Source organism: Phyllobacterium sp. MT110 (assembly GCF_058792715.1).
Genome location: NZ_JBXAFE010000001.1, coordinates 1,717,072 through 1,830,613 on the forward strand (window position 1 = coordinate 1,717,072; position 113,542 = coordinate 1,830,613).

103 protein-coding genes, 1 tRNA gene, 1 other RNA gene and 2 riboswitches (2 of these 107 running past the window's edge) are annotated in these 113,542 nt (G+C 61.0%); of the genes, 41 read left to right on the forward strand and 64 right to left on the reverse strand.

What is annotated here, in order from left to right:
• The 3 genes from cobW to AC1Q5O_RS08865 all read right to left on the reverse strand — a co-directional run.
• Positions 1 to 653, reverse strand: the 5' portion of a protein-coding gene (cobW, locus tag AC1Q5O_RS08855) for a cobalamin biosynthesis protein CobW (RefSeq protein WP_472460816.1). Its footprint begins 403 nt before the window's first position; 653 of the gene's 1,056 nt are visible here — the first part of the coding sequence; the start codon lies at positions 651 to 653; the stop codon falls past the left edge of the window.
• Between the two features lie 4 nt (positions 654 to 657).
• Positions 658 to 1,182, reverse strand: coding sequence for a bifunctional adenosylcobinamide kinase/adenosylcobinamide-phosphate guanylyltransferase (gene cobU / locus AC1Q5O_RS08860; protein WP_492562448.1), 525 nt, complete (start codon positions 1,180 to 1,182; stop codon positions 658 to 660).
• 162 nt (positions 1,183 to 1,344) lie between these two features.
• Positions 1,345 to 1,578: riboswitch (cobalamin riboswitch) on the reverse strand.
• Between the two features lie 150 nt (positions 1,579 to 1,728).
• Positions 1,729 to 3,207, reverse strand: coding sequence for a cobyric acid synthase (locus AC1Q5O_RS08865; protein WP_492562450.1), 1,479 nt, complete (start codon positions 3,205 to 3,207; stop codon positions 1,729 to 1,731).
• 119 nt (positions 3,208 to 3,326) lie between these two features.
• Between AC1Q5O_RS08865 and AC1Q5O_RS08870 the strand changes: the two genes are divergently transcribed.
• Together AC1Q5O_RS08870 and mmsB are read left to right on the forward strand one after the other, a co-directional pair.
• Positions 3,327 to 4,493 carry an isobutyryl-CoA dehydrogenase gene (locus AC1Q5O_RS08870; protein WP_346307453.1) on the forward strand — a complete coding sequence of 389 codons (1,167 nt, stop codon included), beginning with the start codon at positions 3,327 to 3,329 and terminating at the stop codon, positions 4,491 to 4,493.
• A 48-nt stretch (positions 4,494 to 4,541) separates the two neighbouring features.
• Positions 4,542 to 5,432, forward strand: a complete 891-nt coding sequence (mmsB, locus tag AC1Q5O_RS08875) for a 3-hydroxyisobutyrate dehydrogenase (protein ID WP_492562452.1) — start codon at positions 4,542 to 4,544, stop codon at positions 5,430 to 5,432.
• 322 nt (positions 5,433 to 5,754) lie between these two features.
• On the opposite strand, the gene AC1Q5O_RS08880 is transcribed toward mmsB, so the two are convergent.
• From AC1Q5O_RS08880 to AC1Q5O_RS08890, 3 genes are all read right to left on the reverse strand, one after another.
• Entirely contained in the window at positions 5,755 to 5,892 is a 138-nt protein-coding gene (locus tag AC1Q5O_RS08880; RefSeq protein ID WP_203117525.1) for a hypothetical protein, read from the reverse strand.
• A gap of 230 nt (positions 5,893 to 6,122) precedes the next feature.
• Entirely contained in the window at positions 6,123 to 6,470 is a 348-nt protein-coding gene (locus AC1Q5O_RS08885) for a hypothetical protein (protein ID WP_492562455.1), read from the reverse strand.
• A complete protein-coding gene (locus AC1Q5O_RS08890) occupies positions 6,467 to 6,886 on the reverse strand; it encodes a carboxymuconolactone decarboxylase family protein (protein ID WP_492562457.1) in 420 nt (139 codons plus the stop codon). The genes AC1Q5O_RS08885 and AC1Q5O_RS08890 overlap by 4 nt, the downstream gene beginning before the upstream one ends.
• Before the next feature lie 448 nt (positions 6,887 to 7,334).
• Between AC1Q5O_RS08890 and AC1Q5O_RS08895 the strand changes: the two genes are divergently transcribed.
• The 5 genes from AC1Q5O_RS08895 (at position 7,335) to AC1Q5O_RS08915 (ending at position 15,408) form a co-directional block, all read left to right on the forward strand.
• Positions 7,335 to 8,336: an ABC transporter substrate-binding protein gene (locus tag AC1Q5O_RS08895; protein WP_464661158.1), complete on the forward strand. Its 1,002-nt coding sequence runs from the start codon at positions 7,335 to 7,337 to the stop codon at positions 8,334 to 8,336.
• Positions 8,337 to 8,452: 116 nt separating this feature from the next.
• Positions 8,453 to 9,340, forward strand: a complete 888-nt coding sequence (locus AC1Q5O_RS08900) for an ABC transporter permease (protein ID WP_223612836.1) — start codon at positions 8,453 to 8,455, stop codon at positions 9,338 to 9,340.
• A complete protein-coding gene (locus AC1Q5O_RS08905; RefSeq protein WP_346307457.1) occupies positions 9,333 to 10,403 on the forward strand; it encodes a quaternary amine ABC transporter ATP-binding protein in 1,071 nt (356 codons plus the stop codon). The genes AC1Q5O_RS08900 and AC1Q5O_RS08905 overlap by 8 nt, the downstream gene beginning before the upstream one ends.
• 783 nt (positions 10,404 to 11,186) lie before the next feature.
• Positions 11,187 to 12,767: a trimethylamine methyltransferase family protein gene (locus AC1Q5O_RS08910; RefSeq protein WP_464661161.1), complete on the forward strand. Its 1,581-nt coding sequence runs from the start codon at positions 11,187 to 11,189 to the stop codon at positions 12,765 to 12,767.
• 64 nt (positions 12,768 to 12,831) lie between these two features.
• On the forward strand, positions 12,832 to 15,408 hold the full coding sequence (locus AC1Q5O_RS08915) for a GcvT family protein (protein ID WP_492562459.1): 2,577 nt from the start codon (positions 12,832 to 12,834) through the stop codon (positions 15,406 to 15,408).
• A 129-nt stretch (positions 15,409 to 15,537) separates the two neighbouring features.
• Here AC1Q5O_RS08915 and AC1Q5O_RS08920 read toward each other — a convergent pair whose 3' ends face one another.
• Together AC1Q5O_RS08920 and AC1Q5O_RS08925 are read right to left on the reverse strand one after the other, a co-directional pair.
• A complete protein-coding gene (locus AC1Q5O_RS08920) occupies positions 15,538 to 16,296 on the reverse strand; it encodes a phosphate/phosphite/phosphonate ABC transporter substrate-binding protein (protein WP_492562461.1) in 759 nt (252 codons plus the stop codon).
• A gap of 9 nt (positions 16,297 to 16,305) precedes the next feature.
• Entirely contained in the window at positions 16,306 to 17,340 is a 1,035-nt protein-coding gene (locus AC1Q5O_RS08925) for a fatty acid desaturase (RefSeq protein WP_492562462.1), read from the reverse strand.
• 115 nt (positions 17,341 to 17,455) lie between these two features.
• Between AC1Q5O_RS08925 and AC1Q5O_RS08930 the strand changes: the two genes are divergently transcribed.
• The gene (locus AC1Q5O_RS08930) at positions 17,456 to 18,292 is read left to right on the forward strand and encodes a helix-turn-helix domain-containing protein (RefSeq protein WP_492562463.1); all 837 of its coding nucleotides are present in this window, start codon (positions 17,456 to 17,458) and stop codon (positions 18,290 to 18,292) included.
• Between the two features lie 86 nt (positions 18,293 to 18,378).
• Positions 18,379 to 19,392: a betaine--homocysteine S-methyltransferase gene (gene bmt / locus AC1Q5O_RS08935; RefSeq protein WP_492562464.1), complete on the forward strand. Its 1,014-nt coding sequence runs from the start codon at positions 18,379 to 18,381 to the stop codon at positions 19,390 to 19,392.
• Positions 19,393 to 19,580: 188 nt separating this feature from the next.
• On the opposite strand, the gene AC1Q5O_RS08940 is transcribed toward bmt, so the two are convergent.
• The 4 genes from AC1Q5O_RS08940 to AC1Q5O_RS08955 form a co-directional block, all read right to left on the reverse strand.
• Complete coding sequence (locus AC1Q5O_RS08940; RefSeq protein WP_492562466.1) at positions 19,581 to 21,584, reverse strand: vWA domain-containing protein; 2,004 nt, start codon at positions 21,582 to 21,584, stop codon at positions 19,581 to 19,583.
• Between the two features lies 1 nt (position 21,585).
• Positions 21,586 to 22,134: an RNA polymerase sigma factor gene (locus AC1Q5O_RS08945; RefSeq protein ID WP_492562468.1), complete on the reverse strand. Its 549-nt coding sequence runs from the start codon at positions 22,132 to 22,134 to the stop codon at positions 21,586 to 21,588.
• A gap of 111 nt (positions 22,135 to 22,245) precedes the next feature.
• On the reverse strand, positions 22,246 to 22,932 hold the full coding sequence (locus AC1Q5O_RS08950) for a hypothetical protein (protein ID WP_492562469.1): 687 nt from the start codon (positions 22,930 to 22,932) through the stop codon (positions 22,246 to 22,248).
• Between the two features lie 86 nt (positions 22,933 to 23,018).
• A complete protein-coding gene (locus AC1Q5O_RS08955; protein ID WP_346306714.1) occupies positions 23,019 to 24,605 on the reverse strand; it encodes a trimethylamine methyltransferase family protein in 1,587 nt (528 codons plus the stop codon).
• 253 nt (positions 24,606 to 24,858) lie between these two features.
• On the opposite strand from AC1Q5O_RS08955, the gene AC1Q5O_RS08960 reads away from it, so the two are divergent.
• Positions 24,859 to 25,557, forward strand: a complete 699-nt coding sequence (locus tag AC1Q5O_RS08960) for a corrinoid protein (protein WP_091877729.1) — start codon at positions 24,859 to 24,861, stop codon at positions 25,555 to 25,557.
• An 86-nt stretch (positions 25,558 to 25,643) separates the two neighbouring features.
• Here the strand turns inward: AC1Q5O_RS08960 and AC1Q5O_RS08965 are convergent, their stop codons facing one another.
• Complete coding sequence (locus tag AC1Q5O_RS08965) at positions 25,644 to 25,799, reverse strand: entericidin domain-containing protein (protein ID WP_223612824.1); 156 nt, start codon at positions 25,797 to 25,799, stop codon at positions 25,644 to 25,646.
• A 69-nt stretch (positions 25,800 to 25,868) separates the two neighbouring features.
• Here AC1Q5O_RS08965 and AC1Q5O_RS08970 point away from each other — a divergent pair, with 69 nt between their 5' ends.
• The 8 genes from AC1Q5O_RS08970 (at position 25,869) to AC1Q5O_RS09005 (ending at position 33,384) form a co-directional block, all read left to right on the forward strand.
• On the forward strand, positions 25,869 to 26,501 hold the full coding sequence (locus AC1Q5O_RS08970; RefSeq protein WP_492562472.1) for a DUF1638 domain-containing protein: 633 nt from the start codon (positions 25,869 to 25,871) through the stop codon (positions 26,499 to 26,501).
• A 66-nt stretch (positions 26,502 to 26,567) separates the two neighbouring features.
• Complete coding sequence (locus tag AC1Q5O_RS08975; RefSeq protein WP_288192463.1) at positions 26,568 to 27,152, forward strand: DUF4893 domain-containing protein; 585 nt, start codon at positions 26,568 to 26,570, stop codon at positions 27,150 to 27,152.
• Positions 27,153 to 27,342: 190 nt separating this feature from the next.
• Positions 27,343 to 27,645, forward strand: a complete 303-nt coding sequence (locus tag AC1Q5O_RS08980; RefSeq protein WP_091877734.1) for a virulence factor — start codon at positions 27,343 to 27,345, stop codon at positions 27,643 to 27,645.
• A 16-nt stretch (positions 27,646 to 27,661) separates the two neighbouring features.
• Entirely contained in the window at positions 27,662 to 28,528 is an 867-nt protein-coding gene (locus tag AC1Q5O_RS08985) for a methylenetetrahydrofolate reductase (RefSeq protein WP_492562474.1), read from the forward strand.
• An 11-nt stretch (positions 28,529 to 28,539) separates the two neighbouring features.
• Positions 28,540 to 29,502, forward strand: a complete 963-nt coding sequence (locus tag AC1Q5O_RS08990; RefSeq protein WP_463012151.1) for a methyltetrahydrofolate cobalamin methyltransferase — start codon at positions 28,540 to 28,542, stop codon at positions 29,500 to 29,502.
• A gap of 139 nt (positions 29,503 to 29,641) precedes the next feature.
• On the forward strand, positions 29,642 to 31,669 hold the full coding sequence (locus AC1Q5O_RS08995) for an ASKHA domain-containing protein (RefSeq protein ID WP_472462463.1): 2,028 nt from the start codon (positions 29,642 to 29,644) through the stop codon (positions 31,667 to 31,669).
• A 78-nt stretch (positions 31,670 to 31,747) separates the two neighbouring features.
• Positions 31,748 to 32,662, forward strand: coding sequence for an ROK family protein (locus AC1Q5O_RS09000; protein ID WP_492562475.1), 915 nt, complete (start codon positions 31,748 to 31,750; stop codon positions 32,660 to 32,662).
• The gene (locus AC1Q5O_RS09005) at positions 32,659 to 33,384 is read left to right on the forward strand and encodes a copper homeostasis protein CutC (RefSeq protein ID WP_223612818.1); all 726 of its coding nucleotides are present in this window, start codon (positions 32,659 to 32,661) and stop codon (positions 33,382 to 33,384) included. Before AC1Q5O_RS09000 ends, AC1Q5O_RS09005 begins: the two co-directional genes overlap by 4 nt.
• Positions 33,385 to 33,576: 192 nt before the next feature.
• Here the strand turns inward: AC1Q5O_RS09005 and AC1Q5O_RS09010 are convergent, their stop codons facing one another.
• On the reverse strand, positions 33,577 to 34,479 hold the full coding sequence (locus AC1Q5O_RS09010) for a LysR family transcriptional regulator (protein WP_223612817.1): 903 nt from the start codon (positions 34,477 to 34,479) through the stop codon (positions 33,577 to 33,579).
• A 141-nt stretch (positions 34,480 to 34,620) separates the two neighbouring features.
• Between AC1Q5O_RS09010 and AC1Q5O_RS09015 the strand changes: the two genes are divergently transcribed.
• A complete protein-coding gene (locus tag AC1Q5O_RS09015; protein ID WP_074291638.1) occupies positions 34,621 to 34,881 on the forward strand; it encodes a Coa1/Tim21 domain-containing protein in 261 nt (86 codons plus the stop codon).
• A 219-nt stretch (positions 34,882 to 35,100) separates the two neighbouring features.
• Entirely contained in the window at positions 35,101 to 36,099 is a 999-nt protein-coding gene (locus tag AC1Q5O_RS09020; RefSeq protein WP_105732279.1) for a GlxA family transcriptional regulator, read from the forward strand.
• 215 nt (positions 36,100 to 36,314) lie between these two features.
• On the opposite strand, the gene AC1Q5O_RS09025 is transcribed toward AC1Q5O_RS09020, so the two are convergent.
• From AC1Q5O_RS09025 to AC1Q5O_RS09035, 3 genes are all read right to left on the reverse strand, one after another.
• Positions 36,315 to 38,831, reverse strand: a complete 2,517-nt coding sequence (locus AC1Q5O_RS09025; protein WP_492562482.1) for a GcvT family protein — start codon at positions 38,829 to 38,831, stop codon at positions 36,315 to 36,317.
• A gap of 272 nt (positions 38,832 to 39,103) precedes the next feature.
• Complete coding sequence (locus AC1Q5O_RS09030) at positions 39,104 to 39,367, reverse strand: hypothetical protein (protein WP_223612814.1); 264 nt, start codon at positions 39,365 to 39,367, stop codon at positions 39,104 to 39,106.
• 142 nt (positions 39,368 to 39,509) lie between these two features.
• Positions 39,510 to 42,062, reverse strand: a complete 2,553-nt coding sequence (locus AC1Q5O_RS09035) for a mechanosensitive ion channel family protein (RefSeq protein ID WP_492562485.1) — start codon at positions 42,060 to 42,062, stop codon at positions 39,510 to 39,512.
• A gap of 354 nt (positions 42,063 to 42,416) precedes the next feature.
• Between AC1Q5O_RS09035 and AC1Q5O_RS09040 the strand changes: the two genes are divergently transcribed.
• The 3 genes from AC1Q5O_RS09040 to AC1Q5O_RS09050 are packed head-to-tail and all read left to right on the forward strand — an operon-like array spanning position 42,417 to position 46,271.
• Positions 42,417 to 42,704: a sarcosine oxidase subunit delta gene (locus tag AC1Q5O_RS09040; protein ID WP_463012147.1), complete on the forward strand. Its 288-nt coding sequence runs from the start codon at positions 42,417 to 42,419 to the stop codon at positions 42,702 to 42,704.
• Complete coding sequence (locus AC1Q5O_RS09045) at positions 42,701 to 45,691, forward strand: sarcosine oxidase subunit alpha family protein (RefSeq protein WP_492562488.1); 2,991 nt, start codon at positions 42,701 to 42,703, stop codon at positions 45,689 to 45,691. Before AC1Q5O_RS09040 ends, AC1Q5O_RS09045 begins: the two co-directional genes overlap by 4 nt.
• On the forward strand, positions 45,684 to 46,271 hold the full coding sequence (locus AC1Q5O_RS09050) for a sarcosine oxidase subunit gamma family protein (protein ID WP_492562489.1): 588 nt from the start codon (positions 45,684 to 45,686) through the stop codon (positions 46,269 to 46,271). Before AC1Q5O_RS09045 ends, AC1Q5O_RS09050 begins: the two co-directional genes overlap by 8 nt.
• Positions 46,272 to 46,293: 22 nt before the next feature.
• Here AC1Q5O_RS09050 and guaD read toward each other — a convergent pair whose 3' ends face one another.
• From guaD to AC1Q5O_RS09065, 3 genes are all read right to left on the reverse strand, one after another.
• On the reverse strand, positions 46,294 to 47,610 hold the full coding sequence (gene guaD, locus AC1Q5O_RS09055; RefSeq protein ID WP_492562490.1) for a guanine deaminase: 1,317 nt from the start codon (positions 47,608 to 47,610) through the stop codon (positions 46,294 to 46,296).
• The gene (locus tag AC1Q5O_RS09060; protein ID WP_223612808.1) at positions 47,607 to 48,836 is read right to left on the reverse strand and encodes a urate hydroxylase PuuD; all 1,230 of its coding nucleotides are present in this window, start codon (positions 48,834 to 48,836) and stop codon (positions 47,607 to 47,609) included. Before AC1Q5O_RS09060 ends, guaD begins: the two co-directional genes overlap by 4 nt.
• Positions 48,837 to 49,052: 216 nt before the next feature.
• Entirely contained in the window at positions 49,053 to 49,706 is a 654-nt protein-coding gene (locus tag AC1Q5O_RS09065) for a 2OG-Fe(II) oxygenase (RefSeq protein WP_492563132.1), read from the reverse strand.
• A gap of 280 nt (positions 49,707 to 49,986) precedes the next feature.
• Here AC1Q5O_RS09065 and AC1Q5O_RS09070 point away from each other — a divergent pair, with 280 nt between their 5' ends.
• From AC1Q5O_RS09070 to AC1Q5O_RS09090, 5 genes are all read left to right on the forward strand, one after another.
• Positions 49,987 to 50,403 (forward strand): hypothetical protein, encoded by a 417-nt coding sequence (locus AC1Q5O_RS09070; protein ID WP_464661183.1) that lies wholly within the window; start codon positions 49,987 to 49,989, stop codon positions 50,401 to 50,403.
• Positions 50,404 to 50,512: 109 nt separating this feature from the next.
• Positions 50,513 to 53,047 carry a protein translocase subunit SecD gene (gene secD, locus AC1Q5O_RS09075; RefSeq protein ID WP_492562494.1) on the forward strand — a complete coding sequence of 845 codons (2,535 nt, stop codon included), beginning with the start codon at positions 50,513 to 50,515 and terminating at the stop codon, positions 53,045 to 53,047.
• A 187-nt stretch (positions 53,048 to 53,234) separates the two neighbouring features.
• The gene (gene ybaL, locus AC1Q5O_RS09080) at positions 53,235 to 54,992 is read left to right on the forward strand and encodes a YbaL family putative K(+) efflux transporter (protein ID WP_223612804.1); all 1,758 of its coding nucleotides are present in this window, start codon (positions 53,235 to 53,237) and stop codon (positions 54,990 to 54,992) included.
• Between the two features lie 60 nt (positions 54,993 to 55,052).
• Positions 55,053 to 56,003, forward strand: coding sequence for a lysylphosphatidylglycerol synthase domain-containing protein (locus tag AC1Q5O_RS09085; protein WP_346307131.1), 951 nt, complete (start codon positions 55,053 to 55,055; stop codon positions 56,001 to 56,003).
• Positions 56,004 to 56,165: 162 nt separating this feature from the next.
• Positions 56,166 to 56,729 (forward strand): alpha/beta hydrolase, encoded by a 564-nt coding sequence (locus AC1Q5O_RS09090; protein ID WP_464663310.1) that lies wholly within the window; start codon positions 56,166 to 56,168, stop codon positions 56,727 to 56,729.
• On the opposite strand, the gene cysW is transcribed toward AC1Q5O_RS09090, so the two are convergent.
• The 4 genes from cysW to AC1Q5O_RS09110 form a co-directional block, all read right to left on the reverse strand.
• Positions 56,726 to 57,553, reverse strand: coding sequence for a sulfate ABC transporter permease subunit CysW (gene cysW, locus AC1Q5O_RS09095; protein ID WP_492563134.1), 828 nt, complete (start codon positions 57,551 to 57,553; stop codon positions 56,726 to 56,728). The two genes, AC1Q5O_RS09090 and cysW, sit on opposite strands and share 4 nt — an antisense overlap.
• 19 nt (positions 57,554 to 57,572) lie before the next feature.
• Positions 57,573 to 58,415, reverse strand: a complete 843-nt coding sequence (cysT, locus tag AC1Q5O_RS09100) for a sulfate ABC transporter permease subunit CysT (RefSeq protein ID WP_223612801.1) — start codon at positions 58,413 to 58,415, stop codon at positions 57,573 to 57,575.
• A gap of 102 nt (positions 58,416 to 58,517) precedes the next feature.
• Complete coding sequence (locus AC1Q5O_RS09105; RefSeq protein WP_492562497.1) at positions 58,518 to 59,522, reverse strand: sulfate ABC transporter substrate-binding protein; 1,005 nt, start codon at positions 59,520 to 59,522, stop codon at positions 58,518 to 58,520.
• A gap of 274 nt (positions 59,523 to 59,796) precedes the next feature.
• A complete protein-coding gene (locus AC1Q5O_RS09110) occupies positions 59,797 to 59,988 on the reverse strand; it encodes a hypothetical protein (RefSeq protein WP_464661186.1) in 192 nt (63 codons plus the stop codon).
• Positions 59,989 to 60,293: 305 nt separating this feature from the next.
• On the opposite strand from AC1Q5O_RS09110, the gene AC1Q5O_RS09115 reads away from it, so the two are divergent.
• Together AC1Q5O_RS09115 and AC1Q5O_RS09120 are read left to right on the forward strand one after the other, a co-directional pair.
• Positions 60,294 to 60,743, forward strand: coding sequence for an RrF2 family transcriptional regulator (locus AC1Q5O_RS09115; protein WP_223612798.1), 450 nt, complete (start codon positions 60,294 to 60,296; stop codon positions 60,741 to 60,743).
• Positions 60,744 to 61,031: 288 nt separating this feature from the next.
• The gene (locus AC1Q5O_RS09120; protein WP_492562499.1) at positions 61,032 to 61,631 is read left to right on the forward strand and encodes a class I SAM-dependent methyltransferase; all 600 of its coding nucleotides are present in this window, start codon (positions 61,032 to 61,034) and stop codon (positions 61,629 to 61,631) included.
• Here AC1Q5O_RS09120 and AC1Q5O_RS09125 read toward each other — a convergent pair whose 3' ends face one another.
• From AC1Q5O_RS09125 to AC1Q5O_RS09155, 7 genes are all read right to left on the reverse strand, one after another.
• Entirely contained in the window at positions 61,632 to 62,405 is a 774-nt protein-coding gene (locus AC1Q5O_RS09125) for a thiazole synthase (RefSeq protein WP_492562501.1), read from the reverse strand.
• Between the two features lie 3 nt (positions 62,406 to 62,408).
• Positions 62,409 to 62,606, reverse strand: a complete 198-nt coding sequence (gene thiS, locus AC1Q5O_RS09130) for a sulfur carrier protein ThiS (protein ID WP_130270072.1) — start codon at positions 62,604 to 62,606, stop codon at positions 62,409 to 62,411.
• A gap of 2 nt (positions 62,607 to 62,608) precedes the next feature.
• Entirely contained in the window at positions 62,609 to 63,562 is a 954-nt protein-coding gene (gene thiO / locus AC1Q5O_RS09135) for a glycine oxidase ThiO (RefSeq protein ID WP_492562502.1), read from the reverse strand.
• Positions 63,562 to 65,394: a phosphomethylpyrimidine synthase ThiC gene (gene thiC, locus AC1Q5O_RS09140; protein WP_492562504.1), complete on the reverse strand. Its 1,833-nt coding sequence runs from the start codon at positions 65,392 to 65,394 to the stop codon at positions 63,562 to 63,564. The genes thiO and thiC overlap by 1 nt, the downstream gene beginning before the upstream one ends.
• 97 nt (positions 65,395 to 65,491) lie before the next feature.
• Positions 65,492 to 65,608: riboswitch (TPP riboswitch) on the reverse strand.
• Between the two features lie 89 nt (positions 65,609 to 65,697).
• Positions 65,698 to 66,267 carry an NADPH-dependent FMN reductase gene (locus AC1Q5O_RS09145; RefSeq protein WP_223612793.1) on the reverse strand — a complete coding sequence of 190 codons (570 nt, stop codon included), beginning with the start codon at positions 66,265 to 66,267 and terminating at the stop codon, positions 65,698 to 65,700.
• Between the two features lie 208 nt (positions 66,268 to 66,475).
• Positions 66,476 to 66,751 (reverse strand): 30S ribosomal protein S21, encoded by a 276-nt coding sequence (gene rpsU, locus AC1Q5O_RS09150; RefSeq protein WP_464661192.1) that lies wholly within the window; start codon positions 66,749 to 66,751, stop codon positions 66,476 to 66,478.
• A gap of 249 nt (positions 66,752 to 67,000) precedes the next feature.
• Positions 67,001 to 67,345 carry a RidA family protein gene (locus tag AC1Q5O_RS09155; RefSeq protein ID WP_105732256.1) on the reverse strand — a complete coding sequence of 115 codons (345 nt, stop codon included), beginning with the start codon at positions 67,343 to 67,345 and terminating at the stop codon, positions 67,001 to 67,003.
• Between the two features lie 441 nt (positions 67,346 to 67,786).
• On the opposite strand from AC1Q5O_RS09155, the gene AC1Q5O_RS09160 reads away from it, so the two are divergent.
• Positions 67,787 to 68,524 (forward strand): FkbM family methyltransferase, encoded by a 738-nt coding sequence (locus AC1Q5O_RS09160; protein WP_492562507.1) that lies wholly within the window; start codon positions 67,787 to 67,789, stop codon positions 68,522 to 68,524.
• A 61-nt stretch (positions 68,525 to 68,585) separates the two neighbouring features.
• Here AC1Q5O_RS09160 and AC1Q5O_RS09165 read toward each other — a convergent pair.
• The 4 genes from AC1Q5O_RS09165 to AC1Q5O_RS09180 all read right to left on the reverse strand — a co-directional run bounded on the left by AC1Q5O_RS09165 (position 68,586) and on the right by AC1Q5O_RS09180 (position 71,764).
• A tRNA-Lys gene (locus tag AC1Q5O_RS09165) sits at positions 68,586 to 68,661 on the reverse strand.
• Between the two features lie 103 nt (positions 68,662 to 68,764).
• The gene (locus AC1Q5O_RS09170; protein ID WP_492562509.1) at positions 68,765 to 69,682 is read right to left on the reverse strand and encodes a PhzF family phenazine biosynthesis protein; all 918 of its coding nucleotides are present in this window, start codon (positions 69,680 to 69,682) and stop codon (positions 68,765 to 68,767) included.
• A 252-nt stretch (positions 69,683 to 69,934) separates the two neighbouring features.
• Complete coding sequence (locus tag AC1Q5O_RS09175; protein WP_492562511.1) at positions 69,935 to 70,645, reverse strand: NUDIX hydrolase; 711 nt, start codon at positions 70,643 to 70,645, stop codon at positions 69,935 to 69,937.
• A gap of 3 nt (positions 70,646 to 70,648) precedes the next feature.
• Complete coding sequence (locus AC1Q5O_RS09180) at positions 70,649 to 71,764, reverse strand: endonuclease/exonuclease/phosphatase family protein (protein ID WP_346306239.1); 1,116 nt, start codon at positions 71,762 to 71,764, stop codon at positions 70,649 to 70,651.
• A 158-nt stretch (positions 71,765 to 71,922) separates the two neighbouring features.
• On the opposite strand from AC1Q5O_RS09180, the gene AC1Q5O_RS09185 reads away from it, so the two are divergent.
• Entirely contained in the window at positions 71,923 to 72,279 is a 357-nt protein-coding gene (locus tag AC1Q5O_RS09185; RefSeq protein ID WP_472460781.1) for a BA14K family protein, read from the forward strand.
• Positions 72,280 to 72,332: 53 nt separating this feature from the next.
• Here the strand turns inward: AC1Q5O_RS09185 and ilvC are convergent, their stop codons facing one another.
• The 5 genes from ilvC to AC1Q5O_RS09210 form a co-directional block, all read right to left on the reverse strand.
• Complete coding sequence (gene ilvC, locus AC1Q5O_RS09190) at positions 72,333 to 73,352, reverse strand: ketol-acid reductoisomerase (protein WP_188343638.1); 1,020 nt, start codon at positions 73,350 to 73,352, stop codon at positions 72,333 to 72,335.
• A gap of 34 nt (positions 73,353 to 73,386) precedes the next feature.
• Entirely contained in the window at positions 73,387 to 74,031 is a 645-nt protein-coding gene (locus tag AC1Q5O_RS09195; RefSeq protein ID WP_346306242.1) for a TetR/AcrR family transcriptional regulator, read from the reverse strand.
• A 105-nt stretch (positions 74,032 to 74,136) separates the two neighbouring features.
• Positions 74,137 to 75,360, reverse strand: coding sequence for an FAD-dependent oxidoreductase (locus tag AC1Q5O_RS09200; protein WP_492562515.1), 1,224 nt, complete (start codon positions 75,358 to 75,360; stop codon positions 74,137 to 74,139).
• Positions 75,361 to 75,437: 77 nt separating this feature from the next.
• Entirely contained in the window at positions 75,438 to 77,363 is a 1,926-nt protein-coding gene (locus AC1Q5O_RS09205; RefSeq protein ID WP_492562517.1) for a potassium transporter Kup, read from the reverse strand.
• Between the two features lie 142 nt (positions 77,364 to 77,505).
• Positions 77,506 to 78,246, reverse strand: a complete 741-nt coding sequence (locus AC1Q5O_RS09210) for a pyridoxine 5'-phosphate synthase (RefSeq protein WP_492562519.1) — start codon at positions 78,244 to 78,246, stop codon at positions 77,506 to 77,508.
• Positions 78,247 to 78,386: 140 nt separating this feature from the next.
• On the opposite strand from AC1Q5O_RS09210, the gene AC1Q5O_RS09215 reads away from it, so the two are divergent.
• Positions 78,387 to 79,079, forward strand: coding sequence for a TenA family protein (locus AC1Q5O_RS09215; protein WP_492562521.1), 693 nt, complete (start codon positions 78,387 to 78,389; stop codon positions 79,077 to 79,079).
• A gap of 29 nt (positions 79,080 to 79,108) precedes the next feature.
• Here AC1Q5O_RS09215 and AC1Q5O_RS09220 read toward each other — a convergent pair whose 3' ends face one another.
• The 8 genes from AC1Q5O_RS09220 to AC1Q5O_RS09255 form a co-directional block, all read right to left on the reverse strand.
• Positions 79,109 to 80,236 carry an ATP-dependent DNA helicase gene (locus AC1Q5O_RS09220; protein WP_403176746.1) on the reverse strand — a complete coding sequence of 376 codons (1,128 nt, stop codon included), beginning with the start codon at positions 80,234 to 80,236 and terminating at the stop codon, positions 79,109 to 79,111.
• Positions 80,237 to 80,297: 61 nt separating this feature from the next.
• Entirely contained in the window at positions 80,298 to 80,765 is a 468-nt protein-coding gene (locus AC1Q5O_RS09225; RefSeq protein ID WP_472460775.1) for a hypothetical protein, read from the reverse strand.
• Entirely contained in the window at positions 80,746 to 81,126 is a 381-nt protein-coding gene (locus AC1Q5O_RS09230; protein WP_492562524.1) for a nitrile hydratase accessory protein, read from the reverse strand. The genes AC1Q5O_RS09225 and AC1Q5O_RS09230 overlap by 20 nt, the downstream gene beginning before the upstream one ends.
• The gene (nthB, locus tag AC1Q5O_RS09235; RefSeq protein WP_492562526.1) at positions 81,095 to 81,754 is read right to left on the reverse strand and encodes a nitrile hydratase subunit beta; all 660 of its coding nucleotides are present in this window, start codon (positions 81,752 to 81,754) and stop codon (positions 81,095 to 81,097) included. The genes AC1Q5O_RS09230 and nthB overlap by 32 nt, the downstream gene beginning before the upstream one ends.
• Positions 81,751 to 82,368: a nitrile hydratase subunit alpha gene (gene nthA / locus AC1Q5O_RS09240; protein ID WP_492562528.1), complete on the reverse strand. Its 618-nt coding sequence runs from the start codon at positions 82,366 to 82,368 to the stop codon at positions 81,751 to 81,753. Before nthA ends, nthB begins: the two co-directional genes overlap by 4 nt.
• A gap of 37 nt (positions 82,369 to 82,405) precedes the next feature.
• Positions 82,406 to 82,999 (reverse strand): LysE family translocator, encoded by a 594-nt coding sequence (locus AC1Q5O_RS09245; RefSeq protein WP_346306955.1) that lies wholly within the window; start codon positions 82,997 to 82,999, stop codon positions 82,406 to 82,408.
• 112 nt (positions 83,000 to 83,111) lie between these two features.
• Positions 83,112 to 83,684: an acetolactate synthase small subunit gene (gene ilvN / locus AC1Q5O_RS09250; protein ID WP_346306954.1), complete on the reverse strand. Its 573-nt coding sequence runs from the start codon at positions 83,682 to 83,684 to the stop codon at positions 83,112 to 83,114.
• A gap of 23 nt (positions 83,685 to 83,707) precedes the next feature.
• Positions 83,708 to 85,513, reverse strand: coding sequence for an acetolactate synthase 3 large subunit (locus AC1Q5O_RS09255; protein ID WP_463012125.1), 1,806 nt, complete (start codon positions 85,511 to 85,513; stop codon positions 83,708 to 83,710).
• Between the two features lie 365 nt (positions 85,514 to 85,878).
• Here AC1Q5O_RS09255 and AC1Q5O_RS09260 point away from each other — a divergent pair, with 365 nt between their 5' ends.
• Positions 85,879 to 87,759, forward strand: coding sequence for an ATP-binding protein (locus AC1Q5O_RS09260; RefSeq protein ID WP_492562531.1), 1,881 nt, complete (start codon positions 85,879 to 85,881; stop codon positions 87,757 to 87,759).
• On the opposite strand, the gene miaA is transcribed toward AC1Q5O_RS09260, so the two are convergent.
• Positions 87,756 to 88,652, reverse strand: a complete 897-nt coding sequence (miaA, locus tag AC1Q5O_RS09265) for a tRNA (adenosine(37)-N6)-dimethylallyltransferase MiaA (RefSeq protein WP_492563136.1) — start codon at positions 88,650 to 88,652, stop codon at positions 87,756 to 87,758. The two genes, AC1Q5O_RS09260 and miaA, sit on opposite strands and share 4 nt — an antisense overlap.
• 20 nt (positions 88,653 to 88,672) lie before the next feature.
• Between miaA and serB the strand changes: the two genes are divergently transcribed.
• A complete protein-coding gene (serB, locus tag AC1Q5O_RS09270) occupies positions 88,673 to 89,560 on the forward strand; it encodes a phosphoserine phosphatase SerB (protein WP_346306950.1) in 888 nt (295 codons plus the stop codon).
• A gap of 59 nt (positions 89,561 to 89,619) precedes the next feature.
• On the opposite strand, the gene AC1Q5O_RS09275 is transcribed toward serB, so the two are convergent.
• The 7 genes from AC1Q5O_RS09275 to AC1Q5O_RS09305 all read right to left on the reverse strand — a co-directional run bounded on the left by AC1Q5O_RS09275 (position 89,620) and on the right by AC1Q5O_RS09305 (position 95,512).
• Positions 89,620 to 91,149 carry a DegQ family serine endoprotease gene (locus AC1Q5O_RS09275; RefSeq protein ID WP_464661206.1) on the reverse strand — a complete coding sequence of 510 codons (1,530 nt, stop codon included), beginning with the start codon at positions 91,147 to 91,149 and terminating at the stop codon, positions 89,620 to 89,622.
• 134 nt (positions 91,150 to 91,283) lie between these two features.
• Entirely contained in the window at positions 91,284 to 91,469 is a 186-nt protein-coding gene (locus AC1Q5O_RS09280; protein ID WP_223612770.1) for a DUF2065 domain-containing protein, read from the reverse strand.
• A 13-nt stretch (positions 91,470 to 91,482) separates the two neighbouring features.
• Positions 91,483 to 92,409 (reverse strand): protease modulator HflC, encoded by a 927-nt coding sequence (gene hflC / locus AC1Q5O_RS09285; RefSeq protein WP_492562535.1) that lies wholly within the window; start codon positions 92,407 to 92,409, stop codon positions 91,483 to 91,485.
• Positions 92,409 to 93,515 (reverse strand): FtsH protease activity modulator HflK, encoded by a 1,107-nt coding sequence (gene hflK, locus AC1Q5O_RS09290; protein WP_105732232.1) that lies wholly within the window; start codon positions 93,513 to 93,515, stop codon positions 92,409 to 92,411. Before hflK ends, hflC begins: the two co-directional genes overlap by 1 nt.
• A gap of 194 nt (positions 93,516 to 93,709) precedes the next feature.
• Positions 93,710 to 94,210 (reverse strand): dihydrofolate reductase, encoded by a 501-nt coding sequence (locus AC1Q5O_RS09295; protein ID WP_492562538.1) that lies wholly within the window; start codon positions 94,208 to 94,210, stop codon positions 93,710 to 93,712.
• Positions 94,211 to 94,289: 79 nt separating this feature from the next.
• On the reverse strand, positions 94,290 to 95,084 hold the full coding sequence (locus AC1Q5O_RS09300) for a thymidylate synthase (protein WP_223612767.1): 795 nt from the start codon (positions 95,082 to 95,084) through the stop codon (positions 94,290 to 94,292).
• Positions 95,085 to 95,200: 116 nt separating this feature from the next.
• Positions 95,201 to 95,512 carry a DUF2853 family protein gene (locus tag AC1Q5O_RS09305; protein WP_464661208.1) on the reverse strand — a complete coding sequence of 104 codons (312 nt, stop codon included), beginning with the start codon at positions 95,510 to 95,512 and terminating at the stop codon, positions 95,201 to 95,203.
• A gap of 145 nt (positions 95,513 to 95,657) precedes the next feature.
• Here AC1Q5O_RS09305 and ssrA point away from each other — a divergent pair.
• Positions 95,658 to 96,015, forward strand: a transfer-messenger RNA (tmRNA) gene (ssrA, locus tag AC1Q5O_RS09310).
• Between the two features lie 145 nt (positions 96,016 to 96,160).
• On the opposite strand, the gene AC1Q5O_RS09315 is transcribed toward ssrA, so the two are convergent.
• The gene (locus tag AC1Q5O_RS09315) at positions 96,161 to 97,369 is read right to left on the reverse strand and encodes a multidrug effflux MFS transporter (RefSeq protein ID WP_472460770.1); all 1,209 of its coding nucleotides are present in this window, start codon (positions 97,367 to 97,369) and stop codon (positions 96,161 to 96,163) included.
• A gap of 212 nt (positions 97,370 to 97,581) precedes the next feature.
• On the opposite strand from AC1Q5O_RS09315, the gene AC1Q5O_RS09320 reads away from it, so the two are divergent.
• From AC1Q5O_RS09320 to AC1Q5O_RS09335, 4 genes are all read left to right on the forward strand, one after another.
• Positions 97,582 to 98,292 carry a TetR/AcrR family transcriptional regulator gene (locus tag AC1Q5O_RS09320; protein ID WP_492562542.1) on the forward strand — a complete coding sequence of 237 codons (711 nt, stop codon included), beginning with the start codon at positions 97,582 to 97,584 and terminating at the stop codon, positions 98,290 to 98,292.
• A 115-nt stretch (positions 98,293 to 98,407) separates the two neighbouring features.
• Entirely contained in the window at positions 98,408 to 98,992 is a 585-nt protein-coding gene (locus tag AC1Q5O_RS09325; protein ID WP_223612763.1) for an SspB family protein, read from the forward strand.
• 9 nt (positions 98,993 to 99,001) lie between these two features.
• Positions 99,002 to 99,208 (forward strand): DUF4169 family protein, encoded by a 207-nt coding sequence (locus AC1Q5O_RS09330; RefSeq protein WP_464661210.1) that lies wholly within the window; start codon positions 99,002 to 99,004, stop codon positions 99,206 to 99,208.
• On the forward strand, positions 99,205 to 99,435 hold the full coding sequence (locus tag AC1Q5O_RS09335) for a ribbon-helix-helix domain-containing protein (protein WP_472460768.1): 231 nt from the start codon (positions 99,205 to 99,207) through the stop codon (positions 99,433 to 99,435). Before AC1Q5O_RS09330 ends, AC1Q5O_RS09335 begins: the two co-directional genes overlap by 4 nt.
• Positions 99,436 to 99,650: 215 nt before the next feature.
• On the opposite strand, the gene AC1Q5O_RS09340 is transcribed toward AC1Q5O_RS09335, so the two are convergent.
• The 7 genes from AC1Q5O_RS09340 to AC1Q5O_RS09370 all read right to left on the reverse strand — a co-directional run bounded on the left by AC1Q5O_RS09340 (position 99,651) and on the right by AC1Q5O_RS09370 (position 111,007).
• Complete coding sequence (locus AC1Q5O_RS09340; protein ID WP_492562546.1) at positions 99,651 to 103,496, reverse strand: AsmA family protein; 3,846 nt, start codon at positions 103,494 to 103,496, stop codon at positions 99,651 to 99,653.
• A gap of 41 nt (positions 103,497 to 103,537) precedes the next feature.
• A complete protein-coding gene (locus tag AC1Q5O_RS09345) occupies positions 103,538 to 104,947 on the reverse strand; it encodes an FAD-binding oxidoreductase (RefSeq protein ID WP_464661213.1) in 1,410 nt (469 codons plus the stop codon).
• Between the two features lie 293 nt (positions 104,948 to 105,240).
• Positions 105,241 to 105,600 (reverse strand): DUF2185 domain-containing protein, encoded by a 360-nt coding sequence (locus AC1Q5O_RS09350; protein ID WP_472460766.1) that lies wholly within the window; start codon positions 105,598 to 105,600, stop codon positions 105,241 to 105,243.
• Between the two features lie 8 nt (positions 105,601 to 105,608).
• Positions 105,609 to 106,562, reverse strand: coding sequence for a hypothetical protein (locus AC1Q5O_RS09355; protein ID WP_492562549.1), 954 nt, complete (start codon positions 106,560 to 106,562; stop codon positions 105,609 to 105,611).
• 242 nt (positions 106,563 to 106,804) lie between these two features.
• Entirely contained in the window at positions 106,805 to 107,692 is an 888-nt protein-coding gene (locus AC1Q5O_RS09360) for a dienelactone hydrolase family protein (protein WP_464661215.1), read from the reverse strand.
• A gap of 201 nt (positions 107,693 to 107,893) precedes the next feature.
• A complete protein-coding gene (locus AC1Q5O_RS09365) occupies positions 107,894 to 108,433 on the reverse strand; it encodes a glyoxalase superfamily protein (protein WP_492562552.1) in 540 nt (179 codons plus the stop codon).
• A 243-nt stretch (positions 108,434 to 108,676) separates the two neighbouring features.
• Positions 108,677 to 111,007, reverse strand: a complete 2,331-nt coding sequence (locus AC1Q5O_RS09370) for a glucose/quinate/shikimate family membrane-bound PQQ-dependent dehydrogenase (RefSeq protein ID WP_492562554.1) — start codon at positions 111,005 to 111,007, stop codon at positions 108,677 to 108,679.
• Positions 111,008 to 111,250: 243 nt separating this feature from the next.
• Between AC1Q5O_RS09370 and AC1Q5O_RS09375 the strand changes: the two genes are divergently transcribed.
• A protein-coding gene (locus tag AC1Q5O_RS09375; RefSeq protein ID WP_464661218.1) for an ATP-dependent helicase crosses the window boundary here: on the forward strand, positions 111,251 to 113,542 show its 5' portion. It continues 150 nt past the right edge of the window; the window shows 2,292 of its 2,442 coding nt (coding positions 1–2,292); the start codon lies at positions 111,251 to 111,253; its stop codon lies beyond the right edge, outside the window.

Below are 113,542 nucleotides of genomic sequence, written 5' to 3' on the forward strand. Positions count from 1 at the left end.
AGCTTGCCGAAGCTGGCCGATACCATGTTGAGCGAGCGCGACGAGCGGCTCTGCACATCGCCGCGCACGCCGTCGAGCTGCTTGTCGCTGATCAGGTCGCTCTTGTTCAGCACGATCAGGTCGGCGGCACGGATCTGGTCCTCGAACAGTTCTTCAAGCGGGCTGTCATGGTCGAGCGATTCGTCCTGGATGCGCTGGGCGTCGACCTTGTCGTGGTCATCGGCAAAGCGGCCCTCGGACACGGCGGAAGCATCGATCACGGTGACGACACCGTCAACCGTCACCTGCGTCTTGATCTCCGGCCAGTTGAAGGCAGCAACCAGCGGCTGCGGCAGCGCGAGGCCCGAGGTCTCGATGACGATATGATCCGGACGGTCGGGACGGTCGAGCAGCTTGGTCATGGTCGGGATGAAATCATCGGCCACGGTGCAGCAGATGCAGCCATTGTTCAGCTCGATTACATCCTCGTCCCGGCAGGCTTCGATGCCGCAGCCCTTCAGCAGGCCGCCATCGACACCGAGATCGCCGAACTCGTTGATGATGAGCGCGATGCGCTTGCCATTGGCATTTTCGAGCAGATTGCGGATCATCGTGGTTTTGCCCGAACCGAGAAAACCGGTGATGACCGTTGCTGGAATCTTCTGACCCTGCATATTCCTATCCCTTCATGGTGAGCGGCAGCCCGGCTGCCACGAAATAGACTGTTGCCGCGGCCTGCGCCACGGCCTGATGGAGACGTCCGGCATGGTCGCGAAAATCGCGCGCCATGCGGTTCTCCGGTACAATGCCGAGACCCACTTCGTTCGAAACCAGAACGATCGAGCCCGGAAGTTTCGGCAGCACTTGCACGAGCTGCCGTGTCTCGGCGGTGATATCGCGCTCGGCCATCATCAGATTGGTCAGCCAGAGCGTCAGGCAATCGACAAGGATCGCCTTGTCCGCGGCTGCAACCCCCTGCAGGGTGTCCACGAGATCGAGCGGCTCTTCGATGGTGTGCCAGGATGAACCGCGCTGCGCCTTGTGCAGGTCGATGCGGACTGACATTTCCTCATCCCAGGACCTGCCGGTTGCGAGATAAACGGGGTCAAGGCCGGAAGCCATGATCAGGCCTTCGGCAAAGCTGGACTTGCCCGAGCGGGCACCGCCGAGAATGAAGGTCACGCCGTGATTCAGCTGGGGCATCGCCGTCACTGCAATCGCGATGATCCGTCAGGTACGATCAAGCGGAATGCGGGCGGGGAAACGAGCGCGTATACAATGCGAGCAGCCATAACAACCTCCGTGCTGGGCCTGAAGGGACACGACCCTTCGGTTCTTGGGCAGGATTGCCCCGAGCGCTTCCTGGGAAACGCTCTATGACTGGCAGGTCTCCTGGCTCGCGGGTCACAGGATGAATGCCGCCTTCCCGGTTTCCCAGTGGCTGCCTTCTGCATATGCGTCAGGCTTTGCATTGATCCTCGCCGCTCTACAGTCGCGGGGTCGGCTGCGGTGGGGTCGCCCTTGAGGGTACAACCGTCGCATTCCCTTTTGATCCCTTGGCCTTTGGCCAATATGGGAACCAATCATGGCTGGGACGTTATTCACCCCCCACGGGAAATGTCAATGGAATCCGCGCGGTTTGCTCAGGGAGTAGTGGGTGGTTCGACAAGCTCACCATGAGGGAGGTGGAGGATTGCAGGGGATATGTTCTGCAATCTCCGCGATTAGCATTGCAGCCCACCCATCCCCTCATGGTGAGCTTGTCGAACCACGCACCGCAGCACATGCAAGCAGCGCATCCACATCCAGCACTGTTTCAAGCTCGGCGGCGATACTGTCCAGCGCGGCGTCCACCCCGGCCTTGTAGTCGAATGCTTCAGCGGCAATGCCCATCGTGCCCAGCAGCGCGGCGCGAAACCGGTCCGCCCCGAAAAGCCCGTGCAGATAGGTGCCGAAAACCTTGCCGTCCGCCGATATGGCGCCGTCGTTGACGCCATTGATGCGCACGGCCGGGCGCGAACAGTCCGGGCCGGTCGTCCGGCCCAGATGAATCTCGTAGCCATCAAGCGGCAGGTCGAACGGCAGCGACTGCGCCGCCACGTTGCGCACGGTCTTTTCCGGCTCCATCACCGTATCGATATCGAGATGCCCGAGCCCTGCCGTCTCCGTCACGCTGCCCTCGATGCCGTCGGGATCGCGTACGGTCCGGCCGAGCATCTGGAAACCGCCGCATATGCCGATGATATGGCCGCCGCGCCGCCGGTGCAGGTCGAGATCCCTGTCCCAGCCGTTCTCGCGGAAGCGCAGGAGGTCGCCGATGGTGGATTTGGACCCCGGAATGATGACCAGCCCCGCATCGGCAGGCAGCCGCTCTCCGCTGCGCACCATCACCACATCCACCTGCGGTTCGGCCATCAGCGGGTCGAGATCATCGAAATTGGCGATGCGGTCGAGCACCGGCACGGCGATCTTCAGCGCCCGGCCCTCGCCCTTCACCAGACGCTCCAGCACGACGGAATCCTCGGCCGGCAGCCGCGCCGCGTCCTTCAGCCATGGCACCACGCCGAAAGACGGCCAGCCGGTGAACTGCGTTATGGCTTTCAGGCCGTCATCGAACAGCGAGACGTCGCCGCGAAACTTGTTGATGATATAGCCGGCGATCATCTCGCGGTCTTCCCGCTGCAGGATCGCATGGGTGCCCACGAGCGAGGCGATCACCCCGCCGCGATCGATGTCGCCGACCAGAACGACAGGCACATTGGCGCGGATGGCAAAGCCCATATTGGCGATATCGCCCGCCCGCAGGTTGATTTCGGCAGGAGATCCCGCCCCCTCGACGATGACCAGATCGGCGCCCTCACGGACGATGTCCCACGACGCCATGACCGCGTCGAGCAGCTGCGCCTTGAATGTCTGGTAGTCGCGCCCCTTGGCCTGGCCCCAGACTTTGCCCTGCACGATGATCTGGCTGCCGGTCTCCGATTGCGGTTTCAAGAGCACCGGGTTCATATGTACCGAGGATGGTACGCCGCAGGCGACGGCCTGCAGCCACTGCGCCCGCCCGATCTCGCCGCCATCGTCGCTGACCGCCGCATTGTTCGACATGTTCTGCGGTTTGAACGGCCGAACCGTCAATCCGCGGTTGCGCGCAAGCCGGCAAAGTCCGGCCACCAGGACGGATTTACCAACATCTGACCCTGTTCCCTGCAACATGATTGCGTGCGTCATGGGCTTTGAGTAGCGGATATGTCTTTCTCTTCCTAGCCCCCGGCAAAACCTATCTGAATCGTTGCGCGGCCCCGCGCTTGCGATAGAGTGGAAATCAAGAGGAATACAGGGAGGTTATCATGGATGCGGTCGTTGATACGGCGTCCGGCCAGTTCGAACTCAATGAGGATCAGCTGGCGATTCAGGACATGGCGCGCGCCTTCGCGGCGGACCGCGTGGCGCCGAACGCGCTGGCCTGGGACCGGGACAAGCATTTTCCCGCCGATGTGATTCGCGAGACCGGCCCGCTCGGCATGGGCGGCATCTACACCAAGGAAGAATTCGGCGGTTCGGGATTGAAACGCCTTGATGCGGTGCTGATCTTCGAAGCCCTGTCTGCCGCCTGCCCGGCCTTCTCCGCCTTCATCTCGATCCACAACATGGCGACATGGATGATCGATCTTTACGGCAATGACGAACAGCGCCAGCGCTTCGTGCCGCAGCTGACCTCGATGGAATGGCTGGCGAGCTATTGCCTGACCGAGCCCAATTCCGGCTCGGATGCCGCAGCGCTCAAGACCCGCGCGGTGCGGGACGGCGACCACTATGTCCTCAACGGCGCCAAGCAGTTCATATCAGGTGCCGGCGATACCGACCTTTACGTCACCATGGTGCGTACCGGCGAGGATGGCCCCAAGGGCATTTCGACCCTGATCATCCCGAAGGATGCGCCCGGCCTGTCCTTCGGTGCCAATGAACACAAGATGGGCTGGAATGCCCAGTCCACCCGGCAGGTGATTTTCGACAATTGCCGCGTTCCCGTGGAAAACCGCCTCGGGGCGGAAGGCGATGGCTTCAAGATCGCCATGGGCGGGCTCGATGGCGGACGCCTCAACATTGCCGCCTGCTCGCTCGGCGGTGCCCAATCCGCCCTCGACAAGGCGGTCGGCTATGCGTCCGAGCGCAAGGCGTTCGGCAAGGCGATCAACCAGTTCCAGGCGCTGCAGTTCAAGCTGGCGGATATGGAAACGGAACTGTCTGCCGCCCGCGTCCTGCTTTACACCGCCGCGTCAAAACTCGACCGCAAGGCGCATGATGCGTCGAAATGGTCGGCCATGGCCAAGCGCTTCGTCACCGATACCGGCTTCAACGTCGCCAATGATGCGTTGCAGATTCATGGCGGCTACGGCTACCTGCACGATTACGGCGTGGAAAAGCTGGTGCGCGACCTGCGCGTCCACCAGATTCTGGAAGGCACCAATGAAATCATGCGGGTGATCATTTCCCGCTCGATGATGGGCCGCTGAACCACACCGCATCCGACACACAAGAACACTATCAGGGAGAATGCTGCGATGACGACAGTCGCTTTTATCGGTCTTGGCCATATGGGCAACCCCATGGCCGCCAATCTGGTCAAGGCAGGCCATACGGTGCTGGGTTTTGATCTCCTGCCGGACAATCTGGCAACCGCCAAAGCCAATGGTGTGAGCATCGCGGCAAGCGCGCTTGCCGCCGTTGCGGATGCCGATGTCGTCATCACCATGCTGCCCGCGGGCAAGCACGTCCTGTCCGTCTATGCGGAGATTGCCGGAAAAGCCAAACCGGGTGCATTGCTCATCGATTCCTCGACCATCGATGTGGATTCCGCCCGCAAGGCGCATGAGACCGCCAAGGCCCATGGCCTGCTCTCGGTCGACGCTCCGGTCTCCGGCGGCATCGGCGGTGCGGCGGCGGGAACCCTGACCTTCATGGTGGGCGGCGCCGGCGACGCCTTTGCTGTCGCCGAGCCAATCCTGAAACCCATGGCCGGCCGCATCGTCCATTGCGGCGAGCCCGGCGCCGGTCAGGCCGCCAAGATCTGCAACAACATGATCCTTGGCATTTCCATGATCGGCGTCAGCGAAGCCTTCACGCTGGCTGAAAAACTGGGGCTGTCGCATCAGGCGCTGTTCGACGTCGCCTCGACCTCGTCGGGCCAGTGCTGGTCGCTGACCACCTATTGCCCGGTCCCCGGCCCCGTGCCGACATCCCCGGCCAACAACAGCTACAAGCCGGGCTTTGCCGCCGCCCTGATGCTGAAGGATCTGAAGCTGTCACAGGAAGCCGCCAAAAGTGTCGGTGCCGCGACACCGCTCGGCCAGCACGCGGAAGAAATCTATGCGGCCTTCGGCGCCGCCGGGAACGAAGGTTCTGACTTCTCCGGCATCATCAATTATCTGCGCGAGGCCACGCGTGAAGGCTGACCGCGCCGGGAAAAGCCGGGAAATTTTCAAAATTTAGATTTGCTTAAGCTCTCGCTAACCTCGCGGTAACGATGTCCGGTTAAAACTTTGCATGGAGCGGACAAGACCCTGCTCCATGCTCCGGATCAGGTACTGCGTACCGGAGCTGTAATTTCTGCCAGCGTATTGTACGGCAGAAAGCCATGCGTCACTTGGCAAAAAACCGCACTGTTCCTCACGGACAGGGCGGTTTTTGACTTGGGTCTTCATCAGAGAACAGCACAAAGAAAAACCGCCGCCCCGACAGGACAGCGGTTTCCGGAATAGTCCGATGCGTGGACGATCAGCCGGCCGAACGGGTCCAGATGAAGGAAACCGCCGACGCGATGCCGCTCCTGGCATTGCCGGATGGCGCATTGCGCTTTTCCGTGGCATTCCAGGCAATGTGGACGCGATTGTTGCGATTGAAGATGTAAAGCATTTGGGCACCTGAGGGTAAAAACATTTGTTGCCGCTCAAATGCGCTTTTTGCCTAAAGTTTGATCACGTTTTTTCGCCATGGCGTGTCGCATTTACAGCAACGACCCGTGCAAATTTGCATGGCAGCCATGCTGAAACCGCATCCCTGTTGCCGCAATTGCTGGTGTTCTGACGGAAACACCAGCAAAATCAACGATGGCGCGGATAGAAAAGCCGAAAACCTGCCTTAATTCAGCCTGCGCCGCTCAAACGCTTGTAATTGGCCCGCAGTGTTTTGCGGCCGGGCCGGAGCGCCGCCTGTGTCGCTTTATCGACGGTGGCCTTGGCGATGGCGGCGGGTGACTTGCCGCTCCACACGTCCAGCCAGAAGGTCGCTGCCGAATTGATCACCGACAGCTGCGCCGCGACGACGCCGTCCGTCACCGCCGCCATTTTTTCGGACACGGCCCGGGTGGATTCCGGCCTGGAAGACGTCTCCGTCATCCCCTCCAGCATCATCATCGGCAGGCGCATGGCGATGACCATGGATGCCATCTGCATGTCATGAACGGGTGTACGGCGCTTCGTCGGAGATTTCATGCTTTGGACCCTTTTGGTTTGAACGCGGCATCGACCGGCGGTTTTAAACCGTTTGCAAGCCGATTGGTTTCATTGGCCATGCCGACAACCGCAAGAAGTTCCATCAGCTGCGGATCCGTCATGCCCTTGGCACGGGCGGAGGCCGTGTGCGACCAGCTGCAATAGTCGCAATTGTTGGTGGCGGAAACGGCGATATAGATCATCTCCTTGACCAGCGGATCGAGCGCACCGGGCGCCATGACTTCCTTCAGGCTCTCCCAGGTGCGCTTGAGCAGTTTCGGGTCATTGGCCAGCACCTTCCAGAAATTGTTGATCCAGTCCGTCCCGCGCGTCTGCATGATGTCGTCATAGACCGCCCGCACGGCGGCATCGGCCTGTTCATACTCGATCATCGGAACAATGGTTGGGTCGGTCATCGTGCTTTCCCGTGCGTTGGAGCCTGGCAAACAGCCATCCGGAAACGCCGGATGGCGGGCGGTTGAAACCCAGATTGCGGCGGAAGACCGGGAAAAGTCCATTGGAATTCCTTCACGGGAAAATCCGGCGCTTAGAGCCAGTAAAACCGGGAAAAACCGCACCGCAGTGAATGAATTAATGAAGAAAAATCGCCTAAAGCATTGATCTTTCATCATCCGGCTTGTTACACTACCCCCATGAACATTGTGACATTCGGCTTCACAATAGGTTTTCCCGCGTCGTTATATCGACAGGTGCTGTCGCGATATACCTCATTAATTCAATGAAACCATTGCATTCTGATGCGATAAGGATGCCAAATGGCACATAAGCGAACGACTGGGTAAGGCAGTACCAAGTTAAGATTCGTACCGGGTGAACTGTCAAAACGAGTGGGAGACAAAACTGATGAAGAAGCTGCTTGCTTCAACTTTACTGGCCGCAGGGCTTTTCGGCTTTGCCGGAGCTGCTTCGGCGGCGGGGTGCGGGTCCGTCACCATCGCCAACATGAACTGGCAGTCAGCGGAAGCGCTGGCTAATCTCGACAAGCTTATACTCAGTGTAGGCTATGGCTGCGATGCCGAACTGGTCGCAGGCGATACGGTTCCAACCTTCACGTCGATGATCGAAAAGGGACAGCCTGATATCGCGCCGGAAGGCTGGCTCAACGCCGTCAAGGAACCGCTGGACAAGGCGGTCAAGGAAGGCAAGCTGGTCTATGCCGCGCCTGCCATCACCGAAGGCGGTACGGAAAGCTGGTGGGTACCCAAATACTTTGCCGATGCGCATCCGGATATCAAGACGATCGCCGATGCCATGAAGCACCCCGAACTCTTCCCTTCGCCGGAAGATCCCAAGAAGGGCGCCGTGTTCAACTGCCCGTCGGGCTGGGCGTGCCAGATCACCACGGGCAATTTCTTCAAGGCCTATGAAGCCGAGAAACACGGCTTTACCCTCGTCGATACGGGATCGGCCGCGGGTCTCGATGGCTCGATTGCCAAGGCCTATGAGCGCAAGGAAGCCTGGCTCGGTTATTACTGGGGTCCGACGGCCATTCTCGGCAAGTACCCCATGGTCAAGCTCGACAATGGCGTGCCGTGGGAAGAAAAGGAATGGAAGCGCTGCAACGTCGTTGCCGATTGCCCCGATCCGAAGCCGAACGGCTGGCCGAAGGCGGACATCTACACGATCGTCACCAAGAAATTTGCTGACGCTGCGGGTCCGGCCTTCGAGTACCTGAAGAAGCGCCAGATTTCCAACGAGGAAGCCAACAAGCTCCTCGCCTGGATGGTCGACAATCAGGCGACCGGCGAAGACGGTGCCAAGTATTACCTGAAGAACAACGAAGCCACATGGTCGAAGTGGGTTTCTCCGGAAGCCGCTGAAAAGATCAAGGCCGCGGTCAAGTAACCGATGGATGCGGCGGAGATCTTCTTCGCCGCATCGCACCATCCCGAATGGGCCGAACGTTGCCGCGTCCGGTCGCGATGGTCATTTGATGACCCACAAAGAAGGGGACGCACCATATGGATTGGTTCTACTCATTCCCGAAAATGAATGACGAGACACTCCGCAATTTGAAAAAAACCATGGATGAGGGCTTCAAGGCCTTCACCCGCAGTTACGGCGATGTGATCGAGTCATTTTTCCAGCCGCTGCAATACTTCCTGATCCAGGCCGAAAAATTCATGACGACGACGCCCTGGCCGATCATGGTCCTGCTGATCGCCGGCATTGCCTGGCTCGCCAGCCGCAACTGGAAGATCGTGGCCGGAACGGTCATCACCCTGCTCCTGATCGGCTATTTCGACATGTGGAGCGATGCGATGAAGACCATCGCGATGATTTTCGTCGGCACCGTCGTCTCGGTCGTCGTCGGCATTCCCATCGGCATCATCATGGCCCGTTCCGACGGTTTCCAGCGCATCGTCAACCCGATCCTTGACGTCATGCAAACCATGCCGAGCTTCGTCTACCTCATTCCCGTGGTCATGCTGCTCGGCATCGGCAAGGTGCCCGGCCTCATCGCCGTGGTGATCTACGCCATTCCGCCGATGATCCGCCTGACCAATCTCGGCATCCGGCTCGTCGACAAGGATGTGCTCGAGGCGGCCGATGCCTTCGGCTCATCCAGCTGGCAACGCCTGAAGAACGTGCAGATCCCCCTCGCCCTGCCCACCATCATGGCCGGCATCAACCAGACGATCATGATGGCGCTCGCCATGGTGGTCATCGCCTCGATGATCGGCGTCCAGGGCCTCGGCCAGCCGGTTCTGCGTTCGGTCAACGGCCAGTTCTTCTCGCTCGGACTTTTCAACGGTCTTGCCATTGTCGGCATTGCCATCATTTTTGACCGCGTCAGCCAGGCCTATGGCATGCGCCTTCAAAAGCACCAGGAGGTGGTTCATGGCTGATCGTTCCGTTCAGGGCGCCGGTATCCAGATCAAGAATCTCTACAAGATTTTCGGCCAGAAACCGGGAGCTTACGTCGATGCCGTCAAGAAAGGCATGACCAAGACCGAGCTCAACGAAAAATACAACCACGTGCTCGGCCTGCGCGATATCAATATCGATATGCCCGCCGGCTGCATCCAGGTGGTCATGGGCCTCTCGGGTTCGGGCAAATCGACGCTGATCCGCCACATCAACCGGCTGATCGATCCGACGGTCGGCGAGGTCATCATCGGCAACGCCGATGTCTGCAAGATGAACCAGAACGACCTGCGCGAGTTTCGCCGCCACAAGACAGCGATGGTTTTCCAGAAGTTTGCGCTGCTTCCCCACCGCACGGTGCTCGACAACACGGTCTATGGCCTGGAAATCCAGGGCCTGAGCCGGGCAAAGCAGGAAGAACAGGCACGGCGCTGGATCGAGCGCGTCGGCCTGAAAGGCTTTGAGGAGAATTATCCCAACCAGCTTTCGGGCGGCATGCAGCAGCGTGTGGGTCTTGCCCGTGCGCTCACCAATGACGCGCCGATCCTGCTCATGGACGAAGCCTTTTCCGCCCTGGATCCGCTGATCCGCATGGATATGCAGTCCGTGCTGCTCGACCTGCAGAAGGAAATCAAGAAGACCGTGGTGTTCATCACCCACGATCTCGACGAAGCGCTGCGGCTCGGCGACCGGATCGCCATCCTGCGCGATGGCGAGGTGGTGCAGCAGGGCACGGGACAGGATATCGTGCTGAAACCTGCGGACGAATATATCTCGAGCTTCGTCAAGGAAGTGAACCGCGGCCGGGTGATCATGGTCGACACCATCTCGACCAAGGGCGACGGCTCGGCCAATGCGGGCGGCGTGACGGTTATGACCGGAACGATCCTCGAGGAAGCGGCCAAGACCATGACCGACGCCAACCAGCAGCACGCAACGGTTGTTGATGAGGCCGGCAAGCCGCTCGGCGTCATCAGCATGAACAACCTGATCCAGGCGATGGTCACCCCCATCAGCCATCTGACCCATCAGGCGGCGGAGTAGGCGTTCCCACCCCCCTCTGGGCTGCCGCCCATCTCCCCCACAAGGGGGGAGATCACATTGGCAGGAACGCTTTCGCGCTATTCTCAGTGTTGAAGATTGGCTGAAACAATCGTGACAGCTGATCTCCCCCCTTGTGGGGGAGATGTCTGGCAGGACAGAGGGGGTGAAAGACCCTCTTCATGAAAAACCACGCCAACTTATCCACCACTTCCCAACCCACGTTATTCTCATCCCTGTCCTTTCCGGCGGGAATGCTTCCGGAAACTTTCGAAAGTCGGGAAAGGATCGGCGCTTCGGCTTCACAGGGAGAAAACCTGTGCTGCCGGGGAGGCTTGGCCCGGTGGTGGACCATTGGGCAAAGCTTGAAAACGTCGGGGCGGGTGGTCCCAGGATCGCAAGCATTGCATACCAGAATACCCAAGACCCGCGTTCCAGGGACCGCCCGTCTTTCCCACCTTTCAACAGCCAGACGCGACAGCGGGCGTGGCAACGGAGAAGAGCGTTGCAGAACAATCCTGCGTGGTTCGACAGGCTCACCATGAGGAAAGTTGAGGATTGCAGGGAGCACTATTCTCGCAACTTTTGCGATTAGCATTGCAACCAAACCACTTCCCTCATGGTGAGCCTGTCGAACCACGCACCACGCACTGTAAACCACGCAACCCGCCCATTTCACCCGTCCGCCACCCATGTCGCTTCCCTTGCGCTCGGCGTCGCTCAGGCCGCGCACGATTGCCCCATCTCTGGTGATAGTGGCACCATCGCAAGTGAAGGGCATGAGCTATGAGTGAACCGGCAGCAGACATCGAAATCCCCGCAACGGCACGCGATCATGGCCGGCGTGGCGGACGCTCCCGCCCCCGCAGCGTTGAAAGCGGCGCTTTCGACCAGCCGCCGTTCCGGCAGCTGAAAATCCCGTTCACGCCGACCAAGATCATCTCCGACGACGAGCTGGAATCGATCCACAATGCCTCGCTGCGCGTCCTGCAGGAGATCGGCGTCGACGTGCTGCATGACGGTGCGCGCGAGATCATGAAGACGGCAGGCGCCGACGTGCGCCCCGGCTCGCAGCGCGTGCATTTCGACAAGGACATGATTCTTGAATATGTCGGCTATGCGCCGTCGGAATTCACCCTGCATGCCCGCAATCCCGCGCACAATGTGCGCTTCGGCGGCAACAACCTGATTTTCGCGCAGATGGGTTCGGCGCCCAATTGCTCCGATACGGACAATGGCCGGCGCTCCGGCAACCAGGCGGATTTCCGCAACTTCGTCAAATTGGCGCAGATGCACAACATCATCAACACCACGGGCGGTTATCCCGTCGAGCCGATCGACATCCATCCCTCGGTGCGCCACCTCGAATGCATCCGCGATCTCGCGACTCTGTCCGATAAGGCATTCCATATCTATTCGCTCGGCAAGGAGCGCAATCTGGATGGTATCGAGATCGCCCGTCTTGCCCGCGGCATCAGCCAGGAGCAGCTGCAGAACGAGGCCTCCTGCTACACCATCATCAACACCAATTCGCCGCTGAAGCTCGACGTGCCGATGATGGAGGGCATCATCCATATGTCGGGCAACGGCCAGATCGTCATCGTCACGCCGTTCACGCTGGCGGGCGCCATGGCGCCGGTGACCATCGCCGGGGCGCTGGTGCAGCAGAATGCCGAAGCGCTCGCCGGCATCTCCTTCACCCAGATGGTCAGGAAGGGTGCGCCGGTCGGCTATGGCGGCTTCACCTCCAATGTCGACATGAAATCCGGGGCACCCGCCTTCGGCACGCCGGAATACATGAAGGCGCAGATGGTCGGCGGCCAGCTTGCCCGCCGCTACAAGATCCCCTACCGCACCTCCAATGTCTGCGCCGCCAACACGGTCGATGCACAGGCGGCCTATGAATCCGTCTTCTCGCTGTGGGGCGCGATCCAGGGCGGCGGCAATTTCATGCTGCATTCCGCCGGCTGGCTGGAGGGTGGCCTCTGCTGCTCCTACGAAAAGATGATCCTCGATTTCGACCTGCTGCAGATGGTAGCGGAATTTTTGACCCCGCTCGACCTGTCGGACGACGCGCTCGGCATCGAAGCCATGCGCGATGTCGGTCCCGGCGGCCATTTCTTCGGCACCGCCCACACCCAGTCGCGCTACAAGACGGCCTTCTACGCCCCGATCATTTCCGACTGGCGCAATTACGAGACGTGGCAGGAGGCGGGTTCGCCCACGGCCATCGAACGCGCCAACCGGGTCTGGAAGGAACGGCTTGCCACCTATGAGAAGCCCGCCATCGACCCGGCCATCGAAGAAGAGATCAATGCCTTCGTCGCCCGGCGCAAGGCCGAGGGCGGCGCGCCGACCGACTTCTGACCGCCGCACCGGAATCAAACGCACAACACGTTGAATCACATTTCCATACAAGAGGCATAAGTGAATGAAATCGCACGTTAAAGCAGTAGTCATTGGCGGCGGCGTAGTCGGATGTTCGGTCCTTTACCATCTCGCCCGCGCCGGCTGGACCGATGTCCTGCTGATCGAACGCTCGGAGCTGACATCGGGATCGTCCTGGCACGCGGCAGGCGGTTTCCACACGCTGAACGGCGATCCGAACGTCGCCAAGCTGCAGGCCTATACGGTCAGCCTCTACAAGGAAATCGAGGAACTCTCCGGCCAGTCCTGCGGCCTGCATCTGACCGGCGGCGTGATGATGGCCGACAGTCCAGAGCGCATGGACTTCCTGCGCCTTGCCCATGCGCGGGGCCGCTATCTCGGCATGGATACGGAGCTGATCACCCCTTCCGAAGCCAAGGCCATGTTCCCGCTGATGGACGAAACCAATTTCGTCGGCGCCATGTGGGATCCCGTCGAAGGCCACCTCGATCCATCCGGCACCACCCACGCCTATGCCAAGGCCGCCCGCAAGCTGGGCGCCGAGATTTCCCTGCGCAACCGCGTCGTCGAACTGACGCAGGAAGTCGACGGCACCTGGAACGTCGTCACCGAACAGGGAACAGTGAAGGCCGAACATGTGGTCAATTGCGGCGGCCTGTGGGCGCGCGAAGTCGGCCGCATGGTCGGCCTCGAACTGCCGGTTCTGGCGATGGAGCACATGTATCTCCTCACCGAAGACGTTCCGGAAGTGATGGAATTCAACCAGTCGACCGGACGCGAACTGATCGGCGTCATGGATTTCAAGGGCGAGATCTACACGCGGCAGGAACGCAACGGCATCCTGCTCGGCACCTATGAGAAGGCGGCCAAGCCGTGGTCGCCGGTCAACACCCCGTGGGATTTCGGCCATGAACTGCTGGCTCCGGATATCGACCGCATCGCCCCCTCCCTCGAAGTCGGTTTCAAGCATTTCCCCGGCATCGAAAAGGCCGGCATCAAGCAGATCATCAATGGCCCCTTCACCTTTGCACCCGACGGCAACCCGCTCGTCGGTCCCGTTCCCGGCCTGACCAATTACTGGACCGCCTGCGCCGTCATGGCCGGGTTCAGCCAGGGTGGCGGCGTCGGTCTTGCCCTTTCCAACTGGATGGTGCACGGCGAACCCGGCTTCGACGTCTGGGGCATGGATGTCGCGCGCTTCGGCGAATGGGCCACGCTGCGCTATACCAACGCAAAAGTGCGCGAAAACTATTCGCGCCGCTTCTCCATCCGCTTCCCCAACGAGGAACTGCCCGCCGCACGGCCGCAGCAGACCACGCCGCTCTATGACACCATGCTGGCGCAGAACGCCGTCATGGGCGATTCCTGGGGTCTTGAAACCCCGCTCTGGTTCGCACCCAAGGGCACCGAAGCCAAAGATATCGTTTCCTATCACCGCTCCAACGATTTCGAGCATATCGGCAATGAGGTCCGCGCCACGCGTGAGCGGGTCGGCGTCACCGAAATCGCCAACTTCGCCAAATACGAAGTCACCGGCAGCGGGGCTGAAGCCTTCCTGTCGCGCCTGATGACCAACACGATGCCGAAAGCCGGCCGGCTGGTCCTCACCCCCATGCTGAACGAGAAGGGCAAGCTGATCGGCGATTTCACCATCGCCAAGGCAGCCGAAGACCGTTTCCTCATCTGGGGTTCGTCCGCCGCCCAGCGCTATCACATGCGCTGGTTCCAGCGGCACCAGCCGAAAGACGGGACGGTGCATATCCACCGCTTCGACCAGACGCTGGTCGGCCTGTCCATCGCCGGACCGAAAGCACGTGACCTTCTCGCCAAACTCGTCGACGAGGACGTGTCGAACGCTGCCTTCCGGTTCATGGATTTCCGCGAAATGGCCGTCGGCGGTGCGCCCTGCAAGGTCAACCGCATTTCCTATACCGGCGATCTCGGCTACGAAATCTGGATGGAGCCGGCCTATCAGCGGCTGGTCTATACCGCCATCAAGGCTGCGGGCGAGGAATTCGGCATTGTCGATTTCGGCATGCGTGCGCTGCTCTCCATGCGGCTTGAGAAGAATTTCCCGACCTGGTTCCGCGAACTGCGCCCGATCTACGGCGTTTATGAAGGCTCGATGGATCGTTTCATCAAGCTTGGCAAGAACGACTTCATCGGCCGCGAGGCTGCAGCGCAGGAAAAGGCCGAATTCGATGCCGGGACCAGCAAGAAGCTGCGGCGGGTCTCGCTGATCATCGACGTGCCACATGGCAATGGCGCTGCCGATGTCATGGGCGACGAGCCGATCTGGGCCAGGGTCAGCAAGGATTACGGCGTCGTCGAGGCCGGGCATGGCATCGGCGCACCGCGCTTCAACGATGCGGGCGCGGTCGTGTCCTTCGAAGGCGACAAGGGTGCGGTGCAGGGTGAATGGCGCGTGGTCGGCTGGGTCACGTCGGGCGGCTATGCCCATCATGTCGGCCATTCCATGGCACAGGGCTATGTGCCCGCCGAGCTTGCCGACAACGAGAATGCCGGGCTGTTCGAGGTCGAGATTTTGGGTCTTCGCCGCGCCGCCCGTATCAACATCGAGCCGCCCTTCGATCCATCCGGTGCCAAAATGCGCGGGTGATCGGATCGCTGCAGAATCTGTGGTGCGTGGTTCGACAAGCTCACCATGAGGGAGGTTGAGGATTGCAGCCCACCCAGTTCCCTCATGGTGAGCTTGTCGAACCACGCACGATAGATATGCAATGTGGATCTAAACAGCCACACCCTCAAACGCCGAGACAAAGGGCAGGCCCTTGCGCCTGCCCGTCCAGCCCACGACGATGAGGGCACTGGCGGCCTCATGGTGACGCTGGGCGAGCGCCCACGATTTGCAGTCGATCGCGGCGACATCGGCGCGGCCTGACGCCACCGCCCCGATGGACAGGCGGTGGCCGCCGGTCTCGACAAGCCGCGTGAACAGGTTGAACCCCTCGCCCCGCAGCGCCAGGTCGCGCTCGATGGCGAGATAGCCCGACATGGAATCAGGACTGTTGAAGGCAAGACGCTTGCCGCGCAGGCGATCCACCGGCAGGACCGGTTCGCCGCCGCGCGGTGCCGGAACCGCCAGCCCCTCGCCCCGGCGCATGACAAGCGCGCTGGAATAGAACACCTCATCGCCGCCCGCCACGCCGGAATAGTCGTCCTGCCCCGCCACATGCACATGGGCGGCAAGGCCGAGTTCCATCGGTCCCCAGCACGTCTGGGCGAGCAGGAGCGCCGGATGGCGCCACAGCGTCGGCAGATCAAGTTCGTGGGGCGGCAGCGTTGCGGGATCGGGCGCAATCACCGCGCCCGAGGCATCACGGATACCGCCGGGAACGGGCGGCAGGTCGCCATTGCGCCGCGTCAGGTAATCCGGTGCGTCAAAACCTTTGGCCCGCAGTCTGTCGCGCAGGACAAGCCACTGCGCATCCACTTCGGCGCGGCGTTCCGGCCAATCATACATCGGCAAAGCTGCAATAGGGATCATGCGGGAATGTTACTCTGTCGGAGGCTCGGCGGGAATAGGCACGCTGGTGCCGCCCTGCAGGGAAATGCCGTGGCGGCGCGGGTGGAAAGCCCGGGCCGTTGCCGGTTCGCGGCGCAGCACCGGGTGCGCAACCTCCTCCTTGCTGCGGAAGGCATAGGCGCGCAGGATCTCGAAATAGTTGCGGAAGACGTAGCCGCCATTCATGGCTTTCCACTCCTCCCGCTGCTCGCTGTAGAGCTTCGGCAGCTTGTACCACGGAACGGTCGGCCGCTTGTGATGGACGAAATGCAGGTTGTTGTTGAGGAACAACAGCGCCAGCGGCGATTTCTCGACAATGATCGTGCGGCCATCCGGACGCTCGGACCATTGATGCTCGCAATAGGTGCGGATGGCGATGATCGACAACCCCGCATAGGCCGATGTCACGGCATAGAGCCAGAGCGGAATGCCGAACGCCAGCAACAGCGCAACCAGAATGACCAGCCCGGCGGCGTGTGACAACCAGGCATTGCGGACCTTGCGGTCGCCGCCCGAAATCAGCCTGGCCTCGCTGATAAGAAAGCCGATCACCATGAGGACCGGCCCGATGACAACCCGGCCAATGAGCGTATTGTTCCAGCGCAGCAGGGTTTTCAGAGCACCCGGCAGTTTATCCCAGTCGCCCAGCGCCCGGTAATAGCTCTCCGGATCGTCATAGGGATCGGTCAGCCGTTCATCCGCATGGTGCTTCAGGTGCAGATGCTTGTAGCGGCGATAGGGATAGAACAGGCCGAGTGGCAGGGAGACGAGAAGCTCGTTCAGCCAGCCGCTGCGTGTGGGATGTCCGTGCAGGGCTTCGTGCTGCAGCGAGGAGTGAAACGCCACCGCCACCGCCATCAGCGCCAGGGCCGCGAACGGCATGGCGGGATAGACGTATGCTCCGGCTGCGAACCACAGTCCGTAGCAGACGAGCATCAAGCCAATGGTTGGCCATTCGATGCCGGGGTGTTTGCGTTCCCGGCCGGTTTTGTCAGTTGGTTCTGCTGTATGTACTTCTGATTCCATGATTTTCATGGTCTCACTGTCCAAAACTGTCAGCAATGATATTATTGTGAGAAACCGTTGATTTTGCGCACCAAATCTTGCATTTGTTGTACTCAGTAAACAAAGAGGCGGAAAAATGGACAAACGCGATCTGTCGCGCCTGTTTCAGGAGCGGATCAGGAGCCTGCTCAACCGCAGCGGCAACAACCAGTCATCCTTTGCGGCAGCGGTCGGCATCGACCGCTCCGCCCTCTCCCAGCTCCTGTCCGGCCAGTCCACCCGCCTGCCGCGCGTGGAAACGCTGCTCAACATTGCCGAACGTTATGCCGTTTCGCTGGACTGGCTGCTGGGCCTCAGCCAGGACGAGGGCATCATCGGCGAACTGCGCGCCAGCATGGAGATCGAGGAGGGTGTCGACGGCTTTGAGCGGACGCTGCTGGTGCGCTGGCATGCGGAGGCCTCGGGCAGCAAGATCCGCTATGTCCCGGCCCGCATTCCCGACCTCCTGCGCACCCAGGCGGTGATCGCCTACGAGACATCGCTGGTGCACCGCGACCCCGTCACCCAGATCGCCGAAACCGCGTTCCGGCTGGACTACAACCGCCAGCCCGGCACGGATATGGAAGTGTGCATGCCCTACCAGACCCTGCGCGATTTCGCCAAGGGCGGCGGCATCTGGGGCGACCTGTCCCGCGATATCCGGGAAGAACAGCTGCAACGGATGAGCGTGCTGATCGACGAGCTCTACCCGTCCTTCCGGCTCTATCTGTTCGACGGGCGCGAGCGCTTCTCCGTGCCCTACACGGTCTTCGGCCCCTACCGCGCCGCGATTTTCGTCGGCGAGATGTATCTTGTCCTCAACACCACGGAAGCTGTCCTGACCATGCAGCGGCATTTCGACGGGCTGATCCGCGTGGCAAAGATCAACGCGCACGAGGTCGCCGCCTATATTTCCACGCTCAAGGCCGAATGATGCGGCAGCACTTGTCGCAAATGAAGATTGACCACATATAAAGACTTCCTTATATCGTTATCTAAATAGCACCATAGGAACGCGCCATGACCACAGCCAATCCGCTTGCCGAACTTCTTGCTGAAAAAGGTGTCCTTTTGGCTGATGGCGCGACGGGCACGAACCTGTTCGCATCGGGTCTTGAGGCTGGTGAAGCCCCGGAACTGTGGAATGAAGCCCAGCCGGAAAAGATTCTTGCCCTGCATCAGGGCTTTGTCGATGCGGGGGCTGACATCATCCTCACCAATTCCTTCGGCGGCACGCGGCATCGCCTGAAACTGCATCACGCGCAGGACCGTGTGTTCGAGCTGAACAGGAAGGCCGCCGAACTCGCGCGCGCCGTCGCCGACAAGGCGGGGCGCAAGGTAATCGTCGCCGGATCGGTCGGACCGACGGGCGAGCTGCTGGTGCCGCTTGGCGCACTGACCGAAGAGGACGCCGTTGCCGCCTTCACCGAACAGCTGGAAGGCCTGAAGGCCGGCGGCGTCGATGTGGCCTGGATCGAAACCATGTCCGCACCCGGTGAAATCCGTGCCGCTGCAGAAGCGGCCGTCAAGGTCGGCCTGCCCTATGTCTATACCGGCTCGTTCGATACGGCGGGGAAGACCATGATGGGCCTGCCGCCGAAGGATATTCACGCCGTCGTCGATGGACTTGCCGCGCGCCCTGTCGCCGTCGGCGCCAATTGCGGTGTCGGCGCCTCGGATATTCTTGCGTCGCTGCTCGACATGTCGGAGGCCGATCCGCAGGCCACCATCGTCATCAAGGGCAATTGCGGCATTCCGGAATTCCGCGGCGCGGAGATTTTCTATTCCGGCACGCCGGAGCTCATGGCCAATTATGCGCATATGGCAATTGACGGCGGCGCAAAAATCATCGGCGGCTGCTGCGGCACCTCGTTCGTGCATCTGGCCGCCATGCGCAAGGCGCTCGACAGCCATGTCAGCGGCATCAGGCCGACGGTAGAGACCATCATCGAAACCATCGGGCCGATGCGCAACAAGCTGTCCGCCCATGCCGATGACCTGCCCAAGCGCGAGCGCCGCGGCCGCCGGGGCTGAAATCGCGCCCTTTGAGGCAATGTCGTGGTGCGTGGTTCGACAAGCTCACCATGAGGGAGCTTGTGGGCTGCAATCAAACCACTTCCCTCATGGTGAGCTTGTCGAACCACGCACATTGATCCTGCAATCCTTCGAGACAAAAATGGCCGGGAAATCCCGGCCATTTGCTTTTCAACAATGCAACAAACCTATTTCTCACCATCCAGCGCATCGGCCAGCCGCACCAGCGACAGGAACTCGCTGCGATAGCCGAAGGCATCGTCGCCGCGCGATCCCGCGCCGAGCCTGGCGATATCGGCATAGCTGTAGCTCGCCAGGCTATCCGTCCCGCGCAGCTTCTGACCAAAGGCGGCAACGGCCGTGGAGAACCGCACATCGTCCGATGCGGCTGCCGAAACCTCATTGGCCTTGGTCACGGGCGTCGTGATCAGCTTGCTGACGTCCCCGTTCGGCAGCTTGTAGCGGATCTTGAAGAAGGCATATTCGTCCGATCCCGCTTTCGCATCGGCAGTTGCTGCATTCGGCTTGGCGTAGCGCAGGTCGTCGGTCAGCACCGCCGGACTGTTCTTCGGCGTGATCTCGTAGATCGCCGTCACCGTATGCCCCGAGCCGATTTCACCGGCATCGATGCGGTCATTGTTGAAATCCTCGCGCTTGAGGGCACGGGTTTCGTAGCCGATCAGCCGGTATTCTGCGACGGTCGCCGGATTGAACTCGACCTGGATTTTCACATCCTTGGCAATCGGAAACAGCGTCGAGGTTGCTTCCTGCACCAGCGTCTTTTCCGCTTCGGCCAGCGTATCGATATAGGCGGCGGTGCCGTTGCCGTTCTGCGCCAGAACCTGCATCATCTCATCGTTGTAATTGCCCTCGCCGAACCCGAAGACCGACAGAAACACGCCGGATTTGCGCTCGTCCTCGATCAGTGTCTTCAGTTCATCGTCGCTGGACTGGCCGACATTGAAATCGCCGTCAGTGGCCAGCATCACGCGGTTGACGCCGTCCTTGACGAAATTGGCCCTGGCGAGGCGATAGGCCTCCTTGATACCCGCTTCGCCCGCCGTCGATCCGCCCGCTTCCAGCCGGTTCAGCGCGTCAAAGATTTTTGCCTTGTCCTTCACCTCCGTCGGCTCCAGCACGGTCCCGGCATTGCCCGCATAGGTGACGATGGACACCTTGTCCTTGGGATCAAGCTTGCCCACCAGCATGTGGAAAGCGGATTTCAGCAGCGGCAGCTTGTCCGGCTCATCCATCGATCCCGAGACATCGATCAGGAACACCAGGTTTGCGCGCGGCTTTTCCGCCGGGACGACATCATAGCCCTTGATGCCGATATGCATCAGCTTGGTGTTCTGGTTCCACGGGGTCGGCGTCACGGTGATCGTGGTGTTGAACGGCGTCTCGCGGCTCTGCGGCCCTTTCCAGTCATAGGGGAAATAATTGATCATCTCCTCGACGCGCACGCTGTCGGGATCGGGCAAGGCACCGTCCTTCAGCGCGCGGCGCACCATGGCGTAGGATGCCGTGTCCACGTCGATCGAGAATGTCGATACCGGATCATCGGCCACGCGCTTGACCGGATTGGTGTCGAACCGCTGGACCCGGTCGCCCGAGGGTTGCTGCGGGGCAATGCTGTCCTGCGCCATTTCCACGGCGGGCGCGGGCATGGGAGCCATCGCCACCGGCTTTTCGGCGGCCGAACTTGCCTGCCCGACGGTTTTCGAACTGCTGAGTGCCTCGATCTGCCTGGCAAGCGGCGCCTGCTTGACGGCCGGCTGGCTCGGTGCCGCCGGTTCAACCGCTGGCAGAGGTTGCGGCTGCACGGGTTTCGGCTCGTCGACCTGCGGCTGCTGCGCCTCTATCGTGACGGGAGCCTGCTGATCCCCCGCCAGCATGCGCGGGTCGTGCATCATATTCCAGGAGATATAACCCGCGACCGGCAGGATCAGCAGGCCGCCGAGGGCCGATGTCGTCAGCAGCAATTTCTTTTCCATCGTTTCACTCCACAATTGGGTTGCGATGGAACTGAGACGCCGGACGAATCCGCTTCCTTGGGTCTGCACTGCAGTTTTTTTTGCATCGGCGTCGTCGAACGCCCGCATGGCCGCCTGCAGTGCGGCGCGCCTGGCTGCATCGGCAGGCGGTGGCGGCGTCTTGCGGCCGAGCTGGTTCAGGTCCTGATCGTCGGTCATATCAAAAGCCCTCCGGCGCGCGCAGGATGCGCTTCAGCCGTTTCTTGGCATCGTGGATGTGCCACGAAACCGTGGCTTCGGCGCAATCGAGCACTTCGGCTGCGTGCGCATGATTCAAGCCCTCCCCATAGACCAGCAGGACGGCATCCGCGGTCTTGTCAGGCAATGTCTTGACCGCCGCCCACAGGGCGGTGACGTCATCATCCCCGGCATCGGGAGGGGGAGCGTCACTCAGCAGTTCGCGGTGATAGGCCTCGGCCTTGCGCTTTTCGCGCGCATGGCGGCGCAGGTGATCACGCGCGGCATTCAGCGTCATCCGGTAGAGCCAGGTGCGCAGCAGCCCCTCGCCGCGCCATTGCCGGATCGCACTGCCGAGCTTGATGCAGACATCCTGCGCAATATCCTCCGCATCGTTGCGGTTGCCCGACCAGCGCCAGGCGATGCGGTGGATGAAATCGTAGTTCTGCTCGATCAGGAGCCCGAATGCGCTGCGGTTCCCTGCCCGCGCCTGCGCCACAAGGGTTGAACTATCCGCCGTGTCATCCGTCAATCCGGAAGTATCCAAAATGCCTGTCACCCTGTTCATCGCAGCTTTGACGATGCGACGGCGTCAATCCTTGGGTGAAAAAATGCAATCAATCAAAATATTTTTTGGCTGACGTCAGGCCGCGGCAAATGCCGCCATGTGAAAGCGCTGCTGGTCCGCCGTATAGGCGTGTTCACGGCCGACGGGACAGGCCAGGCGGGCAAGACACCCGCCGTCCATGCAAAGCGCGCCTTCCGGCACCGCGAGATGACTGCGGCAGCGGTCCACAGCGAAGCGCGCGCCGTCGAAAGCATCGACCGGACAGGCGCGCAGGCAGGGCTTTTCGATGCAGGTATCGCAGGGATGGTTGTTCAACGGGACAGCGGGAAAACCGATTGCCCTGTCAAACAGCAGCGCCCCGCGAAACGCCTGCCAGAGCCCATATTCGGGATGGATCAGCAGCCCCAGCGGCGAAGCAGACAGGCCTTCCGCCCGCTTCGCCCATTGCTGGAAGGGCAGATAGGGCCTGTCCGACGGAAACACCGCCTGCCCGTCCAGTTCGACCGCAACTTGCGTCAGCACCGCCTTGGACCATGCATCCAGCGGATCGGGCTGATCGCGGTGCGACTGCCGCCACCGGGTAAAATGCGGCCAGATCGATGAGCCGAAATGGCCGATGAGCACCACGCTGCGGGCTGCAGCACCGCCGTGCAGGCCGGGCGCTGCCTCATCGGGTCCAAACACGAAACCGCCGCGCGGAACGAGACCATGCGGTTCCAGCGCGGCGGTGATCTGGTCAAGGAAAGGATCGGCAAAGATCATCCGGGGCCCGGACCTTTGACAGCAGAGGCCCAGACTTCCTGATGGATCAGATTGGCCACTTTAGCCCGGCCGTCCTCGGGCTTCTTTCAGGTGAATGCGTCGGGCATCGACGCCTTCTTCTTGGCGATGAATTCCTTCAGCGATTCGTCGATGGCCGGATCGAGATACGGCGCCTCGTAGCTTTCAAGCCAGCGCCGTGCCAGCTCGTTGCCGCGCTGGTCGGCACGTTTTTCGCCTTCGGCCAGCCATTGCTCGTAGGAATTGTTGTCGGCAATGTTCGAGCGGTAGAACGCCGTCTGGAAATTCGCCTGCGTGTGGTCGCAGCCGAGATAATGGCTGCCCGGGCCCACCTGGCGGATCGCGTCCATGGCCTGGCCGTTCTCCGAGAGGTCGACGCCTTCGGCAAATTTCTGCGCCATGCCGAGCTGATCGATGTCCATCATGAACTTTTCATAGGAGGACACGAGACCGCCCTCAAGCCAGCCGGCCGAATGCAGCACGAAATTCGTCCCGGCCAGCAGTGTCGAGTTCAGCGTATTGGCGCTTTCATAGGCCGCCTGCGCATCGGAAACCTTCGAGGCGCAGAGCGAACCGCCGGTACGGAACGGCAGTCCGAGACGCCGCGCCAGCTGTGCCGCGCCGTAGGAGACGAGCGAAGGTTCCGGCGTGCCGAATGTCGGCGCGCCAGACTGCATCGAGATCGACGAGGCGAAGGTGCCGAAAATCACCGGAGCGCCCGGACGGATCAGCTGGGTGAAGGACGCACCGGCCAGCACCTCCGCCAGAACCTGCGTCAGCGTGCCGGCGACGGTCACCGGGCTCATCGCACCGGCGAGAATGAACGGCGTGACGATGCAGGCCTGATTGTTGCGGGCATAGACCTTCAGCGCACCGACCATCGTCTCGTCGAAGACCATCGGCGAGTTCGCGTTGATCAGGCTGGTCAGGACCGTGTTCTGGTCGAGATAGTCCTCGCCGAACACCAGCTTGCACATGGCAATCGTGTCTTCCGCGCGCTCGGGCGCGGTGACCGAGCCCATGAACGGCTTGTCGGAATATTTGATGTGCGCATAGATCATGTCGAGATGGCGCTTGTTGACGGGCACATCCACCGGCTCGCACACGGTGCCGCCGGAATGATGGATCGACGGCGCCATATAGGCGAGCTTCACGAAATTGTTGAAGTCCTCGATGGTCGCGTAGCGGCGGTTGCCGTCGAGATCGCGCACGAAGGGCGGACCGTAGACCGGTGCGAACACCGTGGCCTTGCCGCCGATCTGTACGGACCGTTCGGGATTGCGCGCATACTGCGTGTAGACCGACGGCGCGGTTTTCAAAAGCGACCGGGGAAGCCCCTTGGGGAAATGCACCCGCTCGCCTTTGACATCGGCACCGGCTTCGCGCCAGAGCTGCAGGGCTTCCGCATCGTCGCGGAACTCGATGCCGACTTCTTCAAGCACGGTATCGGCATTGGCTTCGATCAGCGCCAGCCCTTCCTCATCCAGCACTTCATATTCGCGAATCTTGCGCGTGATAAAGGTGAGCGACTTGCCCGGGCCGCCGCCGGAACGGGCGGCACGGCGTGCAGCAGCGCCTGCACCGGCACCGCGCCCGCGGCGTCCGCCGCTTTCTGCAGTGTCCACGGGTGCGTCGGCTGGCGTTTCCTGATTCATTTTCTCTCTCCAGGCGCTTGATGCGCGGATTGGTTCTTCGGTCATGACCTCAACACCCAAATCCTACCCGCGACACATATCGGGGCGTTCCCGTGTGCGTCAAACAATGGCGCATGGAAGACAAACAGACAGTCGTTTTCGTCATTTACGAGGTCGCATTTAAGCAATGCGTTTTCAGCAACTTGCCCGATATGTTAAGGGAATGCCAGTACCGGTACAAAGCTGTGCATAACGCTTGAGAGGAAGAACACCCATGGCCGACGATGAAATCATTCTTTCGGAGCTTTCGGACGACGAACTCGTCGAACAAATGCACGACGATCTGTACGACGGATTGAAGGAAGAAATCGAGGAAGGCACCAATATCCTGCTCGAGCGCGGCTGGGTCCCCTACAGGGTTTTGACCGAAGCGCTCGTCGAAGGCATGCGCATCGTCGGCGAGGATTTCCGCGACGGCATCCTCTTCGTGCCGGAAGTCCTGTTGTCGGCCAATGCGATGAAAGCCGGCATGTTCATCCTGCGCCCTCTCCTTGCCGCCACCGGCGCGCCGAAACAGGGCAAGCTCGTCATCGGCACCGTGAAGGGCGACATTCACGACATCGGCAAGAATCTCGTCGGCATGATGATGGAAGGCGCGGGCTTCGACGTCATTGACCTTGGCATCAACAACCCGGTCGAGAACTATCTCGCCGCCATCGAAGAGCACAAGCCCGACATTCTCGGCATGTCCGCCCTGCTGACGACGACGATGCCCTACATGAAGGTCGTCATCGACACGATGAAGGAAAAGGGCATTCGCGACGATTACGTCGTGCTGGTCGGCGGTGCTCCGCTCAACGAGGAATTCGGCAAGGCCGTCGGTGCCGACGCCTATTGCCGCGATGCGGCCGTCGCGGTGGAAACCGCCAAGGACTACATGAAGCGCAAGCACAACCAGATGTCCGGCGCCTGAACCGGAACAAAACGGCCGCATCCAAATGCGGCCGTTTTTCAAACATAATATGGGTTTGCTGAAATCGGCCTTCTCAGACCTGGGGATCAGTTGGCAGCTTTTACAACCCTGTGACCAGCGGACTGGGTCGCATTCACGGTATTGGCTGTATCTGCACCCATGCCGCGGATGGTGTTGGCGCAGCCGGCAAGAGCGACGACAGCAAGAACAGCGGCAATTGGTACAACGCGTGATAGTTTCATGGACAGGGTCTCCCGTTCTGATAGAATTTAATCAACGTTCGCATAACGCGATGGAGCGAAATCAGTTCCATGAATATAAGCCGGAACTCGAATAATACGCCGGAAAAGGTCCGGGTGATCGCCTGTGGCATGATTGCCCGCGAAATACTGGCCATCCGCGAGCAATTCGGCCTCGATCATATCGAACTGAAATGCCTGCCCGCCGTTTATCACCATTACCCCCAGAAAATCGCCCCATCGGTTGACCGGGCCATTGTACGGGCCAAGGCTGAAGGCATCAAGCGTATCTTCGTCGGCTATGCCGATTGCGGCACCGGCGGCCTGCTCGATCAGGTCTGCGCGAAGCATGGCGTGGAGCGAATCGCGGGGCCGCACTGCTTCTCGTTCTATGTCGGCAACGACGCCTTTGCCTCCCGATGGGAGGACGACATGACGTCGTTCTTCATGACCGACTTCCTCGCCCGGCATTTCCAGGCCTTCATGGTCAAGCCGCTTGGCCTCGACCGGCATCCGGAACTGCGCGACATGTATTTCGGCAATTACACCAAGATGATCTACCTCGCCCAGACCGACGACCCCAAACTCGATGCCAATGCGGAACGGGCCGCGGAATTTCTCGGCCTTGCCTATGAGCGGCGCTTTACCGCCTATGGCGATCTGGTCCCCGCCCTGACACGGGCGGCGGCACCCGCCGCGCCTTGACGCTTTCCTTTCTGTCCCCAAATCGGCATGTTGCCTCCAACGGAATCGAATACAAAGGACAGTTCCATGGTGTCTCGAAGCCTTTTTGCCGTCATGATCGGCCTGAGCATGCTGACTGCCGCCCATGCGGATGGCGCAATCACCAGGATCATCACCGCGTCTGACAGCAAGCGTCTCGAACAATACGAGCAGACAAAGGCCAAGGCCCTGACGCAGGCCAGGGCGAGCGGGACTGCGGCGGATGTGCGCCTGGTCGATGACCTCTTGAAGCGGCCCGGCCTGCCGTTCAGCCAGGATTTCGACATGACCGGCAACTGGCAGTGCCGGACAATCAAGCTTGGCGGCATGGCCCCGGCACTCGTTGTCTATGGCTGGTTCAAGTGCAGGGTCACCGACGACGGCTCGGGCTGGGCGCTGGAAAAGGTGACGGGCTCGCAGCGCACAAAGGGCCGGTTCTACACCGAAAGCGACACGCGCCTGACCTATCTCGGCACCGGCTATGTCGCGGATCAGAAACCGGTGAAATACGGCGCAGGTCCGAAAACCGACGAAGCCGGTTATGCCTACCGCACCGGCAAGAACGCCTTTCGCATCGAATTCCCGGCACCCTATTACGAATCCCTGCTCAACGTCATGGAATTCAAGCGCTGAAGACGACGCGTGATTGCAATGTCACCCCGGCCATTCATGGGGGACCGGGGTTGAAGACAGATATCCCGCTAAAATCCCTGTCGCAAAAGCAACAATGGTGCACGTCGCATTTGAGGGCGCGCACGTCGTGAGATAGCAAGCTTAACCCCTGATTTTCCGGCAAAACGGTCCTCGTTGGAGGATAAAGTGCATGGCCGATCTCATTGTCGTTTATTGGCGGGACATTCCTGCTCAGGTGACCGTCAAAAAGGGACGCCAGGCCGCAAAACGTGAACTTCCTCTTCGATTTACTGAGGCCATCGACATGTGTGCGATGCGCATAGGCGCCCGGGATTCGGACGCCTATCTGGCAGAATGGCGCCGGGGAACACCGGTGCCGGTGAGTGACGATCTGGACGCAGAGGCTGATGCAGCCCTCGCCCGTATCGACAGCGAATATCATCGGGAGCGCCTTGTAGCGCTGGTAAAGGCAGGCGGACATGACAATTCATGAATTGAAAGCAAAGCCAATGACAAAGATCGCAGCATCCATCGAAGTGGCCGCGCGCCAGGCGATTGACTCACAGGACCTGCCGGGTCTGTTTCCGGAAGGGACGCGTGTTTACATCACCGACATGGGCACCGATGGCGTGGACACGCTCACCGCTGCCGCCAAGCGCATTCATGATCTCGGCTACAAGCCCGTGCCGCATTTCGCCTCCCGCCGCCTTGGAACACGGGCAGCCCTTGAAACCCGCATCCGCCGCGCCGCTGAAGAAGCAGGGGTGACCGACGTGCTGGTCATCGGCGGCGGCCTCGAACGGCAGGCCGGCGAGTTCTCCTCCACCATGGAAGTGCTGGAAACCGGCTTTTTCGACAAATACGGCATCACCGAGATGGGCGTTGCCGGCCATCCCGAAGGCAGCCCGGAGTTTTCCGAGGCCGTGGCACTGGAAGCCCTGCGCCTGAAGAAGAATTTCGGCGAGCGCACCGGCGCCCGTCTGCGCGTCGTCACGCAGTTCGGTTTCGACGCCGAGCGTTTCATCCGCTATGCCGAATCCCTGCGCGAACATGGCGTTGATCTGCCCGTGCATCTCGGCGTTGCCGGTCCCGCCAAGATCACCACGCTGATCAAATATGCCGCCATGTGCGGCGTCGGCAACTCGATCAGCTTCCTGAAGAAGAACGCCCTGTCGCTGACAGCGCTCGCCACCAGCCATTCGCCGGAAGGCGTGGTCGGCCCGATCGAGCAGCATGTCATCAACAGCCCGGCCTCCGCCATCAAGCAGATCCACATTTTCCCGTTCGGCGGCCTGAAGAAGTCCTCCGAATGGCTGGTCGATCGCGGCTCCTGGAACGTCGCAACCGGCCACTACGCATCCGCAGCAGCGAATTAAGGATTGCCTGAATGACCCGCACCATCGTTGCCTCGGCGACCAGAGAAATCATCATCGGATTTGACCAGCCTTTCTGCGTGATCGGCGAGCGCATCAATCCGACCGGCCGCAAGAAACTCGCGGCCGAGATGATCGAAGGCAATTTCGACACGGTCATCAAGGACGCGCTGGAGCAGGTTGCTGCCGGCGCAACGATGCTCGACGTCAATGCGGGCGTCACCGCCGTCGATCCCAATGCGACGGAACCGGGCCTTCTCGTCAAGACCCTGGAAATCGTGCAGAACCTCGTCGACGTTCCCCTGTCCATCGACAGTTCCGTCACCGCCGCCATCGAAGCTGCACTGAAGGTTGCCAAGGGCCGCCCGCTGGTCAATTCCGTCACCGGTGAAGAGGAAAAGCTTGAAGCCATCCTGCCGCTGATCAAGAAATACAACGTTCCCGTCGTCGCCATCTCGAACGACGAGACCGGCATTTCCATGGACCCGGACGTGCGTTTCGCCGTTGCCAAGAAGATCGTGCAGCGCGCCGCCGATTTCGGCATTCCGGCGCATGACATCGTTGTCGATCCGCTGGTCATGCCGATCGGCGCACTCGGCGATGCGGGCCGCCAGGTTTTCGCATTGCTGCGCCGCCTGCGCGAGGAACTGAAGGTCAACACCACCTGCGGCCTTTCCAACATCTCCTTCGGCCTGCCGCATCGTCACGGCATCAATGCCGGGTTCATTCCCATGGTGATCGGCGCCGGCATGACATCGGCGATCATGAATCCCTGCCGTCCGCAGGAAATGGAAGCGGTGCACGCCGCCAACGTCCTCAACGGCACCGACGCCAACTGCACCTACTGGATCAAGAAATATCGCGACCACCAGCCGGCCGCGGCCGGGGCAGCGCCTGCTGTTTCGGTGCCAGCCGACGCCAATGGCGGCGCGCGGCGGCGTGGTGGCCGTGAAGCGCGGCGCGGCGCCGCAGGCTGACTGTTTGCACCGGGCCAACCGCTCGGCATAGAAAGGCGGCGGGCGTGAATGCCCCTCGCCTTGAAGTCTTGGAGCATTGATCGTGGACGCACCCGTGAAAGACAGTGAAGCATCGGCAAAGGACGCACTTGTCCTGTTCATGCCGTCGGGCAAGCGCGGGCATTTTCCAGTCGGCACGACCGTGCTGGAAGCGGCGCGGACCCTGGGTGTCTATGTGGAAAGCGTCTGCGGCGGGCGCGGCATCTGCGGCCGCTGCCAGATCGACGTGCAGGAAGGCCGCTTCGCCAAGCACGGCATCACCTCCTCCAACGACCACATTTCCGAATTCGGCCCCAAGGAAAAGCGCTATGCCGAAAAGCGCGACCTGAAGGACGGGCGCCGCCTTTCCTGCTCGGCGACCATTCTGGGCGATCTCGTCGTCGACGTGCCGCAGGACGTGCAGGTCAATGCGCAGGTCGTGCGCAAGGATGCCGATACGCGCATCATCGAGCGCAATCCCGCCGTGCACATGTGCTATGTCGAGGTGGAAGAGCCCGACATGCACAAGCCGCTGGGCGATCTCGATCGCCTGAAGGCAGCGCTGGAAAAGGAATGGGGCATCCGCAATCTCGACGTGGACGCCTATCTGCTGCCGCAGATCCAGAAGATCCTGCGCAAGGGCGAATGGTCGGTTACCGCCGCCATCCACCACGACGAGGAAACATCGCGGCCGGTGATGATCGGCCTGTGGCCGGGCCTGAAGAACGAAGCCTATGGCATCGCCTGCGATATCGGTTCCACCACCATCGCCATGCACCTGTCGTCGCTGCTGTCGGTGCGCACCATTGCCTCGGCCGGAACGTCCAACCCGCAGATCCGCTTCGGCGAAGACCTGATGAGCCGCGTCTCCTACGTCATGATGAACCCGGACGGCCGCGAAGGCATGACCAATGCGGTGCGCGAAGCCATCAATGAACTGATCGGCAGGGTCTGCGCCGAGGGCAATGTGGCGCGCGAAGACATTCTCGATGCGGTCTTTGTCGGCAATCCGATCATGCACCACCTCTTCCTCGGCATTGACCCCACGGAACTCGGCGGCGCACCCTTTGCGCTTGCCGTGTCCGGTGCGGTGCATCTGAAAGCCAGCGAAATCGGCCTTGCCATGAATCCCGGATCGCGGGTCTACATGCTGCCGTGCATCGCCGGCCATGTCGGCGCCGACGCCGCTGCAGCGACGCTCGCGGAAGGCCCGCACCGGCAGGACGAGATGATGCTGCTCGTCGATGTCGGCACCAATGCGGAAATCGTGCTCGGCAACCGCCAGCGCACCGTTGCCGCCTCCTCCCCGACCGGCCCCGCCTTCGAAGGCGCCGAAATTTCCGGCGGCCAGCGCGCCGCGCCCGGTGCCATCGAACGCGTGCGCATCGATCCCCTGACGCTGGAGCCGCGCTTCCGCGTCATCGGCACGGAACAATGGTCCGATGAGGCAGGCTTTGCCGAAGCGGTACAGGCCAGCGGCATCACCGGCATCTGCGGCTCGGCCATCATCGAAGTCGTCGCGGAAATGTACCTTTCCGGCATCATTTCCGAAGATGGCGTGGTGGATGGCAGCCTTGCCGCCAAATCACCGCGCATCCGGCCAACGGGCCGTACCTTCTCCTATCTGCTGCATGAGGGGTCGCCGACCATCATCATCACGCAGAACGACGTGCGGGCGATCCAGCTGGCCAAGGCCGCGCTCTATGCCGGCGTCAAGCTGCTGATGGACAAGCAGGGCATCGACCATGTCGACCAGATCCGCTTTGCCGGAGCTTTTGGTTCCTTCATCGATCCGAAATACGCCATGGTGCTCGGGCTCATCCCCGATTGCGACCTCGACAAGGTGAAGGCGGTCGGCAATGCGGCAGGCACGGGCGCGCGCATGGCGCTGCTCAACCGCGACTACCGACGCGAGATCGAAGACACCGTCACCCGCATCGAAAAGATCGAGACGGCGCTGGAGCCAAAATTCCAGGAGCACTTCGTCTATGCCATGGCCATGCCCAACAAGATCGACCCCTTCCCCAAGCTGTCGCTGGCCGTCACCCTGCCGCCGCGCAAGAATGTCGGCGAGGATGGCCAGGCGGGCGATGCCACGCCGCGCCGCCGCTCACGCGAGGACAGGGCCGCCCGCCGGTCGCGCGAATAAATCCATTCACTTGAGTTTGCCGCGCGGGGAAATTCCGCTATCAACATCCACCATGATTGATTCCGGACCTGTTTCCCCATGATTGCCTGCTTTGACATCGGTGGCTCGGCCATCAAGGGTGCAATGGCCTATGCGCCCGAAGACATACGGCCGCTGCCCAAAGTGCCGACGCCCCTGCATGATTTCGACGCCTTTGCCGGTGCCATCGAAAAAATTGCGGCGGATGGCGGCGCCGGTCCGACATCGCTGATCTCGATTTCCATCGCCGGGGTGGTCGACGCCGACAGCGGCCGGATCACCTGCGCCAATATTCCCTGCATCCACAACCGCCCGCTGGTAAAGGACCTCAGCGAGAAACTGGGCCGTCCGGTGCTTGTCGCCAATGATGCCGACTGCTTTGCCCTGTCGGAAGCCGTTGTCGGCGCCGGACGCGGCCACCGCGTGGTGTTCGGCATCATTCTCGGCACCGGTGTCGGCGGCGGGCTGGTCATCAACGGCAAGATCCATGAAGGCGCCGGCGGTTTTGCCGGAGAATGGGGCCATGGGCCGATTTCCGCAACCTGGGCCGGCAATCCGCCCATCGCCATTCCGCGCTATGCCTGCGGCTGCGGCCAGGTGGGCTGTGTCGACGCGGTGGGCGCAGCGCGCGGCATGGAGCGGCTGCACGCCCATATCCACGGTGTCGACCTGCCGAGCACCGAAATCATCGCCGCCTGGAACAGGGGCGACGCGGCGGCCGAGCGCACCATCGACTGCTACATCGATATCGTCAGCGGCCCGCTGGCCATGACGCTCAACGTCGTCGGCGCATCGGTTGTACCCGTCGGCGGCGGCCTCGCCAATGCCGTTCCGCTGATCGAGCGGCTGGACCGGGCGGTGCGTGACCGCATCCTGTGGAAGACCGGCAAGCCGCTGGTCATCCCCGGAGAATTGAAAATCGAACCCGGCCTGATCGGTGCCGGCGTTCTCGGATTGATGGGCGAAACACGATGAGCGGCATTCTCCTGGAAGTCTGCGTCGATGATTCCAACGGCCTTGCCGCTGCCATAACGGGCGGTGCCGACCGGGTGGAACTGTGTTCGGCGCTGGAACTCGGCGGATTGACGCCAACACCGGGCCTGATCGGCCAGGCGATTGCCTCACCCATCCCGATCTATGCGATGATCCGCCCGCGCCCCGGCAATTTCGTTTTCGGTGAAGCCGATATCGATGCCATGCTGCGGGAAATCGACATGATCCGCAGTGCGGGCCTTGCCGGTGTCGTTCTCGGCGCGAACCACGCCAATGGCAGCCTCGACCATGCCACGCTGGAACGCCTCATGCGCAATTGCGACGGGCTGGGCGTGACGCTGCACCGGGCCTTCGATCTCGTGCCCGACCTCGGCGAAGCCGTTGAAACCGCTGTCGGACTGGGTTTCGAGCGCATTCTCACATCCGGCCGGATGCCGACCTCGGCGCAGGGGATCGGCGATCTGGAAACGACCTTCGCTTTCGCCGCCGGGCGGATCAAAATCATGCCCGGCTCCGGCGTGAATATCGGCAATGCGGACGCACTCCTGCAGCGCATTCCGTTCCGGGAAATCCATTCGTCCTGCGCGGTTCCGGCAGAACCGGTCAGCGCCGCCGCGCAGCGGCTCGGATTCGAAACCGCCACGCAGAAACGCACCAGTGTTGAGCTGGTCAAGGCGTTGAAAGCATTTTGCCTGACGCGTTGAGGTGTTGGGTGAATTGACACCCCCCTCTGGGCTTCCGCCCATCTCCCCCACAAGGGGGGAGATCACATCGACATCAACGCTTTTGCCGACTTTGCAATGTTTCAGAACTGATCGAAACAGTAGTAAAGGCTGATCTCCCCCCTTGTGGGGGAGATGCCCGGCAGGGCAGAGGGGGGTGAAAACATCACCGCCCTAAAGCTTGCCCGTCCGTTCATAGCCTTCAAAATACACCCGGAGATGCTGGGCGACGGCTTTGACATGCGCGCCCGCATTCTTGGCCACCAGCATGCCGAGCTTCGATTCGCCGAGCGGCGGCAGGCCGTGCTCGGCGCCGAGTTCGACCATGTTGTCCTCCAGCAGGAATTTTGAAAACGGTGCCACGGCCAGATCGGCCACGATGGCGGCGCGCTGCCCCATCGTATGGGCGCTCATATAGGCAACGCGATAGTCCCTGCCGGCGCTTTCCAGCGCGCTGATGGCATTGGCGCGCCAGATGCAGCCTTCTTCCCACATGGACAGCGGCAGCGGATTGCGCTCATGCGCCGTACCGCATTTCGCCCCGGCCCAGATGATATCCTCGGTCATCAGAACTTCGACCTCATCGAGCTTGGCCAGCGTTTCATTGACATTGACCAGCGTCACATCCAGCCTCTGCTCGTCGAGCCGCTTGCGCAGGCTGTTGCTCTGGTCGATGACCACATCCACGGTGACATCCGGGTGCGATTCGGCAAAGCGCTTGAGCACGAAGGGCAGCACCTTTTCGCCGATATCGTCGGGCGCACCGAGGCGGACAACGCCCGATACCGTCGGGGTAATGAACTTGGCAACGGTTTCGCGGTTGAGCGCCAGCATGCGGCGGGCATAACCCAGCAGAAGCTCGCCGCTCGGCGTCAGCTTGACCGACCGCGCGTCGCGCTCGAGCAGCACATGACCCAGCGTCTCCTCCAGTTTCTTGATCTGCATGGACACCGCCGAGGGCGTGCGGAACACCGCATTGGCGGCGCTGGAAAAGCTGCCGGTTTCGGCAATCATGGCAAAGGTGCGCAAGACATCGAGATCGAGGATGGGAATGGGGTGCTGCATCGGTGCGGACATTGCGGCGTCTCCTTGATCAATTTTTCTGAACCATAGTGTTCTCTAATTTCGTTTGATTGAACATCAACTTGGGCAGATAGTCAAGATCACAGAACGGGCAGGCCGCAGAAAACAGCCGCCTGAAGCAAAAGGAGCAACAAAATGAGTGCCTGCAATGACCATTACATCGAACATCGGGCCAGCTTGAGCGAACGTCTGTTCGCCGCCGTAAGCCGCACGGCCGGAACCGTGGCATCAATCGCGGAAGCCTCGCGCAACACCATTGTCCGGCAGCGGCGGCTGCGGGCGACGGAAGCCGCGCTGGACAGCCTGCCGGAAAATATCCGTTTCGATATTGGCTGGCCGGATCTGTATGAACGTCAGATAGCGGCAGGCAATGACCTCAACCGTACGCACCAATAAATCATGAAAATACAAGTGTAAGGGAGCAGACCGGGCCACGTCTGCTCCCTTTCCCATGCGCTCTACCTGCGCTTTTGCGACACAGGCAGGCACCCTTCCCTTTAGAATAATTCTATGGTTCTATCAGAAAAAAAGCTTAAGAGACCACGCCTGTAATTTGAAGACTCTACTTCAGGTGCGACATGGCCTCGTAGTAAAAAACGGGAACCTAGAGACATCATGAACCAGACGGGCCTCAACAAGCGGTCTTTTGTTTTTTTCCTCGTGCCGAACTTTTCGATGATCGCTTTTGCGACGGCCATCGAACCGCTTCGCATTGCCAATCGCATGCTCGGCTACGAGGCCTATCGCTGGCGCCTGGCGTCGGTGGACGGCAAGCCCGTCACCGCGTCCAACGGCGTCGAATGCGCCGCCAACTCCTCGCTTGAGGACGAGCGCCGCTTCCTGACCGGCGAAGACCGCCCGTCCATGGTGTTCGTCTGCTCCGGCGTGCATGTGGAAAAATTCCAGAACAAGTCCGTCTATGCCTGGCTGCGCGAAGAGTTCAACCGCGGCGTGGCCGTCGGCGGCCTGTGCACCGGCGCGCATATCCTCGCCGCCGCCGGGCTGCTCTCGGGCAAGCGCTGTGCGATCCATTGGGAAAACCTGCCCGGTTTTGCCGAAGCGTTTCCGAAGGCCGATGTCTATGCCGACCTCTTCGAGGTCGACGGCAACATCTATACCTGCGCCGGCGGCACCGCAGCGCTGGACATGATGCTGAAGCTGATCGGCGACGATTTCGGCGACAACATCGTCAACCGCGTCTGCGAACAGGCGCTGACCGACCGGGTGCGCAGCCCGCATGACCGCCAGCGCCTTCCCTTGCGCGCCCGCCTCGGCGTGCAGAATTCCAAGGTTCTGACCATCATCGAGCTGATGGAGGCACGGCTTTCCGAACCGCTGTCGCTGATCGAGATTGCCGACCATGTCGGCCTGTCGCGCCGCCAGATCGAGCGCCTGTTCCGCCAGGAAATGGGCCGCTCCCCGGCGCGCTACTATCTGGAGATCCGGCTCGACCGTGCCCGCCACCTGCTGATCCAGTCGTCCATGCCCATCGTTGAAGTGGCGGTCGCCTGCGGGTTCGTGTCAGCCTCGCATTTTTCCAAATGCTACCGCGAGCTCTATGGCCGCTCGCCGCAGCAGGAACGGGCCGACCGCAAGCAGCTGATGGCCGCTTAAGCCAGTCGGGATAGACTGCAACTCTGCGGTGCGTGGTTCGACAAGCTCACCATGAGGAAAATGGAGGATTGCAGCGAGCACTATTCTGCAAGGTTTGTGATTGATCTTGCACCAAACCACCTCCCTCATGGTGAGCTTGTCGAACCACGCACCACCCAAAAGAAATGGCGCCCGTTCAGGCGCCATTTTTGTTTCTGCATGCAAGCAGAGCTGCTTTATGCTCTCAGGCGCTCGTTCTCGGTATCGAACGGCGCTTCCGGAATGACCGTCGCCTTGTGCGTCTTGCCGAGAATCTTGATCTCCAGCTGCGTGCCCAGCGCCGAATAATCCGGCTTGACCATGGCGAGCGCCAGGCTCTTGCCCAGGCGCCAGCCATAACCGCCATGCGTCGCACGGCCGATGAGCTGGCCATTGGCATAGATCGGCTCGCTGCCGCGCGCATCGACATCCGACGCGCCGGGGACATGCACTTCGAGCGTCACGAAATTCCACTTCAGGCCATCCTCGCGGGCCTTCACAACGGCATCGCGGCCGATGAAATCACCCTTGTTGGGATGGACGAAACGGTCAAGGCCGCTTTCGAAGGCATTGTATTCGATCGACAGTTCGCGCGGGATCAGGCGATAGGATTTTTCCACCGCCATCGCCGTCATGGCGCGGATGCCGAACGGCTTGATGCCGAATTCCGCACCGGCTTCGAGCAGCAGGTCATAAATGGTGTTCTGCTGTTCGATCGGGTGATGCAGTTCCCAGCCGAGTTCACCGACAAAGTTGACGCGCAGGGCATGCGCCGTCGCCGTGCCGACGCTGATTTCCTTGCCCGACAGCCAGGGGAAGGCTTCGTTGGACAGGTCCGCACGGGTGATCTTCTGCAGAACGTCGCGGCTCTTGGGGCCTGCCAGCACCAGCACGCCATACATCTGCGTGATCGGGCGAAGGGTTACCGAGCCGTCCGTCGGCAGCAGCTTGACGAGATAATCGTGGTCATGGTTCTCGTAGGCACCGGCGGATACCAGATAGAACTTGCCGGGCGCCCATTCATAGACTGTGAATTCGGAGCGCACGCCGCCCTGCTTGGTCAGGAGGTGGCACAGCGCAATGCGGCCCTGCTTCTTGGGAATGCGGTTGGCCAGAATGGAATCGAGCCATTCGCGCGCGCCGGGACCCGTTACTTCCATCTTGGCGAAGGCCGACATGTCGAGCAGGCCGACATTGCTGGTGACGTTCTTGATCTCGTTGCCGACATGCTCGAAGTAGTTCGAACGATGGAAGGACCAGAGTTCCTTCACCTTGCCGTCCTTGTCCGGCTTCGGATGGTTGTGGTTGAGCAGCACATCCGGCTTGTCGAGTTTCGCAACTTCAAGGCCATAGCCCTGCGGCGCGAACCAGTTGGCGCGCTCCCAGCCATAGACGGTGCCGAACACGGCGCCGAGTGCCTTCTGGCGGTCATAGGAGGGCGAACGCTTGAGCGGACGGGCCGCACCGCGCTCTTCATCCGGGTAGTGCACCGAGAACACCTCGGCATAGGCTTCCTCGTTCTTTTCCTTCAGGTAGCCTTCGGTGGCATAGGGGCCGAAGCGGCGCGGATCGACGCCCATCATGTCGATGGAGGGCTCGCCCTCGACAATCCATTCGGCCAGCTGCCAACCAGCACCGCCAGCGGCGGTGACACCGAAGGAATGGCCTTCATTGAGCCAGAAGTTCTTCAGGCGCGGCGCCGGGCCGATGATGGGCGAGCCATCCGGCGTATAGGCGATGGCACCGTTATAGACCTTCTTGATGCCGACTTCGCCGAAAGCGGGAACGCGGGCAATGGCGGTTTCGATATAGGGTTCGAGCCGGTCGAGGTCCTCCTGGAACAGCTCGTATTCGCTGGCATCGGACGGACCGTCGACATAGCAGACAGGCGCACCTTTTTCATATGGTCCGAGCAGCAGACCGCCGTTTTCCTCGCGCATGTACCAGGAGGAATCGCTTTCGCGCAGCACGCCCATCTCGGGCAGGCCCTTGGCCTTGCGCTCGAGAATGGCCGGATGCGGCTCGGTGACGATGTACTGGTGTTCAACCGGAATGACCGGCACGTCGAGGCCGACCATCTTGCCGGTCTTGCGGGCGAAATTGCCGGTCGCCGAGACGACGTGTTCGGCAGTGATGTCACCCTTGTCGGTTTTGACGAGCCATTCGCCCGAGGGCAGCTGCTCGATGCCGAGAACCGTGGTGTAGCGATAGATGGTTGCGCCGCGATCGCGCGCGCCCTTGGCGAGCGCCTGGGTCAGGTCGGCCGGCTGGATATAGCCGTCTTCCGGATGCTGGATGGCGCCGAGAACGCCGTCCATTTCCGCCAGCGGCCAGATTTCCTTGACCTGTTCCGGCGTCAAAAGCTTCACCGGCACGCCGATCGTCTCGGCGACACCGGCATAATACATATATTCGTCCCAGCGGTCCTTGGTGCGGGCGAGACGGATGTTGCTGCAATTGGTGAAGCCGACATTCATGCCGGTTTCCTCTTGCAGCTCCTGATAGAATTTCACGGAGTATTTGTGAATCTGGCCGACGGAATAGCTCATGTTGAACAGCGGCAGCAGCCCGGCCGCATGCCATGTCGAACCGGAGGTCAGTTCCTTGCGCTCGATGAGCACGACATCGCTCCAGCCCTTCTTGGCCAGATGATAGAGTGTCGACACACCCACCACACCACCGCCGATCACAACTACACGCGCTTGGGTCTTCATTTCATTCTATCCTCTGATATCAATCGGTGGTCAGGCGGCACGCGCCATTTTCTGTACTATGCCGTTCGCACTGTCCATTGCTAAGGCCTGTTTGCGACATGGCCAAAACATGCCGCGACGCGCGGCAAACTGGCTGCGGTTTGTGCGAATTTCCGATCAAGGCAAGGAAATGATTTGGCGCTTCGCGCATGGGAGCGACACCCTGAAAACGAACAGGCCCGAACTGTTTTGCACAGTCCGGGCCCTTATCTCAGCAATCGGCGGTGGCCGGGTTACTTGATCGAAACCTTGCCGCCCTTGATTTCGATGGTTTCCGCACCGGTCAGGGCTTCGCGGTCACCATTGGGAAAGGTGACAAAACAGCCGCCGCTGCAAAATTCAACCGTGTCTCCGGCCGCAACCTGCAGCTGGGTCTTGCTCGACCCTTCGGTCACGACGATGGTCTGTGCGCTGGCGTCGCTGTTCTTCAGGCTGGCAGCAAATGCAGGTCCGGCCAGAATAGTGCTCGTAAGAATGACAACTGCAAACTTGTTCATATCACCCCGGTGCTTCCACCGCCCCTGTTGCCTCGGGCTCAACCGGCCCTTTTCGACACCAGTTATAACGGGGTGAAACTGAACGGCAACTGAACGTCCCGTTATTTTTCCGTGATTTAGACGAAAGTATGGGATTGGCTCTTTACTGCGTCTCCCCGGTCTTGGCCGTCTTCTTCACCGGTGCTTTCAGCTCCGCCTTCACCCGCTCCGTGATCATCTGCACGATCGCATCCGCGTCATCGAGGTGGATATTGACGTCGCGCTGCGGGAACGGAATTTCGATCCCCTCTTCGGCAAACCGGTCGACCAGCGCAAAGCGGATTTCATTCTGCACCGTGCCGGAATTCGACAGGTCAGCCAGATGCACCCGCATCTCGAAATCCATTCTGGAATCGCCCAGCGCCTTGAACTGCACGAAAGGCTCCGGATTTTTCAGGACAAGCGGATGGCTGCGGGCGATGTCCATCAGGATGGCATGCACGCGGCGCGGATCGACCTTGTAGGAAACGCCAATGGGAATTTCGACGCGCCCCAGCTTGTTGCGGTGGGTCCAGTTGCCGACATTGCCGTTGATGAAGGACGAGTTGGGAATGATGATCGACTGGCGCTGGAAGGTTTCCACCTCGGTCGCGCGCACGCTGATCTTCTTGACGATGCCGCCGACGCCGCTGGTTTCGATCCAGTCGCCGACCTTGAATGGGCGTTCGGCCAGAAGGATCAGGCCGGAGACGAAGTTGGAGACGATCGCCTGCATGCCGAAACCGATACCGAGCGACAGACCGCCGGCGACCAGCGCGAGGCTGGAGAGATTGATGCCCGCCGCCGAGATGCCGATGAGCCCGGCCATGCCGAGGCCGAGATAGCCGACCGCCGTGCGGATCGAGTTGCGCACGCCCGAATCCAGCTTGCCGCGCGCCATCACCCGCACATCCAGCCAGCCCTGGAACCAGCGGGTGAAGAAGTAGAACAGCGCGAACAGCAGGATGCCGACGGCAATGGCCACCAGCGAGATCGTCACCGAACCGATCTGGAAACCGGTGGCTATGGTGAGGAACCAGACGGTCATCTCGCTCCACTGGAAACCCCAGAGCAGCAGGATCACCGGAATGCCGAGGAGAAGCACGAAAATATTGATGATGATGCTGGCGATCAGGCCAAGCTGATCGAGTGTCGAGTCATCGATGCCGAAGCGCTTCTGCACCGTGCTGCCGAGCACCGTGCCGCCCAATGCATTCTCGTCGGCCACCGCGCGCGCCGTGAGGAAGCCCAGATACATCGTCACGAGCACAGCGCCATTGATGACGATCTGCTGCGAGACGAAACGGGCAAAACCGATATAGCCCAGCAGCGCGGCGATGATCGGAATGAGGCCGATGGCATAGAGGAACAGCCGCAGCGGCCTTGGCCAGCGCCGGGCTTCGCCGGTCTCCTCGTTCTCCAGGGGTTTGAGAAATGCCATGGCGAGGATCAGCAGCCCGACCAGAACCGTTGCAAACAGGCTCTTGGCCACCGTCAGCGACAGGGGTGAGGATGCAATCTGGTTGACCGTATTGGCGAGATAATCGAGCCCCGTGATCGTCGCCGTGGCCGTGACCAGAACCATGAGAATGCGGCCCGGACGCGGTGCAACGCGCACCAGACGCCAGTTGGGCGCGCCCGGGCAAATGACGGCCTGGGCCAGCGCATGCACGAAATAGACGATGCCGATCACCGAAAACAGCGTGTAGATCAGCGACGCGATATCCGGCCGCAGCACATTGAAATAACCGAGGAAAAAGTAGGTCGTGGCCAGAAACACGCCGACGGTTACCGACCGCATCAGGGTCGACCAGAAGGCAACAGCCAGGCGGCTCAGATAGGAGGGCTCTTCAACCGCCGGATCGCGCAGATAAAGATGCCCCAGCAACCGCTGGCCGCCGATGAGAAGCACCAGGGCGGTTATCGCGGCAAAGAAGGCGGCAGCCAGCAGGGACTGCCATTTGAACGTGATGACGAAGCGCCACCAGGACGAAATGAGCTGGTTCATCGTGCCCATTTCCCGGCCATAGGCGTCGATGACTTCGCTGCCGAGGGAATAGTTGATGTCGACGCGCTGCGACAACGTATTGGCAAAAAGCTCACGCCGGGCATCGCCGATCGCATCGATCATCTTGTTGACTTCGAGCAGCTGGTCTTCGGTTTCGCCGAGCACCGCGTTGATCTCCGCCTTTTCCGTCGTCAGGCGGGTGCGTTCATCCGTGACGATCTTCGCTTCGGCCGGCTGCCCCTGCGCGGGCGGTGCGCCCAGCTGTTCCAGGCGGGCATTGATCTCGGTGATGCGCGGCCGGAACGAAACGCCGATATCCAGCAGTTTCTTGGCGCTCGCTTCCAGATCGAGGCGCAGATTGGCAAGCGCCGCGTCGGCATCGGCCTTCTGCTTGAATTTCTGTTCATAGGTCGAGATCTGTTTCTTCAGCGCGTCGATGGCCGGGCGCTGTTCGGCGACGATGTTCGATTTGACGGCGGGCGCAGGCGCTGGCGCCACGGGTGCCGGCTCCGCTGCGGCGGGCGCAGGCTCCGGTGCCGGGGCTGGTGCGGGCGATGTGGCTGCCGGGGCTGGCGCCGGGGTCTGCGCCAAAGCCAGTTGCACCGGGGCCGCCAGAAACAGAACGGCGGCAATCGTCAGAAGAATCTGCCGAAGGAAAGATGAGATCACGGGTTCAGATCCATTTATGAACAGTTTGCTTCGTCTATGAACAGTTTGCTTCGTCGATTTGCCCGTTCATGTCGGCACAATCAAGGCACTTTCTGCTTTCATTCTCGCGACTGGTCGGCTTGTTGACAGTGCTCGCCGCTATCGTGATGACCATTCCAGCAATGCGACAGTAGCATAATGTTGGGGTAATCATGCATCGTCACACCTGCGGCAGGCCGGAAACTTGCCAAAGTCACAATTTTGCTCGCCTTCGCCTCGCGCTCATCTTGACCAGTACAGATGCACACTGTTGACTGGCACAATCGGGAAACAAACGTCCAACCGCAACAGATTCGCTTTCGAGACCAGAAGACCATGATCATCAAATGCCCCTATTGCGGCCCGCGCGACGTCATCGAATTCACCTATCAGGGCGACGCGACACGCCAGCGCCCCGACCCGGCCTCATCCGATCAGGCCGCATGGAACGCCTATGTCTATGACCGGGCCAATCCCATGGGCGCGCACCGTGAGTTCTGGCTGCACAGCGGCGGCTGCCGCCAGCATCTGATCGTCACGCGCGATATGGCGACCCATGTCATTTCATCCGTGGGCTTTGCCCGGGATGCCGTTGCCGCCGGGAAAGGCGGTGATCGCCCATGACCGCGTCACGGCTCCCCAAGGGTGGACGGATCGACCGCGCCAGGACGGTGCGGTTCACCTTCGACGGCAAGGCCTATAGCGGCCATCCCGGCGACACGCTGGCCTCAGCCCTCCTCGCCAACGGCGTGACGCTGTTCGGCCGCTCGTTCAAATATCACCGGCCGCGCGGCGTCTTTGCGGCGGGCAGCGACGAGCCCAATGCGCTCGTCACCGTTCTCAACGGCGATGTGCGCGAACCCAATGTCCGCGCCACGGAACTGGAAATCCATGACGGCCTCGTCACCGAAAGCCAGAACCGCTTTCCCTCGCTCGAACACGATGTCATGGCCATTAACCAGCTGGCCGGGCCGATATTGTCGGCGGGCTTCTACTACAAGACCTTCATGGGCCCGGCCATCGGGCCGCTGCGCAGCACCAAGGTCTGGATGTTCTTCGAAAAATTCATCCGCCGCGCCGCCGGTCTCGGCAGGGCGGGCATTGCCGCCGATCCCGACCATTATGAGCGCATGAACGCCTTCTGCGACGTGCTGGTGGTGGGCACCGGCCCCGCCGGACTATTGGCTGCGGAAGCTGCTGCGGAAACCGGCGCGCAGGTGATCATCGCCGAGGAACGGCCGGTTGCCGGCGGCGCATTGCTTGCATCGGCGGAACTGATCGACGGGCGCAACGCCGCCGTCTGGGCGCGGGAAAAGGCGGCAGCGCTCGCGGGCCGCGCCAATGTGCGTTTTCTCACCCGGACCTCCGTCTGGGGCTATTATGACGGCAATGTCCTGACCGCCATCGAGCATGTCTCGGATTTCAAGCCGAACCGCACCAAGGGGCAGCCGCGCCAGCGCCATTGGGTCATCCGCACCGGCAAGACCATTCTGGCAACGGGTGCGTTCGAGCGGCCGATCGTCTTCCCCGGCAATGACTGCCCCGGCGTCATGCTGGCCGATGCGGTCAGGCGCTATGCGGTCGAGTACGGTGTGGCTGCGGGAACCCATGTGACGCTGTTCACCAACAATGACAGCGCCTATGAGGCAGCCCGCGCCATGGCGCAGGCGGGCGTCAATATCGTTGCCATCGTCGATGTGCGCGCGGATGTATCCGGCGCCTGCATCGAGATTGCCTCGGCGGCCGGAGCGGAACTGGTCCTCGGCCACGCCGTCACCGGCACCCATGCGGGCAAGACGCTCAGCTCCATCACCGTGCAGCATTTCAATGCGCAGACCGGCCATGTCTCCGGCGCGGCGCGGGAAATCAAGACCGATTGCCTCGGCGTATCCGGCGGCTGGTCCCCGGCGATCCATCTCGCCAGCCAGGCGGGCGGCAAACCGGAGTGGGACGAGGATTTGCAGGCCTTCCTGCCGCCGGAGGCCAACCAGAACTGGGTAACGGCAGGATCGGCAGCCGGGTACATGGATACGGTCAGCGTGTTCTCCGATGGCGCGACCAAGGGCACCTCCTCCAAGACCAAGCCGAAGCTGCCTGCCGTCGACGCCCCGATGTTCGATGCATCGCCCGCCCCCGTGTTTGAAATCGAGCCCGCGGCCAAATCGCAAAAGGCATTCGTCGACTTCCAGCACGATGTCACCGCGGACGATATCCGCCTCGCCTACCGCGAAGGCTTCCATTCGGTCGAGCATCTGAAGCGCTACACCACGCTCGGCATGGCGACGGATCAGGGCAAGACATCGAATATTCCCGGCCTTGCCATCATGGCCGATGTGCGCGGCATCACCATTCCGGAGGCGGGCACCACCCGCTTCCGCCCGCCGTTCACCCCGGTATCCTTCGGTGCTATCGCCGGTGAGCGTTATGGCGACCTGCGGCCGCACCGGCTGACCCCGATGCATGACTGGCATCTCGCCAACAGCGCCAAGACCTATGAAGCCGGCCTGTGGCACCGCCCGATGATCTATGGCAGCCACGGTGAAACGGTCGAACAGGCCTATGTGCGTGAAGCGCGCGCGGTGCGCCAGAGCGTTGGGATTGTCGATGTCTCGACCCTCGGCAAGATCGACATTCAGGGTCCCGACGCGGGCGAATTTCTCGACCGTGTCTACACCAACATGTTTTCCACCCTGCCGGTCGGCAAGGCGCGCTACGGCCTGATGCTGCGCGAGGACGGCATTGCCTATGACGATGGCACCACCTGGCGCCTCAGTGAAACACAGTTCCTGATGACGACCACGACGGCCAATGCCGGAAATGTCATGCAGCATCTGGAATTCTATCTGGATTGCGTCTGGCCGGACCTGCGCGTGCACCTGACCTCGGTCACCGATGTCTGGGCCGGGACGGCCGTGTCGGGCCCGAAAGCCCGGGCCGTTCTGGAAGCCTGCGTCACGGGAACCGGCGTCGACAACACAACCCTGCCGTTCATGGGCATCGTGCGCGGCTTTATCGGCGATGTGCCCGTCATGATCTGCCGCCTCTCCTTCTCGGGCGAGCTGGCCTATGAAGTCTATTGCGGCGCCGGTTTCGGCACACAGGTTTGGGAAGCGCTGCTTGAAGCCGGCAAGCCCTTTGACATCATGCCCTACGGGCTGGAAGCGCTCGGCACACTGCGCATCGAAAAGGGCCACGTCACCGGCGCTGAAATCGATGGCCGCACCACCGCGCACGATCTGCATCTCGACTGGATGCTGTCGAAGAAGAAGCCCTATATCGGCTCCGGCATGAAGGACCGCGCGGGATTGAACAATGAAAACCGCCTGTCGCTGGTCGGCCTGATTTCGCTCGACAACCAGTCGATCAATGGCGGCAGCCATATCGTCAGCGATGCGGCGCCGCGCGAACCCGCCGACAGTTTCGGCCACGTCACTGCGGCCTGCTATTCCCCGGCGCTCGGCAAATACATCGCGCTGGCGCTGGTCAAGCACGGCACGTCGATGATCGGCAACCGTGCCTATGCGACGGACCTTCTGCGCGGCAAGCACGGCGCCGTCGAAATCGTCAGTCACCACATGTTTGATCCAGAGGGGAGCCGGATGCATGGCTGAACCACAATCGCCCCTCGGCCACGTCTTTGTTCCGGGTGACCATGGCAACTCCGCTGGCGGCATCGGCCTTGTCCTGACCGAGCGCCGCGACGTTTCCATCGCGCAGGTGACCGCATGGCGCGGGACCATTCCCGCCATCCTGACCGCCATCGGTGATGTGACCGGATTGAATGTCGCGGACAAACCCGGCGCCGGGCGTAGTGCAGGCGAAAAATCCGCCTTCGGTTTCGCGCCCGGACGTTATTTCGTCGTGAGCCCGTCCGCTGATCTGGAAGACCGCCTGCGCAAGGCCATACCGCTGGAAACCGGCACGATCATCGATCTGACCCATGGCCGCACCGCCATCCGCGTCAAGGGTCCTTGGTCGGAATGGGTGCTGTCGAAGCTGTTTGCCATCGATTTTTCCGAACACGGCTTTCCCGTCGGCTTTGGCCGCGCCACGCTGCATCACGATATCCACGCCAATATCCAGCGGATCGACGCGGACACCTTCGACCTCTACGTGTTCCGCACCTTTGCGCGCTCGTTCTGGCAGACGCTGGGGCATGCGGCCGCGGAAGTCGGCTACCGCGTCGAATGATCTGCTTCCGGCCTATCGCTTGCTATGACGCGAGCAGGCTCTTCGCCGGTTTTCCCGCGATATAGACTTCCGCGATGGTGCGGTCGTCGCCCATGGTCTGCATCAGGAACAGCTCTTCGACGAGCGTTTCCACCGTTTCCATGCGCAGGCGCATGGCCGGGGTGGAGCGGGCATTGAGCACGATGCAGTCCGCCTCTGCGCCCGGCGTGAACGAGCCGATGATGCCCTGCAGCGACAGCGCGCGGGCATTGCCCAGCGTCGCGTGATAATACGAGCGCAGCGGGTGATAGCGCTGGCCCTGAATGTTCAGGATCTTGTAGCCCTCATCCAGCGTCCGCAGCATGGAATAGGATGTGCCGCCGCCAATATCCGTGGCAATCGCATGGCGCACCGGCGGATGGGACGCCTCGAGGCGCGCCAGATTGAACAGGCCGCTGCCGATGAACAGGTTCGAGGTCGGGCAGAAAACCGCGACGGACCCGCTATTGGCGATGGCGGCAATTTCCGCATCGGTCAGGTGGATGCAATGGCCAAGCAGCGTCTTGGGGCCAAGCAGTCCATAATGCTCATAGACCTGCGTATAATCCCGGCTCCACGGAAACAGCTCCGCCACGAAGGCAATTTCGGCGGTGTTTTCACACAGATGCGTCTGCACGTGCAGATCGGGGTATTCGCGGGCCAGCGCCCCGCTCAATTCCAACTGCTCCGGCGTCGATGTCGGTGCAAAGCGCGGCGTGATGGCATAGAGCTGGCGCCCGGTTCCGTGCCATTTGCCGATCATTTCCTTGCTGTCGTCATAACCCGACTGCGCCGTGTCGAGAAGACCTGATGGCGCGTTGCGGTCCATCATCACCTTGCCCGCGATCATGCGCATGTTGCGCCGGTCCGCCTCGGTGAAAAACGCTTCGACCGACGCCTTGTGCACGGTGCAATAGGCGGCGGCCGTGGTGGTGCCATGGCGGATCAGCTCATCGAAGAAGGCCGAGGCGATGCGCTGCGGATGGCCCTGATTGGAGAATTTCTGTTCCTCGACAAACGTGTATTTGTTCAGCCATTCCATCAGTTCGCCCGCATAGGAGGCGACAACCTGCATCTGCGGGTAATGGATGTGGGTATCGATGAAGCCCGGCATGATCAAATGCGGGCGATGGTCGACGACCTCGACATTTCTGCCTTCGCCGGCGCGCAGGCGGGCATAATCGTCAATGGCCCAGATCTTGCCGTCGCGGATCAGCAGTCCGCCATCCTCGATATAGGTGAATGCGTCCGGGCTGGCGTCGCCAGCCAGCGGCTCGTCGTGAAACGTCAAGAGACGTCCGCGTAACAGAAGTTCGGTCATTGCGTGGATTTTCCCGATACCGCAGAACGATACCACGCCACGATCCGGGACCGCTCTGCATCTGTCATCTGCGTCAGGTTTCCCGGTGGCATGGCGTGGCTGGCACCGGCGAACAGATAGACCTGGCTGGCATGAGTCGCAATCAGTTCGTCGGTATCGAGGCGAATTCCCTTGGGCGCGTGCATGATGCCCTCAAAGGACGGCTCCGCCGCATGGCACATGGAACAGCGCCCCATGACCGTGTCGCGCACCTCCTGAAAGTTCTGCGCGGCGAGAAAGGGCGCGGCGGCGCTCGAGACTTTTTCCGGTCCCTGCAGCACCTTCGGCACGGTCGACAGCCAGATGATGACAATGAACAGCACGACCGAGGCCAGCCATGTCCAATGCGGATTGCCGGTTCCTGCGTGTTTCGAGTTGAAATAGTGGCGGATGAGCACGCCGATGATGAAAATCAGCGCGGCGATGACCCAGTTGAATTCCGTCGAGCTTGCCAGCGGATAATGGTTGGACAGCATCAGGAAAATGACGGGCAGCGTCAGGTAGTTGTTGTGGGTCGAGCGTTGCTTGGCCTGCTTGCCGAGCTTCGGATCGGGCGTCTTGCCGGCGATCAGATCAGCCACGACCTTCTTCTGGTTCGGAATGATCAAAAGGAACACGTTGCCGGACATGATCGTGGCGGTGAACGCACCGAGATGCAGGAAGGCGGCGCGGCCGGTGAACAGATGCGTATAGCCCCACGCCATGACGACGATGACCGCATAGAGAATGAGCATCAGCGCCGTGTCATTGTTCGCCAGCGGCGACTTGCACAGGAGATCGTAGATCAGCCAGCCGAGGCCGATCGACGCGAGCGAGATCAGGATGGCGACCGGCGTCGATACATCGAGGACATTGCGGTCGATGAGATAAAGGTCGGCGCCGGCGTAGTAGACGATGCACAGAAGCGCAAAGCCCGAGAGCCATGTGGCATAGGACTCCCATTTGAACCAGATCAGATGTTCCGGCATGTGCGGCGGCGCGACCATGTATTTCTGGATGTGATAAAAGCCGCCGCCATGCACCTGCCATTCCTCGCCGTTCACCCCCTGCGGCAGGCCCTGATGGCGGCGCAGCCCCAGATCAAGCGCGATGAAATAGAAGGATGAGCCGATCCAGGCGATTGCAGTGATCACATGCAACCAGCGGGCGGCAAAGCTGAGCCATTCCCAGAAAATAAGGTAATCCATCGGGGCCTCATGCAAAGCATCACAATGCGTGTGTTCGCGGCCCGATGCAAGGTGATGGGTGCAAGATCAATGCGTGGTTCGACAGGCTCACCATGAGGGAGGTTGGGGATTGCAGGGAGCACCATTCTGCAACGTCCAGGATGGCGTTGCAGCCCACCCAGTTTCCTCATGGTGAGCCTGTCGAACCACGCACCCCAAATCATGCAATGCTGCCATCTACTTGGAATCGTGAAAGATAATCCCGAGTGTATGGCGCTGGCCGCTGCGCACGCGGCTCACACCATGGCGCATATTGACCCGGTAATAGCCGCGCGATCCCTTGACGGGGCGCTGGCTGACCGGAAAGACCACGCCGTCGCCCTGTCGCAGCGGCACCACCTCCGCCCGCGACTGCATGCGCGGACGCTGCTCGGTCAGGACAAATTCGCCGCCGGTGAAATCCGTTCCGGGCTCTTTCAGCAGAAACGCCACCTGCAGCGGGAACACGTGAATACCATAGATATCCTGATGCAGGCAGTTGTAATCGCCCGGGCCATATTCCAGCAGCAGCGGCGTCGGCCGGTTCTGCCCGGCGGCATGGCAACGCTCGATGAATGCCGGGTGCGCATCGGGATAGCGGATATCGATGCCCATCTGCTCGTTCCAGCGGTTGGCGATGCGGGCCAGCGGCGGATAGAGCGCTTCACGCAACCCGCGGACAATTTCGGGGAGCGGATAGGAGAAATACTTGTACTCTCCTTGCCCGAAGCCGTGCCGGGCCATGACGATGCGCTTGCGGAAAATCGTATCGTCGGGATAGCTATCAGCCAGCGCCGTGCATTCGGCGCGCGACAGGACATTGCGCAGGTTGGTGCAGCCGAAAGCCTCCATCTCCGTTTGTGCGGCGGTCCAATCGATCGGGCTCATGTCTGGCATTGCAGCATCCTTACTCACGCAGAAATTCCAGCACAGGAGACCGCAGTTATAGCCGATCAACCACCCGTTTCCTGCACAGGGCACGATGAAAGGGCCTGCGCTTCACAAAAACGACGGTTTTTTTGTCCATGAGGCCGGGCACACGACGATTTTAAGTGACTCGGCTTGCCGGACTTCATAAATAGAGTCGCAACGGGGTCTGGCAGACCGCGAACGGGAACTGTTGGAAACGCATATGGGCTTGAACAGAAATGGCAAATCAGAAAGGCGTGGATCCGCTCCGCTGCTGATTTCTATCTTCTGGCTCATTGCCACCCTGGGGGCCGTCTATATCGCAGCTCCCGAAACGGACCTGCGCAACAACCGGGCCAGCGCACCGGTGCGCGACGATGCCCGCCTCGCCCATGAGAGCGACAATCGCTCCGCCCCCGTGCAGAACTCCATGCGCATCGCTGCGCTGGAAGCGCTGCACCTGAAAATCAAGAGCGGCGTGCGTGCCGATACGAATTCCCATGACGGCATCGTTCCGGACGGGATTTCCCTGATTCTGGCCGGCGCACAGCCAGCCACACCCTCCGAAACCGGTTCAAGCCTGGCGCTTGACCGGATCAGCGTTTTCAGCGCCCGGGCTCCCCCCGCCGCGCTTGCCTGAGGCAATCCGTTGCTCGGCAACGGTTCCAACGCAACACCATCGGCAGCCGCCCGGAACAAACGCGACCATTTCCCGGCAGCCTCGCCGCAATTCATGACGGAACACTGATATGCGCACTTCGAAATGGGTTCTTGGAACCTATATTTTCATCATTATTGCGGGCATCATCCTCGCACTGCCCAACATCTTCACCAAGGCACAGCTCGATGCCTTGCCCAACTGGCTGCCCAAGAAGCAGATTTCGCTTGGTCTCGATCTTCGCGGCGGTTCCTATCTCGTTCTCGAAGTGGACGCCGCAGCCCTGAAGAAGGACCGCGTCCGCGCCATGCTGGACGACGCGCGCAACAAGCTGCGCACCGAACGCATTCAGGCGCAGTCAGTCCGCATCGCCGGTGATTCCGTCATCGTGACCATTGCCGACCAGGCACAGCGCGACCGCGCCGTGACGGTTCTGAAGGAACTGACGGCCCAGGTCGCGCAGGTCGGCTTCGCCGCCCCGGTCAGCGACATCGACATCACCTCAGCCGACAACACGATCCGTCTCACCCTGACGGATGCCGGCATGAAGGACAGACTCGACAACGCCCTGCAGCAGAGCCTTGAAATCGTCCGCCGCCGCGTCGATCAGGTCGGCGTGGCCGAACCCTCGATCCAGCGCGTCGGTTCCGACCGTATCGTCGTCCAGCTTCCCGGCCTGCAGGATCCGTCCCAGCTGCGCGCGCTGCTCGGCAGCACGGCGAAGATGACGTTCCACATGGTCGCCGACCGCAATTTCGGCGATACGCCGCCGCCTGGCATTTCCATCCTGCCGGATGCCAAGAATCCCGGCCAGACCTATCCCGTCGAGGACCGCGTTGCGCTCAGCGGCGAACGCCTGACCGATGCCCGCGCCGCCTTCGACCCGCAGACCAACCAGCCGATCATCTCGTTCCGCTTCGACAATGTCGGTGCGCGTCAGTTTGCTGAAATCACCAGCCAGAATGTCGGCCGTCCCTTCGCCATCGTTCTCGACGGCAAGGTGCTGACCGCGCCGGTCATCCAGGTGCCGATCACCGGCGGTTCCGGCCAGATCACCGGCAATTTCACGGTGCAGGATACGGTGACAACCGCCGCCCTGCTGCGCGCCGGTGCCCTGCCCGCGCCATTGACTGTCATCGAAGAACGCACGGTCGGTCCTGATCTCGGCGGCGACGTCATCAAGATGGGCATCCTGACCGGTCTTGTCGGCTTCGCCCTCGTCGTCGGCTTCATCTTCGTGCTCTATGGCACGTGGGGCTTCATCGCCAACCTGGCGCTGGCGCTCAATGTCATCCTGACATTCGGTGTCCTCAGCCTCATCGGCGCCACCCTCACCCTGCCCGGCATCGCCGCCATCATCCTTGGCATCGGCTTTGCGGTGGATGCGAACATTCTCATCAACGAGCGTATCCGCGAAGAAGCCCGCAAGGGCATCGGCGCCATGGCCGCCGTCGACCGCGGCTTCAAGCACGCCTATGCCACCATCGTCGATGCGAACGTCACGCACCTGATTTCCACGCTGCTGCTGTTCCTGTTCGGCACCGGCCCGATCCGCGGCTTCGCGGTCACCATGGTCATCGGCACGCTGATTTCCATGTTCACCGCCGTGACCGTCGTGCGCATCGTGATGACGGCCATCGTCCGCCGCCGCAAGATGAAGACCATCCACATCGAGCACGTGGTCAAGCTGGTTCCGGAGACCACGAAAATCTCCTTCATGAACGCCCGCTTCTTCGGCATCGGCGTCTCGATCTTCCTGTCGATCGCCTCGGTGATCCTGTTCATCCATCCCGGCCTCAACTACGGCATCGACTTCAAGGGCGGTATCCAGGTTGCCGTCACCACGTCGAAACCGGCCGATCTCGCCACCATGCGCAGCTCGCTGGAAGCACTCGGCCTCGGAGAGGTCGTGCTGCAGCAGGCCGGCGGCGACAATCAGGTCCTGATTCGCGTCCAGCGCCAGGATGGCGGCGAAGAAGCCCAGACGGCTGCCGTGACCAAGGTCAAGGCCGCGGTCGAACAGCTCGATGCCGGCGTGAAGATCGAAAGCTCGGAAGTCGTCGGACCGAAGGTCAGCCAGGAACTGGCGCGCTCGGGTGTCCTGGCGGTCATCCTCGCCAGTATCGCCATGCTGCTCTACATCTGGTGGCGGTTCGAGTGGCACTTCGCCCTCGGCGCGATTGCGACGCTCATTCTCGACACGACGAAGACGGTCGGCTTCTTCGCCCTGATGGGGCTGGATTTCAACCTCACCGCCATCGCCGCGCTTCTGACGATGATCGGCTACTCCGTCAACGACAAGGTGGTGGTCTATGACCGCATGCGCGAGAACCTGCGCATTCACAAGAAGATGCCGCTGCGCCAGATCATCGACATGAGTATCAACCAGACGCTGGCCCGTTGTATCTACACCTCCGTCACCATCTTCCTTGCCATGCTGCCCATGGCAATCTGGGGTGGCAAGGCCGTGGAAAACTTCGCGCTGCCGATGCTTTTCGGTGTCGTGATCGCCACGAGTTCGTCGATCTTCATCGCCGCGCCGATCCTGCTGCTTCTGGGAACCTGGTGGGAAAAGAACCACCAGCACCGCATCGGATCGAGCGAGACACCGACCGTGAAGAGCTGAACCGAGCCTGATCTGAGCTCTCCAGGCTAAATATCTGCGGCGTATGAAAAAAATTGCATTTCATGCGCCGCAGAACGACAAAAGTTGTTTGCAAGACATCATGTGTACGCAATACTGAGGCAGTCATTAGCTGTTCGCAGTTTGATTTCATTATTTTTCATCACGACCCAGGGGGAGACACCGACATATGCCTCATGAAACGCCGCTGATTGCGACAATCGTTGTGGGCCTTGTGGTGGCCTTCATCTTCGGTGCGATTGCCAACCGTCTGCGCGTTCCTCCCCTTGTCGGTTACCTGCTTGCCGGTGTCCTTGCCGGCTCCCATACACCCGGTTTTGTCGCCGATCAGGAACTGGCGGCCGAGCTTGCCGAGATCGGCGTCATTCTGCTGATGTTCGGCGTCGGGCTGCATTTCTCCCTGAAGGATCTGCTGTCGGTCCGCGCCATCGCCATCCCCGGTGCAATCGTCCAGATCGTCGTGGCAACCCTGCTGGGCGCCGGGCTTGCCTGGATTCTCGGCTGGAGCATGCAGGCGGGATTCGTCTTCGGTCTCGCTTTGTCCGTTGCCAGTACCGTCGTGCTCTTGCGCGCCATGCAGGAACGACGCCTGATCGAGACGGAACGCGGGCGCATCGCCGTCGGCTGGCTGATCGTCGAAGACCTGGCCATGGTTCTGGCACTGGTGCTGCTGCCGGCCATTGCCGATGCCGTCAACGGCAAGAACCCGGCGGTCGAGGCCGCTGCCCATATCGCCAGCGACCCCATCGTCGCCTATTTCAATCTCGGCATCGGCGGCATCATCGGGCTGACGCTCGGCAAGGTTGCCGCCTTCGTCGCCGTGATGCTGATCGTCGGCCGCCGTGTCATCCCGTGGACACTGCATGCCATTGCCCATACCGGCTCGCGCGAACTGTTCCGCCTCGCCGTGCTGGCCATTGCGCTGGGTGTGGCTTTCGGCGCGTCGAAACTGTTCGGCGTATCGCTGGCGCTCGGCGCCTTCTTCGCCGGCATGATCATGAGCGAATCCGAACTCAGCCACCGGGCGGCGGAAGAATCCCTGCCGCTGCGCGATGCTTTCGCCGTGCTGTTCTTCGTCTCCGTCGGCATGCTGTTCGACCCGATGACCATCATCAACGATCCGCTGCCGCTTCTGGCAACGCTTGCGATCATCGTGGTGGGCAAGTCGCTGGCAGCCTTCTTCATCGTGCTGGCGTTCGGCTATCCCACCGGGACCGCCCTGATCATTTCGGCCAGTCTGGCGCAGATCGGCGAATTCTCGTTCATTCTGGCGGAGCTGGGTGTCGGGCTCGGCATGCTGCCGCAGGAAGGGCGCGATCTCATTCTCGGCGGCGCCATCCTGTCGATCCTGCTTAATCCGGTCGTCTTTGCCGGGGTGGGATATCTGAAACCGTGGCTGGAAAAACGCTCCGCCTCGGCAACGGAAGCCAGCCCCGAGACGACGGTCGTCGAGGAACCCGACGTGGAAGAACTGCAGCCGACCACCCTCACCAACCACGCGGTGCTGATCGGTTACGGCCGTGTCGGCAGTCTGGTGGGCGATGCGCTGAAGGAAGTCGGCAAGCCGTTTCTGGTGATCGAAGATGCCGACAAGACCGTGGCAAAGCTGCGCGATGACGATGTGGAAACCATCGTCGGCAATGCCGCCAATGGCGATGTGCTGGCCGCGGCCAACCTTGCCGAAGCCCGGCAGCTGATCATCGCCATTCCGAACGCCTTCGAAGCCGGGCAGATCGTCGTCAAGGCGCGTGCCGCCAACCCGGCCATCAGCATCCTGGCGCGCGCGCATTCGGACGCCGAGGTGCAGCATCTGCAGGATCTGGGTGCCGACGCGGTGATCATGGGCGAGCGGGAAATTGCCCGGGGGATTGTCGCGCATATTCTCGATCTCGACAAACCGAAGCCGGAGGAGCCCTTATCGGCATAACCAAGGAAAAAACGGGGTTCGCGGCGCAAGCCAGGTGAGAATGATTGGACGGGAATGGGTATGAAGTTAAAGGATTATATATGGCCGGTGATCGGGTTGGCCGCTGTTGCTGTCTCCGCGTGGCTCCTCTACCGGGAGTTGCGGAGCATATCGCTTGAGGATGTGATCCACAGTCTCTATGCGATTCCGACCCACCGCTGGATTCTGGCCGCCCTTGCCTCCCTGCTCGCCTACGCCGCCCTTGCGGGCTATGACCGGATTGCCCTCCTGCATCTGCGCCGCAAGATTTCCTGGCTGTTCATCACCCTGTGCTCCTTCACCACCTACGCGCTCTCGCACAATATCGGCGCGTCAGTGATTTCGGGTGCGGTGGTGCGCTATCGCGCCTATTCCTCGCAAGGGATGAGCGCGGCGGAAATCGCCCTGCTCATTGCCTTCTGCTCCTTCACCTTCATGCTGGGCACGATCACCCTGAGCGCATTCGTGCTTCTGATCGAACCGGAAATATTGCAGCGCTTCAACAATGAGCTGCCGCTTTCCCTCAGCTATCTCCTCGGCTTCGGCGCCCTCGCCTTCGTGCTGCTCTATGTCTTCGGCAGCTGGCTGCAGCTGCGCCCGCTGCGCATCCGCAAGTTCACGCTCGAATATCCGCGTCTGACCGTTGTCGCCCAGCAGCTGATTGTCGGGCCGCTGGAACTGATCGGCGCCGCCGCCATCATCTATTTCACCCTGCCCGAAGCCGGCAATCCCGGCTTTCTCATCGTGCTCGGGATTTTCCTCATCTCGTTTTCCGCCGCCCTGATTTCCCATGCACCGGGCGGCCTCGGCGTGCTGGAACTGGTCTTCCTGACCGGGCTTCCCGACATGAACCAGGCCGACGTGCTGGCTGCACTGATCATCTTCCGCCTGTTCTACCTGCTGATCCCCTTTGCCCTGTCGCTGCTTGTCGTCCTGTTCTTCGAGCGTTCGCAGTTGCTGCTGCGCTTGTACAAGAAGGACAGCGAGACCTGAGCCGTCAACGCCGGGCCGATTTCACGATTCCGGATTTTCGCATTGGAATTTTTTTCCAATACACCCCGACTTTAGACCCCCATTCCTTCAAAGAATGGGGGTCGGCACCTATTTTCAGGCTGTGATTTCAACATTTCCTCCCCAAGCTGGAAGGATGGGTGCCTGATGACAACATTGATCATTCCCGGATATCTCGGCTCCGAGAAAGGCCATTGGCAACGGCAGTGGCTGGCCGATGACGATACCGCCCGCCTTGTCGAACAGGATGACTGGGAAAACCCGGTTCTGTCGCAGTGGCTGCACGTGCTCGAGGCGGCGATCTCGGAAACACCCGGCGCCATTCTCGTTGCCCACAGCCTGGGCTGCGTGCTTGTCGCCCATCTGGCCAGCCGCCCCTCCGCCGCCCATGTGGCAGGCGCCGTGCTGGTGGCACCCGCCGATGCCGAGCGCATGGCGGTGCAGGACCCGAAATTCCGCAGCTTTGCCCCGCTGCCGCGTCATGATTTCGGCTTTCCCTCCATCGTCGCCGCTAGCCGCGACGATCCCTACATGTCTTTCAACAAGGCGCAGGCACTGGCTGATATCTGGGGCTCGGGATTTGTCGACATGCGCCATGCCGGCCACATCAATGTTGCCAGCGGTTTCGGCGCATGGCCGGAAGGTTATATCCTGGCGCAGTCCATGCGGCGGCCGGACGATGCCCTTCGCGCAAGGCGGGCGGCCTAGCCCGCCTGCTTGCGTTCCAGAACATATTTGAGGATGAGCGTGACCACCGCGATCAGCGCCAGGGTCGATGAGGCGGCAAAGGCCCCGGTGACGTTGTAGTCGTTGAACAGCAGTTCGATCTGCAGCGGCAGCGTGTTGGTCTGGCCGCGAATGGCGCCGGATACCACCGACACGGCGCCGAATTCACCCATGACGCGTGCATTGCACAGCACCGCGCCATAAAGCAGCGCCCAGCGGATATTCGGCAGTGTCACGTAGAAGAATGTCTGCAGCCCCGTTGCCCCGAGGGTGATGGCCGCTTCCTCGTCCTCGCTGCCCTGCGCCTGCATGAGCGGAATGAGTTCGCGTGCCACGAACGGGCTGGTGACAAACAGGCTGACCAGAAAGATCGCCGGGACCGTGAACATGATCTTGATGTCGTGGCTCTCCAGCAGCGGACCGAGCAGGCCCTGGCTGCCGTAGAGGAAGAGATAGGTCACACCCGCGACAATCGGCGAGACGGAGAACGGAATCTCGATGAAGGTAATCAGCAGCCGGCGGCCGGGAAAGCGGAAACGCGTGACCAGCCAGGCGACGCAGATGCCGAAGACCATGTTGATCGGCACCACGACGATGGCCGTCAGCACGGTCAGCCAGATCGCGTGCAATGTCGCGGGCTGGGTGATCTGCGCGATATAGACGGAGATACCCTCGCGCAGCGCGTAGGTAAAAATCACGGCGATCGGCACGCCGATGAACAGCGCCGACAGGGCCATGGCGGCGAGGATCAGCAGCCAGTGCGCCGTGCGTGCCGGGCGCCGGCCATGCCGCCGCGACGACTGCATTTTGGCCGGGGCGGCGAGATCAGCTGCGGTCTGCATAACGGAGCTGCCAGGCTTGAATGGAATTGGTGACAAAGAGCATGAGGAACGCCAGCACCAGCATCACGGTGGCAATGGCCGCCGCGGCGGGATAGTCATATTCATCGAGGCGGATGAACACGAGCAGCGACATCACCTCGGTCTCGAACGGCAGATTGCCGGAGATGAAGACGATGGCGCCGAATTCGCCGAGGCTGCGGGCAAAGGACAGGCTGCATCCGGCAATGAATGCCGGGAAAATCGCGGGCCAGATCACCCGCGCAAAAATCTGCCAGTTCGTCGCTCCCAGCGACCGCGCCGCTTCCTCGACATCAACAGCCACATCCTCCAGCACCGGCTGCACCGTGCGGATGACAAAGGGAATGCTGGTGAACATCATGGCGATGGCGATGCCGAGCGGCGCATAGGCGATCTTCACCCCCAGCGGTTCGAGATAGCGGCCGAACCAGCCATTGGCGGAAAAGACGGTGACGAGCGCAAGACCGGCAACGGCGGTCGGCAGGGCGAACGGCAGGTCGACCACCGCATCCAACAGCCGCCGCCCCGGAAACTCATAGCGCACCAGCACCCACGCAAGCAGCAGGCCGAACAGCGCATTGAACAGCGTGGCAAGCAGCGCCGCCCCGACAGTTATCTTGTAGGTTGCAACCGCCCGCTCGGACGAAATGATGGTCCAGAAATCCGACCAGCCGAGATTGACCGACTTGTACAGCATCGCCAGCAGGGGCAGCGCCACGATGATGGCGAAGTACAGCAGCGTCACGCCGAGGGTCAGGCTGAACCCCGGCAACAGTCCGCGCTGGCTGGATTTTGAAAACAACGGCATGCTCGGGTTCTAAAGCCTGTTCGTGCGAAAGCAAGCGAGTGGTTGCAAAGAATGCGGCGGCACAGCCAAGGCCAAGCCGCCTTCGGGTTCGTCAGCCGCTGATCAGCGCTTGGTGAAAACCTTGTCGAGGATGCCGCCCTCGGCGAAATGCTCCTTGGAGAGCTTGTCCCAGCCGCCGAAAACGTCCTCCACGGTCACCAGACGCGTCTCAGGGAACTGCGCGGCATATTTCGCCTTGATGGTCTCGTCATGCACGCGGTTGAAGTTCTGGGCGAGAATGTCCTGCCCTTCCGGCGTATAGAGGAATTTCAGATAGGTTTCGGCAATCGCCCGCGATCCGCGCTTGTCGACGACCTTGTCGACAACGGTGACGGGAAACTCCGCCAGCAGGCTGACCGGCGGTACCACCGCCTCATACTTGTCTTCGCCCAGCTGCTTGCGCGTGCCCAGCACCTCCGCCTCGAAGGTGATCAGCACATCGCCGATGCCGCGTTCGGCAAAGGTCGTGGTTGCGGCACGCCCGCCCGTGTCGAACACCGGCACGTTGGCAAAGAGTTTCTTGACGAAATCCTGCGCCTTGGCCTGATCCTTGTTGTTGGCCTCAAGCGCATAGGCATAGGCGGCCAGATAGGTGTAGCGCGCATTGCCGGAGGTTTTCGGATTGGGGAAGATGACCTTCACATCGTCGCGGACGAGATCATCCCAGTTCTTGATGTGCTTCGGATTGCCCGCACGCACCAGAAAGGCCGGCAGGGAATAATAGGGCGAGGAATTGTTCGGCAGGCGCGACTGCCAGTCGGCGGGAATGAAATTGCCCTTGTCATGCAGCACCTGCACATCGGTGACCTGATTGAACGTCACGACATCGGCTTCAAGCCCTTCGAGGATCGAGCGGGCCTGTTTTGACGACCCCGCATGCGACTGGCTGACGGTGATGTCCTTGCCGGCCTCTTTCTTGTAGGCCGCCGTAAAGGCCTTGTTGACCTGCTCGTAAAGCTCACGCGAAACATCGTAGGACACGTTGAGGATTCCGGTCGGCTCCGCGGCTTTCGCCGGTCCGAGGCCAAGCGCCAGAGCAACCGTGGCATAGACGAACAGTTTTTTCATTGCATTCTCCCAAGCAGCCAGCACGGATCGTGCTGTCGAAATGAACCCAGCCCCATCCAACCCAGCGATGTCATAGGAGAACGGATATTTTTTCTGAGAATGCCGCCAAATCTCCGGGAGCGGAAGAATTGGAATTCCAACAATATCTTGCTTCTTAAAACTTTATTCCAAGAAATGACTAAAATGAAATATTCGCCCGGTCTATCCGAGCCGGTTCCGCAATCCGCTTCCACCCCGCGATGCCGCGAGGCAGCGTCGTGATCGAAAGCGCGGCTTACCAGAAGCCGCGATGCTGCCAGCACCAGAGGAAATCCTCCTCGGTCCAGTTGCGATGACGCTTGGCCGAGGCCTCGTCGCTGTCCCGCTTCTTCGCATCCCGTGCATCGGTGTCGAGTGTTTCCGAGGCGAATACCTCGCGCCACAGGCGTTCTGCCCGATTAAAGATGCCTGATACTTCACTGTACATTGCGACCTCCAGGGAACAATTGGGTTGCAGAGTGCAGCTGCCTCCAGGAGACAACCGATACCCGATGATGACCGGTTGTAAAAATTTGTCAACAATCACTACCGGTTTAATCGTGTATCGATTTTAACGCTTTCGCAACTTTTCGGGTGCTTAATTCTTAATGAATGATTATTTTTCAGAGCCTTAACAGCCATTTTTAAGACATTTGGCCGCCATGAAAAAACTCCATTTTTTAACACTTTAGCACTAGAAAATGTCACGCGAGGGACTATGACTGCATCTCACAGGGTGGTCAGGCAACAATCATGATTTCGCAGAAAGCCAAATATGCGCTCCGGGCGCTTGTCGTTCTCGCCAGAGCCGATGCCGAAAAGGCCCTTTTCATTTCGGACATCGCGGAAGAACAGAACATTCCGAAGAAGTTCCTGGAACAGATCCTGCTCGACCTGAAACATCAGGGCATCGTCATGAGCCGCCGCGGCAAGATGGGTGGCTACCTCCTGCTCAAGCAGGCGCAAGACATCACCTTCGGCGAGGTCCTCAGGCTGATCGACGGGCCGATTGCGCCCCTGCCTTGCCTCAGCAAGATTGCCTACCGGCGCTGCGAAGACTGCGACAGCGAGGACAAGTGCGAAATCCGCCATGTCTTCAGCGAAGTCGCCAATGTCACGCGCGGCGTGCTCGATAAGACCACGATTGCCGATTGCCTCGCTTACGGCGATGGCGGCAAGCTGGCAGCCGTGCTCGACAGTTAGAGCGGTTTGCGGCCATATTGAATCGTTCTGCCGGCGGGAATTTGCGGACAAGGTCAAGGGGTTTGACGAGACCGATGTTATCCATCGGACGAAGTCAAAACCCGCAGGAATTGGGCCAAATTCACCCGGCCCTTCGGGTTTCCGGCTGGCGGACACCCACTTTGTCAGGCAGCTTCGTCCGATGGATAAACATCGGCCTTGCTACCTTCCGCGTGGATTGTCTCGCCATCCGGGAAACAGAACTGATCCAATATGGCCGCAAACCGCTCTAACCCCTCGGGAAACACCATGACCGCCAACGATCCGGAAACACTGGCCTTTTACGCCGATGAAGCCGTGCGTTACGCCAACCAGTCGCAGGCGCGCGCATTTGACCATCTCGACGCCTACCTCGCCCTGCTGTCTCCCGGCGCCAGAATACTGGAACTTGGCTGCGGCGGCGGTGACGACACGGCGCATATGCTTGCCCGCGGCTTTGACGTGGTTCCGACGGATGGCTCACCCGAGATCGCCGCCGAAGCGCAGAAGCGGCTCGGCATTGCCGTCGATGTCTTGCAGTTCGAGCACATTGCCGCGGACAATGCCTATGACGGCGTCTGGGCCAGTGCCTGCCTGCTGCACGTGCCGCGCGCCGGCCTGCCCGATATCATCAGCCATATCAACCGCGCCCTCAAACCCGGCGGACGGTTCTTTGCCAGTTTCAAGGCCGGTACGGCCGAAGGCCGTGACCGCTTCGGCCGCTACTTCAACTACCCCTCGCCGCAATGGCTGCGCCAGGCCTATGGCGAAGATCGCTGGCACGATATCGATATCGCTGCGCTGATGGGCAGCGGCTATGACCGTGAGCCGACGCAATGGCTGCACGTCATCGCCACCAAACAGCCCTGATCAGGTAAAGACGGCTTTTCCGATAACCGGCGTTGACGGCACCGCCACATCGCGCGGCTCCAGCATGCCCGCGTGAAAGGCCATGTGCCCGGCATCCGCCGCCTTGGCGAAGGCGGTCGCCATGGCGACAGGGTCGGCAGCCTTGGCAACAGCCGTGTTGAGCAGGATGGCATCAAAGCCGAGTTCCATCACCGTGGCGGCATGGGACGGCCGGCCGAGACCGGCATCGACGATGAGCGGCACCTCGGGGAAATGCCCGCGCAGGGCACGCAGGGCATGCAGATTGAGCGGGCCAAGCGCCGAGCCGATGGGCGCGCACCACGGCATCAGCACCTCGCACCCCGCCTCGAGCAGGCGCTCCGCCACGACCAGATCGTCCGTCGTATAGGGAAACACCTTGAAGCCGTCCGCTGTCAGGATGCGCGCCGCTTCCACCAGCGCAAACACATCCGGCTGCAGCGTGTCGTGATTGCCGATGACTTCGAGCTTGATCCAGTCGGTGGCAAAAATATCCCGGGCCATCTGGGCGGTCAGTACCGCTTCCTTGACCGTGTGGCAGCCCGCCGTGTTGGGCAGCACATGCACGCCGAGCGACTGGATCAGCGACCAGAACCTGTCGCCGGACTTGCCGCCCGCCATTTCGCGTCGCAGGGAGACCGTGACGATCCTGGTTTCCGATGCCTTCACTGCATCCATCAGGATCGCCGGTGACGGATATTGCGCGGTGCCAAGGAGGAGGCGCGAGGACAGTTCGGTGCCATAAAGGGTCAGCATGGCTCAGCCTCCCTGCCGCGGGGTGAGGATTTCCACCCGGTCGCCGTCATTCAGCGCCACGGCAGCGCGCGCGGTCGCCCGCACCAGCTCGCCATTGAGCGCGGTCGCCAGCCATTCGCCCTCATACTCAAGTTCGCCGAGCAAATCGGCCAGTGTTTTGGCCGCAACCTCGTGCGGCTCTCCATTGACGATCAGTCTCATGATCAAGCTACCTTCTCCGAGTCAAAAGCCATCGCTGCCGCCTGCATCGCCATGGCAGGCGCCAGCAGAAATCCGTGCCGGTACAATCCGTTGATGCTGATCACCCGGCCATCGCGCTCCACGCGCGGAAAATTGTCCGCATAGGCCGGGCGCACGCCGACACCGGTCTCGATGATCGCTGCCTCGCCAAAGGCCGGATGCAGGCTGTAGGCGGCATTGAGCAGTTCCATCATCGACCGGGCAGTAACCGGCCCCGTCGCATCGCTTTCGATCATCGTCGCGCCGACCATGAAAAGGTGATCGGCGCGCGGGACGATGTAGACGGGAAAACGCGGATGGATCAACCGGACCGGCCGGGCCAGCACGATGTCGCGGGTTTGCAGGATCAGCATTTCACCGCGCACCCCGCGCAGATCCGGCTTGGCCGTGGAATAACCGGTGCAGTCGACAATGCGGTCGAATTTGCCCTCGTCCCGCTCGTTCTCAAAGCGAACGCCGGATGCGGCCAGCTTGGCCGCCAGCGCCGTCAGGGCGCGGCGCGGATCGAGATGCGCTTCGTCCCGGAAAAACAGCCCCCGGCGGAACCGCCCCGCAAGGTCGGGTTCGAGACTGCCCAGTTCCTGCGCGTCCACGCCGGCAAAACCCGAGGTGCGCGATGCGAAACGGTCCAATTCCCCGGCATCACGCGCTGGCGCCAGCACCAGCGTGCCGTTGCGCACGACGCGCCCCGGCAGAGCCGCCTCCCACCAGGAGGCAGCCTTCAATCCGAGTTCCAGCACCTGTTCATCGGCACTTTCCCGCTCGCAATACGGCGCAAGCATGCCGCCCGCATACCAGGAGGCGGTCGATGACGTGTCGCGGCGCGGGTCGAAGACGGTTACGTCCGCGCCCCGCGCCATCAGTTCATGTGCGGCGGTGAGCCCGGCCACGCCGGCGCCTTTGACAAGAACACGCATCAGAATTCGTCACCCCCGACCGGTATGGGTACAGCTGCTGATTTCAGCGGCATGTAGAGATCGCCGCCCTGCCGGAATTTTTCCGCCATGGCTGACATGCCCTCCTTCTGCGCTTCGGCGCGGATATCGTGGGAAATCCGCATCGAACAGAATTTCGGCCCACACATGGAGCAGAAATGCGCCACCTTGTGCGCCTCCTTCGGCAATGTCTCGTCGTGGAACAGCCGCGCCGTTTCGGGATCGAGCGACAGGTTGAACTGGTCTTCCCAGCGGAACTCGAAGCGCGCCCGCGACAGGGCATCGTCCCGCACCTGCGCCGCCGGATGGCCCTTGGCAAGGTCCGCCGCATGGGCGGCGATCTTGTAGGTGATCACCCCGATCTTCACATCGTCGCGGTTGGGCAGTCCGAGATGTTCCTTCGGCGTGACATAGCAAAGCATGGCGGTGCCGAACCAGCCGATCATCGCCGCACCGATGCCCGACGTGATGTGATCATAGCCGGGCGCGATATCGGTGGTAAGCGGTCCCAGCGTGTAGAACGGCGCCTCGCCGCAGACGGCAAGCTGCTTGTCCATGTTCGCCTTGATCTTGTGCATCGGCACGTGGCCGGGGCCCTCGATCATCACCTGGCAGCCCTTGGCCCAGGCAATCTGCGTCAGTTCCCCCAGCGTCTCCAGCTCGGCAAACTGCGCCGCATCGTTCGCATCGGCGATGGAACCCGGCCGCAGCCCGTCACCCAGCGAGAAGCTGACATCATAGGCACGGCAGATATCGCAGATTTCCTCGAAATGCTCGTAGAGGAAACTTTCCCGGTGATGATGCAGGCACCACTTGGCCATGATCGAGCCGCCACGCGACACGATGCCGGTGACGCGGTCGACGGTCAGCGGGATGTAATGCAACCGAACACCCGCATGGATGGTGAAATAATCGACACCCTGCTCCGCCTGCTCGATCAGCGTGTCGCGATAGACCTCCCATGTCAGGTCCTCGGCGATGCCGCCGACCTTTTCCAGCGCCTGATAGAGCGGCACGGTGCCGATCGGCACGGGGGCGTTGCGGATGATCCATTCGCGGATATTGTGGATGTTGCGGCCGGTCGACAGGTCCATCACCGTGTCGGCACCCCAGCGGATGGCCCAGACCATTTTTTCCACTTCCTCCGCCATGGAGGAGGTCACTGCGGAATTGCCGATATTGGCGTTGATCTTGACCAGGAAGTTGCGGCCGATGATCATCGGCTCAAGTTCAGGATGGTTGACATTGGCCGGAATGATCGCCCTGCCCCGGGCAATCTCCTCGCGGACGAATTCCGGTGTGACATGATCCGGCACCGACGCGCCGAAGGAATTGCCGTCGCGCTCCAGCTGCGCCCGCGCCGCGTCGCGGCCAAGGTTTTCACGGATCGCAACATATTCCATCTCCGGCGTGATGATCCCCGCCCGGGCATAGGCGAGCTGCGTCACGGCTTTATCGCCCTTCGCCCGCAAAGGCCGGTTGCGCACAGGAAACTCCGGGGTCAGCCGTTCACCGGTGACGAAGCCATTGTCCTCCAGCTTGACGTGGCGGCCGTCATAGGCGGCAAGGTCGGCATGGCCGGCAAGCCAGCTTGCGCGAATGCGCGGCAGGCCCTTGGCGATGTCAATGGCAGCGTTGGCATCCGTATACGGCCCGGACGCGTCGTACACCGTCACCGGCGGCTCGCCCGCCGTTGGATGCACCGATATCTGGCGCAACGGCACGCGGATATCCGGATGGATATGGCCGGGTTTGTATATTTTGATCGAGGCCGGCAGCGGTCCTGCCGAAACGGTTGGGGTAATTGCGGTCATCATCAGGCTCCTAGGCGGTTAAGCGTGGAAACCCAGTTCTGTGCCGGAAGGATGAAAAGAGATTGCGAATCCGGATACGGATGTGCCGAGGCTGACTCGCATGACTTTCGCACCGTCCCTACGCCAGTATGAACTGGATCAGGTTCAACGGGTCACTGCGCTGCAAAAGCCAGCAGAATCTCAGCCCCTTGTCGGGACCCCCCTGGTGAATGTCTTGAATTGAACGCCCGATCCGCCATTTGTCAAGCGAATCGGTAAAATCGTGTGTGTGGCGCCCCGTCGATTCCGGGCGCCTTGACCGGATCAGGACGCGCGCAGCGGCTTCAACGCATTGCTCCACTTGAGCAATTCGCCAATCATGGTGTTGGCGCTCGCCGTCACCAGTTCATTGGCCTGGAAGACGCCTTCATCGTTGATGAACTGCTGGTACGCCGGAACGGGAACGCCTTCGGGAATGGGAACCATCCGCAGGCCTGCGATGAGGCCCTTGACCGATTCGACCGAGCGCAGGCCGCCCGACACGCCGCCATAGCTGACGAAACCGACCGGCTTGTAGTTCCATTCCTGCCAGAGATAAATGATCGCATTGGTCAGGGACGGCGGAGCGAAATAGTCATATTCCGGCGTCACGAACACGATCGCATCGCCCGCTTCGATCAGCGCGCTCCACTTTTTCGTGTGCGCATGCTCATACTTCCGGGCACGCGGGTGGTTTGGTTCGTCGAAAACCGGCAGGTTGAGATCGGCCAGGTCAATCAGAACCGGCTCGAACTGGCCGTCCTGGCTGGCAAAATCATGGAACCACTTGGCAACCGGCTGACCGGCGCGGCCCGGCCGGGTGCTGACGTGGACGATGTTGAGCTTGGGTGCCATTGAAAGGTCTCCATAAGGCTTGAATAGTATGGAGCATGCATAGGCGCGGCGTGATGCGGCGCACAAGAAGGCACTTTTTTGAAACCGGGTAATATCGATGTGAAGACGATAGTTATGGCGGAGTCTTCACAAAACGAAACCCGCTCCAGCATGGCTCGCTGTGCGGGTTCTGTCGCGTTTTGCAAGGACCGGAAACTCCGGTCATTGATTATCGGTTGTTGCTGAAATCGCTGGTCGCGGCACCTGGACGGGCAACGCGTTCTTTCTTCTTCGGACCAGGAAGCAGACCTTCACGCTGTGCCTGCTTGCGCGCTGCCTTGCGGGCGCGGCTGACGGCTTCAGCCTTTTCACGGACACGGCGCTCGGACGGCTTTTCAAAAGCCTGGCGCGCCTTCATTTCGCGAAAGAGACCTTCGCGCTGCATCTTCTTTTTCAGGACCCGGAGGGCCTGTTCAACATTGTTATCACGGACGAGAACTTGCAATCGTTTTCCTTACCCATGCTTGTCTCGTCTTGCGGGCGTAAGCGTCACAATCAGACAAGCGTTTGATGAATTACCACAACGGCAATCCCGAGAAGCGCGGACTTTATTCATTCCCGCGCTAAAAATCCAGTGCACGGGAGCAGTTTTACTGACATCCACTTCATTTCATCCCGGCAAATTCAATATTTCCGCCGGGATGAACCTGTCGCCTTGCCAAATCCGCCGTGTCGGACGGATTTCGGCAGGGAATCAGATGGCAGCGGTGATGATGATTTCGACGAGGTAGTCCGGGGTTGCCAGCTTGGCTTCGCCGGTGGCGCGCGCAGGCGTGTTGGCCGGATCGACCCAGGCATCCCAAACCGCATTCATTTCGGCAAAGTCCTTCATGTCGGCCATCCAGATGATCGCCTGCAGGATCTTGGACTTGTCGGAACCGGCTTCCTTCAACAGGCGCTCGACCGAAGCCAGGACATCCTTGGTCTGCTCGGTGACGCTCTTGCCCGGTGTGCCTACCTGCCCTGCGAGATAAACCGTGTTGCCATGGATAACGGCCTGGCTCATGCGTGGACCGACTTCAATACGACGAATGCTCATGGAAAGTCTCCTCTAGCAGTTTGGGTAGATCGATATGCGTACAAGAAAAAAGGGCCATTAGGCCCTGTTCAAGGCGTTATAGTTGGGGCCCGCCGGAAAGCAACAAAAATCATCGGTTCCGCCCACGGTTTTCGTTTGCCCCGCCCCCTGAAGCGAGCGGCCGCAAGGGGTTGGATCCTCCGTCCGCAGCACCATTGTTAACCATGGGAAAGCGGAGGCAAGCGATGCTGCGGAAACCGGCTGCTTCTGTCGCGATGTGTCTTGCGGGCTCAAGGCGCCACTGCATACTCGACCATTCCATGGCTGCGGCGTTGTTGATGGCGGAAGCGTCGGGCGGACCAACCGCGAACCCTAGGAATTTGATTTTATACTTGCGATATGATGCAATATTAAGCTTATCTATGATAACGTGCCCTACAATTCGACGGGAGTGATAAGTAATTGATATATCCATTCGTTGAAAACATAAGATATGGCGACCGATCTATACCATTCTGCATCGCCGATGAGATTGGATATCATTGGTATGTTGCACCGGGAAACAATTATACCGGATTTCGGGAGCGTTGCCTTTACTTTATAAAACCGGGCTCGCATGTTGTCGATTGCGGCTCCCATCATGGATTGATGACCGTGCTGTTCAGCCAGAAGGCCGGCCCCACCGGCAGGGTAACCGCCTTTGACGCGCTGCCATTCAATGCGGGTGTCGTGCAGCGGAATGCCGAACTGAACGGACTGACAAACGTCGTGGCCCATGGCAAAGCCGTCGGGCAGAAGACGGGCACCCACAAGGTTTTGGCGCCGCACAGCAACGTCATCCTCAACGACAGCAATGTTCATGCTCCCGATGGTGACCTGATTGTCGACGTCATCGCGCTGGACGATGCGGATTTGGGCAATGTCGACTTCCTCAAGATCGACGTGGAAGGGCACGAGGTCGCGGCACTGAAGGGCGCCCGCGGCGTGTTGCAACAGCTGCCGTTTCTCGACATCGAAATTCACAACATGATGCAGGTCGACGCGCGCGCCCATTGCTTTGCCATCATGGAAGCACTGCCGGCAGACGGGTATCTCTTTTCGATCGATGAGGAGCCTGAATGGCGCGAGGCGCATGAGATCGACATGAATTATCTCATCGGCCTGCCCAACCCTCACCTCCTGGCGAAGCCAAAACGGTGACTGTTTCAGAACCGCAGCAAAAGAAAAACCCCAAGCCATTGATATGACCTGGGGTTCTGATTGGTGGGCACAGTAGGGATCGAACCTACGACCCGCTGATTAAGAGTCAGCTGCTCTACCAACTGAGCTATGTGCCCGTCAGCCGCTTTGACGACCGAAGGTGGGGGCTCTATAACGGGGCAAAACCGGCCTGTCCAGCCCTTCTTGAAAACTTTATGTCAGCTTTGAACAATAAGTTGTTTAAACAAAAAGCTGTCCCTCCGCCGTCTTGACCGCCGAACCGCCGATACGCCCGCCGGCAAGCTTCTGGTCGGCGATATCCAGTTCCAGCCGCAATCGCGATGGACGGCCCATTTCCTGGCCCTGTTCCAGCCACAGCCGCAACAATCCGTCGAGCGGCTGGTCAAAATGCTGGATGGCCCCGGCAAAGGCTGCCGTGGCGGAACCCGTTGCCGGGTCCTCGTAGGTGCCCTCGTCGCTGACAAACATCCGCGCATGAAAATTGCTGTCGTGCAGCGTCGTTTCGCGGCAATAGACATAGACGGGCAGCTGGCGCCCGTCGATCACAGGCGCGGCCTTTTTCATGGCGTCCTGGTTGATTCGAATCCGACCGGCTGCCGCCAGCCCGTGAATCGGGATCAGCAGGTAAGGCACGCCGGCATCCCAGATGGTCGGAACGTGATTCTCGAAGCCGATCTCCTTGGGTTCAAGACGCAGGGCATTGGCCAGCGCGATCCTGTCGGAATTATACGGCACCTGTTCCGGCAGCTTGGGAAGATCGAATTCGGCAAACGCTCCCGCCTTGCTGAGTTTCACGCCGCAGCGGACGGGGCCGATCTTCTCTTCCAGGATGATCAGCGTTTCCTGATCGCCCGCCACGTCGGGAAAGCGGCTTTGCGCCAGGGCAATGGCGGACCCGACGGTCGGATGACCGGCGAAAGGCATTTCGTAATCGGGCGTAAAAATCCTGATCTGGGCCGTATGGGCAGGATTGTGCGCCGGCAGGACGAACACCGTCTCTGACAGATTGAATTGCCCGGCAATCCGCTGCATGGCGGCATCGTCCAGCCCGGCCGCATCATGCACAACCGCAAGGGGATTGCCCGTCAGGACCTTGTCGGTGAAAACATCATAGACTTGATAGTGCCGGCCGCTCATTTGCATACTCCTCGTCAAACCCTCGGCGAAAGTAGACACTGGAGAGAGCTGTTCAAGATAAACCTTGTGACGGTGACATTCCAGCCTGCAGGCCATCTGGTGCGTGGTTCGACAAGCTCACCATGAGGGAGATGGATGACTGCAAGTTCAATCACAAACGTTGCAGAATAGAACGCCCGGCAATCCTCACTCACCCTCATGGTGAGCTTGTCGAACCACGCACGGCAGAAATGCAACATTGCCTCTCTCGGTTCATGGCCTGAAATGCCAGTCGCCAAAGGTGGCGAAGGTACGCGGCGTCGCCTCCCCCATCTCGCCGGCGGCCGAAATGGCACAGACCCCGTCCAGTTCCGGATCGGCCTGGGCGGCAATGGTGGCGCGAATGGATGCGAGCAGTTCATCTCCGGTCTGCCGGAAATAATAACGCCGGAACACGGCAATGCTCCGCTCCACCCTGACGAGATAGGCCATGTCGTCCCGGTGCGATGCGGTGCCAAGATCGATGCCGGTTTCCTCGGCCACCTCGCGCTGGGCATTGCCGTCGAAATCCACCTGATCGCCCACGAGGTCGCCCGCATCGAAAGAGCCAGCCGGGAAATACACCCGTCCCGCCGCCGATGTCGTGGCGCCCATCTGCCCGGCAATCAGCCTGTTATCCGCCGATACCATGACCCCGACGCTGAAGATGTGCCATGGTTTTGCAGCCGAGCGGTTGCGCTTCCAGTGCATCATCGTGGCAAAGGTGGTGCGCCGGTAGGCCGCGCGGAAAATACCGGCATCGATCCCGGCCTGTTCAGCCAGGAAGAACGAGCCGTCGAACAGCGTGGGATTGGCCGCCAGTTCGCGTGTCCAGTTTGCGGCTACGTCAGCGCGATGCTGAACATCGTAGGCGAGAGGCCCCTCCTCCACGCGCACAATGGCCTGACGGATCGGGATGACGGCTGCTTCGGGAATGGTGTGCATGGGTCAGATGACGTTGAACGTGACGGCAACGGGGCAGTGATCGCTTGCCTTGGGGCGGTCCCAGCCGATCCTGGGAAACAGCTCGACCTTCTGGTCCGGCGGGAAAATCGTGCGATATGGCTGGCCGCGCCGGATGATGTCGGGCACAACCTTGCTGTTGGTTCTGGCCAATGCGGGCGACGCGAGGATGTAGTCAAGCTGGCACAGGTGGCGCTCCTCCGGGCCACGCGTGTGGTACAGCGTCCATCGATCCATCACCGGACGGCGTTCCACCAGATTTTCACAGAACCCGCCGTCCAGCAGCACGTCGACGCTGCTCGTCGCCTCGCGCACCGGCTCAAACGTGTATCCGGCCAGCGAATCGCCGCCAATGACGATGCGTTCGCGATAATCGTTGAAATCGCCGCAGATCACCCAATGCTTGCTGGCCGAACCGCCGCTATCGGCAAACCGGTCCTCGATGATCCGCCGCACCGCCTTGGCTTCGGCCACGCGCACCGGCATGGAGGCCGTGCGCCCGTCCAGCCCGTTGCGCGGCGGCCCCATGGATTTGAAATGGCTGACAAACAGCGTCAGCGGCCGCCCGCCGATACGCACGTCGATCTCCAGGCAGTCGCGCTTGAAAATGCGCTCATGCGGCTCAAGCCCGAGCGCCGCAATCTCGGCGTTGTACAGACCGAAGTCATTGTAGGTGACGTGGGCATGGCTGGTCATTTCGATGAATTCAATCGGCTCGCCGTGCCGGGTCTGGTCGCGCATCAGCACCGCCACGTCGATGCCCCGGCTGTCATTGCCTTCCAGCATGTATTTGTGCCGGTAGCCCTCGCCGACCATCTTGAAGAGATAGCCGAACTCGAAGGCATTCAGCGCACCGATATTGTCGACTTCCTGCAGGCAGAGAATATCCGCATGGGTTTCGGCAATGGCAAGCGCTGTCAGCTGGCGGGTGTCGTCCGCATGGGCGATGGCCCGTGCCTGTTCCAGCTGCCGGTACTGTTCCTCGTCATTGATCTGGAACAGCTGCAGCGTCCGGTCCTTGTTCAGATTGTTCTTGAAGCCGGAGAAATCGAACCTGTTCATCAGATTTTCGACGTTGAACGTGGCGATGCGTACAGACATTCACAGACCCTGAATTATGAAACCGACAGTCGAAGCAGGACGTTGGTGCGAGCCTAACCTGATTGCCGCACGACAACCAGTGCCGAAACCGTTACCGCGGGGATTTCCGCTTGACGGTGGCGGCGGGGTGCGCAAAGGCCTATATTAGGGAAAACAGCATGGACACGACGATGATGAAGACCCTGATCACAGCCCTCGCCGCCTTTGGCCTTGCCCTGACCCTCGGTCTTGGCGCCGCGTCTGCACAGGTCCAGCCCTATCGTCCGGCCCCGCGCGGCAATGATCCGGTGCCACTGCAGCCGCTGATTCTCGGCACCGACAGCCCGGCCAACCTTGCCGGGCCCAATTGCACGGGCTCGGCGCGGTGCAACGATTTCCGCACCCGCCGGCCCATCATCTCGCCGACGACCCGTACCCAGGCGCAGATCTGCCAGGACCGCTATCAATCCTACCGTGCCTTCGACAACACCTACCAGCCCCTGAGCGGGCCGCGCCGCACCTGCACGCTGCAATGAAAAAAGGCCGATAGATCGCTCTATCGGCCTGATTCCTGGAAAGGTCGGAGACCTTAGTTCTTGGCCTTGTCGACCAGCTTGTTGCTGCCGATCCATGGCATCATGCCGCGCAGCTTTTCACCGACTTCTTCGATCTGGTGCTTGTCGTTGTTGCGGCGGATAGCCTTGAAGCGCGATGCGCCGGCCTTGTATTCCTGCATCCAGTCGGAGGTGAACTTGCCGGTCTGGATGTCGGTCAGGACGCGCTTCATCTCGGCCTTTGTTTCGGCAGTGATGATGCGCGGACCGGAGACATATTCGCCCCACTCGGCCGTGTTGGAGATCGAGTAGTTCATGTTGGCGATGCCGCCTTCATAGATCAGGTCGACGATCAGCTTCACTTCGTGCAGGCATTCGAAATAGGCCATTTCAGGCGCATAGCCGCCTTCAACCAGCGTTTCGAAACCGGCGCGGATCAGTTCAACGAGGCCGCCGCACAGAACAACCTGCTCACCGAACAGATCGGTTTCGCACTCTTCGCGGAAATTGGTTTCGATGACGCCCGAACGGCCGCCGCCGACGCCGCAGGCATAGGACAGCGCGAGGTCATGCGCATTGCCCGAGGCATCCTGATGGATGGCGATGAGGCAGGGAACGCCGCCGCCCTTCTGGTATTCGCCGCGAACCGTGTGGCCCGGGCCCTTCGGCGCGATCATGACAACGTCAACGGTCTTCTTCGGCTCGATGAGGCCGAAATGCACGTTGAGGCCGTGGGCAAAAGCGATGGCAGCGCCGTCGCGGATGTTGTCGGCGATGTGATCCCTGTAGATGTCGGCCTGCAGTTCGTCCGGCGTCGCCATCATCATCAGGTCGGCCCATTTTGCCGCTTCGGCAACGCTGACGACCTGGAAGCCGTCGGCTTCGGCCTTCTTGGCGGTGGCAGAGCCCGGACGCAGGGCAATGCGCACGTCCTTGGCACCGGAGTCCTTCAGGTTCAGCGCATGGGCGCGGCCCTGCGAACCGTATCCGATAATGGCAACCTTCTTCGACTTGATCAGGTTGATGTCTGCATCGCGGTCATAATATACGCGCATTGATTTCTTCCCTTCAGCGTTGCGTACAGCGGCCTTAAGCGGCCCCGTTGGTATGAGCTCCGTACAGAGCGAAAAACTGCTGTGTCGCGCGCCGGGCCTCGCCGTCGATTGCCACATCAGTCAACTCGAACCGGTCGCCAAGCAGCAACCGGATTTGCACATCCCGGACGACCAGTCCGAAAAAGGTGCGAAATGCTTCTTCCGTATCGTCGAATGCCAGCAGTCCGGCTTCACGCCCGACCTCGAGCAGCGGCATCAGGCGGCGCGCCATGGCAAACGGCCCGTTCTCCAGGACGATGGCGCCGAGATCGCGTTTGTCGCTGCCCGCATGGCTGACGGCCACGCGGTTGAGCGCCACGGAAATCTTGCCGGAGAGAACGCGCAGCCAGTCCGAGGCAAAGCGTTCCAGCCCGCTTGTCAGCGACGACAGATCAAGTCCGTCGCGCCTGACCGTGACGCCGCGCACCTTCGACGCCTGCCACTGGACCGTCGCGGTCAGGAGCCCGTCCCGGTCGCCGAACCATTTGTAGAGGGTTTCCTTGGAACAGCTGGCGCGGCGCGCCACGCTGGTCATCGTCAGCGCGTCCCCCGCTTCCACCAGCAGGCCAAGCGCCGCATCGAGAACGTCGCGCTGACGCTCTGTCAATGGGCTGTCACTGGCTTCCGCAGCAGATTGCACGAGGCTTCTTCCATTCGCTTTCACGGCTTCATATGCCGTACCGTACGTTACGGTTCGGTTCTAGAGCCATGAAAATCGTTTGGCAAGTGGGGATGAAAAAGATTTCTAGAACCAGGCTTTTTCCCGCAAACCGATTGGCCGGAACGGGCCGATCAAGGTACCCGATACCATCGATGCCAGAAGCTGCGGCGCGGGCGGAATACGCGCCACGGTTGGTACCACCCAATCGCGTGCAAAGGGCAGCAGGGTCGAATCCGACTGGTAGAACGGGGTGAATGCCCGCGACAGGGCCTGGAAGCCGCGCACATGCGTCCGGCGGGAGGCGGCATAGGCGGACAGCGCCGCATCGAGCTCCGCGGAGGTGGCAAGGGCATGGGCAAGCGCCCGCGCATCCAGCAGCGCCATGTTGGCGCCCTGCCCCAGCTGCGGGCTGGTGGAATGGGCCGCATCGCCGATGACGGCAAGGTGACGCCCGGCGGGCATGGCCAGCGTATGGTGGCCATAACGCGCCAGCGTCATATCGTCGAAACCGCCGATCTGATCGGTATAGGCCGAGCATTCCGGCCAGAGCGACAGCACCCGGTCCTTCCAGCGTTCGATCCCCGCAGCGCGCAGGGCCTCCGCTTCATCCGGCTTTGTGCTCCAGAAGAATGCCGCCATGTCATCGCCGCCCGCATCGGTCCTGCCAATCGGCAGAACGCCGATCATCACGCCGGCCTTGCGGTAGCGCTGCAGCAGCGCGCGCGTGTCAAACCCCTCCCCGCGCCATTTCAGCGAGGTCCAGAAGGCGCCGTACGTCAGGGGCTCCGGTTCGCAGGGATGGATGGCAAACTGCTTGAGCCGCGAACGCGAGCCGCTGGCATCGACGACCAGATCGAAGGTGCCGATGCTGCGGCCGGTACTGGTCATCAGCCATGCCCGGCCGTTGCCCGTGTCCAGCGTGACGACGTCGACATTGGTCTTGATATCGATACGCGCCTGCAGCACCGCCTGGTACAGCACATCGAACAGGGCGGCGCGATGCACGGCAATGCCGTAGCGTCCGCTTTTCAGTGCCGCATACCGGACATCCAGCACCGCCCGCCCGGACAGGGCATCGGCGCCGTAGAGCCGGTCGATGCGGTTGCCGAGCCCGGAAATGCTGTCGAACAGCCCGAGATCGCTGAGCACCGTCAGGCCGGTGGGTTGCAGGATGAGGCCGGAGCCGAGAGGCGAAGGGGCGGCAAACCGTTCGAGCAGTTTGACATCATGCCCGGCGCGATGAAGATAGAGCGCGGCGGCAAGGCCCGCCGGGCCCGCACCCACAATGGCAATCCGCTGTTTTTTCAATCTGACCCTGCCCGTTTGCTGCTACGGGCATACAGACGCGATGCGGGTCTTTCAACCCGATATCGCGTCTCGCCGGTTCAGATATTCACCTGGGTGCCGATTTCGACGACGCGGCCGGTCGGAATCTGGAAATATTCCGTGGCATCGCTGGCGGTGCGCGCCAGCGCGATGAACAGGCGGTCCTGCCAATGCGGCATTTCCGAACGGGCCGATGCTTTCAGCGAGCGGCGCGACAGGAAGAAGGACGTGGTCATGATGTCGAACTTCCAGCCCTGCTTGCGGCAGATCGCCAATGTGCGCGGAATATTCGGGCGCTCCATATAGCCGAAGGTCAGCGTGACGCGCATGAACAGGTCGTTGATCGGCTCGATCTTGACCCGCTCGCTCTTCTTGACCAGCGGCGACGGCGCGGTGATGACCGTCAGGATCACATTGTTCTGGTGCAGCACCTTGTAATGTTTCAGGCTGTGCATCAGGGCTGTCGGGGTGCTCTTGGGATCGCCCGTCAGGAACACGGCGGTTCCCGGCACCAGCGGTGGCGGGTTCTGCGCCATCTTCTTCGAGATCAGATCGAGCGGCACCTCGCCCTTGCGGGTCTTTTCGAACAGCTGACGGCTGCCGCGAACCCAGGTGAACATCACCAGGATGATGAGGAATGCCACCACGAGGGAAGCCCAGCCGCCATCGACAACCTTGATCAGGTTGGCGCTGACGAATGTCAGGTCAACGATGATGAAGCCGAGGGTCAGGCTGACGGCCACCCAGAGGCGCCACTTCCAGATGCGGCTCATGACGATGAACAGCAGGATCGTCGTCACCAGCATGTTGCCGGTCACGGCAATGCCGTAGGCCGAGGCCAGGTTGGTCGAGCGCTCGAAGCCAAGAACGAGCAGGACAACCATGAGGCCGAGCAGCATGTTGACCCGCGGCAGGTAAACCTGGCCGGACTGCTTCTCGGAGGTGTGTTCGATGTTGAGGCGCGGCAGAAGATTGAGCTGCACCGCCTGGCGCGACAGCGAATAGGCGCCCGAGATAACCGCCTGACTGGCGATGACGGTGGCCGCCGTGGCCAGAAGCACCATTGGCAGCAATGCCCAATGCGGGAACATTTCGAAGAACGGGTTTTTGGCCGACTCGCCATGGGCCAGAATGAAGGCGCCCTGACCGAAATAGTTCAGGAGCAGACAGGGGAAGACGACCCAGACCCAGGCCGTGGCAATCGGCTTGCGGCCGAAATGGCCGAGATCCGCATAGAGCGCTTCCGCACCGGTTACCGCCAGGAACACCGTGCCGATGGTCGGGAACGCCGTTGCCGGGTTCTCGAGGATGTAATCCACCGCGTAATACGGGTTGGCGGCGGCAAAAATGCTGATGTCGTCGAACAGGTGCCATGCGCCGAAAAAGCCGATGGCCAGAAACCACAACAGGGTGATCGGACCGAAAATCGTGGCAACGCGCGCCGTCCCGAAACGCTGGACGGAAAACAGCGTCAGCAGGATGACCAGCGTGATGGGCACCACGAAGGGTTCCAGCGACGGAGTGACGATCTCCAGACCTTCGACCGCCGACAGCACCGAAATGGCCGGGGTGATCACCGCATCGCCGTAAAACAGCGACGCACCGACAATGCCGAGACCGAGAATGAGCTGTGGCCGGGATTTGAAACTCGACCGCGCCAGCGCCATCAGCGACAGGATACCGCCCTCGCCGTCATTGTCGGCGCGCAGCACGAAAAAAACATATTTGATGGTGACGATCAGGGTCAGCGCCCAGAAGATCATGGAGACAACACCGAGAATATCGGTCCGGCTGAGGACTCCATCGAGCGATGCAGCGTGAAGCGCTTCGCGGAAGGCGTAGATCGGGCTTGTCCCGATGTCGCCATAGACAACGCCGAGGGCGCCTAGCACAAGAACCGGAAATGCTTCTTTGTGATGCGGTTCCGGTTCATAGGCGGCGGTACCGTTTAAACAGTTCTCGTCGCCAACTTGCTGGTCACTCATACAGGTTTTCCCTCGCTCCGACAGCGTGGGCGGACGAGTTAGTCGTGTTGCACCGCAATATCAATCGCCATTTTAACATAGCTGTCATCCCACGTTATGCAAAAACGCATGGCAACGCAAATCCTGTACGCGAATCAAGGCGCTACGCCTGCAGCGCATTCATGAATCTTTCCACAGCCCGCGACATACCGTGCGTCAAAGCATCGGCTGTCAGCCCGTGACCAATGGAAACCTCCACCAGATTTGGCACTCTTTTGACCAGAGCAGGCAGATTGGCGACCGTCAGATCATGCCCGGCATTGACGGCAACACCCGCCTTCGACGCCGCTTCCGCGGTCTTCGCCAGCCGGTCCAGCTCCAGCGCCTCGCGGCGCGGATCGTCATGCGCGCCGCCATAGGGGCCGGTATAGAGTTCGACACGATCCGCCCCGAGCGCCTTGGCGAGCGCCGGTGCAGCCGGGTCGGCATCGATGAACAGGGATACCCGCGCCGACTGGTGTTTCAACTGCCGGATGATCGGCGCCAGGAAATCGCCGTCCTTCGTCAGATCCCAGCCATGATCGGAGGTGGCCTGCGCCGGATCGTCCGGCACCAGCGTGACCTGCTCGGGCTCGTTCTTGGCGACGAGATCGAGAAACTGCGCCGTCGGATACCCTTCGATGTTGAATTCGGCCTGCGGAAACTCGTCATCGATCAGGGCACGGATCTCCGGCAGGTCGGAGAAGCGGATATGCCGCTCGTCCGGACGCGGATGCACGGTCAGGCCCGCAGCACCGCCGGCCAAGGCCACGCGGCCAAGCCCGATCACACTGGGCCAGGGCAGGTCGCGGCGATTGCGCAACATGGCGATTGCATTGAGGTTCACGGAAAGGGAAGCTGTCATGCTGAAGTCCAATGTTTTTTCTTGTCCTGATCTTTACAGCAGAAAACGAACATTAAACATTGGAATCTGGTCCGCCCCGAAAGATGTTCGCAGGCAGGCCCCTCGCCTCGCAAGTTCTTGCCCGCAAAGAGTACGGTTTCATGAGCCCATCCGATTTTTCCTCGCCGGTTTTTGCCCAATGGCGCGCGCATGCCGCATCCGACTGGTCCGCCTATGTCGACCACGCCTTTGTGCGCGGCCTCGGCGACGGCTCCCTGCCCGAAACAGCTTTTCTGCACTATCTCGTCCAGGATTACATCTTTCTGTTCCACTTCTCGCGGGCCTGGGGCATGGCTGTCCTGAAGGCGGAAAGCCATGAGGAACTGGAACTGGCATCGGCAACGGTCCATGCACTGGTCAACCATGAAATGCCGCTGCATATCGAGATATGCGCGAAGGCCGGGATTCCGCGCGAGACGCTGCTGCAGACCGACGAGGAACCGGAGAACCTCTCCTATACCCGCTACGTCATCGATGCCGGGTTGTCGGGTGACTTCCTTGATCTCATTGCGGCTCTTGCACCCTGCGTCATGGGTTATGGCGAAATCGGCGCGCGCCTTGCAGCCACCGCATCGGCAGGCAATCCCTATCAACCGTGGATCGATGCCTATGCGGGCCAGGACTATCAGGAGGCCTGCCATGCGGTCGGACGGCTCATCGAAAGCAGTGTCCATGCCCGGCTCGGCCCGTCACCGCAAACGTCCGGGCGCTGGAAGACGCTCAACCGCCGTTTCCGTGTGGCGACACGGCTGGAAGCCGGGTTCTGGTCGATGGGGCTGCACGGCGCGGGCTGAATAGACCGGATCCGTTCAGTTCAGAGTTTTTAACGCACCACCGTCAGCCGTTCGGCCGCGCGGGTGATGGCCGTGTAGAGCCAGCGGTCGCGCGTATCGCGGAAAGCAAAGCTCTCATCGAACAGCACGACTTCGTTCCACTGCGAGCCCTGCGCCTTGTGGGTCGTCAGCGCGTAGCCATAGTCGAAATCGTCGTAGCGCTTCTTGGTCTGCCACGGTATTTCCGTATCGGGATCCTCGAACTGCGCCTTGAGCAGCTTGATCTTGGCCACGCCCCTGCCCGGCTCTTCATCCTCCGGCGCCACCAGCAGGTTGATGCCGGGTTTGACCGTCTCCCGCGACGAGGTCATGACCTTCCACAGCGAGCCGTTGAGAAGCCCCTTGGCCGGATCGTTGCGCAGGCACACCAGCTTGTCGCCCGCCTGCGGAAAGGAAGCGGAAAAACCTTTGAGCTCGCGCAGGCGCTGATTGTAGCGGCGGCGGGTGCGGTTCGTACCCACCAGCACCTGATCGGCGCCGAGCACCAGATCCTGCGTCACCTCGTTCTTGGAGATGACCTTGGCCGCACCGAAATCGCCATAGCCGAATTCACGTCCCTCGCGCACGTCGAGCGCCAGGCGCAGGATCGGGTTGTCGCGCGCCTGCCGGTGGATTTCGCTGAGCAGGAAATCCGGCTCGTGTTCGGTGAAGAAGCCGCCGCCGGATATGGGCGGCAGCTGGCCGGGGTCGCCCAGCACCAGAATGGGCGTGCCGAAGCTCATGAGATCGCGGCCGAGCTGTTCGTCCACCATCGAGCACTCGTCGACGACGATCAGCTTGGCCTTGGCAACCGGGCTTTGCCGGTTGAGTGAAAATGTCGGAGCGATGCTGGTCTTGCCGGTGGTTTCATCCTCGACCGCCTCTTCGCCGCGCGGGCGATAGATCAGCGAATGCAGCGTCCGCGCATTGGCAGCGCCCTTCGAGCGCAGGACCTGCGCGGCCTTGCCGGTGAAAGCGGCGAACTGCACGTCCCCGTCAATATGCTCGGCGAAATAGCGGGCCAGCGTCGTCTTGCCGGTACCGGCATAGCCGAAAAGCCGAAAAAGCGGGCTGCGCCCGTCTTTTAGCCATTTGGAAACGGCGCTGAGCGCCTCATCCTGTTGTGGTGATAATTGCATGGCCCTGACTGACAGGATTCGCCCGCAAAGGGCAAGGAAAATGGGTGAATGCCGTCTTATACTATAGATTATCCGGGTTTCCCGGCCGGATTTTACCCGCGCCGGAATAGCCGGTTTCCGTGTCGGTCATGCGGAATTCGTCGCCCTTCACCTGCAGACGCCAGCAGACCTTCTGCTCCTCGCCCTCGTAGAGCAGGCAGAGCGTGTCGTTCTCCAGCGTCCACTCGCCCGCATAGGCCATGCCGTTGGTCAGCACCTTGTCCGGCTTGCAGCATTCGATCAGCTTGCCGCGCGATTTGCCGTCCGTACCCAGAAACTCGGTGAAGTTGAACGGCGGCTGCGCCTTGACTTCGCCGGTGATGGTCGCGCCGGTCAGCAGCTTGCGCAGGTCCTGTTCGGTGGTTGCGGGCCAGGGCGCGTCCTGCGCCCGGACAGGCGCGGAAAAACTGGCCGCTGCCACAAGCATCCATGCAATCGCTGCGCGGCGGACCGTCAAAGCTCCATGCATTTCAAGACCTTTCCGGATCATTTTCCAGCCTGATCGGCTGACCGTGCGGGGTTGCGTGGGCCGCACGTTGCCATGAAGCGGCGAGATCATCAACATCCGTCGACTTTGCCACGTTCTTGGCCGCAACGAGGGATTCCAGTGCCGCGACCCAGCGATGGTAGTAATCACTGCCATCCTCCAGCGCACCGGGCCGTTTCAGTTCGGTGGAGAGCGCCTGTGCCCACTCATCCCAGCCGAACAGGCCCCGGCTGTGCAGGGCCAGCACCATGGCGAAGGCTTCCGCCTGCCACGGCTCGGCAAAAACCGGCGCATCGATCCCATCGCCCAGCCCTTGCGAATGCGCGATCAGCTCACGCAAGCTCAAGATAGCTCTCCCAGGCATCGATGCTGACAGTCAGGGTCGGATCCGCGCCCTCGCCCCAGATCTCCGCCGCCGTGAACACGACGGTGTAGACATATTGCGGGTTCTCGCCTTGCCCATGCGCATTGGTGTCCGGGAAGACGAAGCCCTCGCGCACGGCTTCCACCATGCCGGTTTTCCCGCGGGCGTAGCGTGGCAGCCGCGTGTGCGTCTGCGGGTTGAAATTGCGGGTTCTGACGCGGTTCCCCGCCTGGAAACGCGGCGCCTGTCCGACCGGACGGTCGCAGGGACCGCCCTTCGCCAGAACGGCGGCAACGTTCTCCGCTTGCAGGACGCGCTTGGGCTCAGCTCCCCTGCCAAGGGAGTGCCCCTTTGCCAATTCCGCATCGGTGACGAATCCATGGCGCTTCAGCAGCACTTCCAGCGCCTTGGTCCAGATTTCGTAATAGCTGGAGGAATAGTAGTCGGCGGGATGCAGGCTTTCGCGCGCATGGCGGCTTTCGTCGATGTTCCAGTGCCCCATGGCTCCGGCGGCCAAGGTCAGACCCAGCGCCCGCTTTTCCCACGCCGCATGGAAATAGGGCTCGTCCTTCTCCGGATTGACAGGGCCGAAGCCCATCTGCCCGCCAAGATCCTGCGGCCCGTTCATGCCACCTCCGGCACACGGGCGAGCCCCGTGCCGATCATCGAATCGCGCGTCACCAGCGCGGCAAGCTGTTCCTCGCTCCAGCCATCGGTGCCTTCCGGGCGCAGCGGGATGATGAGGTAGCGCAACTCGGCGGTCGAATCCCACACGCGGATCTGCGTGGTATCGGGCAGAACCAGATCAAACTCCGCCAGCACACCGCGCGGATCGATGACGGCACGCGAGCGGTAAGGCGGCGACTTGTACCAGACGGGCGGCAAGCCGAGCACCGACCATGGGTAGCAGGAACACAGTGTGCACACGACGAGATTGTGGGTTTCCGGCGTATTGAACACCGCCTGCATATGCTCGCCCTGCCGGCCGGTATAGCTCAGCGACGCGATGGCTGCGGTCGCATCGCGTCTCAACCAGGCATTGAATTCCGGATCGACCCACGCCTTGGCCACAACCTTCGCACCGTTGCGGGGGCCGATTTTGGTCTCATAGGTCTCGACAATGGCATGGATCGCCTCGGGATCGACAAGACCTTTTTCAGTCAGGATCGTTTCGAGTGCCCGCACCCGTGCGGCCATGGGATCGAGTTCATTGTCGTGGTGGTGATCGTGATCATGGGACATGGTGGAAACTTATGCGCCTCCCGCATTTCGTGCAAGATCAGCGCAGCATCGGCCAGAGACTGGCGACAAGCAAGGCCGCCATGCTGATATTGAACCATTTCAGCCGCGCCGGGTCCGACAGCCAGCCGCGCATGAACTGGCCGAAGGCCGCCCAGCTTGACACCGAGGGCACGTTGACCAGGGCGAAGGCGATGCCGACAATCAGCACCGTGACGAGATATGCCTGCGGCGCGGTATAGGTCGCCATCGCCGTCACCGCCATCACCCAGGCCTTGGGGTTGACCCACTGGAAGGCGGCAGCCTCAAGGAACGTCATGGGACGGGCATTGCCATCGACAGTTCCGAGCGAGCGCGACGTCGCGATCTTGTAGGCGAGATAGACCAGATAGGCGCCGCCGGCGAATTTGAGGATCGTGTAGACCAGCGGAATGGTCTGGATCAGGGCGCCCAGGCCAAGACCGACGCCGATCAGCAGCGAAAAGAAGCCGCTGCCGATGCCCAGCATATGCGGAATGGTGCGCCGGAAGCCGAAATTCACCCCGGACGCGAGCAGCATCAGATTGTTGGGTCCCGGCGTGATCGACGTGACGAAGGCAAAAACGAGGAGCGTGAAAAAGATTTCGAGCGACATGACAAACCGGATCTGATGCGTGGGGAAGATTTAAGCTTCGGGTTCATGCCGCTCAATCGCAATCTTGTCAGGGATACAATTGCGTATCCCTGAGTCCGATTGCCGCTGAAGCCTACATGCCCTGCGGGCCGCGGTTCATGGCGGCGACACCGGTCCGGCAGATCTCGACGAGGCCGAGCGGCTTCATGATGGCGATGAACTGGTCGAGCTTCGACCCCTTGCCGGTGATTTCGAAGATGAAATGTTCCGTCGTGGCATCCGCCACCTTGGCGTGGAACGCATCGGCAAGACGCAGCGCCTCGTTGCGGTTCTCGCCGAGCCCTGCCACCTTGACCAGCGCCAGCTCGCGCTGGATCGGCTTTTCATTGCCGAGTTCGTCGGCGCGCACCGACAGATCGACCACGCGGTGCACCGGCACGATGCGTTCGAGCTGGTGGCGGATCTGGTCGAGCACATGCGGGGTGCCGCGCGTCACGATGGTGATGCGCGACAGGTGCTGCTCGTGCTCGGTTTCCGAGACGGTCAGGCTTTCAATGTTGTAGCCGCGGCCGGAAAACAGGCCGATCACCCGGGCAAGGACGCCGGGTTCGTTGTCAACGAGAACCGATAGCACCGTGGTGATCGGTAGCTCCGTCTCCTTGGCAATGAAATATGCCGAGCCGGAGGCTAGATTTTGAGCGTTCATTACAGTGTTTCCTCTCCGGTTTCTTAAACGAGCTGCCGACCCTTGGCATCGATGGCATTGGCAACGGCTTCATCCGTCGCTTCGTCAGGCAGGAGCATTTCATTATGCGCCTTCCCCGACGGAATCATCGGGAAGCAGTTTGCCAGATTGGCCACGCGGCAATCGAACAGAACCGGTTTCTTCACGTCGATCATTTCCTGAATGGCATCGTCGAGATCGCCCGGCTTTTCACAGCGGATGCCGTGGCCGCCATAGGCTTCCGCCAGCTTGACGAAATCCGGCAAGGCTTCCGTATAGGAGTGCGACAGGCGGTTGCCATGCAGCAATTGCTGCCACTGGCGCACCATGCCCATATACTGGTTGTTCAGGATGAAGATCTTGATCGGCGCTTCGTACTGCACCGCCGCGCTCATTTCCTGCATGGTCATCTGCACCGAGGCATCGCCGGCAATGTCGATGACCAGCGAATTGGGATGGGCAATCTGCACGCCCAATGCCGCCGGCAGGCCATAACCCATGGTGCCGAGGCCGCCGGAGGTCATCCACCGGTTGGGCTTTTCAAAACCATAGAACTGTGCCGCCCACATCTGGTGCTGGCCGACTTCCGTCGTGATGAAGGTGTCGCGATCCTTGGTCAGCGCATAGAGCCGCTCCAAGGCATATTGCGGCATGATCACGTCCTTGTTGCGTGTATAGGACAGGGACTTGCGCGACCGCCATTTGTCGATCTGCGCCCACCATTCGCCGATCGCCTTCTTTTCAGGCTTTTCGGACGAGGCGCGCCACAGCCGGACCATGTCTTCCAGAACCCGGCCGACGTCGCCAACCACGGGAATGTCGACGCGAACCGCCTTGTTGATCGAGGACGGGTCGATATCGATGTGGATTTTCTTCGAGTTGGGCGAGAAGCCATTGAGGCGCCCGGTGATGCGGTCGTCGAAGCGCGCACCGATGCAGACCATGACGTCGCAATCATGCATCGTCATGTTGGCCTCGTAGGTGCCGTGCATGCCCAGCATGCCCAGCCAGTTCTTGCCCGATGCCGGATAGGCGCCGAGGCCCATCAGGGTCGAGGTGATCGGGAAATTGGTCAGCTCCACCAGTTCGCGCAGCAGATGGCTGGCCTGCGGGCCGGAATTGATGACACCGCCGCCGGAATAGATGACCGGACGCTTGGCCGTCGCCATCAGGGCAACAGCCTGCTTGATCGCCTCGATATCGCCCTCGACCTTCGGCCGGTAGCTGGTGCGCGGCGCGGTTTCCGGCGGCGTATAGAAGCCGGTGGCGAACTGCACGTCCTTCGGCACGTCGACGAGAACCGGGCCCGGACGGCCGGTACGCGCCACGTGGAAGGCTTCGTGCAGGATGCGCGCGAGATCGTTGACGTCCTTCACCAGCCAGTTGTGCTTGGTGCAGGGACGCGTGATACCGATCGTATCGCATTCCTGAAACGCATCCGAGCCGATGAGCGTGGTCGGAACCTGGCCGCTGATGCAGACCAGCGGGATGGAGTCCATCAAGGCATCCTGCAGCGGCGTCACCGCATTGGTCGCACCGGGGCCCGATGTGACCAGCATCACGCCGACCTTGCCGGTGGAACGGGCATAGCCCTCCGCCGCGTGACCGGCGCCCTGCTCATGGCGAACCAGCACGTGATTGATCTTGTCCTGCTGATGCAGCTCGTCATAAATGGGAAGGACCGCACCACCCGGATATCCGAAAATGTCCGTCACGCCCTGATCGATGAGTGCCTGAATGACCATTTCGGCACCGGTCATCTCCCGTCGTTGCGATGTGTGGTTGTCACTATCCTGCTTGTCTGCGGTCATCGATCTCTTCCCGTGTATTCTGCGGCTCTCGGCCTTCCAGAAGGTGTTTTCGTTTAGCGTAAGGTTTGGAAATAAAAAAGGCCCCCGAAGGAGCCTGTGTTTCGCGCATGGGAGCTTCCGCCGGGTGCTTACAACACCCTGCCCATGCGCGGTCCCACGACGATAAGAACTGTTTTCATGGTCGCGGACGATAATTAAGCAAATTCTATCCGTCAACGGCAAAATTCAGGAAATTGAAATGTTCGCAAACAAAGCAATGCTTTGGCGCAACATCCTTCAAATGTGAAATGCATCGCTAAGATATTCTCAATGCCTTGCGCTTAAGGTTCAATCCCGTTGCCAAGTCCCAGGATTGACCACGACCTATGAGCGCCGAAGCCCTGCCCTCTGCACAACAAAGACCGATGGTCCGCAACCGGACCGATGGGCACGTCATCGAATGCAACGGCGACAAGGCCATTATCCACGCCAAGACCGGCCCGTCGATCACGGCATCGGACGATTACTGGTCTGTCGGCCAGCTTATCTCCATTCAGGTTGCCGACAGCCGCGTGGTCGGTCTTGTCTACAAGGTTGAGCTACCCAATGCCGAATGGCAGCAGGATGTCGATCAAAGCATCCATATCCATGTGGAACTCGTCGGCCAGGTCGATGCGCATATCGACGGAAAATTGCGCTTCTCCTCGGGCATCACCACCTATCCGCATATGGGCGCCATCGCCCATCGCATCCGCGCCGCCGATCTGGCCACCATCTACACCACGTCGCTGAAGAACACGGTGTCCATAGGCCACCTCTCGCAGAATGCCGATATTCCGGCGCTGATCTCGGTCGACAGCCTGATCTCCCGCCATTTCGCCGTGCTGGGCAGCACGGGCGTCGGCAAATCCAGCGCCGTGACCCTGCTTTTGCGCAAAATCATTTTGCAGCGCCCCGATCTGCGCATCCTCATTCTTGATCCGCACAACGAATTTGCCAGCGCGTTTCCCGATCTCGCCATCTCCATCGACTACAGCACCTTCGATTTGCCGTACTGGATGTTCAAGCTGGAGGAATTCGGCGAAGCCGTGTTCCGCGGACGCCCGCAAATCGCGGCTGAAATCGATATTCTGCGCGATCTCATTCCGCTCGCCAAAGAACGTTTTGCCAATGTTGAAGCCGCCGCCACGTCGTCGCTCCTCAGGAAAGAACGTGACTTTGCCTCGATGACCGCCGATACACCGACGCCCTACCGGATGGCGGATCTGATCAAGCTGCTGGAAGAGCGCATCGGCCAGCTCGACGGCAAGACAGACCGGCCGACCATGAAGGCGCTGCGCTACCGCCTGCAGGCACTGGTGGCCGATCCGCGCTACCGCTTCATGTTCTCGGCCCCGGCAACGCTCGATACGATGCGCCAGACCGTCGGCCACATTTTCCGTGTACCGAAAAACGACCGGCCCATCTGCGTGTTCCAGCTGGCGGGTTTGCCGTCGGAAGTGGTGAACTCCGTCGCCTCGGTTCTCTGCCGCATGGCCTTTGACCTCGCCGTTTCCAGCGATGGCAACGTGCAGACGCTCGTCGTGTGCGAGGAAGCACACCGTTATATCCCCGCCGATACCAACGCCGGGTTCTGGCCGACGCGCCAGGCCATTGCACGCATCGCCAAGGAAGGCCGCAAATACGGCGTCTATCTCTCCGTCATCACCCAGCGTCCGGGCGAGCTGGACCCGACGATCCTCTCCCAGTGCAGCACGGTTTTCGCCATGCGGCTCGGCAATGAGCGCGACCAGGAAATCGTCCGCGGCGCCATCAGCGGCGCGTCGCAAAGCGCCGTCGGCTTCCTGTCGTCGATCGCCAACCGCGAGGCGATCGCCTTCGGCGAGGCCGTGCCGACGCCGATGCGCATGATGTTCGAAACCATTGCGCCGGAACATCTGCCCGCCGCGCATATGACGCAGCAGCAGGAAGCCGTGCGCAGCGGTGACAGCCACGTTTCGCTCGACATGATCCTCAACCGGATGCGCCAGCTCAATGCTGCCGACAGCACCACGACGGAAAATGCATCGGCCGGTTTTCAGGCCCCGGAAAAACCGGCGATGGTCCAGCGCCCCGCGGTACCCATCCCGCCGGAACCGATCCGGAGCCAGTGGCGCGCGGCCGAATCCGCCCCGATCATCGAAGAGCCGCGCAAACCGGCGCGATCGGAGACAGACGGTTTCCGCGCCAGCGATCTCATCCGCAGCTTCCGCACCGACAAGACTTAAGGGCCGGGATAGGCGATCCGCTCCCAGTCGTCGCCGAGCTGGTTGCGGAACCAGGTCATTTGCCGCTTGGCATATTGCCGCGTCGCAATGGTCGACAGCTCGGCTGCCTGTGCAGGCGTGATCGTGCCTGCCAGCATCCTGGCGATTTCACCGACCCCGATGGCTCGCATGGCGGGCAGATCGGATGACAGTCCGAGCGCCAGCAGGGCTTTGACCTCCTCGACCGCTCCCTTTTCCAGCATGGTTGCAAACCGCAGCGCGATCCGTTCGCCAAGCCAGGCCCGGTCCGGGTCGATGACGATCTTGCGGGCCGAGGCCGCATCGATCAAAGGCGTGCCGGTTTTCTTCTGCCAATCGATGATCGACCGTCCCGATGCATCGATCACTTCCAGCGCCCGCACGACGCGCTGGCTGTCGGTCGGGCGCAGCACCGCCGCGGCCTGCGGGTCTTTTTCGCTCAAAATGGCGTGCAGCTGCTGCGTTCCGACCTGCGCGTCCTGCGCGCGCCAATAGGCCCGCACGTCATCGGGTATGTCCGGCATGGCCGAGAGGCCGCCAAGCAGCGCCCGGAAATAAAGCCCGGTGCCGCCGACAAAGATCAGCGGGCGGTCACCCGCAGCTTCGGTTTTCAGCAAATGTTCGACATCGGCGAACCAGCGGCCGGTCGAATAGGCCTCGGACGGCGGGACATGGCCATAGAGGCAATGCGGAGCTTGCAGAAGATCATCCGGCCCCGGCCGTGCGGTGAGCACATCGAGCACGCCGTAGACCTGCATGGAATCGGTATTGACGATCCAGCCGCCGGTCTTCTTGGCATAGCGCAGCGCCAATGCCGACTTGCCGCTTGCCGTCGGTCCGGCTATCAGGATTGTCTGTCTTCTTGTCACACCAATCGTCCAATCGGGAAATGCTCATGCCCTTGATGGCCACGCTTATCGCCAATCCGGCTTCACCCCGTCTCAGCGCATCGCTCGGGATTAAAGCCTCAGCGGCACTCAATGCAACAGGACTTTACTGGCTGGCCGACGGAATTGCCTGCGATCTCGCCCTGCGCACAGGCTCGGACCCGGTGGAGGCCCATGCGGAGCTGGCGCGGATCGTCGATGGCGAGCCCATCGATATCGTCGTGCAGGAACAGGATACGCGGCGCAAGAAAATCCTGATCGCCGACATGGATTCGACCATGATCCAGCAGGAATGCATCGACGAACTGGCCGAAGAGGCAGGCCTGCGCGACAAGGTGGCGGCCATCACCGCCCGCGCCATGAACGGCGAGATCGCCTTCGAGCCCGCCCTGCGCGAACGGGTGGCACTGCTCAAGGGCCTGCCCTATTCCGTCATCGACAAGGTCATCGCCAGCCGCATCACCCTCATGCCCGGCGGACCGGAACTTGTCCGCACCATGAAGAAGCACGGGGCCTATACGGCGCTGGTTTCGGGCGGCTTTACCGTCTTCACCCAGCGCATCGCCGCCATGATCGGCTTTCACGAGAACAGCGCCAATACGCTCATCGACAATGGTGAGACGCTCACCGGCGAAGTCACCGAACCCATCCTCGGTCGCGAAGCCAAGGTCGCTGCGCTCCTGTCCATCTGCGAACGCTTCAATCTTGCGCCGGACGAGGCCCTTGCCGTCGGCGACGGCGCCAATGATCTCGGCATGCTGCAGCTTGCCGGCACAGGTGTCGCATTGCACGCCAAGCCGTCGGTCGCGGCACAGGCAAAGGTCCGGGTGGATCATGGCGATCTCACCGCGCTGCTCTACATCCAGGGCTATCGCAAGACCGACTTTGTCATCTGACAGCGCCGGAAACAGAAAAGGCGGCCATTGGCCGCCTTTTTGCTGAGGTCGTCGAGACGTCAGTTCATCTGCAAAGTCACGAAGCGCAATTCGCCCGTCTTGGATGCCAGCATCAAAAGGGCATTCTTGCGGCCTTCATCGCGCAGCTTCTCGATGCGGGCAGCCACGTCTTCCGGCGTCTTGACGGCTTCCTGGGCAATATCGACGATCACGTCGCCCGCTTCGATCCGCTTGTTCGCGGCAATCGATTGGGCCTGCACTTCGGTGATCAGAACGCCCTCGACCTCCTTGGCAATGCCGAATGTCTTTCTGCTGTCATCGTCGAGCACGCCGAGCGTCATGCCGAGGACATCCACATCCTGCGCGGCGTCTTCATCCTGATCGGTCTGCGACTGGGATTTCTCCTTGGTCTTGGCGTCGGTCGTATCTTCCAGCCGGCCGAGCGTGACCTTGACCGTCTGTTCCTTGCCCTTGCGCACCACGACGACATCGACTTCCTTGCCGACAGGGCTTTCCGCCACGGCGCGCGGCAGATCCTTTACATTGTTCACCGGCTTGCCGTCGAACTTGGTGATGACGTCACCCGGCAGGATGGAACCGTTGGCCACGGGACCGCCGTCAATGATACCGGCAACCAGCGCACCCTTGCTCGAGGTCATCCCCAGGCTTTCGGCGATATCGTCGGTGACCGGCTGGATGCGCACGCCAAGCCAGCCGCGCTGCACTTCGCCATGGTCGCGCAATTGCTGGATCACACCGGCGGCGAGGTCCGCCGGAATGGCAAAGCCGATGCCGATCGATCCGCCGGTCGGCGAAATGATCGCCGTGTTGATGCCGATCACCTGCCCGTACATGTCGAACAGCGGGCCGCCGGAATTGCCCCGGTTGATCGCCGCATCCGTCTGGATGAAATTGTCATAGGGGCCGGAATTGATGTCGCGGTTGCGGGCGGAAACGATACCCACCGTCACGGTGCCGCCAAGACCGAAGGGGTTGCCGATGGCCATGACCCAATCGCCGATACGAGCCTTTGAGGAATCGCCGAACTTGACCGCGACCAGCTTGTGCTTTTTCGGGTCGACCTTGAGCACCGCCAGATCGGTCTTGGTGTCCTTGCCGACCAGTTCCGCCTTCAGCTTCGACCCATCGGTGAAATTCACCTCGATATCGTCCGCATCGGCGATCACATGATTGTTGGTCACGACGATGCCCTGTTCCGCATCGATGACAAAGCCGGAGCCCAATGACTGAACCTTGCGGGACGGATTGTTCTCACCCGGCTTCTGCTTGCCGAAATACTCGTCGAAGAACTCCTGGAACGGCGATCCCTCCGGGACTTTCGGCATGGGAACCGGTCCGGAATCGCCATCCTGCCCCTTGACGGTCTGCGATGTCGAAATATTGACCACCGCATCAAGCAGACCCTCGGCGAGATCGGCGACGGATGCCGGGCCCTGGGCTTTCGGCTGCGCCGATTGTGCTGCCGCGATGGTCACAAAGGCGGGCGTCACGCTCGTGGCGGACAGGGCAATCAGCGCGATTGCCGCGGTGGCAGAACGGAAAATCGGGCGACCAGGAGTGAAAACCATGCGTTCGGGCCTTTGTCAGTGTACTCGGATTAAAAAATAAATAGCGATGAATTACAACAGAGCCGCGAGAGTAGACGAAAATATGGCCGTCAGACTGCAAGTCTGATCAAGTTTGGTAATGGCGCAAACCGCCATTACCCCCGTGCGAGCCAGACGATACCCACGCCGATGGCAACCGACGCGACACCGGCCATGCGCAGAAAGCCATCCGGCTGTCCGCTGACATCCCGCGCGACGCGCTTTGCGATCAGCGGGAAACAGCCGTAGAGCAGCCCCTCGAAGACGAGGAACAGCCCTACGGCATCCAGAAAGTCGATCATGACTGGCCTGCCCCTATTGCGGGGCAGGTTTTGCAGCGGCCGGCGCTGGCGGAACAGCGCCACCATTGGCATCCTGGAAATACCGGAAGAACTCGGAATTGGGCGAAAGCACCATCGTTGTTCCGGCATTGTCGAGGGCTGTGCCATAGGCAGCCATGGACCGGTAGAACGCGAAGAAATCCGGATCCTTGGAGAAGGCATCGGCAAAGATCCGGCTACGCTCGCCTTCACCCTCACCGCGGGCGATTTCCGATTCCTTGCGGGCTTCCGCAATGATCTCGACCACCTGGCGATCGGCAATCGCCTTGATGCGTTGGGCAGCTTCACGGCCGCGGGCGCGCAGGAATTCAGCCTGGGCAAGACGCTCGGCCTTCATGCGCTCGAACGTCTGCTGCGACACTTCCTGGGTCAGGTCGGTCCGGCGAACGCGCACGTCCGCAATCTCGAGACCCAGCGATTCCGCATCCGGACGCAGCTGTTCGCGCACTTCACGCATCATGCCCGCACGCTCGTCGGAAAGTGCGGCTTCAAATCCACGCAGACCGTAAACGCTGCGCAAGGATGCATCGAGACGCGTGCGCAAACGGGCCTGTGCGAATTCCACATCGCCCGACACCGTCTGGCGGAACTTGCGCGGATCGGTGATCCGGTAGACCAGGAAGGCATCGACTTCGTAGAACTTGCCGCCCGAAACCTGAACACGGATATTGTCCAGTTCAAAGCTCAGCAGACGATCTTCGATCATCTGGACATTGTCGGCTTCAAGAAAGCCGAACGGCAGCTTGAAATAGATACCGGGCTGGGTCTTCACATCGACGATCTGGCCGAAGCGCAGAACAATGGCCTGCTGACGTTCATTGACGACGAAAACCGAGGAATAAACCAAAAGGGCGAGGAATGCGATGAGACCCGCGATAAGAGGAAGACGGTTCTGGCTCATTACTTTGTCCCCTCAGTCGGGCGCTGCTGCTTTGTGATCTCCGACAAGGGCAGATAGGGCACGACCCCCTGACCGTTCTTCTGGTCGACAATCACCTTGTTCGAGTCCTTCAGCACACGTTCCATCGTTTCGAGGAAAAGACGCTTGCGGGTCACTTCCGGCGCCTTCACATACTGGTCATAGACCGATGTGAAGCGCTGGGCCTCACCCTGAGCTTCCTGCACGATACGGTTCTTGTAGGCGGCCGCATCTTCGCGGATCTGCGCGCCTTCACCGCGGGCCTGACCGAGTTTCTGGTTGGAATACTGGTTCGACTCCTCGACGAAGCGGTCTTCGTCCTGTTCGGCACGCTGCACTTCATCGAAGGCATCGGCCACTTCACGCGGCGGCGACGCATCCTCGATGGAGACGGCATTGACCTGAACACCGGCGCCGTAATCATCCAGTGTCTTCTGGATGATGCCGCGCACGTCATTGGCGATACCCGCGCGATTGTCGCGGAAAATGTCCTGTGCGGGGCTGCGGCCAACGATTTCACGCATGGCGCTCTCGGAGACCTGCTGGACCATGTTTTCCGGACTCTGCACATGGAAGAGGTAAGCAACCGGGTCGGAAACGCGGTAAAGAATGGAGAACTGAACATTCACGATGTTCTGGTCGCCGGTCAGCATCAGGCCTTCCTTGGCGCCCGATACACCCTGCCCGCCGATGTTCTTCTGCTTCTCGACGATCTGGACCTTTTCATAGGTCTCGATGGGCCAGAGATGGAAGTGCAGGCCGGGCTCGGAAATATCCGCCTTCGGCTTGCCGAAGCGCAGTTCGACAGCGCGTTCATCCGGCTGGACCGTGTAGATCGACTGGAAAAGCCAGAAGGCAACCAGGGCAAGCGCCGCCAATCCGAAGATCGTCGAGCTGCTGCCGGTGCCGCCGGGAAGTGCCTGGCGCAGACGGTCCTGGCCACGGCGGATAATATCTTCAAGGTCGGGCGGATTGCCTCCGGGACCTCCGCCTTGCGGCTTCTGGCCCCATGGACCACCGCCGCCGCCATTGTTGTTACCGCCGCCACCCCAAGGGCCGCCGCCACCGTTCTGATTACTCCAGGGCATTCCTACCTCATGTTTTGGAACGAGATTCGCCACCCCATGGCAACGTCCCGCTAACCCGATATCCCGTTTATAGGGATCGCAAGGCGCGCTTTCAACGCGCAGCGCGGTTTTTCATGCTAATTTGGTAAAAAGTCGAACGATTATGACCGCTTATCACGAAATTTTCATATTGATTGCCCGATAAGCGGCAAATTCTAGCGTCGTTCGTAAATCGCGTAGCGGGTCGGATAATTGTCTTTTTCACCCGCCGGGAATTCTTCCTGAAACACTTCGTTCCAGTTCTTCGGATCGATGGGAGGGAAAAACGCGTCGCCCTCGATATTGGCCAGAACCCAGGTGATGTGAAGACGGTGCGCCCGGTCCAGGAGCTGGCGATAAATCTCGCCGCCGCCGATAACGCAGATTTCATCCACCTTGTCCGCCGCCGCATGGCTGCCGGCAATCATCAGCGCCTCATCCACGGAACGGACGGCAATGACACCGTCCACGGCAAAGGCGGGATCGCGGGTGATGACGATGTTGGTGCGTCCCGGCAGCGGCTTGCCGAGCGTATCCCAGGTCTTGCGCCCCATGATGATGGGCTTGCCCATGGTGACCGCCTTGAACCGCTTCAGGTCGGAGGACAGGCGCCACGGCAGGCCATTGTCACGGCCGATAACCCCGTTCTGCGCGACGGCAACAACAAAACTGATCATTGGACCTATTCCTTCCGGGAAAGCAGACAGCGTAAACCAAAGAGCGCGAGCAATTCGACCAGATCAACGGGTCCTGACCCTAGACGGCGATCGGCGCCTTGATACTCGCTTCGGCCACATAGTTCTCAAGACTGAAATCGTCGAACGTGAAAGCAAAGAGGTCTTTCACGTCGGGATTAAGGCGCATGACCGGCAAAGGACCCGGCGTGCGGCTCAATTGCAGCCGCGCCTGCTCGAAATGGTTGGCATAGAGATGCGCATCGCCCAGCGTGTGAACGAAATCACCCGGCTGCAGACCCGTGACCTGCGCCACCATGAGGGTCAGCAGCGCATAGGATGCGATATTGAACGGCACGCCGAGGAAAATATCGGCGGAGCGCTGGTAGAGCTGGCAGGAAAGTTTTCCGTCGGCCACGTAGAACTGGAACAGGCAGTGGCAGGGCGGCAGCGCCATTTCATCGACCAGCGCCGGATTCCATGCGGAAACGATCAGACGCCGCGAATAGGGATTTTGCTTTATCGCACTGACGAGATTCGCAATCTGGTCGATATGCCGGCCGTCGGGCGCAGGCCAGGAGCGCCACTGATAGCCATAGACCGGCCCGAGATCGCCGTTCTCGTCAGCCCATTCATCCCAGATCGTCACGCCGTTTTCCTTGAGATAGGCGATGTTCGTTTCGCCTTTCAGGAACCACAGCAGCTCGTGGATGATGGATTTGAGATGCAGTTTCTTGGTCGTCAGGGCAGGAAAACCCGCCGACAGATCGAATCGCATCTGGTAGCCGAAAACGGAACGTGTGCCTGTCCCGGTACGGTCGCCGCGGTCGACGCCGGTATCGAGCACATGCTGAAGAAGATCAAGATAAGCGCGCATGGCTTCTCTTTAGCAGATTCGTTTCACGAAGCAGTAAAACTTCTGTGTGATCCACAAGCACAGGCGGCAAAAATCCCCGGCGAATCACCGGGGACCCTGTTCAGCCCGGCAAAGGTTCAGAGGCTGCCGAGCAGTCCGAGTTCTTTTGCCGTCAGATAATAGAAGGTAACCCGGCCCTTGGCACGGTGATCTTTCATCTTTTCGCAGACGGCGTGAATGGCTGCATCGGCCTTGGCAGCATCGGTGACGCCGAGCTTCTTGCCAACCCAACTTGTACGAACACGGGCCAATTCTTCCGGATCCGAGCAGGAAACCAGTGAAGAATCCCGGTTGCGCAGGGCAATTCCGAGATGTTTGACGATTTTTGTGACAATCGCCTCGTCCGCACCCGCATCGTAATGACGTACATCTGCTAGATAGTCACTCATGAAAAAATCCCCTGATTGTTGGTTTCAATGCCCAGGCACCAAAACCCTCCCTGACACAAAAGACACCGCACAACCGGCAGCTGCATAACGCGATGACTCGTTAGACACAGGAAACATTCCCCAGCTACAGGAACCTGTCAATGCCGCTCTTTCATTTCGCCGCGACACCACCTATATAGGTCTTGCTGGCTTCGGCCAGCTATGGTGATAAACGGACGATACAATAAGCCTATTGGACCCGGGGGCGGTACCCGGCGCCTCCACCAGAGTGCAGTTGCGAGACTGCATTGTGGCGGGGGCGAAATAGGATCGACAAGGGTGTAAAAATCGCTCTTTTGCCCGGCATAGTACCACCGTTATCGGGCTAACTCAGTAGTTGCAAACGACAACTATGCGGAAGCACGTCTCGCTGCTTAATTGCGGTGTGATCGCTTCAAATTAAGTCCTAGGGGTTCGCACTTCTAGGCGGGGTTCGGAGGTACCTGGCAACAGAAACCTCCACCTTTCCCCTTTTTTGAAAATCCGCCATGCCGCAAGCCATCTTCAGGCTTTGCGTGCCCTGTTGTGTCAATCCTACTCCTCTGCAGAAATGCAGAAGGCCCGGAACCGTGGTTCCGGGCCGTCGTCTGAGTGGATGAGCGAGGCTGCCTACTCCGCAGCGGCTTCCGCTTCGACGACGCGGCGGCGCGCGATTGTCAGCTGCGTCAGAATGAAGGCAGCCACAGCGCACAGGCCGATACCCGCCGCCATCGGCAGTGCCGTGCCGTTGAAGAACAGACCGGCGATTACCATCGCAACGGCTGCCGTCACGAAGTGCAGTGTTCCCATCAGGGCTGACGCCGTACCGGCAATCTCGCCATGATCTTCAAGGGCAAGCACCGCGGTCGTCGGAATGACCAGACCGAGGAAGCCGTAACCGATGAACAGGAATGTCGCCAAGACCGGCAGCTGGTTGAAGCCCAGCGCCATGACGACAACCATGGCCGCCATGGTGAGCGAGAAGGCCGTCAAGGCCATGCGCATCACCCGCACCAGGCCGAAACGGTCGCCGAGCCAGCCGGTCAGCTGCGATACCGTGAAGAACGACACCGCATTGATCGAGAAGGCGATGCTGTACTGTGTCGGCGTCAGGCCGTAATGGTCGATGAGCACGAAGGGCGAGTTGGCGAGGTAAACGAGAAAGCTCGAAATACCCAGCCCGCCGATGAAGGTCAGCGTCAGGAAGTTGCGGTCGCTGAGCAGCAGGCGATAGGCCGCCATGGCGCTGCCAAGGCTGCTTTCCACGCGTGCGGCCTTGGGCCGGGTTTCCTTCAGCTGCGTCGACAGGAGGATCAGCCCGATGAAGGCGGCAATCGTCACCGCCCAGAACACGCCGCGCCAGCCGTAGAAGCTGATGACGGCACTGCCCGTCAGCGGCGCAAGGATCGGCGAAATGCTGAAGACCAGCATCAGCAGCGACATCAGCCGTGCAGCCTGGACACCCGTGTGCATGTCGCGAACGATGGCGCGCGGAATGACCATGCCGGCCGCACCGCCGATGCCCTGCAGGAAGCGGAAGGCAATCAGCGTTTCGATGTCATTGGACAGCGCGCAGCCGACGCTGGCCACGGCAAACAGGCCGATGCCCATATAGAGCGGCGCCTTGCGGCCCCACATGTCGGAAAGCGGCCCATAGATCAGCTGGAAGATGGCGAAGGAAATGAAGAACGCCAGAAGGCTCATCTGCACGACATTGTTTTCGGCGCTGAGATCCTTGCCGATGGACGGCAGCGCCGGGAGATACATGTCGATCGCAAATGGCCCGATGGCCGACAGGAGACCAAGAATGAGGGCCGTACGAAAGAAAGAGGTCGTCATGGTGTTCATCTTTCAGAAAACGGCAGCGCGAAGCTCATCGGCTTCTGCGCCGCATTGCTCTCAGGAGAGGTTCAGAATTTTTCACCTGCGATGGAGCGGCGCGGCTTGGGAGGACGCTCTCTCCATCACAAAACAGTGTGTCAATGTTTTTAGACACAACTGTCAAATTAGACACTATTGTCTAAAACGTCAATGCGCATTATCTTCGGTTCATGACAAATCCAAAAGAAGCAGCGCACAGGGCGACCGGCCATACCCAACGTGGTCAATGTTCAAAACGTCTATCGATATTGGATGCAGCGGCCGAGGTATTTTGCCGGGAAGGCTTTGCCGGAGCGAGTATTGACGAAATCGCTGTGGAAGCGGGCGTTTCGCGCCAGACTATATACAACCACTACCGGGAAAAGGAAACACTCTTCACCGCCGTGGTCGAAGATGTGATGAACCGCACCAATGCCAGCCTCTTCTCGATATTGGCGACATTTCCCGACACGCCCGACAATCTGGAAGACGATCTGAGCGCATTTGCGGTGCGGCTCGCCCAGAATTGCCTGTGCAACCAGGACGGAAAGTTCCTGCGCAAGCTGGTGCAGTCCGAGGGCGAGCGCTATCCGCAGCTGTTCGAGGGCTGGCGCAGGCACGGCCCCGGAAAGATCGGAACCGCCCTCGCCGCGCTGTTTGCCCGCCTCTCCCATGGCGGCGGCCTGCAGATGGATGATTTCGATCTGGCCGCCCGGCAGTTCCTGGCCCTGGTCAATGCCGATCTGCAGATGATTACGCTCTTCGGCGAATCGCCGACCGGGGAACAGCTGGACAATGCCGCGCGCAACGCCGTGCGCACCTTCCTGCGGGCCTATTCCGCCCCCGCAGGCAATCCGGCAATGGGTGCGGACAACGGCCCCCAGCGGGCACGGCAAGCTTAATTTAAGCTTGGGGCTTACAACCAGTCGCAATTCCTTTATCCATGCGCCATAATGGCTCAAACCTGTTTGTCATCTCTGCTTGACAGAGAGGGGCGAATCCATGGGATAAGAGTGCATGCCACAAGATATGATCCGTTACGATATACTGGCCCAGGAAGCGCTGCGCGGCGTTATCCGCAAAGTCCTTGGTGAAGTTGCCAAGGCTGGTCTTCCTGGCAACCATCATTTTTTCGTCACGTTCCTGACCGGTGCGGCGGGCGTGCGCATTTCGACGCGTCTGCACGAAAAATATCCCGAGCAGATGACCATCGTCCTGCAGCACCAGTTCTGGGACCTGCAGGTCACCGATACGCTGTTTGAAGTCGGCCTGTCCTTCGGCGATGTGCCGGAACGTCTGGTCGTGCCGTTCTCCGCCATTCGCGGCTTCTACGATCCCTCCGTCAACTTCGAACTGGAGTTCGACGTCGAGGTGGAAGAAACCGTCGGCGACAACGATCAGGGCGTTACCAGCATTGCACCGGTGCAGCCTGCCGAAAAGCCGAAGACGGCAACGTCCGGCGCTAAGCCGAAACCCGCAGCCAAACCGGCCAAGAAGCCGGCCAAGGCAGGCGGCGAGAAAGCCGATGCTCCGCGCGAAGAAACGGGCGAGAAGGCATCCGCATCGGTCGTTTCCCTGGATTCATTCCGGAAGAAGAAGTAACGCGCGCCCATGGCCGACATCGTCAACCTGCGACAGTTCAAAAAGCGCAAGGCGAAGGACGCGAAGGAGCAGAGTGCGGCCGAGAACCGGATTGTGTTTGGCCGCACCGGGACCGAGAAACAGTTTGAAAAGAACGCCAGCCGCAAGACCGAGCTGTTTCTCGACAGCAACCGGCTTGAGGGTCGCATACCACCAGCCGGCAAGGACAAGCCTTGAGCCTTGTCCGCAAACGGTCCGTGACAATCCGCGGGCACCGCACCAGTTTTTCCCTTGAAGACCCTTTCTACGCGATCATCACGTCCATCGCGGACGACCGCAAGATCACGCTCGCCCGCCTGATTGCCGAGATCGACGAGGGCCGCGACCGCGACTCCAACCTGTCTTCGGCCCTGCGCATCTACGTGCTCGACTGGGTGATGAAAGGGATGAAAACCGCTTCCTAAGATTCTGATTTGATTCGCGGTATTGTACTCACCCCCCTCTGGGCTGCCGCCCATCTCCCCCACAAGGGGGGAGATCTGCCGTCACCGCTGTTTCGATCAGTTCGAAAACATTGCAAAACAAGCAAAAGCGTTGATGTCGATGTGATCTCCCCCCTTGTGGGGGAGATGGGCGGCAGCCCAGAGGGGGGTGAAAGCTCATCCACAATCCGCCAGCCCTACTGAACCGTTGGCCCGAGCGTCTTCAGAAAATCATCCACGGACTGTTTGTTGAGGGCGCCGCTGCCCTGCTGGGGCGGCACCTGCGCCCCGCCACTGGGAGGCGACGGCTGCTCGCGGGCCTTCCGGGCCGCATCTTCCGCGGCCTGCTTCTCGGCAGCGACCTTTTCGGCAGCAGCCCTTTCAGCGGCGGCTTTCTCGGCCGCGGCCCTTTCAGCTGCCTGCCGCTCCGCCTCGGCCTTTGCCGCCGCTTCCTGTTCCGCCTTCAGCCTGGCCTCTTCGGCAAGCCTCTGCCGTTCCGTGGCCTTGCTCTGGAACAGCAGGGCCTCGCGGCGCAGCCGCTGCTTTTCAACCAGCGATGCCTGCATGGTTTCGACACGCTGCTGCTCGCGCTCCAGCGTGCGCTGCGTCAGGAACTGTTCCAGCGGCTGGCGGTTCAGCGTCCATTTCGGCGCGCGCCACGGCCCCTCTCCCTTGAACTCGACAACCGGCTCTGCACCGGCAACCACCAGCTTGCCCGGATCGAACGCATAGCGCCCCTGCGAGGCCATGGTCATGTCGGGGAAATTCAGCCGCAGATCGGCATTCAGCCACGCACCGGGGCTTTTCAGCTGGAATGTCGATGTCCGCGCCGTGCCGCCGGCAATGGTAAAGGCAAACTCCGCCGCACCCGCATTGAACGGCCCGGCATGCAGATATTTGCCGATCACGCCATTCACGCTGGCGGCGGTGATCGGGCCCGACAGCCCGTCGGCATCGTCCAGGATAGGCTTGAGCGCACCGGGATTGATGGTATCGATGGCCAGATCATCCACGGAAACAACGCCCGAACCGGCAACCGACGCCATCATGTCGGCGATGGTTGTGCCGGTTGCATTGACCGAGGCGACGATCTTGGCTGTGCCCATCAGCGGCTCATGGTCGTCAGGCGTGTAGAGATCATCGAGGGAGGCCTGCTCCAGCGTGAACTGACCGGCCGCCAGACCGGTACCGCTCGTGTTGCGCAGCTCGAACGTGCCCTTGACGGTGCCGCCGAGAATCTCGCCCTGCGTTTCATCGAGCCGCAGATAGCCGTCCTTCAGCGATGCGGTGGACTGCAGTTTGCCCACCCGTCCGAGAACACCGGCGTCCGCCTCGTCAGCCTTGATCTTGAGATTGAAATCGGTCGGGAACAGCGGCGCCTTGGCAAAGGTTTCTTTCGGCCAGTGCGTTTGCCCGCCCGCGTCGACGGCGCCGGTGCCGAGCATGAACTGCACCACGGCGGGAAGGTCGATCCTGCCCAGCGCCAGATTGCCCTGTATATCGGGTGTTCCGTTGTTCACGCCGAGATCGAGACGGCCGGCAATCTTGGTATCATGCACCTTGCCGTTCAAATCCGGCAGCACCAGCCGGCCCTTGGCAAGCTGGAAGCTGCTGGCCATGTCGACCGGCATGCCATTGCCAAATCCCGGCAGCGAATAGCCGGCTGTCGCAAGATAGGGCTCCAGATCGCTGGCCTTGATCGACGCCCGCCCTTCGCCGTTCAACAGGCCATTGCTGCTGCGCAAACTGCCGTCGAGGAGCGCCTGGCCATCCGGCGCTTTCAGCGCAAGCTGCGTCTGGATGCCGTCCTTGCCATTGCCTTTCAAGGCAAGGTCCGCCTCCAGCTCACCGGCAAGGCCGAGCGGCAGCGCGGGAAGTCCCATCAGGGCCATCAGGTTCTCGCCATGATCCGTGCGCGCATTCATCGTCAGTTCCAGCACGCGGAACTTGTCGGTGCCCTGGCTGGTCGTGCCGGAAAGCGTGATATCCATGCCGCCGGTTTTCCCCGCCGCGCTCAGCGACAACTCATCGGCGGCATCCTTGCCATGCAGCGCATTGGCGATGATGCTCAGCTCCGTTCCGTCAAACAGTCCGGGAAACCGGGCCGCATGCTCGTTGAGCGCCGCAAGGAACGGGAAGTCTGGAAACTGCGCCGCCAGCGCCGCAACGAACGGTGCCATGTCATCCGAGAGAACCGTTGCATCCAGCGAACCGGAAGGCTCGGCCTTGAACGGCGCGATCTTGCCGGTTGCGGTAATGGTTGCCCCGGACACATTGCCGACGGTCAGGCGGTCGATATCGAAGACGCCGTCGCGCAGGCGAAAGCCGGTGTCGAGCGATTCCGCCACCAGCCCGCCATGACTGACCGGCCCGGCTTTCACCCGCACATCGAGATCTTCACCCGCCAGTTGCGGTGCGCCCTTGCCCGTCTCCGATGGCGTGTTGCGGCCGAAGATGGCGGCAAAGGCTTCCAGCGCATCGCCATCCAGCGCGCCACCGTCCAGCGTCAGCTGGGTCAGCGGCACGGATTCGCCCTTGGCGCTGCGGATCAGCGATCCCTTGAGCGAGGCGCCGCCAAGCGCCACTTCCAGATTGTCGATGCGCTGCAGGTCGTCGTGCAGTTTCACATCACCGGAAAAACCCGCGCCCGCCAGCCGCCGGATCGATTCATCCACCGTGTCGGTCAGCCATGCCGCCAGACCCGAGGGCTGGCGCGATGCGACAAGCAGTTTGCCGTCAAAGCCGAAATCCTTGCCGATCTGCAGCGTGCCGCTGGCCTCGAACTGGGTTCGTCCCGGCAGTTCCGCCCGCAGCTGGTTGATCTTCCAGGCGCCGCCCGAGGGTTCCGCGTCGATCCGCACCGAGCGGATGGTGGTGTCGCCCGCCACGATGGCCGGAAGTTTCAGATCGATGCTGCCGGGAACCGTCGGAATGGGCAGCTGGTCCATCAGGCGGCGGAACACGCCCAGCCGCTGCGCGGCCGTGTGCGGCGTTGGCTTGCTGCCCTTGCTGTCCTCGTTCTGGTTGTCGAACGTGACCTGCTGGCCATCCGCCTTGACTTCAAACCGCGGGTTCCTGCCATAGTCGAAAAGCGCGTTGCCATTGACGATATAGGGATCGTCAACCGTCCCCTGCTCCATCCGGAACTCCGGAATGGTCACGCTGGCATGATCGGCCTCGAAGCGCCCGGTCACGCGCACGCTGGAAAGAAGCGGCTTGTCCTCGGCCGGCGTCCCCTTGCCCGCCGCCGCCTTGGGCGCTGTCTCGTCAGCCGACCGGATGTTGATGCTGCCGGCATATTTCAGCGCGCCCTTGTCAAGCGTCACCCCGCCGTCGGTCTCGAGCACCGCCGGAATGCCGTCAGGGATAATGCGTGCATGCACGTTGAGCGAGCCGTCCGGCTTCAACTGGCCGGTGGAAGCGGAAACGCTGGTCCGCTCCCCGTTGAAAAGCAATGTGCCATCGAATTTCCACGGACCGCTCAGCTTGGTCGCGGACACCGTCGCATTGAGATCGTTCACGGTACGGACCGTCGCGGTCGAGGCGTCGCGCACCAGCACGGAGCCGTTGGTGATCCGCACGTTTTCCAGCTTGACCTGCGTCGAGCCGAACGATGTCTGCGGCCGGATGGCCCAGTCGACCACGCCGTTGCGGTCGATATTGACCGACGCGGTCGGCTTCTCCAGCCGCATGTCGAAAATGAGAATCTCGCCGCGCAGGAACGGCGCAAGTTCCGCGTCCATCGAAAACTTGTCGATGGTCATGACCGGCGCCGATCCGGGGTCGCCCACCCTGACGTCGGAGAAGGTCACCGATGGGAACGGCAGGAGCCGGGCGCTGGCCGTTCCGGCAACCGTGACGGGCCGCCCGAGAAGCGCCGATGCCTCCCGTTCAAACGAGGAGCGGTAGCCGGCCCAGTCGACAAAATACGGCACCACCAGTGCCGCGGTGAGCACCAGTACCAGTAGTCCGCCGATCAGAACAAAAAGGCGCGCCAGTGTTTCAACTCCATTCTTACGCGTTGGGCACCGTATACACCGCACCGTTCACAAATTGGGCGAAGATGCGGAATCAACGTGCAAAGTTACAGACGTAAGATCTTGCCGGGATTCATGATATTGCCCGGATCGATAGCCCGCTTGATCGTTTCCATCACGTCGACCGCACCGCCAAGTTCGAGCCGGAGGAATTTTATCTTGCCCTGCCCGATGCCGTGCTCGCCCGTGCAGGTTCCGTCCATGGCAATCGCCCTGAGATTGAGGCGTTCGACAAAGGCTTCCACGTTCTGGATTTCCTCCGGATTCTTGTCGTCGAACAGGATCAGCACATGGAAATTGCCGTCGCCCGCATGACCGACAATCGGCGCGATCAGCCCGCTCGCCGCAATATCCTTCTCCGTTGCGACGATACATTCGGCCAGGCGCGAAATCGGCACGCACACATCCGTCGACAGCGACTGCTTCCCGGGCGCCAGCGTCATGCAGGCGAAGTAGGAATTGTGCCGCGCCGACCACAGCTTTTCGCGCTCTTCCAGATTGGCTGTCCATTTGAACGGGCCGCCGCCATTGGCCGCGGCAATCTCGCCGAAGAGTTCCGCCTGTTCGGCCACACCCGCATCGCTGCCGTGGAATTCGACAAAGAGATAGGGGGCAACCGGATAATCAAGCTTGGAATAATTGATCATCGCCTGCATCTGCAGGCTGTTGACCAGCTCGATACGCGCCACGGGAATGCCCATCTGGATGGTCTCGATCACCGCGTTGCAGGCGCTTTCAAGATCCGGAAACGCGCAGATGCCGCCGGAGATCGCCTGCGGAATGCCGTAGAGCTTCAGCGTCAGTTCGGTGATGATGCCGAGCGTGCCTTCGGAGCCGACGAGCAGCCGGGTCAGGTCATAACCGGCAGACGTTTTTTTCACCCGCTTTGCCGTGCTGATCAGGCGGCCATCCGGCATGACGGCCTTCAGCGCCAGCACGTTTTCGCGCATGGTGCCGTAGCGCACGGCATTGGTGCCCGAGGCACGCGTGGCGGCCATGCCGCCAAGGCTGGCATTGGCGCCGGGATCGATCGGGAAGAACAGGCCGGTATCGCGCAGATATTCGTTGAGTTCCTTGCGGGTGATGCCCGGCTCGACCACGACATTGAGGTCTTCGGTATAGACCTTGAGAATGCGGTTCATCCGCGACAGGTCGATGGACACACCGCCCGCCGGCGCATTCACATGGCCTTCCAGCGATGTGCCGGTGCCGAACGGAATGACCGGCACCTGCCACTCGCCGCAGAGGCGCACGACTTCCTGAACGTCTTCGGTCGTTTCGGCGAAAACCACGAGATCGGGGGCCTGGTTCGGGACATAACTGGTGGTGTGGCCATGCTGCTCGCGGATGGATTTGCCCGTCTGCGCGTTGTCACCAAACCTTTTCCTAAGAATCGAAACAACGGTCGCAATACCATTTTCATTGCGCACCATTGCTCCTGCATCAGCCAATGCCATTCCGGTCTCCAGAATTCCAATCGAGGATTCGTCCAATTCGCGTGCATTTTCAGTCACTGCACGCGACTTGTCCAGTTGTAACTCTGTGTGACAGAACCGCAAGGGTTGGGGAAGAAAGTCCGTGAGATAATCTCAATCAGCACAGTGGGATGATGCTGGTGGTGGTGCGTGGTTCGACAAGCTCACCATGAGGGATGTGGTTTGGTTGCAGCATCAATCGAAGAGCTTGCAGAACGCAATAACCGGAAGCCCACAACCTCCCTCATGGTGAGCTTGTCGAACCACGCACCCCTTCACTCCTCATCGTCGTCGCTGGGTTCCCAGTCGGTGACCCGGACAAAGCGCTCCTGTTCGCCGGTCCGTTCAAACACGCTGCCGACCGGCGAGTCGAGCAAAGGGATGATGCTGGGATCGTAGTTGGCGATGGTGTTGACGTCGAAAATCCCGCTGTTCTCCGGGTCTTCCATGTAGTCGTCGCTTTCGAAGCCCGAGAGAAAACGCCAGCCGCTGTCCAGTGCGTTGTCGGGATCCTCGCGGTACATGAAGCGCACGGGATAGCCGTCAATTGTGATCGTATCGGTTGCGATACAGCCGCCGTAATTGCGGACCAATGGCCGTATCTCGTCTTTGCTGAGTCGATAGGTTTTATCCATGCCCGATTTTAATTGATCGTCAGCGACTTGGCGAGTCTGCGGAAACGGTCGGCAAATTTATCCTTTTCGCTGCCCCGCACGATCAGGATGGCGCGAACGTAGCGGTCGCCGGCAAACCGGGCGACCTGGGCAACGTAAAGCGCATCTCCGCTGGTTGCGTCCTTGGCGCTGCCGTCAATATCCACCCATTCGCCGCCATCGGCCGGCGCGCTGCTTTCATTGTCCGAGCGGACATCCTTGATCCCGGTCAGCGACGCAAAGGCCTTCCTGGCAAAGTCCATGCGGGCGGCAGCCTCGGGCGCATTGCCGAGATTGGACGCGATGATGATCACCGGCTGCGCCGCGCTGGCGGGTACATCCTGCGGTCCGTCGGTCAGGAGATAGGTTGCCCCGGCAATGGCACGGATCGGACGAAATCCGGCGAGATCGCCCACCTTGAACGGCAGGGCGGCGATCTGTTCGTCAAGGGTTGGCGGCGTGCGCACCGCGATCGAACGCAATGTATCCTCGACATCCGCATCCGATGGCGCACCGGCAACCCCGTCGGGAATTTGCATGGTGACCATCGTCGTGGTTGTCGGTGCCTGCGACAGGACAATCCATTTGCGGTACTTGATGCCGGAGGCAATCTGGCTGCCGTGAATATATTTGGCCGCCGACGCGCCCTTGACCTGCCAGTCCTGCGCGGCACCGCTGACAACGATGCCCGTGGGCGCCAGACCTTCCGCATTGAACTTGGCGGAGATTTGCGCATAGGCATCCACCGGCAGCTCGGTCAGCACAATGGTCGCGCCCATCGCCGGGTCTTCAAAGCCGCTGAACGTCGACGACGGTTGCATGTTCCGGGGAATGACCAGGCCGACGCTGGAGCCTTCCGGGAAAACAGCCTCCTGCGCAAAGCCCGCCTGCACATGCGCAAGCGACATCATCATGAAGACCAGAAAGGCAGTTATGGAGCGCATGAAGGCATTTCCCGTCGCGTTGCATTGTTGTGACTAGCAGTGCCCGGAACGGTCTGGCAAGCCATTGGTTTCATGGGGACGGGAAATGCGCGGTGCATGACTTATAGTGCGTGGTTCGACAGGCTCACCATGAGGGAGGTGGTTTGACTGCAAAGCCAATCTTAGACGTCGCAGAATAGTGCTTCCTGCAATCCTCCACATCCCTCATGGTGAGCCTGTCGAACCACGCACCGTGAGATTTGTCAGCTCAGATATTTCTTGAAGAACGCCACCGTGCGGCCCCAGGCGAGATCAGCGGCTTCCTTGCTGTAGCGGGCGGTGGACGTATCGTTGTTGAAGGCGTGGTTGACGCCCTCATAGACCTCGATGTCAAACGTCTTGCCATTGTCCTCAAGCGCTTTCCTGTAACCGTCGATGCCCGCATTGATCCGCGTGTCGAGCCCCGCGTAGTGGAGCAGCAGCGGCGCCTTGATTTTTGCAACGTCCTCGGCCTTTGGCTGGCGGCCGTAATAGGCCACCCCGGCGTCGAGGTCCGGCGAATTGACGGCCAGATCATTGACCAGTCCGCCGCCCCAGCAAAAGCCCATGACGCCGACCTTGCCGTTGGCATACTTGACCGATTTGAGATAGGCGATCGTCTCGACGCCTTCGGCAATGGTCTTTTCGGGGTCGAGATTGGCAATCAGGTCGCGCGCCTTGTCTTCGTCCGAAGGCGTGCCACCGGCCGACGACAGGAAGTCCGGGGCGAAAACCGTAAAGCCTTCCAGCGCCATGCGCCGGGCGATATCGCGGATATGCCTGTTGAGACCGCGATTCTCATGAATGACCACGACCACCGGCAGTTTCGCCGTCGTGTCGGTCGGGCGTACGCTGTAGCCTTTCATGTCTCCCGCCGGGCCGGAATGAATGACGTCCTTGGTGAGCAGCCGCGGATCGTCGGATGCGACGACTGCGGCCTGTGCGGAATTTGCAGCCAGCATCGGTGCAATGACCGCGGCTGCGGCGCCGGAGCCCGCCAGTTTGGCGAGCTTGTCCATGAAGGACCGGCGGTCGAGGGTCAGATGCGTGTATTCGTCATAGGCATCGACCATGGCCTGACTGATCGTCGGAGTTTTCTTCGGCTTGTCCATTGTGGCTCTTTCCATCGAAAAGGACTGCCGGGCCATCAAACCCCCGCCGTTTCCCATCACCCTTGCAGGCGATGCGAAAGGACACCGGTGGAGAGCGCAACGCCGAGTCCAGTCATCACTGTGGCGCCAATTTCCCAGACGCCGACCGCCTCGTCAAGGCAGGCAGCGCCGGATTGCCCCGGCACTGCCCGCACGCAAAACCTACTTGTCCTCGCAAAAGCTGATCCGGTTGCTGAACGGATCGGTCACATGCACCTCGCGGCCCCAGGGCGCTTCTTCGAGCCCCGGGTTCATGAAGCGGTAGTTCCTGGAATGAAGCTCCTTGTGAAACGCTTCGATGCCCGTCATGCGCACGAAAACCCGGGCGCCGGGGCTGGCATCGCCGGAATGTTCGCTCAGATGCAGCGTCAGGCCGGAGCGCGTCACCTGACAGTAAAGCGGCGTGTTGTCCTCGAACCGGTGCTCCCATTCGAGGGTGAAGCCGAGATAGTCCAGGTAGAATTCCTTAGCCTTATCAACGTCGAAAATCCGCAGAATCGGGTTGGCCGGTCCGAAGGAGATGGCTCCCTTCGGCGCGGGCCCGTCCTCCGCGATCTTTGCCGCCAGCACGTTCCAGTTGTCGAGACCGAACCCGGCCGCAACAAGTTCCAGACCGTCACTGTGGGAAATCTCGATATTTTTGGCGGCAAGCGCCTGTCGCAGCGATTTGGCCATCGCCTTGGCGTCATGAAATGTACGCATCGTCTATCCTTCATAGGGGTGAACGCGGAAAGTCAGTGCCCGCATTGCCGACCCGTTCACCATGCAAAGGATGAAACGCAGCATCGTTCGATACATTCACCATGGGTTGAACCCCCGCGAGCGGCTGGCCGTATCTGCCTGGTGAATTGATATGAGCAGTTTTGCGCCGCGTCAACTGGATTAAAACAGTCAACAAAGGCCCTCCCGGCTGCCGACCCGGGAGGGTGCGATGGTGCGCCCCGCCTATTTCGGCAGGGTATAGGCGATGACGTAGTCACCGGCCTTGGTGTTGATCGAGCCGTGGCCGCCGGCGACGATGACGACGAACTGCCGCCCGTCGGGCAGTGCATAGGACATGGGTGTGGACTGTCCGCCCGCGGGAAGACGCCCTTCCCACAGCTGCTTGCCGGTGGTCACGTCATAGGCACGCAGATAATTGTCAACCGTTGCGCCAAGGAATGCGACGCCGCCCGCCGTGATGATCGGGCCGCCCAGCCCCGGCACCCCGACCTTGAGCGGCAGGGGCAGCGGCGAGGAATCGTACACCGTGCCGTTGCGGTGCTTCCAGGCGATCTTGCCTGTGCGCAGGTCCGCCCCCGCCACATAGCCCCAGGGCGGGGTCTGGCATGGCAGGCCGAGCGGCGAGACGAACGGTCCCATCACCACCGCATAGGGTGCGCCTTCATTGCGGTTGAGCCCCTGTTCGCTGCCCTTGGTGCCCGCGCTCGGTGCCGGCACATCGGCGCGCGGCACGAGCCGTGAAGTGAAGGCCAGATAGGTCGGCATGCCGAACATCACCTGCCGCTCCGGATCGACCGCCACGCCGCCCCAGTTGAACACACCGAAATTGCCGGGGTAGATCAGCGAGCCCTGCAGCGACGGCGGCGTATAGCGCCCCTCATAGCGCAGCTTGAGGAATTGGATGCGGCAGGCGAGCTGGTCGAACAGCGTCACGCCCCACATGTCCTTGCCCTGCAGCGGTCGCGGTATGAATGTCAGGCCGGAAACCGGCTGTGTCGGCGAGGTGTGGTCGCCCTCGATGGCACCGCCGGGGGCAGGCACCTCCTCGACCGGAATGATCGGCTCGCCCGAACGCCGGTCGAGCACGTAGATATCGCCCTGCTTTGTCGGGCCGACCAGTGCCGGAACCGCTCCGCTTGCGGTGTTGATGTCGACAAGGCTTGGCTGCGAGGGCACGTCCATGTCCCAGAGATCGTGATGCACGGTCTGGCGCACCCAGCGCATCTGCCCGGTATTGAGATCGAGCGCCACGATGGAGGACGAGAATTTCTCCACATTGGCGGACCGCCCGGCGCCAAGCTGGTCCGGCGTCTGGTTGCCGAGCGGCACGTAGAGCAGCCCGAGTTTTTCATCGACGCTGGAAATCGACCAGCTGTTGGGGGAATTGGCGGTGTATTTCTGTCCCTCCGGCAGCGGCGTCGTCACATCGGGATTGCCGGAATCCCAGTTCCACACCAGCGCGCCGGTGTTGATATCGAAGGCGCGGATGACGCCGGACTGTTCGTGGATCGAATAGTTGTCATTGACCGCGCCGCCGACAATGATCTTGCCCGCAGCAATGACCGGCGGCGAGGTCGAATAGTAATAGCCGGCAGGATTATAGGGCATGCCGGTTTCCAGATGGATGGTGCCCTTGTCGCCAAAAGCCGGGCAGACCTGGCCATTGGCCGCATCGAGCGCGATCAACCTTGCATCGGCGGTCGGCATATAGACCCGCTCGGCGCAGGGTTGTCCGGCCGCGACGGTGGTATCGGCATAGTAGGACACGCCGCGGCAGGTCTGGTGCTGCCGGTCGTCATTGTCCTTCACCTGCGGATCGAAGCGCCATTTTTCCTTGCCGCTGGCGGCATCAAGCGCAATGACGAAGTTGTGCGGCGTGCAGATATAGAGCGTGTCGCGCACCTTGAGCGGTGTCACCTGATAGGTCGTTTCCGGAATATCGGTGGAGCGGCGCACATCGCCGGTCTGGTAGGTCCAGGCCACCTGCAGCTTGGCGACATTGTCGGGCGTGATCAGCTTCAGCGGCGAATAGCGCTGGCCGTAGAGGCTGCGGCCATAGAAGTGCCAGTCGTCATTGGGCACACCGCCGATATCGGGCGTGGCGGTCACCACCTCCCGGCTCAGTTGGCCGGGAAGATCGAGCGGGTCCCGGCTCATGGAATAGCCGGCAACGCCGAGCGCCACCAAAACAGCCAGCCAGAGCGGCGCTGCCCCCAGAGAGGCAGAGCCGGCATCGGCACGGGTCAACCGGCCGCGCACCCACGGTGTCAGGAGCCAGAGCCCGAGCAGGATGATCACGCCGCCGCGCGGCGCCAGCTGCCACCAATCGAAGCGGATTTCCCAGATGGCCCAGCCCAGCGTGCCGATCACCAGCAGCGCATAGACCGGCAATGCGGCCGAGCGCCGCCGGAAGAGGAGAATGGATGTGACGAGAAAGGCGAGCGCGGCGATGACGTAGTACCAGCTGCCGCCGAGAACGGCGAGCCAGACGCCGCCCGCACCCAGGGCAGCCGCGATGATCAGAAAAAGGAGAGCCGTCAGAGTGATTGCCATGGCAGGGATCCTTTCCAAGCTCAATCAAGATCGAATGGTCCTGACATGAGGCTGCGAACGGGCCATCGGCTGCCAGATTCCTCTCTGACCTAGGCGTATGCCCTAATTCAGAACGGCGCAATATCAACGATTGCAAATTTCAATCGCAAGTTTCAGGGGAAACTCTGCGCTAAATGCTGTATGTTCTTGCTTTGTATCGGATCGGTCTGGTTTTTCGATGCCGAATCACTACATTGGAGTGAAATGTCCGGATTGCCTGACGATATACCGTTCTTCGATGAACCTGATGCGCCTCGCCAGCCGCAGGGCATAGCTGCACGCGCCATGCAGGCGCGCGGCGCGCCGCCCTATCTCAATGGTCTCAACCCGGAACAGCGACTTGCGGTTGAAACCACCGAAGGGCCGGTACTGGTTCTCGCCGGTGCCGGAACCGGCAAGACACGGGTGCTGACCTCGCGCATCGCCCACATCCTCTCCCTCGGCAAGGCCTATCCCAGCCAGATTCTTGCGGTGACCTTCACCAACAAGGCGGCGCGCGAGATGAAGGAGCGCATCGGCGTTCTCGTCGGCGGTGCCGTGGAAGGCATGCCCTGGCTCGGCACGTTCCACTCCATCGGCGTCAAGCTGCTGCGCCGCCATGCGGAACTGGTCGGCCTGCGCTCGGATTTCACCATTCTCGACACGGATGATGTCATCCGCCTGATCAAGCAGATCATTCAGGCCGAAGGGCTCGACGACAAACGCTGGCCTGCCAAGCAGTTCGCGCTGATGATCGACGGCTGGAAGAACAAGGGCCTCGGCCCTACGGAAATCCCCGAGGGCGATGCCCGCGCCTTTGCCAATGGCAAGGGCCGCGAACTCTATACCGCCTATCAGAACCGCCTGAAGACGCTCAATGCCTGCGATTTCGGCGACCTGCTCTGCCATCCCATCCGCATGTTCCGCGCCTATCCGGATGTGCTGAAGGAATATCACGCTAAATTCCGCTACATCCTCGTCGACGAGTATCAGGACACCAACACAGCCCAGTACATGTGGTTGCGCCTGATCGCGCAGGGCTCGAAGAATGTCTGCTGCGTTGGTGACGACGACCAGTCGATCTATGGCTGGCGCGGTGCGGAAGTCGACAATATCCTGCGCTTCGAGAAGGATTTTCCCGGCGCGGTGGTGATCCGCCTGGAGCGCAATTACCGCTCGACGGCGCATATTCTCGGCGCGGCGTCGTTCCTCATTTCCCACAATGAGGGCCGCCTCGGCAAAACCCTGTTCACCGATGCGCCGAATGCCGAAGATGCCAAGGTCAATGTCCACGCCGCCTGGGATTCCGAAGAGGAAGCCCGCGCGGTCGGCGAGGAAATCGAACAGGCACAGCGCAGGGGCCACAACCTCAATGATATGTCGATCCTCGTGCGCGCCTCCTTCCAGATGCGCGAGTTCGAAGACCGTTTCGTCACCCTCGGCCTGAATTACCGGGTTGTCGGCGGCCCGCGGTTCTACGAGCGCCTCGAAATCCGCGATGCCCTCGCCTATTTCCGCGTCGTGGCTCAAGGGTCCGATGACCTTGCGCTGGAGCGCATCATCAACACGCCCAAGCGCGGCCTCGGTGAAGCCGCCGTGCGGCAGGTGCATGACTATGCCCGCGCCCGCGATATCGGCATGCTCGATGCCGCCGCCGATCTGGTGCAGACGGAAGAGCTGAAGCCCAAACCCCGTTCCGCCCTGCGCGAAGTGGTTGAAAACTTCCACCGCTGGCAATCTCTGATTGATTCAACGCCGCACACCCAGCTCGCCGAAATGATCCTCGACGAATCCGGCTATACCGCCATGTGGCAGGCCGACCGCTCGGCGGAAGCGCCGGGCCGGCTGGAAAACCTGAAGGAACTCATCCGCTCCATGGAGGAGTACGAATCCCTGCGGTCGTTCCTCGAACACGTGGCTTTGGTCATGGATGCCGAGCAGAATGAAAATCTCGATGCGGTCAACATCATGACGCTGCATTCGGCCAAGGGGCTGGAATTCGAGACCGTCTTCCTGCCCGGCTGGGAGGAAGGCCTGTTCCCGCACCAGCGTGCGCTGGATGAGGGCGGCCGCTCCGGCCTTGAGGAAGAGCGGCGGCTTGCCTATGTCGGCCTGACCCGCGCCAAGAAGAACCTGCACATCTGGTTCGTCTCCAACCGGCGCATCCACGGGCTCTGGCAATCGACCATTCCCTCCCGTTTCCTCGAGGAACTGCCGGAAGCGCATGTGGAAGTTGTTGCGACGGGCAATTCCTATGGCGGATACGGCTCCGGGGGCGGCTATGGCCAGTCACGCTTCGACCGCGCCGATCCGTTTGAGAACACCTATTCGACCCCCGGCTGGCAACGCGCCCAGCAGAACCGTTCCGACGCCACGCGCAACAATTGGGGCTCGCGCTCCGGCGCAAAGGTCGAGCGCATCGGCTATGGCGAGACGGATTCCGGCCACGGCGCCGGACGCGGCTCGGTCAAGGGCCGCATGATCGATGGCGAGCTGGTGGCCAAATCCGTCAGCGAA

Coding starts and splice junctions, on each gene's coding strand:
- cobU (WP_492562448.1), bottom strand. CDS start 1,182: ATGCCCCAGCTGAATCACGGCGTGACCTTCATTCTCGGCGGTGCCCGC.
- AC1Q5O_RS08865 (WP_492562450.1), bottom strand. CDS start 3,207: ATGACGCACGCAATCATGTTGCAGGGAACAGGGTCAGATGTTGGTAAA.
- AC1Q5O_RS08870 (WP_346307453.1), top strand. CDS start 3,327: ATGGATGCGGTCGTTGATACGGCGTCCGGCCAGTTCGAACTCAATGAG.
- mmsB (WP_492562452.1), top strand. CDS start 4,542: ATGACGACAGTCGCTTTTATCGGTCTTGGCCATATGGGCAACCCCATG.
- AC1Q5O_RS08880 (WP_203117525.1), bottom strand. CDS start 5,892: ATGCTTTACATCTTCAATCGCAACAATCGCGTCCACATTGCCTGGAAT.
- AC1Q5O_RS08885 (WP_492562455.1), bottom strand. CDS start 6,470: ATGAAATCTCCGACGAAGCGCCGTACACCCGTTCATGACATGCAGATG.
- AC1Q5O_RS08890 (WP_492562457.1), bottom strand. CDS start 6,886: ATGACCGACCCAACCATTGTTCCGATGATCGAGTATGAACAGGCCGAT.
- AC1Q5O_RS08895 (WP_464661158.1), top strand. CDS start 7,335: ATGAAGAAGCTGCTTGCTTCAACTTTACTGGCCGCAGGGCTTTTCGGC.
- AC1Q5O_RS08900 (WP_223612836.1), top strand. CDS start 8,453: ATGGATTGGTTCTACTCATTCCCGAAAATGAATGACGAGACACTCCGC.
- AC1Q5O_RS08905 (WP_346307457.1), top strand. CDS start 9,333: ATGGCTGATCGTTCCGTTCAGGGCGCCGGTATCCAGATCAAGAATCTC.
- AC1Q5O_RS08910 (WP_464661161.1), top strand. CDS start 11,187: ATGAGTGAACCGGCAGCAGACATCGAAATCCCCGCAACGGCACGCGAT.
- AC1Q5O_RS08915 (WP_492562459.1), top strand. CDS start 12,832: ATGAAATCGCACGTTAAAGCAGTAGTCATTGGCGGCGGCGTAGTCGGA.
- AC1Q5O_RS08920 (WP_492562461.1), bottom strand. CDS start 16,296: ATGATCCCTATTGCAGCTTTGCCGATGTATGATTGGCCGGAACGCCGC.
- AC1Q5O_RS08925 (WP_492562462.1), bottom strand. CDS start 17,340: ATGGAATCAGAAGTACATACAGCAGAACCAACTGACAAAACCGGCCGG.
- AC1Q5O_RS08930 (WP_492562463.1), top strand. CDS start 17,456: ATGGACAAACGCGATCTGTCGCGCCTGTTTCAGGAGCGGATCAGGAGC.
- bmt (WP_492562464.1), top strand. CDS start 18,379: ATGACCACAGCCAATCCGCTTGCCGAACTTCTTGCTGAAAAAGGTGTC.
- AC1Q5O_RS08940 (WP_492562466.1), bottom strand. CDS start 21,584: ATGACCGACGATCAGGACCTGAACCAGCTCGGCCGCAAGACGCCGCCA.
- AC1Q5O_RS08950 (WP_492562469.1), bottom strand. CDS start 22,932: ATGATCTTTGCCGATCCTTTCCTTGACCAGATCACCGCCGCGCTGGAA.
- AC1Q5O_RS08955 (WP_346306714.1), bottom strand. CDS start 24,605: ATGAATCAGGAAACGCCAGCCGACGCACCCGTGGACACTGCAGAAAGC.
- AC1Q5O_RS08960 (WP_091877729.1), top strand. CDS start 24,859: ATGGCCGACGATGAAATCATTCTTTCGGAGCTTTCGGACGACGAACTC.
- AC1Q5O_RS08965 (WP_223612824.1), bottom strand. CDS start 25,799: ATGAAACTATCACGCGTTGTACCAATTGCCGCTGTTCTTGCTGTCGTC.
- AC1Q5O_RS08970 (WP_492562472.1), top strand. CDS start 25,869: ATGAATATAAGCCGGAACTCGAATAATACGCCGGAAAAGGTCCGGGTG.
- AC1Q5O_RS08975 (WP_288192463.1), top strand. CDS start 26,568: ATGGTGTCTCGAAGCCTTTTTGCCGTCATGATCGGCCTGAGCATGCTG.
- AC1Q5O_RS08980 (WP_091877734.1), top strand. CDS start 27,343: ATGGCCGATCTCATTGTCGTTTATTGGCGGGACATTCCTGCTCAGGTG.
- AC1Q5O_RS08985 (WP_492562474.1), top strand. CDS start 27,662: ATGACAAAGATCGCAGCATCCATCGAAGTGGCCGCGCGCCAGGCGATT.
- AC1Q5O_RS08990 (WP_463012151.1), top strand. CDS start 28,540: ATGACCCGCACCATCGTTGCCTCGGCGACCAGAGAAATCATCATCGGA.
- AC1Q5O_RS08995 (WP_472462463.1), top strand. CDS start 29,642: ATGCCGTCGGGCAAGCGCGGGCATTTTCCAGTCGGCACGACCGTGCTG.
- AC1Q5O_RS09000 (WP_492562475.1), top strand. CDS start 31,748: ATGATTGCCTGCTTTGACATCGGTGGCTCGGCCATCAAGGGTGCAATG.
- AC1Q5O_RS09005 (WP_223612818.1), top strand. CDS start 32,659: ATGAGCGGCATTCTCCTGGAAGTCTGCGTCGATGATTCCAACGGCCTT.
- AC1Q5O_RS09010 (WP_223612817.1), bottom strand. CDS start 34,479: ATGTCCGCACCGATGCAGCACCCCATTCCCATCCTCGATCTCGATGTC.
- AC1Q5O_RS09015 (WP_074291638.1), top strand. CDS start 34,621: ATGAGTGCCTGCAATGACCATTACATCGAACATCGGGCCAGCTTGAGC.
- AC1Q5O_RS09020 (WP_105732279.1), top strand. CDS start 35,101: ATGAACCAGACGGGCCTCAACAAGCGGTCTTTTGTTTTTTTCCTCGTG.
- AC1Q5O_RS09025 (WP_492562482.1), bottom strand. CDS start 38,831: ATGAAGACCCAAGCGCGTGTAGTTGTGATCGGCGGTGGTGTGGTGGGT.
- AC1Q5O_RS09030 (WP_223612814.1), bottom strand. CDS start 39,367: ATGAACAAGTTTGCAGTTGTCATTCTTACGAGCACTATTCTGGCCGGA.
- AC1Q5O_RS09040 (WP_463012147.1), top strand. CDS start 42,417: ATGATCATCAAATGCCCCTATTGCGGCCCGCGCGACGTCATCGAATTC.
- AC1Q5O_RS09045 (WP_492562488.1), top strand. CDS start 42,701: ATGACCGCGTCACGGCTCCCCAAGGGTGGACGGATCGACCGCGCCAGG.
- AC1Q5O_RS09050 (WP_492562489.1), top strand. CDS start 45,684: ATGGCTGAACCACAATCGCCCCTCGGCCACGTCTTTGTTCCGGGTGAC.
- guaD (WP_492562490.1), bottom strand. CDS start 47,610: ATGACCGAACTTCTGTTACGCGGACGTCTCTTGACGTTTCACGACGAG.
- AC1Q5O_RS09060 (WP_223612808.1), bottom strand. CDS start 48,836: ATGGATTACCTTATTTTCTGGGAATGGCTCAGCTTTGCCGCCCGCTGG.
- AC1Q5O_RS09065 (WP_492563132.1), bottom strand. CDS start 49,706: ATGGAGGCTTTCGGCTGCACCAACCTGCGCAATGTCCTGTCGCGCGCC.
- AC1Q5O_RS09070 (WP_464661183.1), top strand. CDS start 49,987: ATGGGCTTGAACAGAAATGGCAAATCAGAAAGGCGTGGATCCGCTCCG.
- secD (WP_492562494.1), top strand. CDS start 50,513: ATGCGCACTTCGAAATGGGTTCTTGGAACCTATATTTTCATCATTATT.
- ybaL (WP_223612804.1), top strand. CDS start 53,235: ATGCCTCATGAAACGCCGCTGATTGCGACAATCGTTGTGGGCCTTGTG.
- AC1Q5O_RS09085 (WP_346307131.1), top strand. CDS start 55,053: ATGAAGTTAAAGGATTATATATGGCCGGTGATCGGGTTGGCCGCTGTT.
- cysW (WP_492563134.1), bottom strand. CDS start 57,553: ATGCAGTCGTCGCGGCGGCATGGCCGGCGCCCGGCACGCACGGCGCAC.
- cysT (WP_223612801.1), bottom strand. CDS start 58,415: ATGCCGTTGTTTTCAAAATCCAGCCAGCGCGGACTGTTGCCGGGGTTC.
- AC1Q5O_RS09105 (WP_492562497.1), bottom strand. CDS start 59,522: ATGAAAAAACTGTTCGTCTATGCCACGGTTGCTCTGGCGCTTGGCCTC.
- AC1Q5O_RS09110 (WP_464661186.1), bottom strand. CDS start 59,988: ATGTACAGTGAAGTATCAGGCATCTTTAATCGGGCAGAACGCCTGTGG.
- AC1Q5O_RS09115 (WP_223612798.1), top strand. CDS start 60,294: ATGATTTCGCAGAAAGCCAAATATGCGCTCCGGGCGCTTGTCGTTCTC.
- AC1Q5O_RS09120 (WP_492562499.1), top strand. CDS start 61,032: ATGACCGCCAACGATCCGGAAACACTGGCCTTTTACGCCGATGAAGCC.
- AC1Q5O_RS09125 (WP_492562501.1), bottom strand. CDS start 62,405: ATGCTGACCCTTTATGGCACCGAACTGTCCTCGCGCCTCCTCCTTGGC.
- thiS (WP_130270072.1), bottom strand. CDS start 62,606: ATGAGACTGATCGTCAATGGAGAGCCGCACGAGGTTGCGGCCAAAACA.
- thiO (WP_492562502.1), bottom strand. CDS start 63,562: ATGCGTGTTCTTGTCAAAGGCGCCGGCGTGGCCGGGCTCACCGCCGCA.
- thiC (WP_492562504.1), bottom strand. CDS start 65,394: ATGACCGCAATTACCCCAACCGTTTCGGCAGGACCGCTGCCGGCCTCG.
- AC1Q5O_RS09145 (WP_223612793.1), bottom strand. CDS start 66,267: ATGGCACCCAAGCTCAACATCGTCCACGTCAGCACCCGGCCGGGCCGC.
- AC1Q5O_RS09155 (WP_105732256.1), bottom strand. CDS start 67,345: ATGAGCATTCGTCGTATTGAAGTCGGTCCACGCATGAGCCAGGCCGTT.
- AC1Q5O_RS09170 (WP_492562509.1), bottom strand. CDS start 69,682: ATGAGCGGCCGGCACTATCAAGTCTATGATGTTTTCACCGACAAGGTC.
- AC1Q5O_RS09175 (WP_492562511.1), bottom strand. CDS start 70,645: ATGCACACCATTCCCGAAGCAGCCGTCATCCCGATCCGTCAGGCCATT.
- AC1Q5O_RS09180 (WP_346306239.1), bottom strand. CDS start 71,764: ATGTCTGTACGCATCGCCACGTTCAACGTCGAAAATCTGATGAACAGG.
- AC1Q5O_RS09185 (WP_472460781.1), top strand. CDS start 71,923: ATGGACACGACGATGATGAAGACCCTGATCACAGCCCTCGCCGCCTTT.
- ilvC (WP_188343638.1), bottom strand. CDS start 73,352: ATGCGCGTATATTATGACCGCGATGCAGACATCAACCTGATCAAGTCG.
- AC1Q5O_RS09205 (WP_492562517.1), bottom strand. CDS start 77,363: ATGAGTGACCAGCAAGTTGGCGACGAGAACTGTTTAAACGGTACCGCC.
- AC1Q5O_RS09210 (WP_492562519.1), bottom strand. CDS start 78,246: ATGACAGCTTCCCTTTCCGTGAACCTCAATGCAATCGCCATGTTGCGC.
- AC1Q5O_RS09215 (WP_492562521.1), top strand. CDS start 78,387: ATGAGCCCATCCGATTTTTCCTCGCCGGTTTTTGCCCAATGGCGCGCG.
- AC1Q5O_RS09220 (WP_403176746.1), bottom strand. CDS start 80,236: ATGCAATTATCACCACAACAGGATGAGGCGCTCAGCGCCGTTTCCAAA.
- AC1Q5O_RS09225 (WP_472460775.1), bottom strand. CDS start 80,765: ATGATCCGGAAAGGTCTTGAAATGCATGGAGCTTTGACGGTCCGCCGC.
- AC1Q5O_RS09230 (WP_492562524.1), bottom strand. CDS start 81,126: ATGCCTGGGAGAGCTATCTTGAGCTTGCGTGAGCTGATCGCGCATTCG.
- nthB (WP_492562526.1), bottom strand. CDS start 81,754: ATGAACGGGCCGCAGGATCTTGGCGGGCAGATGGGCTTCGGCCCTGTC.
- nthA (WP_492562528.1), bottom strand. CDS start 82,368: ATGTCCCATGATCACGATCACCACCACGACAATGAACTCGATCCCATG.
- AC1Q5O_RS09245 (WP_346306955.1), bottom strand. CDS start 82,999: ATGTCGCTCGAAATCTTTTTCACGCTCCTCGTTTTTGCCTTCGTCACG.
- ilvN (WP_346306954.1), bottom strand. CDS start 83,684: ATGAACGCTCAAAATCTAGCCTCCGGCTCGGCATATTTCATTGCCAAG.
- AC1Q5O_RS09255 (WP_463012125.1), bottom strand. CDS start 85,513: ATGACCGCAGACAAGCAGGATAGTGACAACCACACATCGCAACGACGG.
- AC1Q5O_RS09260 (WP_492562531.1), top strand. CDS start 85,879: ATGAGCGCCGAAGCCCTGCCCTCTGCACAACAAAGACCGATGGTCCGC.
- serB (WP_346306950.1), top strand. CDS start 88,673: ATGCCCTTGATGGCCACGCTTATCGCCAATCCGGCTTCACCCCGTCTC.
- AC1Q5O_RS09275 (WP_464661206.1), bottom strand. CDS start 91,149: ATGGTTTTCACTCCTGGTCGCCCGATTTTCCGTTCTGCCACCGCGGCA.
- AC1Q5O_RS09280 (WP_223612770.1), bottom strand. CDS start 91,469: ATGATCGACTTTCTGGATGCCGTAGGGCTGTTCCTCGTCTTCGAGGGG.
- hflC (WP_492562535.1), bottom strand. CDS start 92,409: ATGAGCCAGAACCGTCTTCCTCTTATCGCGGGTCTCATCGCATTCCTC.
- hflK (WP_105732232.1), bottom strand. CDS start 93,515: ATGCCCTGGAGTAATCAGAACGGTGGCGGCGGCCCTTGGGGTGGCGGC.
- AC1Q5O_RS09295 (WP_492562538.1), bottom strand. CDS start 94,210: ATGATCAGTTTTGTTGTTGCCGTCGCGCAGAACGGGGTTATCGGCCGT.
- AC1Q5O_RS09300 (WP_223612767.1), bottom strand. CDS start 95,084: ATGCGCGCTTATCTTGATCTTCTTCAGCATGTGCTCGATACCGGCGTC.
- AC1Q5O_RS09305 (WP_464661208.1), bottom strand. CDS start 95,512: ATGAGTGACTATCTAGCAGATGTACGTCATTACGATGCGGGTGCGGAC.
- AC1Q5O_RS09315 (WP_472460770.1), bottom strand. CDS start 97,369: ATGACGACCTCTTTCTTTCGTACGGCCCTCATTCTTGGTCTCCTGTCG.
- AC1Q5O_RS09320 (WP_492562542.1), top strand. CDS start 97,582: ATGACAAATCCAAAAGAAGCAGCGCACAGGGCGACCGGCCATACCCAA.
- AC1Q5O_RS09325 (WP_223612763.1), top strand. CDS start 98,408: ATGCCACAAGATATGATCCGTTACGATATACTGGCCCAGGAAGCGCTG.
- AC1Q5O_RS09330 (WP_464661210.1), top strand. CDS start 99,002: ATGGCCGACATCGTCAACCTGCGACAGTTCAAAAAGCGCAAGGCGAAG.
- AC1Q5O_RS09345 (WP_464661213.1), bottom strand. CDS start 104,947: ATGGCATTGGCTGATGCAGGAGCAATGGTGCGCAATGAAAATGGTATT.
- AC1Q5O_RS09350 (WP_472460766.1), bottom strand. CDS start 105,600: ATGGATAAAACCTATCGACTCAGCAAAGACGAGATACGGCCATTGGTC.
- AC1Q5O_RS09355 (WP_492562549.1), bottom strand. CDS start 106,562: ATGCGCTCCATAACTGCCTTTCTGGTCTTCATGATGATGTCGCTTGCG.
- AC1Q5O_RS09360 (WP_464661215.1), bottom strand. CDS start 107,692: ATGGACAAGCCGAAGAAAACTCCGACGATCAGTCAGGCCATGGTCGAT.
- AC1Q5O_RS09365 (WP_492562552.1), bottom strand. CDS start 108,433: ATGCGTACATTTCATGACGCCAAGGCGATGGCCAAATCGCTGCGACAG.
- AC1Q5O_RS09370 (WP_492562554.1), bottom strand. CDS start 111,007: ATGGCAATCACTCTGACGGCTCTCCTTTTTCTGATCATCGCGGCTGCC.